The sequence below is a fragment of the Azospirillum lipoferum genome (genome assembly GCF_024170005.1).
Classification (GTDB): domain Bacteria; phylum Pseudomonadota; class Alphaproteobacteria; order Azospirillales; family Azospirillaceae; genus Azospirillum; species Azospirillum lipoferum.
Genome location: NZ_JALJXJ010000013.1, coordinates 115,344 through 210,435 on the forward strand (window position 1 = coordinate 115,344; position 95,092 = coordinate 210,435).

At 67.1% G+C, this 95,092-nt stretch carries 81 protein-coding genes, 1 tRNA gene and 2 pseudogenes (1 of these 84 running past the window's edge); 43 read left to right on the forward strand and 41 right to left on the reverse strand.

The window, feature by feature from the left end; translation table 11 throughout:
- A pseudogene (locus tag J2848_RS26360) lies at nucleotides 1-56 on the forward strand (transposase) (its annotated part extends 298 nt beyond the left edge of the window); the annotation flags it as partial.
- A 145-nt stretch (nucleotides 57-201) separates the two neighbouring features.
- On the opposite strand, the gene J2848_RS26365 reads toward J2848_RS26360, so the two are convergent.
- The 7 genes from J2848_RS26365 to J2848_RS35990 all read right to left on the reverse strand — a co-directional run bounded on the left by J2848_RS26365 (nucleotide 202) and on the right by J2848_RS35990 (nucleotide 5,604).
- Nucleotides 202-462, reverse strand: a complete 261-nt coding sequence (locus tag J2848_RS26365; protein ID WP_149233796.1) for a hypothetical protein — start codon at nucleotides 460-462, stop codon at nucleotides 202-204.
- 193 nt (nucleotides 463-655) lie between these two features.
- The gene (locus J2848_RS26370; protein WP_170307183.1) at nucleotides 656-1,408 is read right to left on the reverse strand and encodes an ABC transporter ATP-binding protein; all 753 of its coding nucleotides are present in this window, start codon (nucleotides 1,406-1,408) and stop codon (nucleotides 656-658) included.
- Between the two features lie 14 nt (nucleotides 1,409-1,422).
- On the reverse strand, nucleotides 1,423-2,166 hold the full coding sequence (locus J2848_RS26375) for an ABC transporter ATP-binding protein (protein ID WP_149233797.1): 744 nt from the start codon (nucleotides 2,164-2,166) through the stop codon (nucleotides 1,423-1,425).
- Nucleotides 2,163-3,197, reverse strand: coding sequence for a branched-chain amino acid ABC transporter permease (locus J2848_RS26380; RefSeq protein WP_149233798.1), 1,035 nt, complete (start codon nucleotides 3,195-3,197; stop codon nucleotides 2,163-2,165). Before J2848_RS26380 ends, J2848_RS26375 begins: the two co-directional genes overlap by 4 nt.
- Nucleotides 3,194-4,069, reverse strand: coding sequence for a branched-chain amino acid ABC transporter permease (locus J2848_RS26385; RefSeq protein ID WP_149233799.1), 876 nt, complete (start codon nucleotides 4,067-4,069; stop codon nucleotides 3,194-3,196). The genes J2848_RS26380 and J2848_RS26385 overlap by 4 nt, the downstream gene beginning before the upstream one ends.
- Before the next feature lie 86 nt (nucleotides 4,070-4,155).
- Nucleotides 4,156-5,316, reverse strand: coding sequence for an ABC transporter substrate-binding protein (locus tag J2848_RS26390; RefSeq protein ID WP_149233800.1), 1,161 nt, complete (start codon nucleotides 5,314-5,316; stop codon nucleotides 4,156-4,158).
- Between the two features lie 165 nt (nucleotides 5,317-5,481).
- On the reverse strand, nucleotides 5,482-5,604 hold the full coding sequence (locus tag J2848_RS35990; protein WP_281288645.1) for a hypothetical protein: 123 nt from the start codon (nucleotides 5,602-5,604) through the stop codon (nucleotides 5,482-5,484).
- 288 nt (nucleotides 5,605-5,892) lie between these two features.
- Here J2848_RS35990 and J2848_RS26395 point away from each other — a divergent pair, with 288 nt between their 5' ends.
- Complete coding sequence (locus J2848_RS26395) at nucleotides 5,893-6,144, forward strand: hypothetical protein (RefSeq protein WP_149233801.1); 252 nt, start codon at nucleotides 5,893-5,895, stop codon at nucleotides 6,142-6,144.
- An 8-nt stretch (nucleotides 6,145-6,152) separates the two neighbouring features.
- Here J2848_RS26395 and J2848_RS26400 read toward each other — a convergent pair whose 3' ends face one another.
- Both J2848_RS26400 and J2848_RS26405 read right to left on the reverse strand, forming a co-directional pair.
- Complete coding sequence (locus J2848_RS26400; protein ID WP_149233802.1) at nucleotides 6,153-6,698, reverse strand: GNAT family N-acetyltransferase; 546 nt, start codon at nucleotides 6,696-6,698, stop codon at nucleotides 6,153-6,155.
- A gap of 6 nt (nucleotides 6,699-6,704) precedes the next feature.
- A complete protein-coding gene (locus J2848_RS26405) occupies nucleotides 6,705-7,952 on the reverse strand; it encodes an MFS transporter (protein ID WP_149233803.1) in 1,248 nt (415 codons plus the stop codon).
- Between the two features lie 76 nt (nucleotides 7,953-8,028).
- Between J2848_RS26405 and J2848_RS26410 the strand changes: the two genes are divergently transcribed.
- Nucleotides 8,029-8,916, forward strand: a complete 888-nt coding sequence (locus J2848_RS26410; protein WP_149233804.1) for a LysR family transcriptional regulator — start codon at nucleotides 8,029-8,031, stop codon at nucleotides 8,914-8,916.
- A gap of 178 nt (nucleotides 8,917-9,094) precedes the next feature.
- Nucleotides 9,095-11,497: a PAS domain-containing hybrid sensor histidine kinase/response regulator gene (locus tag J2848_RS26415; RefSeq protein ID WP_246194158.1), complete on the forward strand. Its 2,403-nt coding sequence runs from the start codon at nucleotides 9,095-9,097 to the stop codon at nucleotides 11,495-11,497.
- 63 nt (nucleotides 11,498-11,560) lie between these two features.
- On the opposite strand, the gene J2848_RS26420 is transcribed toward J2848_RS26415, so the two are convergent.
- Complete coding sequence (locus tag J2848_RS26420; protein ID WP_149233806.1) at nucleotides 11,561-12,259, reverse strand: GntR family transcriptional regulator; 699 nt, start codon at nucleotides 12,257-12,259, stop codon at nucleotides 11,561-11,563.
- Between the two features lie 116 nt (nucleotides 12,260-12,375).
- On the opposite strand from J2848_RS26420, the gene J2848_RS26425 reads away from it, so the two are divergent.
- Nucleotides 12,376-13,644 carry a benzoate/H(+) symporter BenE family transporter gene (locus J2848_RS26425; protein ID WP_149233807.1) on the forward strand — a complete coding sequence of 423 codons (1,269 nt, stop codon included), beginning with the start codon at nucleotides 12,376-12,378 and terminating at the stop codon, nucleotides 13,642-13,644.
- 6 nt (nucleotides 13,645-13,650) lie between these two features.
- Here the strand turns inward: J2848_RS26425 and J2848_RS26430 are convergent, their stop codons facing one another.
- Nucleotides 13,651-14,055: a 6,7-dimethyl-8-ribityllumazine synthase gene (locus J2848_RS26430; RefSeq protein ID WP_149233808.1), complete on the reverse strand. Its 405-nt coding sequence runs from the start codon at nucleotides 14,053-14,055 to the stop codon at nucleotides 13,651-13,653.
- 413 nt (nucleotides 14,056-14,468) lie between these two features.
- Here J2848_RS26430 and J2848_RS26435 point away from each other — a divergent pair, with 413 nt between their 5' ends.
- Together J2848_RS26435 and J2848_RS26440 are read left to right on the forward strand one after the other, a co-directional pair.
- Nucleotides 14,469-15,575: a hypothetical protein gene (locus tag J2848_RS26435; protein WP_149233809.1), complete on the forward strand. Its 1,107-nt coding sequence runs from the start codon at nucleotides 14,469-14,471 to the stop codon at nucleotides 15,573-15,575.
- Complete coding sequence (locus J2848_RS26440; protein WP_149233810.1) at nucleotides 15,572-16,990, forward strand: hypothetical protein; 1,419 nt, start codon at nucleotides 15,572-15,574, stop codon at nucleotides 16,988-16,990. The genes J2848_RS26435 and J2848_RS26440 overlap by 4 nt, the downstream gene beginning before the upstream one ends.
- A 28-nt stretch (nucleotides 16,991-17,018) precedes the next feature.
- Here J2848_RS26440 and J2848_RS26445 read toward each other — a convergent pair whose 3' ends face one another.
- Complete coding sequence (locus tag J2848_RS26445) at nucleotides 17,019-18,026, reverse strand: bile acid:sodium symporter family protein (protein WP_149233811.1); 1,008 nt, start codon at nucleotides 18,024-18,026, stop codon at nucleotides 17,019-17,021.
- 299 nt (nucleotides 18,027-18,325) lie between these two features.
- Here J2848_RS26445 and J2848_RS26450 point away from each other — a divergent pair, with 299 nt between their 5' ends.
- The 14 genes from J2848_RS26450 to J2848_RS26515 all read left to right on the forward strand — a co-directional run bounded on the left by J2848_RS26450 (nucleotide 18,326) and on the right by J2848_RS26515 (nucleotide 35,874).
- Nucleotides 18,326-19,498 (forward strand): isovaleryl-CoA dehydrogenase, encoded by a 1,173-nt coding sequence (locus J2848_RS26450; protein WP_149233812.1) that lies wholly within the window; start codon nucleotides 18,326-18,328, stop codon nucleotides 19,496-19,498.
- Nucleotides 19,499-19,547: 49 nt separating this feature from the next.
- Nucleotides 19,548-20,729 (forward strand): acetyl-CoA C-acyltransferase, encoded by a 1,182-nt coding sequence (locus J2848_RS26455; protein WP_149233813.1) that lies wholly within the window; start codon nucleotides 19,548-19,550, stop codon nucleotides 20,727-20,729.
- 127 nt (nucleotides 20,730-20,856) lie between these two features.
- Nucleotides 20,857-21,990, forward strand: coding sequence for an acyl-CoA dehydrogenase (locus J2848_RS26460; protein WP_149233814.1), 1,134 nt, complete (start codon nucleotides 20,857-20,859; stop codon nucleotides 21,988-21,990).
- A 30-nt stretch (nucleotides 21,991-22,020) separates the two neighbouring features.
- The gene (locus tag J2848_RS26465; protein ID WP_149233815.1) at nucleotides 22,021-23,628 is read left to right on the forward strand and encodes a carboxyl transferase domain-containing protein; all 1,608 of its coding nucleotides are present in this window, start codon (nucleotides 22,021-22,023) and stop codon (nucleotides 23,626-23,628) included.
- Between the two features lie 11 nt (nucleotides 23,629-23,639).
- Nucleotides 23,640-24,422 carry an enoyl-CoA hydratase/isomerase family protein gene (locus J2848_RS26470; protein ID WP_149233816.1) on the forward strand — a complete coding sequence of 261 codons (783 nt, stop codon included), beginning with the start codon at nucleotides 23,640-23,642 and terminating at the stop codon, nucleotides 24,420-24,422.
- A gap of 5 nt (nucleotides 24,423-24,427) precedes the next feature.
- Nucleotides 24,428-26,431 (forward strand): acetyl-CoA carboxylase biotin carboxylase subunit, encoded by a 2,004-nt coding sequence (locus J2848_RS26475; RefSeq protein ID WP_149233817.1) that lies wholly within the window; start codon nucleotides 24,428-24,430, stop codon nucleotides 26,429-26,431.
- A 2-nt stretch (nucleotides 26,432-26,433) separates the two neighbouring features.
- Nucleotides 26,434-27,333 (forward strand): hydroxymethylglutaryl-CoA lyase, encoded by a 900-nt coding sequence (locus tag J2848_RS26480; protein ID WP_149233818.1) that lies wholly within the window; start codon nucleotides 26,434-26,436, stop codon nucleotides 27,331-27,333.
- Nucleotides 27,334-27,453: 120 nt separating this feature from the next.
- Complete coding sequence (locus tag J2848_RS26485; protein WP_246194162.1) at nucleotides 27,454-27,759, forward strand: nucleotidyltransferase domain-containing protein; 306 nt, start codon at nucleotides 27,454-27,456, stop codon at nucleotides 27,757-27,759.
- A complete protein-coding gene (locus J2848_RS26490) occupies nucleotides 27,756-28,163 on the forward strand; it encodes a HEPN domain-containing protein (protein WP_149233820.1) in 408 nt (135 codons plus the stop codon). Before J2848_RS26485 ends, J2848_RS26490 begins: the two co-directional genes overlap by 4 nt.
- Before the next feature lie 649 nt (nucleotides 28,164-28,812).
- Nucleotides 28,813-29,556, forward strand: coding sequence for a hypothetical protein (locus J2848_RS26495; RefSeq protein WP_246194165.1), 744 nt, complete (start codon nucleotides 28,813-28,815; stop codon nucleotides 29,554-29,556).
- 28 nt (nucleotides 29,557-29,584) lie between these two features.
- Nucleotides 29,585-30,409 (forward strand): response regulator transcription factor, encoded by an 825-nt coding sequence (locus J2848_RS26500; RefSeq protein WP_149233822.1) that lies wholly within the window; start codon nucleotides 29,585-29,587, stop codon nucleotides 30,407-30,409.
- Nucleotides 30,390-32,009 (forward strand): sensor histidine kinase, encoded by a 1,620-nt coding sequence (locus J2848_RS26505; protein ID WP_149233823.1) that lies wholly within the window; start codon nucleotides 30,390-30,392, stop codon nucleotides 32,007-32,009. Before J2848_RS26500 ends, J2848_RS26505 begins: the two co-directional genes overlap by 20 nt.
- 131 nt (nucleotides 32,010-32,140) lie before the next feature.
- Nucleotides 32,141-32,635 carry an Lrp/AsnC ligand binding domain-containing protein gene (locus tag J2848_RS26510; RefSeq protein WP_149233824.1) on the forward strand — a complete coding sequence of 165 codons (495 nt, stop codon included), beginning with the start codon at nucleotides 32,141-32,143 and terminating at the stop codon, nucleotides 32,633-32,635.
- A gap of 275 nt (nucleotides 32,636-32,910) precedes the next feature.
- Entirely contained in the window at nucleotides 32,911-35,874 is a 2,964-nt protein-coding gene (locus tag J2848_RS26515; protein ID WP_149233825.1) for a methyl-accepting chemotaxis protein, read from the forward strand.
- Between the two features lie 4 nt (nucleotides 35,875-35,878).
- Here J2848_RS26515 and J2848_RS26520 read toward each other — a convergent pair whose 3' ends face one another.
- Entirely contained in the window at nucleotides 35,879-36,442 is a 564-nt protein-coding gene (locus tag J2848_RS26520; RefSeq protein ID WP_149233826.1) for a TetR/AcrR family transcriptional regulator, read from the reverse strand.
- Between the two features lie 71 nt (nucleotides 36,443-36,513).
- A complete protein-coding gene (locus J2848_RS26525; RefSeq protein WP_246194166.1) occupies nucleotides 36,514-38,250 on the reverse strand; it encodes an AMP-binding protein in 1,737 nt (578 codons plus the stop codon).
- A 200-nt stretch (nucleotides 38,251-38,450) separates the two neighbouring features.
- Here J2848_RS26525 and J2848_RS26530 point away from each other — a divergent pair, with 200 nt between their 5' ends.
- The 7 genes from J2848_RS26530 to J2848_RS26560 all read left to right on the forward strand — a co-directional run bounded on the left by J2848_RS26530 (nucleotide 38,451) and on the right by J2848_RS26560 (nucleotide 47,014).
- Nucleotides 38,451-39,353, forward strand: coding sequence for an ABC transporter ATP-binding protein (locus tag J2848_RS26530; RefSeq protein WP_211103266.1), 903 nt, complete (start codon nucleotides 38,451-38,453; stop codon nucleotides 39,351-39,353).
- Nucleotides 39,353-41,296, forward strand: coding sequence for a long-chain fatty acid--CoA ligase (locus tag J2848_RS26535; protein WP_149233828.1), 1,944 nt, complete (start codon nucleotides 39,353-39,355; stop codon nucleotides 41,294-41,296). Before J2848_RS26530 ends, J2848_RS26535 begins: the two co-directional genes overlap by 1 nt.
- A 157-nt stretch (nucleotides 41,297-41,453) precedes the next feature.
- The gene (locus tag J2848_RS26540; protein WP_012975679.1) at nucleotides 41,454-42,341 is read left to right on the forward strand and encodes a branched-chain amino acid ABC transporter permease; all 888 of its coding nucleotides are present in this window, start codon (nucleotides 41,454-41,456) and stop codon (nucleotides 42,339-42,341) included.
- Between the two features lie 7 nt (nucleotides 42,342-42,348).
- Nucleotides 42,349-43,422 (forward strand): branched-chain amino acid ABC transporter permease, encoded by a 1,074-nt coding sequence (locus J2848_RS26545; protein ID WP_149233829.1) that lies wholly within the window; start codon nucleotides 42,349-42,351, stop codon nucleotides 43,420-43,422.
- 53 nt (nucleotides 43,423-43,475) lie between these two features.
- Complete coding sequence (locus J2848_RS26550) at nucleotides 43,476-44,756, forward strand: ABC transporter substrate-binding protein (RefSeq protein WP_149233830.1); 1,281 nt, start codon at nucleotides 43,476-43,478, stop codon at nucleotides 44,754-44,756.
- 88 nt (nucleotides 44,757-44,844) lie between these two features.
- Nucleotides 44,845-45,699: an ABC transporter ATP-binding protein gene (locus tag J2848_RS26555; RefSeq protein ID WP_376992690.1), complete on the forward strand. Its 855-nt coding sequence runs from the start codon at nucleotides 44,845-44,847 to the stop codon at nucleotides 45,697-45,699.
- 85 nt (nucleotides 45,700-45,784) lie between these two features.
- Nucleotides 45,785-47,014, forward strand: a complete 1,230-nt coding sequence (locus J2848_RS26560; protein ID WP_149233831.1) for a phenylacetate--CoA ligase family protein — start codon at nucleotides 45,785-45,787, stop codon at nucleotides 47,012-47,014.
- 43 nt (nucleotides 47,015-47,057) lie between these two features.
- Here the strand turns inward: J2848_RS26560 and J2848_RS36185 are convergent, their stop codons facing one another.
- Both J2848_RS36185 and J2848_RS26570 read right to left on the reverse strand, forming a co-directional pair.
- A complete protein-coding gene (locus tag J2848_RS36185; RefSeq protein WP_149233832.1) occupies nucleotides 47,058-47,681 on the reverse strand; it encodes a glutathione S-transferase family protein in 624 nt (207 codons plus the stop codon).
- Between the two features lie 118 nt (nucleotides 47,682-47,799).
- Nucleotides 47,800-48,036 carry a hypothetical protein gene (locus J2848_RS26570; RefSeq protein ID WP_149233833.1) on the reverse strand — a complete coding sequence of 79 codons (237 nt, stop codon included), beginning with the start codon at nucleotides 48,034-48,036 and terminating at the stop codon, nucleotides 47,800-47,802.
- Nucleotides 48,037-48,208: 172 nt separating this feature from the next.
- Here J2848_RS26570 and bla point away from each other — a divergent pair, with 172 nt between their 5' ends.
- A complete protein-coding gene (gene bla, locus J2848_RS26575) occupies nucleotides 48,209-49,114 on the forward strand; it encodes a class A beta-lactamase (protein WP_149233834.1) in 906 nt (301 codons plus the stop codon).
- 6 nt (nucleotides 49,115-49,120) lie between these two features.
- Here bla and J2848_RS26580 read toward each other — a convergent pair whose 3' ends face one another.
- The 4 genes from J2848_RS26580 to J2848_RS26595 all read right to left on the reverse strand — a co-directional run bounded on the left by J2848_RS26580 (nucleotide 49,121) and on the right by J2848_RS26595 (nucleotide 53,989).
- A complete protein-coding gene (locus J2848_RS26580) occupies nucleotides 49,121-49,303 on the reverse strand; it encodes a hypothetical protein (RefSeq protein ID WP_246194167.1) in 183 nt (60 codons plus the stop codon).
- Between the two features lie 93 nt (nucleotides 49,304-49,396).
- The gene (locus tag J2848_RS26585) at nucleotides 49,397-49,888 is read right to left on the reverse strand and encodes a hypothetical protein (protein ID WP_149233836.1); all 492 of its coding nucleotides are present in this window, start codon (nucleotides 49,886-49,888) and stop codon (nucleotides 49,397-49,399) included.
- A 38-nt stretch (nucleotides 49,889-49,926) separates the two neighbouring features.
- A complete protein-coding gene (locus tag J2848_RS26590; RefSeq protein ID WP_246194168.1) occupies nucleotides 49,927-51,972 on the reverse strand; it encodes a protein kinase family protein in 2,046 nt (681 codons plus the stop codon).
- Between the two features lie 181 nt (nucleotides 51,973-52,153).
- On the reverse strand, nucleotides 52,154-53,989 hold the full coding sequence (locus tag J2848_RS26595) for a PHA/PHB synthase family protein (RefSeq protein WP_149233837.1): 1,836 nt from the start codon (nucleotides 53,987-53,989) through the stop codon (nucleotides 52,154-52,156).
- A gap of 323 nt (nucleotides 53,990-54,312) precedes the next feature.
- Here J2848_RS26595 and J2848_RS26600 point away from each other — a divergent pair, with 323 nt between their 5' ends.
- Nucleotides 54,313-54,717: a hypothetical protein gene (locus J2848_RS26600; RefSeq protein WP_149233838.1), complete on the forward strand. Its 405-nt coding sequence runs from the start codon at nucleotides 54,313-54,315 to the stop codon at nucleotides 54,715-54,717.
- Between the two features lie 94 nt (nucleotides 54,718-54,811).
- On the opposite strand, the gene J2848_RS26605 is transcribed toward J2848_RS26600, so the two are convergent.
- Together J2848_RS26605 and J2848_RS26610 are read right to left on the reverse strand one after the other, a co-directional pair.
- Entirely contained in the window at nucleotides 54,812-56,227 is a 1,416-nt protein-coding gene (locus tag J2848_RS26605) for an HlyD family type I secretion periplasmic adaptor subunit (RefSeq protein WP_149233839.1), read from the reverse strand.
- Nucleotides 56,228-56,294: 67 nt separating this feature from the next.
- Nucleotides 56,295-57,923: a type I secretion system permease/ATPase gene (locus J2848_RS26610; protein ID WP_246194170.1), complete on the reverse strand. Its 1,629-nt coding sequence runs from the start codon at nucleotides 57,921-57,923 to the stop codon at nucleotides 56,295-56,297.
- Between the two features lie 437 nt (nucleotides 57,924-58,360).
- Here J2848_RS26610 and J2848_RS26615 point away from each other — a divergent pair, with 437 nt between their 5' ends.
- From J2848_RS26615 to J2848_RS26625, 3 genes are all read left to right on the forward strand, one after another.
- A complete protein-coding gene (locus J2848_RS26615) occupies nucleotides 58,361-58,888 on the forward strand; it encodes a peroxiredoxin (protein ID WP_149233841.1) in 528 nt (175 codons plus the stop codon).
- Between the two features lie 240 nt (nucleotides 58,889-59,128).
- The gene (locus tag J2848_RS26620; RefSeq protein ID WP_246194171.1) at nucleotides 59,129-60,166 is read left to right on the forward strand and encodes an extracellular catalytic domain type 2 short-chain-length polyhydroxyalkanoate depolymerase; all 1,038 of its coding nucleotides are present in this window, start codon (nucleotides 59,129-59,131) and stop codon (nucleotides 60,164-60,166) included.
- A gap of 8 nt (nucleotides 60,167-60,174) precedes the next feature.
- Nucleotides 60,175-61,239, forward strand: a complete 1,065-nt coding sequence (locus J2848_RS26625) for an extracellular catalytic domain type 2 short-chain-length polyhydroxyalkanoate depolymerase (RefSeq protein WP_149233843.1) — start codon at nucleotides 60,175-60,177, stop codon at nucleotides 61,237-61,239.
- A gap of 72 nt (nucleotides 61,240-61,311) precedes the next feature.
- On the opposite strand, the gene eno is transcribed toward J2848_RS26625, so the two are convergent.
- Nucleotides 61,312-62,589 carry a phosphopyruvate hydratase gene (gene eno / locus J2848_RS26630; protein WP_149233844.1) on the reverse strand — a complete coding sequence of 426 codons (1,278 nt, stop codon included), beginning with the start codon at nucleotides 62,587-62,589 and terminating at the stop codon, nucleotides 61,312-61,314.
- A gap of 126 nt (nucleotides 62,590-62,715) precedes the next feature.
- Nucleotides 62,716-63,501, reverse strand: coding sequence for an alpha/beta fold hydrolase (locus tag J2848_RS26635; protein ID WP_149233845.1), 786 nt, complete (start codon nucleotides 63,499-63,501; stop codon nucleotides 62,716-62,718).
- Between the two features lie 131 nt (nucleotides 63,502-63,632).
- Here J2848_RS26635 and murJ point away from each other — a divergent pair, with 131 nt between their 5' ends.
- Nucleotides 63,633-65,183, forward strand: a complete 1,551-nt coding sequence (murJ, locus tag J2848_RS26640; RefSeq protein WP_149233846.1) for a murein biosynthesis integral membrane protein MurJ — start codon at nucleotides 63,633-63,635, stop codon at nucleotides 65,181-65,183.
- 1 nt (nucleotide 65,184) lies between these two features.
- Here murJ and J2848_RS26645 read toward each other — a convergent pair whose 3' ends face one another.
- Nucleotides 65,185-66,027: a sulfurtransferase gene (locus J2848_RS26645; protein ID WP_149233847.1), complete on the reverse strand. Its 843-nt coding sequence runs from the start codon at nucleotides 66,025-66,027 to the stop codon at nucleotides 65,185-65,187.
- 238 nt (nucleotides 66,028-66,265) lie between these two features.
- Between J2848_RS26645 and fliN the strand changes: the two genes are divergently transcribed.
- Complete coding sequence (fliN, locus tag J2848_RS26650; protein ID WP_109156459.1) at nucleotides 66,266-66,568, forward strand: flagellar motor switch protein FliN; 303 nt, start codon at nucleotides 66,266-66,268, stop codon at nucleotides 66,566-66,568.
- A gap of 101 nt (nucleotides 66,569-66,669) precedes the next feature.
- Entirely contained in the window at nucleotides 66,670-67,977 is a 1,308-nt protein-coding gene (locus tag J2848_RS26655; protein ID WP_246194173.1) for a diaminopropionate ammonia-lyase, read from the forward strand.
- Here J2848_RS26655 and J2848_RS26660 read toward each other — a convergent pair.
- Nucleotides 67,958-68,668, reverse strand: coding sequence for a Clp protease/crotonase-like domain-containing protein (locus tag J2848_RS26660; RefSeq protein WP_149233848.1), 711 nt, complete (start codon nucleotides 68,666-68,668; stop codon nucleotides 67,958-67,960). The genes J2848_RS26655 and J2848_RS26660 overlap by 20 nt on opposite strands.
- A gap of 244 nt (nucleotides 68,669-68,912) precedes the next feature.
- Here J2848_RS26660 and gatB point away from each other — a divergent pair, with 244 nt between their 5' ends.
- Both gatB and J2848_RS26670 read left to right on the forward strand, forming a co-directional pair.
- Nucleotides 68,913-70,364 carry an Asp-tRNA(Asn)/Glu-tRNA(Gln) amidotransferase subunit GatB gene (gene gatB / locus J2848_RS26665; protein ID WP_149233849.1) on the forward strand — a complete coding sequence of 484 codons (1,452 nt, stop codon included), beginning with the start codon at nucleotides 68,913-68,915 and terminating at the stop codon, nucleotides 70,362-70,364.
- 176 nt (nucleotides 70,365-70,540) lie between these two features.
- Nucleotides 70,541-72,346 carry a PAS domain-containing sensor histidine kinase gene (locus tag J2848_RS26670; RefSeq protein ID WP_149233850.1) on the forward strand — a complete coding sequence of 602 codons (1,806 nt, stop codon included), beginning with the start codon at nucleotides 70,541-70,543 and terminating at the stop codon, nucleotides 72,344-72,346.
- A gap of 42 nt (nucleotides 72,347-72,388) precedes the next feature.
- On the opposite strand, the gene J2848_RS26675 is transcribed toward J2848_RS26670, so the two are convergent.
- The gene (locus J2848_RS26675) at nucleotides 72,389-72,625 is read right to left on the reverse strand and encodes a hypothetical protein (RefSeq protein ID WP_014188024.1); all 237 of its coding nucleotides are present in this window, start codon (nucleotides 72,623-72,625) and stop codon (nucleotides 72,389-72,391) included.
- Nucleotides 72,626-72,907: 282 nt separating this feature from the next.
- Between J2848_RS26675 and J2848_RS26680 the strand changes: the two genes are divergently transcribed.
- Nucleotides 72,908-73,000 (forward strand) — tRNA-Ser (locus J2848_RS26680).
- Nucleotides 73,001-73,335: 335 nt separating this feature from the next.
- On the opposite strand, the gene J2848_RS26685 is transcribed toward J2848_RS26680, so the two are convergent.
- Nucleotides 73,336-74,031 carry a glutathione S-transferase family protein gene (locus J2848_RS26685; RefSeq protein WP_149233851.1) on the reverse strand — a complete coding sequence of 232 codons (696 nt, stop codon included), beginning with the start codon at nucleotides 74,029-74,031 and terminating at the stop codon, nucleotides 73,336-73,338.
- Between the two features lie 168 nt (nucleotides 74,032-74,199).
- Here J2848_RS26685 and J2848_RS26690 point away from each other — a divergent pair, with 168 nt between their 5' ends.
- Nucleotides 74,200-75,123: a LysR family transcriptional regulator gene (locus J2848_RS26690; RefSeq protein WP_149233852.1), complete on the forward strand. Its 924-nt coding sequence runs from the start codon at nucleotides 74,200-74,202 to the stop codon at nucleotides 75,121-75,123.
- A gap of 619 nt (nucleotides 75,124-75,742) precedes the next feature.
- Here the strand turns inward: J2848_RS26690 and J2848_RS36190 are convergent.
- The 7 genes and pseudogenes from J2848_RS36190 to J2848_RS26725 all read right to left on the reverse strand — a co-directional run.
- Nucleotides 75,743-75,820: pseudogene (locus tag J2848_RS36190) on the reverse strand (IS6 family transposase); the annotation flags it as partial.
- Between the two features lie 225 nt (nucleotides 75,821-76,045).
- Entirely contained in the window at nucleotides 76,046-77,722 is a 1,677-nt protein-coding gene (locus tag J2848_RS26700) for an ABC transporter ATP-binding protein (protein ID WP_149233853.1), read from the reverse strand.
- Between the two features lies 1 nt (nucleotide 77,723).
- Nucleotides 77,724-78,542 (reverse strand): ABC transporter permease, encoded by an 819-nt coding sequence (locus tag J2848_RS26705; protein WP_149233854.1) that lies wholly within the window; start codon nucleotides 78,540-78,542, stop codon nucleotides 77,724-77,726.
- Entirely contained in the window at nucleotides 78,539-79,483 is a 945-nt protein-coding gene (locus J2848_RS26710; protein ID WP_149233855.1) for an ABC transporter permease, read from the reverse strand. Before J2848_RS26710 ends, J2848_RS26705 begins: the two co-directional genes overlap by 4 nt.
- A 67-nt stretch (nucleotides 79,484-79,550) precedes the next feature.
- On the reverse strand, nucleotides 79,551-81,101 hold the full coding sequence (locus J2848_RS26715) for an ABC transporter substrate-binding protein (protein ID WP_149233856.1): 1,551 nt from the start codon (nucleotides 81,099-81,101) through the stop codon (nucleotides 79,551-79,553).
- A gap of 69 nt (nucleotides 81,102-81,170) precedes the next feature.
- The gene (gene ggt / locus J2848_RS26720; RefSeq protein ID WP_170307184.1) at nucleotides 81,171-82,823 is read right to left on the reverse strand and encodes a gamma-glutamyltransferase; all 1,653 of its coding nucleotides are present in this window, start codon (nucleotides 82,821-82,823) and stop codon (nucleotides 81,171-81,173) included.
- A gap of 17 nt (nucleotides 82,824-82,840) precedes the next feature.
- Complete coding sequence (locus tag J2848_RS26725; protein WP_149233857.1) at nucleotides 82,841-83,737, reverse strand: alpha/beta hydrolase family protein; 897 nt, start codon at nucleotides 83,735-83,737, stop codon at nucleotides 82,841-82,843.
- A gap of 277 nt (nucleotides 83,738-84,014) precedes the next feature.
- Between J2848_RS26725 and J2848_RS26730 the strand changes: the two genes are divergently transcribed.
- The gene (locus J2848_RS26730; RefSeq protein WP_211103268.1) at nucleotides 84,015-84,668 is read left to right on the forward strand and encodes a GntR family transcriptional regulator; all 654 of its coding nucleotides are present in this window, start codon (nucleotides 84,015-84,017) and stop codon (nucleotides 84,666-84,668) included.
- A gap of 242 nt (nucleotides 84,669-84,910) precedes the next feature.
- On the opposite strand, the gene J2848_RS26735 is transcribed toward J2848_RS26730, so the two are convergent.
- Complete coding sequence (locus J2848_RS26735) at nucleotides 84,911-85,204, reverse strand: hypothetical protein (RefSeq protein WP_170307172.1); 294 nt, start codon at nucleotides 85,202-85,204, stop codon at nucleotides 84,911-84,913.
- Nucleotides 85,205-85,412: 208 nt separating this feature from the next.
- On the opposite strand from J2848_RS26735, the gene J2848_RS36195 reads away from it, so the two are divergent.
- The gene (locus J2848_RS36195; RefSeq protein WP_366520488.1) at nucleotides 85,413-85,655 is read left to right on the forward strand and encodes an ATP-binding protein; all 243 of its coding nucleotides are present in this window, start codon (nucleotides 85,413-85,415) and stop codon (nucleotides 85,653-85,655) included.
- Nucleotides 85,656-86,051: 396 nt separating this feature from the next.
- Here J2848_RS36195 and J2848_RS26740 read toward each other — a convergent pair whose 3' ends face one another.
- The 3 genes from J2848_RS26740 to J2848_RS26750 form a co-directional block, all read right to left on the reverse strand.
- Nucleotides 86,052-88,499, reverse strand: coding sequence for a two-component system response regulator (locus J2848_RS26740; protein WP_149233858.1), 2,448 nt, complete (start codon nucleotides 88,497-88,499; stop codon nucleotides 86,052-86,054).
- 13 nt (nucleotides 88,500-88,512) lie between these two features.
- On the reverse strand, nucleotides 88,513-89,580 hold the full coding sequence (locus tag J2848_RS26745) for a sensor histidine kinase (protein WP_149233859.1): 1,068 nt from the start codon (nucleotides 89,578-89,580) through the stop codon (nucleotides 88,513-88,515).
- A gap of 968 nt (nucleotides 89,581-90,548) precedes the next feature.
- Nucleotides 90,549-91,457 (reverse strand): AraC family transcriptional regulator, encoded by a 909-nt coding sequence (locus J2848_RS26750; RefSeq protein WP_149233860.1) that lies wholly within the window; start codon nucleotides 91,455-91,457, stop codon nucleotides 90,549-90,551.
- Nucleotides 91,458-91,498: 41 nt separating this feature from the next.
- Here J2848_RS26750 and J2848_RS26755 point away from each other — a divergent pair, with 41 nt between their 5' ends.
- Complete coding sequence (locus J2848_RS26755) at nucleotides 91,499-92,635, forward strand: aldo/keto reductase (RefSeq protein WP_246194175.1); 1,137 nt, start codon at nucleotides 91,499-91,501, stop codon at nucleotides 92,633-92,635.
- 158 nt (nucleotides 92,636-92,793) lie between these two features.
- Here J2848_RS26755 and J2848_RS26760 read toward each other — a convergent pair whose 3' ends face one another.
- Together J2848_RS26760 and J2848_RS26765 are read right to left on the reverse strand one after the other, a co-directional pair.
- Complete coding sequence (locus J2848_RS26760) at nucleotides 92,794-94,689, reverse strand: hypothetical protein (RefSeq protein ID WP_149233861.1); 1,896 nt, start codon at nucleotides 94,687-94,689, stop codon at nucleotides 92,794-92,796.
- 65 nt (nucleotides 94,690-94,754) lie between these two features.
- Nucleotides 94,755-94,919, reverse strand: a complete 165-nt coding sequence (locus J2848_RS26765) for a hypothetical protein (RefSeq protein ID WP_170307185.1) — start codon at nucleotides 94,917-94,919, stop codon at nucleotides 94,755-94,757.
- Nucleotides 94,920-95,092 lie beyond the last annotated feature (173 nt).

Here is a 95,092-nt window from a genome sequence, read left to right on the forward strand (position 1 = left end):
GCGTATTTCGCCCAGGCAGAGCTCGACCGCCCGTTCAAGCTTCGAGTTCTGCGGTCGTCTTGTTATGCGGCCGCCATACCGTCAGCCTGCAAATCAGTTCATGAGGCGTGAGATACTTCCTGCCGATGCGTCTTATCGCCCGGACGGATGGTTGGGCAGGGAGAGGGGAAGGGAGGTGGTGGGCTGCCGGTCAGCGGGCGATCAGGGCCACGCCACCGGCGACTGCCGGGTGCCATCCGGCCGAAGTGTCTGATGAGCGCGGTCGAACGCCCGTGCCGGCGGCTCGGCTGGCCGTTCCCCGTCGGCGGTGAGGGGCTGGGCGATGTCCGACCCTTCGCCCAGTTGGCGCGACGCCTGACGGAACCAGACGTCCACGGAACCGGATTTATGGACGGCAAAGGACAGGACGGCGAAGACGATGCCGCCGGCCAGCGCGGTCCGTGCCAGAAAACAGTCGCTCATGGGCGCATTCCCACAGAAATTCCAATGCCCGGACCTCCGCGGTTCCGGGTGCCGATGGGGGCGTCCATATACGGTGTTTGGCCGCTGAACCCGGCGGTGCGTCGTCGCCGGGAGTCTGGTCGTCGCGATCTTGCGGACATTCAAAGGACGGGAGTGATCGTTCCATGCCGGGTTGCCGGTTCGAACCGGCACCTTATGGCGCGACTGTCTTTTCCAGGCTGCCGCCGAGGAAGAGCTGTCCGACGCGCGGGTCGGACAGGATCGCCGCCGCGCTGTCGAACATGCGGGTCTGGCCCAGCTCCAGAACCAGCCCATAGTCGGACATCGCCAGCGCCGAGCGGGCGTTCTGTTCGATCATCAGGACCGAGACGCCCCTGGCCCGCTGTTCCAGCAGGATCTGGAAGGTTTCCGCCACCATCGCCGGCGACAGGCCGATGGAGGGTTCGTCGATCAGGATCAGTTTGGGATCCAGCAGCAGGCCACGGACGATCTCCAGCTGCTTCTGCTGGCCGCCGGACAGGGTGGAGGCCTGCTGGTCGGCCTTCTGGCGCAGCACGGGGAAGCGGTCCAGCGCCGCTTCGATCCGCTGCGGCATGTCGGTGATGCCGCGACCGGCGGCGACGGCGCCCAGTTCGATGTTGTGGCGGACCGACAACTCGGGAAAGATGTTGCGGCCCTGGGGGATGTAGCAGATCCCGGCCTCCAGCAGGGCGCGCGGCTTGCGATTGGTGATGTCGCGGCTGTCGAAGAGGATCTGTCCTTCCCGTGCCGGAAGCAGGCCGAAGATGGTCTTGAAGACGGTCGATTTGCCGGCGCCGTTCGGGCCGATGACCGTGGTGATCGAGCCGCGCGGCACCGAGAAGGCGGTGCCGTTCAGGATGGTCATCTGCCCATAGCCGGCGACGACGCCGGACAGGGTCAGGATCGGCTGGTCCACAGGGATCATGTTCGGCGTCTCCCTTAATGGCCGAGATAGGCTTCGATGACCGCCGGGTCGTTGCGGATGGCCGAGGGCGGCCCTTCGGCCAGTATCTTGCCTTCCGCCATCACCACCACACGGGAACACAGGCTCATCACGAAATCCATGTTGTGTTCGATCACCACGAAGGTGGCGCCCAGCTCGCGGTTGATGATCTGCAAGCGCTCCTTCAGGTTCGCCAGCATCGTCAGGTTCACGCCCCCCGCCGGCTCGTCGAGCAGGACCAGCCGCGGTCCGGCCATGAAGGCCATCGCCGCATCGAGCAGCTTCTGCTGGCCGTAGGACAGGCCGCCGGCCTTCTGGTCGGCCAGATGCTCCAGCTTGAAGAAGGCGATCATCCGGTCGGCTTCGGCGGTCAGCCCGGCATCGCGGGCGCCGAACAGGCGGCCGATCATGCTACCCTTGTGCTCCTGCCCCGCCAGGATCAGGTTCTCCCGCACCGACAGGTTGGGGAAGACCTGAAGAAGCTGGAAGGTGCGGGAAACGCCCAGCCGGTTCAACTGCGCCGGGTAGAGGCCGGTGACGACGCGGCCGTCCAGTTTCACCTCTCCCTCCGTTGGCGTCAGCTGGCCGAGGATGCAGTTGAACAGGGTGGATTTGCCACAGCCGTTGGGACCGATCAGGCCGAGGATCTCGCCCTCCTCCACGGTGAAGGACACACCGTCCACCGCTTTGACCCCGCCGAAATACTTCTTCAGGCTGCTGACTTCGAGCACATGAGTCATTGGGTCGCCCCTTTCCCGAGGCTGTCGGTCTCGCCGGAAGCGGCGCCCAGTGTCGGCGCGGCAGCGGCCCGCGCCGCAGCGGCCTTTGCCTGCGAGCGGTGGTCGCGCCAGCGTTCGATCAGGCCGAGCAGGCCGGTCGGGCTGATCATGACGATCAGCAGCACCACGGCGGCGTAGATGATCAGGTACCAGCCGCCGGTCGCCCGCAGCAGCTCCGGCAGCATGTAGGAGAAGAAGGCGCCGACGAACGGGCCGAAGAAGGAGCCGGCACCGCCGGCGACCACCGTCAGCAGAAGGACGAAGGACGCGGACAGGGCGAAGGGGGCCGGATCGATGAACTCCACCAGAGGCGCGTAGAGCGAACCGGCGGCACCGCCATAGGCCGAGCCGATGGCGAAGGCCAGCAGGGTATAGGCGCGGATGTCGACGCCCAGGCTGGCGGCGCGCACGGCGTTCTCGCGCAGCGCCAGGAAGGCGCGTCCCCAGGGCGATTTCAACAGCCACCACATAGCCAGCGCCAGCACCAGCGTGACGCAGAGCAGCAGGCGGTAGAAGGGCAGGGCGGCGCCCAGGTCGCTGCCGAACAGGACCGGGCGGGGGATGTTGGCGATGCCGAAGACGCCGCCGGTCAGCCACTGCTCGTTCCGCGCGACCAGAAAGACGACGACGGTGAAGGCCAGTGTGACGAAGGCGAGGTAATGGTGCTTTACCCGCAGCGCCGGGAACCCAAGCAGCACGCCGACCGCGAAGGACAGCGCGCTGGAGGCGAGGAAGGCCGCCGGCAGCGGCCAGCCGGCCTTGGTGGTCAGGATGGCGGTGGCATAGGCGCCGATGCCGAGGAAGGCGCCCTGCGCCAGCGAGGTGAGGCCGGCATAGCCCAGCGTCAGGTTCAGCCCCATCGCGGCGATCGACATGACCAGCCACAGCGAGACGACGTAGAGCCCGTAGCTTTTCAGCCCGGACGGCAGGAGCCACAGAATGGGGAAGGCGACCAGCAGGATCAAGAGGCTGGCGTCGAGGCGGCGGATCATACCGTGCGCTCCTCCTTGCGGCCCAGCAACCCCTCCGGCTTCACCAGGATGACGACGACCAGCACCACCAGCGGCACCGCCGTGCGGTAAGCGCTCGACACATAGGCGGCGGTCAGGTTGTCGATCAGCCCGATCAGGAAGCCGCCGGCCAGCGCGCCGCGGATCTGGTTGAAGCCGCCGACGATGGCGGCGATGAAGGCGGCCAGTCCGATGCTTTCGCCGTTGGAGAATTTCGCCAGATAGACCGGCGAGACGAGGTAGGAGGCGACCAGCGCCAGCATCGCGTTGATCAGGAAGGTCAGCAGGATCATCCGCTCCACCGGGATGCCGAGGATGCGGGCGACCGTCGGGTTCTGCGCCGTGGCCTGCATGGTGCGGCCGGTGCGGGTGCGGGTGATGAACAGCTGAAGCCCGACGATGGCGACCACCGCTACAACGAAGATGGCGAGGTCGCGGGCCGACAATGCCGCTCCCCACAGGGACAGCATGCCGTCGGGGACCAGCGACGGGAAGGGCTGCGCCTCGGCGGAGAAGCCGTTCTTGGCCGCCTCCTTCACCAGCACCGACAGGGCCATGGTGGCGATGGCCAGCGGCAGCACGCCGTGGCGCTGCATCGGCTCGACCAGGAAGCGCTTGAAGCCGAAGCCGAACAGCAGGACGAAGGCGATGCTGGCGACCGCGAAGGCGGCCCAGACCGGCAGCCCGGCGTGGGTCCCGACCAGGACCAGGATGGCCGGCAGCATGACGAATTCGCCCTGGGCGAAATTGATCGTCTGGGAGGTCTGCCAGACCAGGGTGAAGCCGATGGCGGCCAGCGCATAGATGGCGCCCGTCGCCAGACCGGCGACGACGAGTTGAAGGAACTGGTCCAAGTCAGTCTCCTGGACTGTGAGCGCGGCAACAAGGGGACGGCTCTCCGGCCGGGGGGAGCCGTCCCGCGTGCCTTATGGATGCTGCCTTACGGATTGATCATTGGCAGGGTGGCCTTGACCACCGGCTTGCCGTCGGTCACTTCGACCAGGAAGCTCTCGCGGTCGACGTCGCCGTTCTCCAGCCACTTGGTGTCGATCAGGATGCCCGGCTCCTGCGCGACGTCGATGCGGGCGCCGTGCAGGGTCTTGGCGAAGGCCTCGCGGTCGAACTTGCCGACGCGCTCGGTGATGGTCTTGACCGTGTAGACCGCCGTGTAGCCCTTGATGCCGTTGTGGTCGGAGGTGAAGCCGTAGGCATCCTGATACGTCTTGCCGAAGGCGGCGAAGCCCGGCTTGGGCGCGTCCACCAGCAGCCCGACATGGCCCTTGACGCCGTTGGCCGCCTCGCCCGCCAGTTCGATCACCTTGGCCCCCAGCAGCGTCGTCTCGCCGATGACCGGCTTGGCGATGGCCTGCTGGCGCGCGGCGCGCAGGAAGCGGGCGCTTTCCTCCTCGTTCAGATAGACGAAGACGGCGTCGGCGTTGGCGTTTTTCACCTTGATCGCGTCGGCTGCGAAATCGGCCTGACCGGATTCGGTGGCGATGTCGGCGGCGACCTGGATCCCGCGCTTCTGCAACTCCGGAATCATGGCGTCGCGGCCGCCCTTGCCGAAATCATTGTTGACCCACACGACAGCGACCGATTTCGCCTTCACCTCGTCGCGCAGGTAGTTGGCCAGCTTCGGCATCGCGTCGGCCTGGTTCAGCGAGGTGCGGAAGATGTAGGGGTTGCCCTGCTTGGTAAAGGCCGACGCCTCGCCGCCGACGATCTGCGGCACGCCGGCCCGCTGGGTGATCTGCATCGACGCGCTGATCGGACCGGAGAAGATCGGGCCGAGCACGACATAGGCGTCCTCGTCCACCGCGCGCTGGACGGCGGCGCGCGTGGCTCCCGGATTAGTCTGGCTGTCGTAATGGGTGACCGCAATCGGACGGCCGAGGATGCCGCCCTTGGCGTTGATCTCCTTCACCGCCAGATCGACGCCGTTCTTCCAGTTGGTGCCGGCGGGGGCGCCCGGACCGGACAGCTCGATGACGTCGATCAGCTTGACCGGATCGGCTGCCTGCGCCGTTCCACCCAGGACGAGCAGCGATGCGGCCAGTGAGGTGGTAAGTGCGATGGCAGTGCTACAAGTCGTCTTGGTCATGGTTTCTGTCCTCCCTGTTGCTTTGTTCTGTCGCGTTTCTGGCCGCCAAGGCCGGCCGGTGGTGGCGATCTCTTCCCACCGTCGGCAGGCTCCGATCGACGGGCAGTATGGAGAAAGGGATATCGGTTGGAAGTCGACAATCGCCGCTTTCCGTTCTGGCAGGAGTCACTGCGCCAGATGGATGCGGGCATGGCACAATCCCGCCTCGGCGCCTGGTGACAGCAGGCTGGCGAGGGCGCGCCGGATCGGCTGCTGGTCCTCGACGATCACGATGCGGATAGCGGTCATTGGGATCCCGGGAATCGAATACGCGGATCTCGCGTGGGCGGCGGTCGTCTGCCCCCAGAATTGATTTCGAGGTGCAGCAATCCGCTTTATTGACTGTGTGTGGCGTCGTGTCGAGGGGAATTGGGACGGAAGGGGTGTGCCGACTGTCACGGCAACCAGATCTTCCCCCCCGAGGGTCTGCCTTCGTTTCAGCCGAAGGCAGGCTGTGCCAAAGCCGCATTGTGACGATCCGCCGCATGGATCAAGCTTGTTTCTGACGACGAGGTCGACAGGACGGAGGGATGGAGCATGGCCCTGCTGGATCGCGACAATACCGGACATGACGGCAAAGGCCCGATGGATGGGATCGACCGCCGGCTGCTGGTTGTGGCGCTGGCTTTGGCGCTGCTGACCCTACTGGCGGTGCTGGACCAGTACCGGCCGACGCCGGGATCGGCGCCGCCGGTGGACTGGCAACTGCCCTCGGCGGAGCTGTCGCGGACGGTGCCGATGGCGAAGGCGCCCAGCCTGCGGCCGGACGAGCTGCTGGGGGCTGACTGAAGGGGGCCTCAGCCGACCGGCAAACTGTCGCTCCCGTTGCCGAGCGGGCGTTCCATCAGCACGCCGTCCAGCCAGCGACCGAACTTGAAGCCGACCGCCGGCAGGATGCCGACGGGACGGAAGCCGCAGGCGCTGTGCAGGCCGATGGAGCCGTGGTTGGCGCTGTCGCCGATCGCCGCGATCATCCGGCGGTAGCCGGCCGCCTCGCACATCTCGAGCAGCGGGATCATCAGTGCCCGGCCGATGCCGCGCCGGCCCATCCCGTCGGCGACATAGACGGAATTCTCCAGCGTGAAGCGGTAGGCGCTGCGCGTTCGGTACGGACCGGCATAGGCGTAGCCGGCCAGCCGGCCGTCGCACTCCGCCACCAGATAGGGCAGGCCGCGTCCGAGGATGTCGGCACGGCGCCGGGCCATCTCAGCCTCGTCCGGCGGAACCTCCTCGAAGGAGGCGGTGCCGTGCAGCACGTGGCGGGCGTAGAGCGCGGTGATGTCGGGAATGTCGGCGTCCGCGGACGCCCGCACAGTGATGGCAGGCCCGGCAATGGAGACCATGATTGTTCAGCTCCGATCAGGACGGTCGGCGGGAAGAAGAAGGGCGCAGACGGTCGCCAACCCGCCGCCGACGCCGAGAAGCGCAAAACCCCATCCCCATCCGGAGCCATCTGAACCACCGGCATGATCCAGCACCAAGCCGACCGCCAGAGGGGCCGCACCGCCAGCCCCGAAGCCCAGGATGGAGCGCACGGCGAGTGCCGCCCCCAGGCTGCCCGGCTCGACCGACTCGGTCATCGCCGTCGACAGCACGGGCGAATCACCCAGTGCGGAAAAGCCGTAAAGCGCCGCCATCGCCAGCACGAGGGCCAGCGGCATGCTCTCCATCCAGCCGATAGAGACGGAGCAGGCAGTTCCCAGCACGCCCATCGCCACCAGCACCAATCGCCGGCCCAGCCGGTCCGACGCGCGTCCCATCAGCAGCGACGACAGGAAACCCGAGATATGGATGGCCCCGGCGACCCACAGGCCGTGCACGCCGGCTCCACCGGACCCCGCCCCTCCAGAATTGGCGAGACTTGCGGTCAGGAAGGCCGGCAGCCAAGCCCACATGCCCAGCAGCTCCCAGCAATGGGCGGTGTAGCCGGCGGTCAGCAGGAAGGAGCGGCGGTCGGCCAGGAAGCGGAAGGCGCCGCGCAGCCGGCGCGCCGGTCCGCCCGCCACCAGATTGGGCCGGCCATGCAGCCCCGGCGTGGCCAGCAGCGCCGCCAGCAGCGGCCCCAGCCCGCAGGCGATGAAGGCGGCCTCGTAGCCCACCCGCTCGGCAAGCCCGGCGGCGAGTGCGATGGAGGCGAAATAGCCGAGCGATCCTGCCGCCAGCAGCCAGCCCACCGCCGCCCCGCGCCGCTCCGCCGGCACACCCTGTGCCACCAGCATGATGGAGGGGGCATAGGTGCCGCCCTGGGTCAGCCCCATCAGCGCGAACAGCAGCAGCCCGCTTTCCGCCGAGCGGGCGAAAAAGGCGAAGGCGATCCCGGTCAGGGCGGTCGCCCAGCTCGCCCACAGGAAGACGCGCTTGGCGCCCAGGCTGTCGGCGAACCAGGAGGATCCTACCAGTGACAGGGCGTAGCCGACATTGAAGGCGGTCTGGATCGAGCCGGCCCCTCCCGCCGACATGCCCCAGGCCTGCATCGCCGGCCCCAGCGCGCCGGCATAGACCATGAAGGACAGCGAGGTGGCGAAACGGCTGACGCAGAGCAGAACGAGCCAGATCGGCCCAGGGGTGGGAGCGGGGGTGGTGATGGCGGCGGTCATGGGCTCAACCGTCGCGGACCTGCGAAGAAAAGGCAAATTTATTGATTTGATTGGAACCATAAGAAAGACTATGGGTATGCGCGGCCTGAACCTCGACCAACTCATCACCTTCGCCACTGTCGTCGAGCATGGCGGCTTCACCGAGGCCGCCGGGCGGCTTGGCCTGACCCAGCCGGCGGTCAGCATGCAGATCCGCAATCTGGAGGAGCGTTTCGGTGTGCGGCTGGTGGAGCGGGTGGGCAAGCGCGCCCTGCCGACTGCGGCCGGGCGCGACCTGCTGCCCTTCATCCGCCGCCTGCGCGAGGAAATGGAGGCTGCGGCCGCCGCCATGGGCCGCCACCGTGCCGGCGAGGTTGGGCGCGTGCGCATCGGCACCGGCGCCACCGCCTGCATCTACCGCCTGCCGCCGATCCTGACCGCACTGCGCAACGCCCATCCTGGGCTGGAGATTATCGTCGTCACCGGCAATACGCCGGACATCCTGGATGCGGTGGAGGGCGGAACGCTGGATCTGGCGCTGGTCACGCTGCCCGCCGGGCGGCCCGGCCTGTCCATCGAACCGGTCTGTGCCGAGGAACTGGTCTGCGTCGGTCCCCGCAACGACGCGGGTCCGCCGAAGCCGGCTATCGCCCCCGCGGCATTGGCGGATGAAACGCTGATCCTCTACGAGCGCGGCGGGACCATGCGGGCGGTGATCGACGGCTGGTTCATGGCCGGCGGCATCCAGCCGCGCCCGGCGATGGAACTGGGCAATGTGGAGGCGATCAAGAATCTCGTCGCCGCCGGGCTCGGCCGGTCGATCCTGCCGTCGGTCACCGTGGCAGGTCCGCAGGATTGCGAGTGCTTCGCAGTCCAAGCTCTGACGCCACCTTTGATCCGCAAGCTTGGGTTGGTGTTGCGGCGTGACAAAGTGCCCGATGCGGGCGTGCGGGCGATGGTGAAGGCGATCACCGATATGCGGTAAGGACATGGTTGAAACTTCGGGGTATCGCAATCGTCCGGGATATTGCTTTTGGAAGGTTTACAGTGCCTTTGGGTATTGAGCACTCTCGATAATTGAGACTTTCGTTTTTCTTTGGGCGCCTATGACCAAGCAGCAGTCCGCCCCGAACAAGCCCGCCGATAACCGAACGGGAGGCGAGTTGGATCGGCCTGCCCAATCGGAGGCGGAGCTGCGGGCAAGACTGGCGGAACTGGAGCAGGAGAATGCCCGGCTCCAGTCGGTGCTGTCCGCCGCCTGCACCGGCTGTGACGACCTGCTGACGGTCACGGCGCTGAACGAGGATCTACGCACCGCCTTCAACGCGCTGGAGCGCAGCCGCGCCGCCCATGCCGACAGCGAAAGGCGGCTGCGCGCGATCCTGGACAGCGCCGTCGGTCACGCCATCCTCACCGTGGCGCCGGACGGTCGGGTGACCAGCTGGAGCCCCGGCGCTGTCCGCATTCTGGGCTGGTCGGAGGAGGAGGCGCGGGGCAGGCCGGTCGACATCCTGTTTCCGGCGGAAGAGGTCGCCGCCGGCGTGCCCGACGCGCTGCGGGTCCGTGCGCTCGCCGAGGGCCGCATCCAGGAGGAGCGCACCTTTTGCCACCGGGACGCCTTCACCGTCTGGGCTGCGCTGACCATCCTGCCGCTGCAGGGCGACGAGGAGGGGTTCCTGTGGATCCTCCACGACCGCTCCGACGAGCGGCGGATCGAGGAGGCCATCGCCGACGCACGCCGGCGCGCGACCGACATTCTCGACAGCATCGACGAGGCGCTGGTGGCGCTGGACGGCGATTACCGTGTGATCTACCAGAACCGCCGCGCCGAACAGCTCGACCACCAGTCGCTGTCGGCGATGCGCGGCCGCCTGCTGTGGGAGGCGTGGCCGCAGCTGGCCGGATCGGACCTGGAGGCGCTGTGCCGCAAGACGATGACGGAGCGGCAGCCGACCGCCATCGAAAAACGGTTCGACGGCGAAGACACCACCCTGTGGCTGGAGGTCCGCTTCCTGCCGACGCCGGAGGGGGTGGGCTGCTTCTTCCGCGACATCACCATGCGCAAGCGGGCGGAGGAAGAAGCCCGCGCCTCGCACGAACGGGCGGTGAAGATCCTGGAAAGCATCAACGACGCCTTCTATGCGGTCGATCACGAGTGGCGTTTCACCTACATCAACCGCAAGGCCGAACAGGTCTGGGGCCGGTCGCGCGACACCCTGCTGGGCCGCCGTACCTGGGAGGCCTTCCCCAAGATTCTGGGCAGCGAAGCCTTCGAAGCGCAGAAGCAGGCGCTTCGCGAAGGCCGGGAGATGACCGTCGAGGTGGTGTCTCCCACCATGGGCAACTGGGTGGAGGCCAGCATCTATCCCAGTTCCGACGGTCTTTCGGTTTACTTCCGCGACATCACCGCCCGTCGTCAGGCGCAGCAGGCCCTGCTGCAGGCGAAGGAGGCGGCGGAGGCGGCCGACCTCGCCAAGGGCAAGTTCCTGGCCGCCGCCAGCCACGATCTGCGCCAGCCCTTGCAGGCGCTGCTGCTGTTCGTCGACGTGCTGAAGCCGCATGTGCAGGGCAGCCAGGGCGCCAACGCGCTGATGCATCTGGGCCGTGGGCTGGACGCGCTGAAGGAGTTGCTGGACAGCCTGCTGGACATGTCGCGGCTCGATGCCGGCGTGGTCCAGCCGAACATCGAAAACGTGTCGATCATACCGCTGTTCGACCATATCGCCGCCTCCTACCGGCCGGTGGCGGCGGCCAAGGGGCTGGAACTGCACGTCCTCGCCTGCAACGCCGCCGCCCGGACCGACCGCACCCTGCTGACCCGCATGGTGCGCAATCTGGTGGAGAACGCTTTGCGCTACACCGAAAGCGGGCGGATCGACATCGAGTGCCGACGGGCCGGCGGCCGGCTGCTGATCGAGGTGCGCGACACCGGCATCGGCATTCCGCCCGACCATCTGGAGCGCATCTGGGAGGAGTTCCATCAGGTCGGCAACCCGGAGCGCGACCGCAACCGCGGGCTGGGGCTGGGGCTCGCCATCGTGCGGCGGCTGTCCCAGTTGCTGAACCACCCGGTGGACGTCACCTCGAAGCCGGGGCAGGGGACCAGCTTCGTCATCGCCCTGCCGCTCGGCCGTGCGATCGAGACGCCGGTGAGCGCGGCGGAGGCGGCGACCGCCGGCCGCGGCCGCTTCGCCGTGGTGGTGGACGACGATGCCATCGTGCTGCTGGGTCTGGAGACGATCTTCCGCGAATGGGGCTATCAGGTGCTGGTCGCCGGCTCCGCCCAGAAGGCGGTGGAGGGATTGAGCCGCATGGGCCGCCGCCCCGACCTGATCATCGCCGATTACCGCCTGCGCGAGGGGCGCTATGGCACCGAGGCGGTGGCCCGCATCCGCGCGCTGTACGACGATCCCGGCAGCGCCCCGATCCCCGGGCTGATCCTGACCGGCGAGACCGGTCCCGACTGCGAACGCGACGCCGCCGCCCATGGGCTGGGCATCATCCACAAGCCGGTGACTCCGCGCCAGCTCAGCCACGCGCTGGGCGAGTTGCTGGGAGGGGTGTGAGCCCGGAATAGTGCCCTTTGCCGGCTGTGGATTCCTCCACCCGGCCGTCCGCTCCTCTGCTTCTCAGGCCGGCTTTTTGAGGAAGGCGGTCAGCTGCCTTTCTGCTGCCGACACATGGTCGACGATGATGGCGCAGGCCGCATCGGCATCGCCGGCCCGGCAGGCGGCGAGCAGCGCATAATGGTCGTCCTGCGAACGTGACTGATAGCCGAGAGCCACGAACTGGAAGCGCAGATAGCGGTCGGCGGCGGCCAGATGCTGCTCCACCAGCGCCAGCAGGCGCGGCCGGCCGGCGCGGGCATAGAGCGTCATGTGGAAGCGGCGGTTCAGCTCCCCCATGCGGCCCGGATCGGCCTCCCCGTCCATCTCCGCCAGCAGATCCGTCGCCAAGGCCAGATCGTCTGCCGTCAGTCCCGGCAGCGACAGGCGCAGTGCCGCCGGTTCCAGGGCCGTCCGGATCGTGCCGATGTCGGCGGAATCCTCGGCGGAGATCGCCGCCACCACCGCGCCCCGATGGGGATGGAATTCGACCAATGCCCGCGCCTCGAGCTGGCGGAGGGCTTCGCGCACCGGCATGCGGCTGACGCCGAAGGCGGCGGCCAGATCCTCCTGCCGCAGCGGGATGCCGCCTGGCAGGACGCCGGCCAGGATCGCCTCCCGCATCGCAGCCTCGACGAACTCGGTCGCCGTGCGGAAACGCGGCCGGTTGCGGGCGATCACGGCCGTCAGGTCGGGGAAGGGGGCGTCTTGAGTCTGGGGCATAGGGAAGAACACCAGCACGGAGGAGGTGGGAGGGCAAGCGCGAAAATCGCTTGCATGGATATTGGATCCAATCTAACGATCCTGCTTCCACCTGTCATTCGTCGGAAGGAGCGGACATGACCGGCTCGTCTCGCAACCCATCCTCTGCCGGGGGACCGATTCCCGCCGCTCCTCCATCGTCTCCATCGCAGGCGCGTTTCCTCCCGTCCGCTCTCTCGGTATCGGCGCTCGTCACCGGACTGTTGACCGCACTGGTCGGCTATGCCGGGTCGGTCGCGGTGGTGGTCCAGGGTCTTGCAGCGGCTGGGGCGGACACGGCGCAGATCGCCTCCGCGCTCGTGGCGGTCGGATTCTGCAAGGGGGTGTCGGCCATCTGGCTGGCATGGCGGCAGCGTCAGCCGATCAGTATCGCCTGGACCACGCCCGGCATGGCGCTGCTGGGGGCGACCGGCCCGGTCGCGGGCGGGTTTCCCGCGGTGGTCGGCGCCTTCCTGGCGGTGGCGGTGCTCATCATGGTTGCGGGGCTGTGGACGCCGCTCGGCCGTTGGATCGCGGCGATCCCGAAGCCGCTGGCCAGCGCCATGCTGGCCGGCCTTCTGCTGAAGCTGTGCCTTGCGCCCTTCCTGGCGATGATGCAGGCGCCGGGGATGGGTCTGCTGATTTTGGCGACCTGGGCGGTGGTGGGCCGCGTCGCCCGGCTTTATGCCGTACCGGCGGCGGTTGCCATGGCGTTTGCGGCGATGGCGCTGGATCCGCCGCTGTCGGGTATGCTTCCCACCACCCCCTGGCCGTCGTTGCTGCCGGTGGTGCCGGCCTTCACCTGGGAGGCGATGGTCGGGTTGGCCTTGCCGTTGTTCGTCGTCACAATGGCGTCACAGAACATTCCCGGCTTGGCGGTGCTGGCCACATATGGCTACACGGCACGGGTGCGGCCGACCTTTCTGGCGACCGGGTTGTTCTCCGCCCTTGGTGCGCCGTTCGGGGCGCCGACCGTCAATCTGGCGGCGATCACCGCGGCGATGTGCGCCGGCCCCGATGCCGATCCCCGGCCGGAGCGGCGCTGGCAGGCCGCCGCTGCCGGCGGTCTCGGCTATATCGCGCTGACGGCGTTGGCCACGATCACCGCGACGCTGGTCACCCGCTCGCCGCCGATCCTGATCGAGGCGGTGGCAGGGCTGGCGCTGATCGGTGCCTTCGGCGGGTCGCTGCTGGCGGCGGTCCAGGCGGAGGAGGAGCGGATTCCCGCTCTGGTCACGCTGCTGGTGACCGCCTCCGGCCTGTCCCTCTTCGGGGTCGGATCGGCCTTCTGGGGCCTGCTGTTCGGCGGGGCGATGCATGTGCTGCACCGGCGGCGGCCTGCCAGCGCCGCTCCGGCCGGAGCATAAGAAGCTTCAGCCCTGCTCGATCAGGTCGGCGCAGGCATTCACAGCGGCGGCGGCGTAGGGGCGGATGCGCGGCGGGATCTGCGACGGGTTGATGCCCGGCCCGAGGATGCCGACGCCGACCGGCTTCATGAACTGAAGCTGCAAATCGATCAGGCTGCCGATGACCGCATGGCCCATGACATTGCCGTGTTCGGTCTCGCCCCGCTCGATGATGCCCAGCGCCACCGCGCCGGCGACATCATCACGCATCAGCAGGCGCTTGATCGCCAGCGGCTTTTCCATCGAGCCGGGAACCCAGATCTCCGCCACGATGCCGAGACCGCGGCTGGCGGCGACGGTGCGCGCCTCGTCCAGCATCTCTTCCACTTCTTTGCGGTGGAACCGTCCGAGCACGATGCCGATGTTGCTCACCCTCTGCTTCTCCCATGTTCGCGGTGTAAGGTCCGCCCAAACTGTCGCGTCGCCGCGCAAAGCGCAAGGGCCGACCGCAAGAGCCGTTTCGCGGCATTCGGGGGATGGCGTGCGTTCAGAGATTTCCTTCCGGCTTTATAAAATTTCCGCCGTAAATGCTGCCACTTTTGGTTTGTGCTCAAAGTCCCGGCAAGCAGGAGTGGGGAAAAACCTTATGGACAGGCTCGCGCTTGTCGGGTGGAGTGTTGCCGAGTGTGACAGGCCGTCGCACGGCGCTACAATTCAGAACAAATTGGTCGCCGCCGCACTTCTTACGACCATGTAATATTCCGGGCATGGCGGAGCTGCGGGACCGGACGGACAGGGCCGCCGCGTTGCCGAAAGAACCAACAAGCGACTCCGGAACGGCAATCATGTTGAAAGGTGCGATCGAATACGCGCCGTCGACCTTCGAGGAGCGGGGGGCCGCAGTGGCCTTCACCACGCCGCTGCTGTCCCAGACCCGTGTGCGCCGCGGCGAGCGGTCGAAGCTGGAGGTGCTGATCCCCAGCCTGTCGCAGGGCATGGGCATCTATGTCGTCGCCTGGAAGGCGGTGCCGGACATGGTGTCGATGACCATGCACGACCGTTACCTGCACGACCTGATCGTGAAGGAGGAGGCCTGCTCCCCGCACGAGATCCGCCGGGCGACGCTGCGGGCGGCGCGGCGCGGGCTTGCCGGGCCGAAGGCGGCGCAGGCCGCCCGCCTCGCGCTGGACGAGGACGAGGAGCAGGGCACCCTCACCCATTACCTGCTGATCCTGTCGATCCTGAAGGCGGTCGGGCTGGAATCGCCGGAGATGCTGAAGGCCGGCATCGATACCGACGAGGGGCAGCGGCTGACCCGGCAGCTGATGACCCGCGCGGCGGAGAGCCTGCGCATGGACGCCACGCTGCTCTACGCCCGGCTGGCCGACATCGCCGCGGTCACCGCCCCGGTGGGGTTGGCGCATTCGCCCCGGCCCGGCCGGCTGACCCGCGGGCTGAACGGCCTGAAGGACTTTCGCGACAGCATGACCGGCTGGGCGCGCGACGTGCCGAGCGACGCCGCTCCGGTGGCGGAGTTCTGTGCGGAGGTGGCGCAGCACACCATCGCCATCGGCGACAAGGTGCTGGGCGATTTCCACCGCCGGCTCGACGCCATCGGGCCGTTGATGCGCGATTGGGACGACGCCTTCATCCGCGTGCGTACCCAGGCGGCCCGCATGGCCTGGCTGCTCGACGGCTGGAGCCACATCACCGGCGCCTGGGAGGTGGCGCAGGCGGAGGACCACCAGCAGCAGGCTGCCGCCATCAACGACCTGTTCCGCATCCTGCCGCTGCTGCCGCGCCGGGAAGCCACCCGCGACTTCGTCGAGGATTCCAAGCAGGTCAAGCAGGCGCACCGCCGCTCCGTCCGCATGCTGGAGGACTGGCGCACCGGCCAGATGGACATCGACGCCATCCGCCGGATCGAGACGGTGAAGGCGCGAGCGCCATGACCGGACGGGCGACGGAAGGGGGCAAAACCGACCATCTGCCGGGGCTGGAGAGCCGGCTGTTCGACATCCCCGAGGACAAGTTCATAGAGGTGGTCCGCCTGCTGGAGCGGGTGCGCGACCATCCCGACGTGCGCCAGACCTTCGCCGCCATCCGCCCGCGGCTGGTCCAGGTGCGCCCCAATCGCCGTCCGACGCTGAAGCGCGTGCTGTGCATGCCGTTCGAGGATGTGCTGGAAAGCTTCAGCGGCGTTGATGTGCCGCTTGGCCGCATCGAACGGCGGGTGATCGACCCGGTATGGCGGCTGGTGACGGAATGCGGCGACACCGCCCTGATCGACCAGCTCGACCGGCAGGCGCAGGAGACCGCACCCGGCAATCTCAACGCGTTGCGCAACATCGGGCGCCGGCTGTGGCCGATGGCCGCCAAAGCTATTCGGGGGGCGGTGGAGCAGGATTCCGGCCGCCAAGCGCTGCGGCGCGTGCTGCATGGCGACGACGAGATGCAGAGGCAGGTTCTGGACGTCGCCGCCTTTCTGGAGATCGGGCTGACGGTCGAATCGCTGAAGGATGCGCTGGCGCCGAAGCCGCTGCCGGCGCTGGACGACCGGCATGTCGACGCCATCGAGCAGGCGGCCCAGGCGGTGGCGCGGCAATCCTCGGGGCTGGTCTATTACCTGCTGCTGGTCGCCGCCTCGCGCATGGAGAATCCGGCCGATCTGCTGACGGTGGTGAACGATCTGGATTTCGGCAAGGCGCGCCGCGAACAGCCGGTGATCTTCGCCCAGCTGAGCGGGCTGGTCGTCACCAATCTGGAGGAGCGGTCGGCCCGGCTGGACGGTCACGGCTACAGCGCCGGACCGGATCGGGCGGCCGTCGCCGTCGCGCCGGAAGAGGCCGTCGCCATCGCCGAACGGCTGGTCGCCAGTGTCGACACCACCTCCGCCGTCATGGATTTCCTGGCCGATCCGGTCTATCGCGGGCGGCTGGACGCGGTGAAGGTGGCGGTGCGCACCATGGTGGCCGGTACCGTGCTGGATACCGCATCCGCCGGCATCCTGACCGCCGTCCCGGCCCCGGCCGGGAGTGGCCGCCCCATCCCAGTGAACGAAGACGCGCAGGAAGCGGCCGAGGACCATGCCCGCGCGCTGCGCCGCTGTGAAGGGCTGGCCGAGGCACTGGGCCTGCAAGAGCCGCTGAAGGACGCCATGGCGTCGATGGAAAAGGGACTGCTGGCACGGGCGCACGCCCTGCTGGCGCAGTATCCCAAGGCCGCCGACCCGGAGGATGCGGAGACGGCGGAGATCAACCTGTTCTACGCCCTGCGCCTGCTGGAGCTGGTCGCCGGCCCCGCCAAGGCCGACCAGTTCCGCACCGCCATCATGGCCGCGACGGGAGAGTTCGCAGAGGAGGAGTAGAGCGCTCCCGCCCTCTCACCAGGCCTCCTCATGAGGTCGCCGGCAGGGCGTCCCTGGCTGCGTCCTTCGCCGTGCTCTCGTTGGCATAGCGGCGGGCCAGGACGGCGCAGACCATCAGCTGGATCTGGTGGAACAGCATCACCGGCAGCAGCACCAGCCCGGCGGTGGCCGGGGCGAACAGCACGCCGGCCATCGGCACGCCGCTGACCAGCGACTTCTTCGACCCGCAGAAGACGATCACCGTCTCGTCGGCGCGCGAGAAGCCCAGGCGGCGGCTGAGCAGCGTCGTGCCGATCAGGAAGACCGCCAGGATGGCGCAGTCGATCAGCACCACCATGCCCAGCGCCGCCGGCGGCACCTGATGCCACAGCCCATTCACTACCGCCTCGCTGAAGGCGAGATAGACGACCAGCAGGATCGAGCCGCGGTCGGTGAATTTCAGCATCGTCTTGTGCCGCGCCGCCCAGGCGCCGATCCAGCGCCGCAGCAACTGTCCGGCGACGAAAGGCAGCAGGAGTTGCGCCGCGATGGTCTGCAGTGTGTCGAGCGACAGGGCCGATCCCTGCACTTTCAGGAACAGCGCCACCAGCAGCGGCGTCATCAGGATGCCGGAGATGTTGGACAGAGTGGAACTGCACACCGCCGCCGCCACATTGCCGCGCGCCATCGAGGTGAAGGCGATGGAGGACTGCACGGTGGAGGGCAGCAGGCAGAGGAACTGCACGCCGATCGCCACAGCCGGTGGCAGCAGGCTGTGCGGCAGCGTTTCCACCACCAGCCAGCCGATCAGCGGGAAGGCGACGAAGGTCAGGCAGAAGATCAGCAGGTGCAGGCGCCAGTGCGCCATGCCCGCCACCACCTCTTCCCGCGGCAGGCGGGCGCCGTGCAGGAAGAACAGCAGCGCGATCGCCGCTTCCGCCAGATAATGCACCCCCTGGGCGAGTTGCCCCTGCACCGGAAGCACGGTCGCCAGCCCGACGGTCGCCACCAGGGCCATGGTGAAACCGTCCATGTTCGGGCGCGGCACGCGGATCATTGGTTGGTCCCCCAAATCGATAGTACGGGCCGGATATAGCGCGGCACCACCCGATATAACTGCTGTCGCCGCTCTGGAATACAGTATCCAGCATGCATGGCAGCTTTGAAAAGATTGGGGAAATTGGCATGCCCCGCGATTCTTCCACGATGCGGAAATGAACCGCACTGGCGATCCGTCGCTAATCCCTTGAGGTTGAATAGGTTTCTGCTCTGCTCCGCTTGCCCCTTGCCAGCCGCCATGCCATACGGTAACGTATGGTGAAAGAACGGATGATTTCCCAGGGGAGCGATACGTCCATGCTGTCCAACCAGTATCCCAGCCTGAATTTCGACCTCGGCGAGTCGGCCGACATGCTGCGCGATTCGGTGCGGAGCTTCGCCGCCGACGAGATCGCCCCCCGCGCCGCCGAGATCGACCACAGCAACGAGTTCCCGAACGAGCTGTGGCGCAAGATGGGCGACCTCGGCATCCTCGGCGTGACGGTGGAGGAGGAGTATGGCGGCGCCGGCATGGGCTATCTGGAGCATGTCGTGGCGATGGAGGAGGTGTCCCGCGCTTCGGCCTCGGTGGGGCTCAGCTACGGCGCCCATTCGAACCTCTGCGTCAACCAGATCCGCAAGAACGGCAGCGAGGAGCAGAAGCGCCGCTACCTGCCCAAGCTGATCTCCGGCGAACATATCGGTGCGCTGGCGATGTCGGAGCCGAACGCCGGGTCCGACGTGGTGTCGATGAAGCTGCGCGCCGAGAAGAAGGGCGACCGTTACGTCCTGAACGGCACCAAGATGTGGATTACCAACGGCCCCGACGCCGACACGCTGGTGATCTACGCCAAGACCGACATCAATGCCGGCCCGCGTGGCATCACCGCCTTCCTGGTGGAGAAGGGTTTCAAGGGCTTCTCGGTGGCGCAGAAGCTGGACAAGCTGGGCATGCGCGGCTCCAACACCGGCGAGCTGGTGTTCGAGGACTGCGAGGTGCCGGAGGAGAATGTGCTGGGCGGCGTCGGCCGCGGCGTGAACGTGCTGATGTCGGGGCTGGATTACGAGCGCGCGGTGCTGTCCGGCGGCCCGCTCGGCATCATGCAGGCCTGCATGGACGTGGTGATCCCCTATGTCCACGACCGCAAGCAGTTCGGCCAGTCCATCGGCGAATTCCAGCTGATGCAGGGCAAGCTGGCCGACATGTACACGATCATGAATGCCGCCAAGGCCTATGTGTACGCCGTCTGCAAGGCCTGCGACCGCGGCGAGACCACCCGCAAGGACGCCGCCGCCGCCATCCTGTTCTCTGCCGAAAAGGCGACCTGGATGGCGCTGGAGGCCATTCAAACGCTGGGGGGCAACGGCTACATCAATGAGTACCCGACCGGCCGCCTGCTGCGCGACGCCAAGCTCTATGAGATCGGCGCCGGCACCAGCGAGATCCGCCGCATGCTGATCGGTCGCGAACTGTTTAAAGAGACCGCGTAAAGCGGTTCGGCAAAGCACAGAGAGCATCGAGGGAAAGGGACCGACCACCATGACCGACAGCATCGTCATTGCCGCCGCCGTCCGTACGCCGATGGGCGGCTTCCAGGGTGACCTCATGGGCCTGACCGGCCCGCAGCTGGGCGCCGTCGCCATCCAGGCGGCGCTGGAGCGCTCGGGCCTCGCCGCGGACGCGGTGGACGAGGTGTTCATGGGCAACGTGCTGTCGGCCGGTCTGGGCCAGGCTCCGGCGCGCCAGGCGGCGCTGGGCGCCGGGCTGCCGAAGGGGGTGGGGTGCACCACCATCTCCAAGGTCTGCGGCTCGGGCATGCGGGCGGTGATGTTCGCCCATGACGTCATCAAGGCCGGCTCGGCCAGGGTGGTGGTGGCCGGCGGCATGGAGAGCATGTCGAACGCCCCCTACCTGCTGGACCGCGCCCGCGCCGGCTATCGCATGGGCCACGGCAAGGTGCTGGACCACATGTTCTTCGACGGTCTGGAGGACGCCTACGAGAAGGGCCGCCTGATGGGCACCTTCGCCGAGGAATGCGCCAGCAGCTACAGCTTCACCCGCGAGGCGCAGGATAATTACGCCATCGAAAGCCTGAACCGCGCCCGCAAGGCGGTGGAGGGCGGCTCCTTCAAGGCGGAGATCGCGCCGGTGCTGGTCAAAGGCCGCAAGGGTGACACGCTGGTCGACACCGACGAGCAGCCGGGCAAGGGCGATCCCAAGAAGATCCCGACGCTGAAGCCGGCCTTCGCCAAGGACGGCACGGTGACGGCGGCCAATGCCTCGTCGATTTCGGACGGCGGTGCGGCGCTGATCGTCACCACCCGCAGCGAGGCGGACAAGCGCGGCCTGCGCGTGATCGCCGAGATCAAGGGCCATTCCAACCACGCCCAGCAGCCGGCGCTGTTCACCACCGCGCCGGTGGGCGCGATGCGGAAGCTGTTCGAGAAGGTGGGCTGGTCGGCCCGCGACGTCGACCTGTTCGAGATCAACGAGGCGTTCGCCGTGGTGACCATGGCAGCGATGCGCGATCTCGATCTGCCGCACGACAAGGTGAACGTTCATGGCGGTGCCTGCGCGCTCGGCCACCCCATCGGCGCCTCGGGTGCCCGCATCCTCGTCACGCTGCTGGCGGCGCTGGAAAAGTACGACCTGAAGCGCGGCGTGGCGTCGCTCTGCATCGGCGGCGGCGAGGCGACGGCCATCGCGGTGGAGCGGGTGTAAGACACTCCCGCCCGTATCCCCCCTCTCCCCGCTCACGCACAAACGAAGTTTGCGCTGACGCGACAGGCGGACCTCCGGTCCGCCGAAAGCGGGGAGAGGGGACCATAAAAATGTGAGGAAGCGCCCGATGCACCTGACCGAAGAACAGACCATGGTCCGCGACATGGCCCGCGCCTTCGCGCAGGACCGGCTCGCCCCGACCGCCGCCGAGCGCGACCGCAGCGGCGCCTTCCCCAAGGCCGAACTTGCCGAGATGGGGGAACTCGGCCTGATGGGCATGCTGGTGCCGGAGGAATTCGGCGGCGCCGCCACCGACCATGTCGCCTATGCGCTCGCCATCGAGGAAATCGCCGCCGGCGACGGTGCGGTCTCCACCATCATGAGCGTCCACAACTCGGTCGGTTGCATGCCGATCCTGAAGTTCGGCAGCGACGCCCAGAAGGACCGTTTCCTGAAGCCGATGGCGCGCGGCGAGATGCTGGGCGCCTTCTGCCTGACCGAACCGCAGGCGGGCTCCGATGCCTCGGCGATCAGGACCCGCGCCCGGCGCGACGGCGATCACTGGGTGCTGAACGGCACCAAGCAGTTCATCACCTCGGGCTCGCAGGCCGACGTCGCCATCGTCTTCGCGGTGACCGACCCGGCCGCCGGCAAGAAAGGGCTCAGCGCCTTCATCGTGCCGACCGACACGCCGGGCTATCAGGTGGCGCGGACGGAGGAGAAGCTGGGCCAGCACTGCTCCGATACCTGCCAGATCGTCTTCGAGGAGTGCCGGGTTCCCGCCGAGCTGATGCTCGGGGCCGAAGGCGCCGGCTACAAGGTGGCGCTGGCCAATCTGGAGGGTGGGCGCATCGGCATCGCCTCTCAGTCGGTCGGCATGGCGCGCGCGGCGCTGGACCACGCCATCCGCTACGCCCAGGAACGCCAGAGCATGGGCGTGCCGATCATCCAGCATCAGGCCATCGCCTTCCGCCTCGCCGACATGGCGACCCGGGTGGAGGCCGCGCGCCAGATGGTGCTGCATGCGGCAAGCCTGCGCGATGCCGGGGTGCCCTGCATGAAGGAAGCGGCAATGGCCAAGCTGTTCGCCTCGGAGATCGCGGAGAAGGTCTGTTCCGACGCCATCCAGGTCCATGGCGGCTACGGCTATCTCAACGATTTCCCGGTGGAGCGCATCTATCGCGACGTCCGGGTCTGCCAGATCTACGAGGGCACCAGCGACATCCAGCGGCTGGTCATCAGCCGCGCCCTTACTCAATAACCAAGACCGCCAAACCGGGAGGAAGACGGCATGACCGTCCTGAAGAGCGCCCTGAACGCGCGCTCCGCCGAGTTCCAGGCCAACGCCGACGCCATGCAGGCCCTGGTCGACGATCTGCGCCGGAAGGTCGCCGCCATCCAGCAGGGCGGCGGAGCGAAGGCGCGTGAAAAGCACCTCGCCCGCGGCAAGCTGCTGCCGCGCGAGCGCATCCGCCAGCTGCTCGACGTCGGCTCGCCCTTCCTTGAGCTGTCGCAGCTGGCCGCCGACAGCGTCTATGCCGAGGACATCCCGTCCGCCGGCATCATCGCCGGCATCGGCAGCGTCGCCGGGCAGGAATGCATGATCGTCGCCAACGACGCGACGGTGAAGGGCGGCACCTATTACCCGCTGACGGTCAAGAAGCACCTGCGCGCGCAGGAGATCGCCCAACAGAACAACCTGCCCTGCATCTATCTGGTCGACAGCGGCGGCGCCAATCTGCCGAACCAGGACGAGGTCTTCCCCGACCGCGACCATTTCGGCCGCATCTTCTACAACCAGGCCAACATGTCGGCGGAGGGCATCCCGCAGATCGCCGTGGTGATGGGAAGCTGCACCGCCGGCGGCGCCTATGTCCCGGCGATGTCGGACGAGGCGATCATCGTCCGCAACCAGGGCACCATCTTCCTCGGCGGCCCGCCGCTGGTGAAGGCGGCGACCGGCGAGGTGGTGTCGGCCGAGGATCTCGGCGGCGCCGACGTGCATTCCCGCACCTCGGGCGTCACTGACCATTACGCGATGAACGACGCCCACGCCCTGGCGATGGCCCGCCGCGTGGTGTCGAACCTGAACCGCGCCAAGCATATCGACCTCGATCTGCGCGAGCCGGAGGAGCCGGCCTTCGACCCGCGTGAACTCTACGGCGTCATCCCCAGCGACGCCCGCAAGCCCTTCGACGTGCGCGAGGTGATCGCCCGGGTGGTCGACGGATCGCGTTTCGACGAGTTCAAGCCGCTCTACGGCACGACGCTGGTCACCGGCTTCGCCCACATCTTCGGCTATCCCGTCGGCATCATCGCCAACAACGGCATCCTGTTCAGCGAATCCGCCCTGAAGGGCGCCCATTTCGTCGAGCTGTGCTGCCAGCGCCGCATCCCGCTGGTGTTCCTGCAGAACATCACCGGCTTCATGGTCGGGCGGAAATACGAGGCCGGCGGAATCGCCAAGGACGGAGCCAAGCTGGTCACCGCGGTCGCCTGCGCCAAGGTGCCGAAATTCACCGTCATCATCGGCGGCAGCTATGGCGCCGGCAATTACGGCATGTGCGGCCGCGCCTACAGCCCGCGCTTCCTGTGGATGTGGCCGAACGCCCGCATCTCGGTCATGGGCGGCGAGCAGGCGGCCGGCGTGCTGGCCCAGGTCAAGCGCGACGCCATGGAAGCCCAGGGCAAGCCCTGGTCGGCCGAGGACGACGAGGCGCTGAAGGCGCCGATCCGCGCCCAGTTCGAACGCGAGAGCCACGCCTATTACGCCAGCGCCCGGCTGTGGGACGACGGCATCATCGACCCGGCCGACACCCGCATGGTGCTGGGGCTCGGCCTGTCGGCCTCGCTGAACGCCCCGGTGCCGAAGACGCCCTTCGGCGTCTTCCGGATGTGAGGGGGGCGAGCATGAGCGACATACTGATCGACATCGCCGACACCGGCGTCGCCACCGTCACCATGAACCGCGGCGACGTCCACAACGCCTTCAACGAGCAGGTGATCGCCGACCTCACCGCTGCCTTCCGGCGGGTGGGCGAGGATCCGGCGGTGCGCGTCGTCCTGCTGCGCGGGGTGGGCAAGAGCTTCTCGGCCGGGGCGGACCTGTCCTGGATGAAGAAGATGGCCGGCTACTCCCGCGAGGAGAATCTGGCCGACGCCATGGGTCTCGCCACCATGCTGCGCACGTTGGACGAATGCCCGAAGCCGACGGTCGCCGTGGTGCAGGGGCCGGCCTTCGGCGGCGGCGTCGGGCTGGTCTCGGCCTGCGACATCGCCATTGGCGTCGAGACCGCGACCTTCGCCCTGTCGGAGGTGCGGCTGGGCATCATCCCCGCCGCTATCAGCCCCTATGTCATCTCCGCCATCGGCGAGCGCGCCTGCCGCCGCTACTTCCTGACCGGCGAGCGCTTCAGCGCGGCGGAGGCCCACCGCATCGGCCTGCTGCATGAGCTGACCAGCGCCGACGGGCTGGAGGAGACGGTGGCGAAGACGGTCAGGAACCTGATGGACAGCGCGCCTTCGGCGGTCACCGCCGCCAAGGAGCTGATCCGTGCCGTCGCCCGCCGGCCGCTGACCGAAGAGGTGATGCGCGACACGGCGGAGCGCATCGCCCGCCAGCGCGCCAGCGCCGAAGGCAAGGAGGGCGTCGGCGCCTTCCTCGACAAACGCACCCCGTCCTGGCGGAGCTGATCCACATGTTCGACAAGATCCTCATCGCCAACCGCGGCGAAATCGCCTGCCGGGTCATCCGCACAGCCCGCCGCCTGGGCATCAAGACCGTCGCCGTCCATTCGGAGGCCGACGCCAAGGCCATGCATGTCCAGATGGCCGACGAGGCCGTCTGCATCGGTCCGGCCCCGGTCGGCGAAAGCTATCTGCGTGGCGACGTCATCCTCGACGTGGCGAAGCGCACGGGTGCCCAGGCCATCCATCCCGGCTATGGCTTCCTGTCGGAGAATGCCGGCTTCGCCGCCGCCTGTGCCGAGGCCGGTGTCGTCTTCATCGGCCCGCCGATCGAGGCGATCCGCGTCATGGGCTCCAAGGCGGAATCCAAGCGGCTGATGGCGAACGCCGACGTGCCGCTGGTGCCGGGCTATCACGGCACCGACCAGGACTTCGCCACCCTGTCGGCGGAGGCCGAACGCATCGGCTATCCGGTGCTGGTCAAGGCGTCGGCCGGCGGCGGCGGGAAGGGCATGCGCGTCGTGCGCGCCGGCAATGAGCTGGCGGATGCGGTGGCCGGCGCCCAGCGCGAGGCCAAGGCAGCCTTCGGCGACGACAGCCTGCTGCTGGAGAAATATCTCGGCCGGCCGCGCCATGTCGAAATCCAGGTGTTCTGCGACACCCATGGCAACGGCGTCTATCTGTTCGAGCGCGACTGCTCGGTCCAGCGCCGCCACCAGAAGGTGATCGAGGAGGCGCCGGCCCCGAGCTTGCCCGACGACATCCGCCGCCGCATGGGCGAGGCCGCGGTCGCCGCCGCCAAGGCGGTGAACTATGTCGGCGCCGGCACCGTCGAGTTCCTCTATGAGGATGGCGGCTTCTACTTCATCGAGATGAACACCCGCCTGCAGGTGGAGCATCCGGTGACGGAGAAGATCACCGGGCTCGATCTGGTCGAGTGGCAGCTGCGCGTCGCGGCTGGGGCGGAACTGCCGCTGCGCCAGGACCAGCTGACCCGCAAGGGGCATGCCTTCGAGGCGCGGCTGTACGCCGAGGATCCGCAGCGCGACTTCCTGCCGGCCATCGGCAAGCTGGTCCGTCTGCGCCCGCCGGCCGAGTCCGATCACGTCCGCGTCGACACCGGCGTCCGCGAGGGCGATTCGGTGACGATGTATTACGACCCGATGATCGCCAAGCTGATCGTCTGGGACGAGGACCGCGACAGCGCGCTCCGCCGCCTGCGCGTGGCCTTGGCTGAGTATGAGGTGGTCGGCGTCACCACCAATGTCGGATTCCTCGGCGCCATCGCCGGCCATCCCGCCTTCAAGGCGGTGGAGATCGACACCGGCTTCATCGAGCGCCACCGCGCCGACCTGCTGCCGCCGCCGGCCCCGGTGGCTGACAGGGCGCTGGCCGCCGCCGCGCTGTCGGTGCTGCTGACGCGGCGGGAGGAGGCCCAGGCCGCGCTGCGCGCCCGGTCGGATCGCTATTCGCCCTGGCTGCTCGCCAATGGCTGGCGGCTGAACGAGGAGAACCATTACGACCTGCGTCTGATGGATGGCGACACGGCGCGCGAAGTGACGCTGCATTTCCGGGCAGATGGCTATGAGGTCGCGGTGGATGGCAGCAAGCCGATGCCGGTGACCGGCGTCAGCCTGTCGGACGGCCTGCTGACCGCCACGCTGGACGGCATGCGCACCCGCGCCACCGTGGTGCGGCAGGGTCTCGACATCACCGTGCTGATCGACGGCGCGGTGTCCCGCCTGACGCTCGACGACCCCAGCGCCCGCGCGGCGGAGCAGGAGGGCGGCTCCGGCCGTCTCACCGCACCGATGCCCGGCACCGTGGTCCGCGTGCTGGTCGAGCCGGGCCAGAGCGTCGAGGCCGGCGCGCCGCTGATGCTGCTGGAAGCCATGAAGATGGAGCACACCATCAAGGCCCCGGCGGCGGGCACCGTCAGCGCCGTGAATTTCGCGGCGGGCGATCAGGTGTCGGAAGGCGTCGACCTGCTGGTTCTCGACATCGCGGAGGCCTGACGATGCAGCTGCCGAAATTCGTCCGCATGGTGGAGGTCGGTCCGCGCGACGGCCTCCAGAACGAAAAGTCCATGGTGCCGACGGCGGTCAAGGTGGAGCTGGTCGACCGCCTGTCCGACGCCGGTCTCGGCGTGGTGGAGGCAGCCAGCTTCGTCTCTCCCAAATGGGTGCCGCAGATGGGCGACAGCGCCGAGGTGCTGGCCGGCATCGCACGGAAGCCCGGCGTTCGCTATGCCGCCCTCACCCCCAACCTGAAGGGGCTGGAGGGTGCGCTGGCGGCCAAGGCCGACGAGGTGGCGGTGTTCGGCGCCGCCTCGGAAAGCTTCAGCCGGAAGAACATCAACTGCTCCATCGCCGAGAGCCTGGACCGCTTCGCCCCCGTCATGGAGCAGGCCGAGGCGGCGGGCGTGCCGGTTCGCGGTTATGTCTCCTGCGTGCTCGGCTGCCCCTATGAAGGGGAGATCGCGCCCAAGGCGGTGGCCGAGGTGGCGGAACGGCTGTTCGCCATGGGCTGCTACGAGATCTCGCTTGGCGACACCATCGGCACCGGCACGCCGACGAAGGCGCAACTGATGATCGCCGCGGTGGCGGAGCGGGTGCCGGTCGATAAGATCGCCGTCCATTTCCACGACACCTACGGGCAGGCGCTGGCCAACATCCTGGCCGCCCTTCAGATGGGGGTGACGGTGGTCGACAGTTCCGTCGCCGGGCTCGGCGGCTGCCCCTATGCCAAGGGTGCCAGCGGCAATGTGGCGAGCGAGGATGTGCTGTACATGCTGAACGGTCTCGGCATCGAGACCGGGGTCGATCTGGAGAAGCTGATCGCGGCCGGGGCGTTCATCAGTGACGCCATCGGCCGCCCCACCGCATCGAAGGTGGCCCGCGCTCGTGGTTGTGCGTGAGGGACCCTTCGGCAACGAGGGGCCGCGCTTCCGACAGGGGGCGCGGCCCTTTGGTATTTTGGGGGCCGCAAAGCGCCTGGAATGGTCTCCGATCGGTGCTATCTTTCCATCATGGCAGCCATGGATTCCATACTTGACCGCTTTCGGGCGGATCTTGACCGGCTTTACGGACCGCGGCTGGCCCGTGTCGTGCTGTTCGGGTCACGGGCGCGTGGCGATGCGCGGCCAGACTCCGACTATGACGTCGCTGTGTTCCTGTCCGATCTGAACGACCGGTGGGATGAGGTTGACCGCATCGCCGGGGTCGCCGCTAACCTGCTGGACGAGACGGGTGCGGTGATCCATGCCATGCCTTACCGGATCGATGCCTATGCCGAACGCACCCCCCTGATGCACGAGATCCGCCGGGAAGGGCGCGAGCTTTGACGCCAGAGGCCGCCGGATATCTCGACAAGGCGAGACGCTGTCTGGAGTATGCGCGCGTGAACCTCAGTGTTGATCTTGGGAACGATGCCGGACGTAACGCCTATCTTGCCGCCTTCCATGCCACTCAGGCATTGATTTTCGAGACGACTGGCCGGATCGCGAAGACGCATCAGGGTGTTCAAGCCGAGTTCAGCCGATTGACCAGGGACGACCCCACCATAACCGCCGACCTGCGCCGTTTCCTGTCGCAAGCCTACACCCTCAAGGCCGTTGCCGACTATGAGGCGGGGCCGGATGCGGAGGTGCCTGTGGATCGGGCTGCGTTGGCACTCGCAGGCGCCAAACGCTTCGTGGATTGGGTGGAAAAGCGTCTCCCCGCATCGTCCGGATATGCGGCATTCTAAATTGTACGTGCTACAAACTTGACGCTGCCAGCCAGTCGGCGCATCATGGTCTTCGTGATGAATGGTGCCGAAAACGCAGCGTTCCCACGACGCCGACCGGCCTGACGGCCGGCCGGAACCACGGCTGGAGTTCCAGTGGCAACGACCCACGGCCGCTTCATGCGCGCCGCCATATGACCTGTTGCCCGTCCGGCTGAACGGCGGCGGAGCCATACCCGGGTGGCTCCGCCGCCGATTGTTTTTGTGCCGACTGCTTTTTGGGCAGTCGCCACAGTCCCGTCCCATCCTGGCCATTCTCCCGCCTCATTTCTGTCACGTCCTGTCGCCCCTCGCACATGACCAGGGAAGCGATCGGCATGTAATGGATCGGCCGGAATTCATACCACTTTTGAGCAAAGAATCGGGCGAATCTCGCCGGATTTGCTCGAAAATCAAACGAAACTCCGAAAAATATTGATGGGCTTTCGCAAAATGGGGGTAAGGGCTGTGGCTTTAACGCGCCATTAACCAGACTGGATTGAGTTTAGAGACATCAGACGCGGCCAACTCCAACCAGCACGCGAAGTTGACTTCCAGGCTAGATGGAAATGGTTCGTCTCCTGTTAATGCCGTTATGCCCGTTCCTCTTGGATTTGAAAGGCCCGCCCCCATGACCGTGCCGGCAGTCCTCCGCGATGTGGCGCAGTATGGCGCCTACGCCGCCGGCCGGGGCCGACATGCGGGCCTGCTGGTCGCGGTCCTGCTGCTGGCTGGTTGCCCGGCCAACACGGCCGGGCCGTGGGGGGGAGCGGATGTGACGGCGGCCAACCCGAATGCCCGTACGGCGACTCCGCCGGTGCCCAGGCAGAAGCCGGTCCGCAAGATTGCCGACGCCGCCGCGCTGGCGCCGGCTCTGCCGATGCCGCAACCGGGTCCGCCGGTCACCACCGGCGATCTGGCGGTCACGCAGAATGCCGGCCAGAATTCTCCCCAGGCCTCCACCCAGCTGGCGGCCATCGCGCCCGATACGGTTCCCCAAACGACGTCTGCTTCGGCGAACGCCGCGGCGATGCCGACGACGGTTCCATCCATGGGGGGCATGTCCACCCAACCCGCAACCATCAACGCCGACCCCGACAGCCTTGTCGGGCTGGACGAAGTCCAGACTCTCAAACTCCTGGGGTCCCCCGTTGCACGGGAAGAGGCGCCTCCCGCCAAGATCTGGCGGTATGCCAAGGGCGATTGTACCCTCAAGGTCTTCTTCTTCATGGATATGACCTCGTCCCAGGACTTCCGCGCCCTCTCCTACGACATGAAGAGCAGCCAAAATGTCCCTGACGCCGACCACCGATGCTTCGCCCAACTCCTCGCTCAAGCTGACGCAGGGCGCCCTGCCCGCCCCGGGTTTCAGTAAGGCGGAGTCGAACAAGGGAATGTCCGCAATGACCGATCCGACCATTGCCCGCATCGCTCTGGTGGACGACGACGACCTGTTCCGTGAGTCGCTCAGCCTCAACCTCGGCGACGAGGGCTACGAGGTCATCACTTTCGACCGCGGCGAACCGGCGCTCGATTTCTTCGCCGAAGGCGGGTCGGTCGACATCGTCCTCCTCGACTGGCGCATGCCCAAGCTGGATGGCATCGACGTGCTGCGTCAGATGCGTGCCCGCGGCATCGCCACCCCGGTCATCTTCCTGACCGTGCTGTCCGACCAGATTTATGAAGAGGCGGCGCTGGCCGGTGGTGCCCTGGACTTTGTGGAGAAGTCGCGCAGCCTGTCGATCCTGCTGAAGCGCATGCGCCTGATCCTGGATGGGATCAAGGGTGACAATGCCAAGGGCTTGGAGGATGCGGAGGCCGGGGGCAACAGCACCAGCCACCGCCTGGGCGAGCTGGAACTGCGCCTGGACAACAGCCGCGCCTTCTGGAAGGGCAAGCGCATCGACCTGACGCTGACCGAGTTCAACATCGTCAAGCTGATGTCGACCCGCCCGGAAGAGGATGTGTCCTATCGCGAGATCTACGATCTGGTCCACGGCAAGGGCTTCGTCGCCGGCTACGGCCCGTCGGGCTACCGCGCCAACGTCCGCGCCTTCATCAAGCGCATCCGCCAGAAGTTCCGCTCGGTCGACGCCAACTTCGCCTGCATTGAGAACTATCCCGGCTTCGGCTATCGCTGGGGCAAGGGGGAGAATGCGGCCAACCAGGGCCGTGACGAGGATGGTATGGGCGAGGATATGCTGATCGATGGCGCTGCTGCCGATTGACCTGGCGATGCGGGCGCCCCGACGGGCGTCCGCCCGCCTGCTCTGGCTCTGGCGCTCGATGGCGAGCCGCCTGCTGCTGCTCACCCTCGTCTTCGTCGCAGTGCCCGTCCTGCTCTATGACCAGTTCCAGCGGGCCGACGAGGCGTCGCAGCAGCTTCTGCTGAAAAGCGCCCAGCGCCAGGGCGAACTGATCGCCCGGGCACTGGAACCCGAACTGCTGGGCGTCGACCGCACGGCCCTGCCCAGCCTGAGCATCGCGCTTGCCCGCTACGGCGACGACCGCACCCGGCTGAAGCTGCTGGTGCGTCCGCGGGTGACCGCCACAGGCAACGCCACCACACCGTCCGGCGCCAAGGCCGGGCCGGAACCCTTCTTCTACGTTGCGGCCGCGCCGAGCCTGTCGACCGCCGATATCGACGCCGAACGGCGCCTGCTGCTCGAACAGGGCGTGCTGGACCGTCTGGGGTCGAGCTGTGCCGGCAACGCGACGCTGGCGATGCGCGTCCCCCATGTCGAAGGCGGGGAGGAGGTGCTGTCGTCCATCACCCCGATCAAGACCAGCTTCGGCTGTTGGGCACTGGTGACCAGCCACGCGACCGAGGCCTATATCTCCTCCTCCATCGGCCGTCCCTATTGGAGCACGCCGGCGGTCCAGGCCGCGGCGGTGATCTATGTGGCGATGGCCGCCCTGGTGCTTGCGGTGCTGGCCGGCATCTGGCGCAACCTGAACCGCTTCGGCGACCTGGCCCGCCGCATCGTCGGCGGTGAGGACGTGCCTGACCAGGAGGATGGCAACGCCTCCTTCGCGGCGCGCAACACCGTGCCGGAACTGGCCGGGGTGGCTGAAGATTTCGACCGGCTGGTCTCCACCCTGCGCGACAGCGCCCAGTCATTGCGCCGTGCCGCCGAGGACAACGCCCACGCGTTCAAGACGCCGATCGCCGTGATCCGCCAGTCGGTGGAGCCGCTGCGCCGCGCCATGCCGGCGGAGAACGCCCGCAGCCAGCGCGCCCTGACGATGATCGAAAAGTCGTTGGACAAGCTGGACGGCCTCGTCTCCTTCGCCCGCCGCATGGACGAGGCGGCTGCCGACCTGCTGGCCCCCGCGCGGCGCCGCGTCGACCTGTCGTCGCTGGTGGAGCGAATGGCCGGCGGCTATACCGGGCTTTTGGCCGAACGCCGCCTGCACATGCGCTCGCGCATCGATGCCGGGCTGGTGGTGCGGGCCAGCGAGGAGACGCTGGAGACCATCGTCGAGAATCTGGTGGAGAACGCCGTCAGCTTCTCGCCGCCCGACGGCACGGTCAGCGTCCGGCTGACCCGCAGCGGCAGCTGGGCCGAACTGGTGGTGGACGACGAGGGGCCGGGTGTCGATCCCGCCAACCTGGACCGCATCTTCGAGCGCTACTTCTCCCACCGCGAACCCGGCCGCGGCATGCCGGACGACGAGGCGGCGGCGCATCAGGCCGGAGCGGCGCATTTCGGCATCGGTCTGTGGATCGTGCGGCGCAACATCGAAGCCTTCGGCGGCCGTGTCCGCGCCGAGAATCGTCCGACCGGCGGCCTGCGCATGACGGTGACCCTGCCGCTGGCTGCTTGAGCGGCCACATCAAGGCAAACGGGCTTCGGGGCAGAACAGTTCTGGCCGCTGCAGCTATGGTCCGGCATGGCTTAGCCCCGTTTTTTCCGCTAGGATCGGGCCCGCCAGCCGAACAGCATTCCGAGCCGCCGATGGACCGCAGCCTCGATTCCACCGACATCAAGATCCTGCGCGAATTGCAGGACGATGGACGCCTCAGCAATGTGGAGCTGGCGCGCCGCATCAACCTCAGCCCGGCCGCCTGCCTGGAGCGGGTGAAGCGCCTCCAGGCCGACGGCATCATCCAGCGCTATGTAGCACTGCTCGACCCGCACCGGCTGGAAGCGGGGATGCTGGTCTTTGTCGAGGTGGTGCTGGACCGCACGACGCCCGACAATTTCGACGACTTCAAGGCCACCGTCCTGCGCATGCCGCAGATCATGGAATGCCACATGGTGGCAGGCGGCTTCGATTATCTGGTCAAGGCCCGCGTGCGCGACATGAACGAATACCGCCTGTTCCTGGGTGAACTGCTGTCCACCGCGCGCGGCGTGCGGGAAACCCACACCTACGCCGTGATGGAAGAGGTGAAGAGCGTCACCGCCATCCCGCTGGACGGGCTCTCCACAGGATCGTTGCGGAGCTGAAGGATCAGACAATATAGCAATTGCCAGATTGCATAGTACTTTGGGGCCAGTCTGCTTTTCCGGACGCATTTTGCGAGGAGTGGGCTTCGTCAATTTCGCGTCCCCAGTGCGAGCTTGAGCGAAGCTTGTTTGTTTGCTGACAAATTGATGCGGCATGCCGCTTGCAGCGAAGGCTGTGGTCCGGGAGGACGACCGAAGCTGTCATGCGGCTGCTTTCGTTTCGCCACCATGCCCGACCATCCTGTTCGAGGCTTTGGCTGGAGCGGAACCGCGTCATGCGCGTCAACACACCGATCACCGACCGTGAAATTCACCTGACCGACGGGGTTCCGCTGGTGTCGCGCACCGACACCGGCGGGCGCATCACCTTCGTGAATCAGGCTTTCATCGAGATCAGCGGCTTTGACGAACATGAGCTGATCGGTGCCCCGCACAACATCGTCCGCCACCCCGACATGCCGAAGGAAGCCTTCGCCGACCTGTGGGCGACGGCGAAGACCGGGTGTCCCTGGGAAGGGCTGGTGAAAAACCGCACCAAGAGCGGCGACTTCTATTGGGTGCGGGCCAACGTCACGCCGGTGATGGAGAATGGCGAGGTCACCGGCTACATCTCCATCCGCTCCAAGCCGTCGCGCGAAGAGATCGCGGCGGCCGACCGGCTCTATGCGGAAATGCGCGACGGCCGCGCGGCTGTCCGGCTCAGCAACGGCGAACTTCACCGTAAGGGGCTGCGCGGTCGTCTGGATGCGGCATGGGGGAGCATGACCGGCCGGCTGCTCGGTGCCTTCGTCCTGCTGATCGCGGCCATGATGGTCGTCGGCGGCTTGGGGCTGAGCGGCATGTCCGCGTCCAACCAGTCCCTGACCCGGATGCACAGCCACCGTTTGACCGCCGTCGGGATGATCGGCGAAATCCTGGATCGCATGGCCGACAACCGCCAGACCACGACCAGCCTGATCATCGAGGTGCGGGACGGTGCCGAGCCTGCCGTGATCAAGGGCCTGCTGTCCCGGATCGACGACAACGTCGCGGGCATCAAGACGGCCTGGACGACCTATGCCGCCCTGCCGAAATCGCCTGAAGAGCAGGCATTGGCCGACCGCTTTCTCGAGCTGTCCACGAAATATCTGGAGGACGGCCTGCGTCCGACCATGGAGCATGTGAAGTCCGGCGATGCGCTTTCGGTGGAGCGGGGCGTGCACACGCTGATCACGCCGCTGTTCGCGAAAGCCATCGAGGCGGATCGCGAATTGCTGAAGTTCCAGATGAGCAGCGCCGGCCGGGAGGTGTCCGAGGCTCATGAGGACTTCTCCGGCCGGGCCATCGTGACGGCGGGGATCGTGCTCGTCCTCGCGGTCATTTCGGGACTGCTCTCCTGGTGGCTGCTCTCCACCTTCCGGAAGCCGCTGAGAGCCTTCGAGAAGACATTCGGCCGCATGTCGCTGGGCGATTTCGTCAGTCCGATGGAGCCTGTCAGCGTGCCGGAATTCCGCCGTGTCGCGTCGGAACTGAACGCCATGAAGGCGAAGCTGGCCTACGGCATCCATGAGAAGCATGAGACCGAGCTGCGCCAGAAGGCGCTGACCCGTCAGGCCCTGCTAGAGACCTGCAAGTCGATCGAGGGAGACCTTGATTCCACCTGGATGGGCGTGGAACTGGCGAGCCGGCGGGCCGGCGACGGTATCCAGCACCTGATGCAGTCGTTGGGCGTTGTGCGCGAAAACACCGTGGTGGTGTCGGCCGCGTCGGAGCAGGCCAGCGCCAATGCCCAGTCGGTCGCCGCCGCAACGGAGGAGCTGAACTCCGCCGGGCACGAGATCGCCCGGCAGGCGGCCCGGTCCAGCGAGGTGGCGCGGCGCGCGGTGGACAGCGCCCGCGGCTCCGCCTCCGCCATCGGCCGGATGGAGATCGCGACGGAGGAGATCGCCAAGGTCGCCAATCTCATCAACGAGATCGCCGGCCAGACCAACCTGCTGGCGCTGAACGCGACCATCGAGGCCGCCCGGGCGGGAGAGGCGGGCAAGGGCTTCGCCGTCGTCGCCAGCGAGGTGAAGGCTCTTGCCAACCAGACGTCGCGGGCGACCGGGGACATCGCCCGCCAGATCGAACAGCTGAAGCAGGCGGTCGGCGGCAGCGTCACCGCTATCCAGACCGTTATCTCGGTGATCGAGGAGATCGACGAGGCCGCCGCCGCCACCGCTGCGGCGGTGGAGGAACAGTCCGCCGCCAATGCGGAGATCGGGCGCAGCGCCACCAACTCCGCCGGCGGCGCCTCCCAGGTGTCGGGCAGCGTGCTCCATATCCGCGACCAGACCGACGAGATCACCGGCATCGCCACCGACGTCACCCGCCGCATGACCGACACCCAGAGCGCCGTGGCCGACCTGAAGCGCCGGCTGGTCATCGCGCTGCGCCAGTCGGTTGCCGGCGACCGCCGCGTCTCCAACCGCATCCCGTGCGAGGAGCCGATCACCATGACGGTGGCGGGTGACCGCCGCACCGTCACCATGCTGGACCTGTCGCTGGACGGGCTGCTGATCGACAGTAAAGGGCTGCCGGAGTTCGCCGAGCAGAGACGGCTGACCGTGACCCTGCGCGAGGTCGGCGATTTGCCGGCCACCGTCGCCGGGACCAGCGATCTGGGCCTGCATCTGGCCCTGGACGACCTTTCCGATGCCCAGGCCAACCGCCTGGAAAGCGCCTACAACGCGATGATCGAAGCGGATTCCGCCATCATCCGCACCGCCCAGGACGCGGCGACGGCCATGGCGAAGGCGCTGGAGGGAGCATTGTCGAACGGCAGCATCGGCGAGGAGGCCCTGTTCTCGACCGAGCTGTCGACCATCCCCGGTACCGAGCCGGAACAGTGTCTCGCCCCCTTCACCGAACTGACCGACCGTCTGTTCCCGGCGATCCAGGAGCCTGTGCTGGCCGCCAACCCGCGCTTCCAGTTCTGTGCGGCGGTCAATGCCATCGGCTATCTGCCGACCCACAACAGCCGCTATTCCGAACCGCAGCGGCCGGGCGACGCCGTCTGGAACGCGGCCCACTGCCGCAACCGCCGTGTGTTCGCCGACCGCTCCGGCCTCGCCGCGGCGCGCAACACCCGGGAATTCCTGTTGCAGGCCTACCGCCGCGACATGGGCGGCGGCCAGATGGTGCGCCTGAAGGAGGTCGATGCGCCAATCGTGGTGCGCGGCCGGCACTGGGGCAATCTGCGGCTGGCCTATATGCCCTGATGGGTCAGGGCTGCGCCGCCGGCACCAGCACGTCGGCGCAGATCGCCCGCACCACGTCGGCCCGGTCGGCGGCGGCGCCGGGGGCGAGCAGCCCCTGGCCGAAGGCGAAGGCGTAGAACAGGTAGGCACGGGCGAAGGCTTGGTCGGCGGGGAGCCCGAGCGCCACGAACAGGCCGGCGACGCTGTGCAGGCGTTCGCGGTCGACCTCGGCAATGACGTTTCCAGCCTCCGGCGCGCGGCGGGCCCAGTCGCGCACCGCCAGCTCGATCGCCATGCCGCGCGGTTTGCTGCCGCCATAGAGCGCCAGCATGTCGCGCAGCTGTTGCGCTGGCTCGCGCCCATCCAGCCGGGTCTGTTCCTTGATGGCGGCGATGCGGCCCTGCTTCCAGCTTTCCAGCAGGGCGTCCATCAGGTCGGTGCGGTCGCGGAAATGCCAGTAGAAGCTGCCCTTGGTGACCTTCAGGGCCTTCGCCAGCACCTCCACCCGCACCTTGTCGACGCCGCCTTCGGCCAGCGCCGTGAAGGCGGCGGCCAGCCAGGATTCGCGGTTCTTCGTCTTGGATTCCATTCCCGTCCTTCACGCTTTTCCGGCTGCCGCTTCCTTGGAGGCGATCTATACCCGAAAAGGGCGGTCCGTGACTATTCGCCCTGCTGCATCTGGATCGCGTCGGACGCCCGGCCGCGGTAATGGATGTTGCCGTCGGCGTCCAGGAAGGCGCGGTCGCCGGTCAGGTAATAGCGCCGGCCATGGCGGAAACGCTGGGCGGTGCGGTCCGGGTTGTTGGCGTAGGATTCGAACCAGAACAGTGGGGAGTGATCGACGTCGATGGCGATCTCCCCGGCGCCGCCCACCGGCGCCTCCCGCCCGTCGGGGTCGAGGATGACGACGCGGAAGCCCGGCATCGGCCGGCCGAGCGAACCGCTGGCGGGCTGGACCGGATCCGCGCCGTCCGGCCCCTCGGACTCGTAGCGGCCGATCCCTTCGGGATCATAGCGGTTGACGATGAAAATGCCAGTCTCGCGCTGGCCATACTGGTCGAGCAGGGGGACCTTCACCGTCCGGTTGGCCCAGGCGATCAGGTCGGGCGGCAGCGGTTCGCCCACCACCGACAGGATGCGCAGCGCGGTCTGATGCGACACGCCGGGATCGGCGCCGTGCCATGCCCGGATCTGCGACGGGGCGGCGGTCAGGTTGGTCACGCCGAACTTGGTCAGCATGCGGTAGCCCTGCCGCACGTCGTAGGGGCCGTCGCAGAAGATCGTCGTCCGCCCCAGCAGCAGCGGCCCGACCAGCCCGTAATAGGCGCCATAGGCCCAGCCGGGATCGGCCATGTTCCAGTAGATGTCGTCGTCGCGCAAGTCGAGGCCGATGCGCATGTACTGCTCGATCCCCGACAGCGCCTTGACCGGCAGCGAGACACCGAGCGGTGTCGGCTCGGATTCCGAGGTGTAGATCAGGGCGAAGGCGTCGCCTTCGCGGTAGCGTGCCACCTCGGCCAGCGGCGCGGCCTCGTGCAGCGACGACCAGAAGGGCATGGCATCGGGGCCGAAGGCCTCGTCACCTTCCACCGTCACCACCGGGCGGGTATTGTCCCGCGGCACCTTGCGGCGCAGGAAGCCGTTGGTGACGATGGCGCGTGCATCGCTGTCGGCCAGCCGGTAGGCGACGGCCGAGGCGGTGTAGGTGGTGAACAGCGGCATGTAGACGCCGCCCAGCCGCCAGATCGCCAGCGCCGTGATCAGCAGCTCCGGCCCCTTGGGCAGCAGGACTGCCACCCGGTTGCCCGGTCCCACCCCCATGCCGGCCAGCACGGCGGCGAAGCGCGCCGAATCACGGGCCAGCCGGGCGAAGCTCAGTTCCGTCGTCTGGCCGGCCACGCTTTCATGCAGCAGCGCCGCCCGCGCGCCGTCGGCGGCGCGGACATGGCGGTCGCACAGCAGGGTCGCCAGCGCGATGGAGTCGCCGCGATATTCCGGCCGCAGGAAGGCCGAAGGCCTCACCATCAGGGCGGGCGGCGAGGGTTGTACCGGCGCCGCTGCCTCCGGCGACGGGGGCAGGGCAGGGAGGGAAGGTGGTGCCGGCGGGCGATGCCGAAGCGCCGCCAGATCGCCCAGCGCCACCAGATCCGGACCCAGGTGATAGCGCTTGCTGCGACCGTCCTGTTCCACCAGCCCGTCGCGCGCCAGCGCCATCAGCAGCCGGTGGGTGGTCGCCTTCGACAGCCCGACCCCGGTCATCAGGTCTGCCAGCCGTGCACCGTCGGTTTCGGCGTCGGCGACCGCGCGCAGCAGGGCGATGGCGCGTTCCAGGCTTTGGGTGCCGCCGGCTGCATTGGGGGCGGCCGAGGGGGCGGCGATGTCGGCGGGACTGTTCATGAGGTCCATCATATGGACCGTGTGGCGGCTTACCGCAACAAAAAACATGCGCTAGCGGAATGTCAGTGTTGAAAACAGAAGGAGGCACGGTATATAGTGCGGAAGTTGCTCATGAAACGGTCCACAATATGGACCCCGCCGGCCGCCAAAGAGCCGGATCGTGACCCCGAGAAGCGGTACCAACAGCAACGGAGGAGGAAATGTCAGGCGCGCCCGTCGCACCACACCCCGGCCCTGGCCAAAATTCCCCTGGCCAAAAGTCGCCCACCACCCAGGCGGAGACCATCTTCGAGGCTCGGGGCGTCAATCTGCGCTTCGGGGGCGTCCATGCGCTGACCGACGTCAGTTTCGGCATCCGGAAGGGCGAGTTGTTCTCGATCATCGGCCCGAACGGGGCCGGCAAGACCTCGATGGTCAACTGCATCTCCGGCCGCTACCGACCGACCGACGGCAAGGTTTATTTCAAGGGACGCGACGTGACGGGGATGACCCCGAACCATCGCGCCTCGCTCGGCATCGGCCGCACTTTCCAGAATCTGGCGCTGTTCGGGCACATGACCGTGCTCGACAATATCATGGTCGGCCGCCACCACCTGCTGAAGAACAACTTCCTGACCGGGTCGCTCTACTGGCTGACCGGTGCCAGGAAGGAGGAGTTGTCCCACCGCCGCGAGGTGGAGGAGATCATCGACTTCCTCGAAATCCAGCATGTGCGCAAGGCCACTGCCGGCACCCTGTCCTACGGCCTGCGCAAGCGGGTGGAACTGGCCCGCGCCATCGCGCTGAAGCCGGACCTGATCCTGCTGGACGAGCCGATGGCCGGCATGAACCTGGAAGAGAAGGAGGACATGGCCCGCTACATCGTTGACCTGAACGAGGAGTTCGGCATGACCGTGGTCATGATCGAGCACGACATGGGCGTGGTCATGGACATCTCGCACCGGGTGATGGTGCTGGAATTCGGCAAGAAGATCGCCGAGGGCAAGCCGGAGGAGGTTCTGGCCGATCCCCGCGTCCGCCGCGCCTATCTGGGCGAGGACGACGAGGAAGAGGCGCCTGCCGCGATCACCGCCGTCGTTCCGCCGCGGAAGGAGGTCGCGTGATGTCCACCTCCACTCTTCCCGATCTGGCCGTCAATGACACCCTGCCGAAGCTGCTGGCCCTGCATGCCCGCGACCATGGCGGCGACATCGCCATGCGCGAGAAGGATTTCGGCATCTGGCGCACCTTCACCTGGAGCCAGGTCCATGCCCGTGTCCGCGCCTTCGCGCTGGGCATGACCAAGCTCGGCGTCGTGCCGGGCGAGGTCGTCGGGCTTCTCGGCGACAACCGTCCCGACTGGGTGATGGGCGAGATCGCGACCCACGCGGTGCGCGGCTACAGCCTTGGCATCTACCGCGATGCGCTGGACGAGGAGGTCGCCTACCTCATCACCTATGCTGATGTGAAGGTGGTGTTCGCCGAGGACGAGGAGCAGGTCGACAAGCTGCTGAACCTCGCCGAGCGGCTGCCGACCTTGCAGCACATCATCTATTCCGACCCGCGCGGCATGCGCAAATACCATGATCCCCGCCTGATGCCGGTCACCGAACTGGTGGCCATGGGCGAGGAACTGCATGCGCAGCAGCCGGACCTCTACGACCGCATGGTCGCGGCGACCAGGGGGGAGGAGGTTGCCATCCTCTGCACCACGTCGGGCACCACGTCGAACCCGAAGATGGCGATGCTGCCGGCCGGCCGGCTGATCCGCCATGTCGCCAGCTATCTGTCGGCCGATCCCAAGGGGCCGGAGGACGAGTATGTCTCGGTCCTGCCGTTGTCCTGGATCATGGAGCAGGTCTATGCGGTCGGCATGGGCATGGTGTCGCGGATGCGCGTGAACTTCGTCGAGGAAGCCGAGACGATGATGCACGATTTCCGCGAGATCGGACCGAGCTTCGTGCTGTTTGCCCCCCGCCTGTGGGAGGCCATCGCCGCCGACGTACGCGCCCGCATGATGGACGCTTCGCCCTTCAAGCAGAAGATGTTCGATCTCGGCATGAAGCTGGGGCTGGAGGCGCTGGCGAAGGGGCAGCGCTCGGCGATGGCCGACGCGATCCTGTTCAAGGCGCTGCGCGACCGGCTGGGCTTCACCAACCTTAAATCGGCAGCGACCGGTGGTGCGGCTCTCGGTCCCGATACCTTCAAGTTCTTCCAGGCGCTGGGCGTGCCGCTACGCCAGATCTACGGCCAGACCGAGACGATGGGCGCCTACACCGTCCATCGCGGCACCGACGTGGATTTCGACACGGTCGGCGTGCCGTTCGACGGCGGCATCGAGGTGAAGGTGATCGATCCCGACCACAACGGCGTCGGCGAGGTCGTCACCCGCCACCCCAACATGTTCGCCGGCTATTACCGGAACGAGAAGGCGACCGTCGCCGACATGCGCGACGGCTGGATGCACACCGGTGACGCCGGCTTCTTCGACAAGAAGGGCCATCTGGTCATCATCGACCGCATCAAGGACATCGCCACCACCGCGCGCGGCGACCGCTTCAGCCCGCAATATATCGAGAACAAGCTGAAGTTCAGCCCTTACGTGGCCGAGGCGGTGATCCTGGGCGACAAGCGCGACTATCTGTCGGCGATCGTCTGCATCCGCTTCTCCATCGTCGCCAAATGGGCGGAGAAGAACCGCATCGCCTTCACGACATACTCCGATCTGTCCTCGAAGCCGGAAGTGTACGAACTGCTGCGCAGCGAGGTGGAGCGGGTCAACCAGACGCTTCCCGAATACCAGCGCATCTCCAAGTTCCTGCTGCTCTACAAGGAGCTTGACGCCGACGACGGCGAGCTGACCCGCACCCGCAAGGTGCGCCGCGGCGTCGTCGCTGAGAAGTACGGCACCATCATCGACAGCATCTATGCCGGCCAGCCGAAGATCGACGTGGACACGACGATCGCCTTCCAGGACGGCACCAAGCAGCGCATCCGCACGACGCTGACCGTCATCGATCTAGCTCCCGCCGCCGCCAAGGCGCCGCGGCAGCCGGTTGCGGCGTGACGCTTATGTGCATGGAACTGACCCCTCTCCCCCCCGGGGAGAGGATGGGTGAGGGGGAACCGCCTGCCGGACGCTCCTCGCCATGCAACCCCCTCACCCTAACCCTCTCCCCGGGGGGGAGAGGGAATAACGCGATCCTCACGGGCGAGGCCACGCCATGACCCTTCTATTTCAGCTTCTCGTCAACGGCCTGATCGTCGGCGCGCTGTATGGCGTGGTCGCCATGTCCTTCGTGCTGATCTACAAGGCCAGCCGCATCGTCAACTTCGCGCAGGGCGAATTCCTGCTGATCGGCGCCTGGACCTGCTGGTGGCTTCTCACCAGTTGGCAGCTGCCCTTCTGGATCGGCTTCCCGATCACGCTGGCCTTCATGCTGGCCTTCGGCGTCATCCTGCAGATCGTCGTGCTGCGGCCGATGATCGGCGAGCCGATCATCTCCGTCATCATGGTGACGATCGGCCTGTCCATCGTCTTCCAGGCGGCGATGAAGTGGATGTTCGGCGTCTTCGCCAAGCCCTTCCCGCCGATCTTCGCCAGTCCCACCATGAATTTGTTCGGGCTGGAGGTGCAGACCGTCTACGTCATGTCGCTGGTTATCTCGATCCTGATCATGGCGGGCTTTGGCTGGTTCTTCAAATATTCGCGGGTCGGCCTCGCCATGCGGGCCACCGCCTTCGACCAGCAGGTGGCGCAGTCGCTGGGCATCTCGGTCCGCCACATGTTCGCGATGAGCTGGGCGATCTCCGCCATGGTGTCGGCGGTGGCCGGCGTCACGGTGGGTGTGGTCAACGGCGTGTCGTCGGCGCTGTCCTTCTTCGGCATCAAGGTGTTCCCGGCGGTGATCCTGGGCGGCCTCGACAGCGTCATCGGCGCCGTGGTCGGCGGCCTGATCGTCGGCGTGCTGGAAAACATGGCGCACTACCTGGACAGCCAGTGGCTGAACTGGGGCAACATGTACGAGATCGCGCCCTTCTACGTCCTGATCGCCATCCTGATGATCAAGCCCTACGGCCTGTTCGGCACCAAAGACATCGAGCGCGTGTGAGGCCCCCATGGCATCCGTCAGCATCATCCCGAGCGGCGATTACAAGACGTCCTACGGGTCCGACACCACCATCTTCCCGACCAGGACCAGCCGCAACTTCGCGATCCTGGGCGTGATCCTGCTGCTGGCCTGTCCGGCCTTCATGGACCGCTACTGGCTCAGCCTGCTGATCCAGATCGGCTATCTCGGCATCGCCGCGCTGGGCCTGAACATCCTGGTCGGCTTCACCGGCCAGATCTCCATCGGCCATTCCGCCTTCTTCGGTTTCGGCGCCTTCGCCTCGGCCTGGGCCAGCAACAGCCTGGGCGTTCCGGTGGCGCTCGCCATCCCGCTGGCCGGCGTGATGACGACGCTGGTCGGGCTGCTGTTCGGCATGCCGGCGGCGCGGCTGAAGGGCCTGTATCTCGCCATCGCCACGCTGGCGGCGCAGTACATCCTGCAGGACTTCTTCGCGCGGGCCGACTGGTTCACCGGCGGCACCGCCGGCACCATCGCCGAGCCGCTGACCATCTTCGGCTTTGCCTTCGACACCGACGAGCGCTTCTTCTACGTGGCGCTGGTGGCGCTGGTGGTGATGTACATCCTGGCCACCAACCTGATGCGGACCCGCGACGGCCGCGCCCTGGTGGCGGTGCGCGACCATTATCTCTCCGCCGAGATCATGGGCATCAACCTGACGAAGTACCGGACGATGTCCTTCGGCATCTCCGCCTTCTATGCCGGTATCGGCGGCGCGCTGTACGCCCACTATCTCCAGTTCGTGTCGGTCGAGGGCTTCACCATCCTCTTCTCGATCCAGTTCCTGGGCATGATCATCATCGGCGGGCTGGGATCGATCATGGGCACGCTGATGGGCACCGCCTTCATGGTCTTCCTGCCGGAGGCGATGCAGGCGCTGACCAAGCTGGTCAGCGGCACCGCGCTCGATACCGCGCTGAACCTGAAGGACAACATCGCCTTCCTGCGCGAGATGTCGATTGGCCTCGTCATCATCCTGTTCCTGGTGTTCGAGCCCGACGGGCTGGCCCACCGCTGGAAGCAGATCAAGGCCTACTGGAAGCTCTATCCCTTCTCGCACTGATCCTGACGCTTTCGCCGATCAACAAACAGAACAGAATGGGGAGTAAACGCACCATGTCGATCAAGACCGCGCTGTTCGCGACTTCGGCTCTTCTGCTGGCGACCTCCGCCACCGCTTATGCCGACATTCCGGTCGGCCATCTGGCGGACCAGTCCGGCGCCACCTCGGACGTCGGCGTGCCCTATGCGCAGGGCGTCGCGGACGCGCTGGCCTACATCAATTCCAAGGGCGGCATCAACGGCACCAAGCTGGCGGTCGACACCGTTGACTATGGCTATCAGGCGCCGCGCGCGATCAGCCAGTACAAGAAGTGGTCGTCGGGCAGCGACAAGATCGCCGCCCTCCAGGGCTGGGGCACCGCCGATACCGAGGCGCTGACCGGCTTCGTCGGCAAGGACGAGATCCCGGCCTATTCCGGTTCCTACTCCGGCCACCTGACCGACCCGACCGGCAAGGGTCCGCACGGCTCCAAGCCGGCGCCCTACAACTTCTTCTACGGTCCATCCTATTCCGACGCGTTGCGTGGCATGCTGATGTGGGCGGCGGAGGACTGGAAGAAGCAGGGCGGCCAGGGCAAGCCGAAATACGTCCACATGGGTGCCAACCACCCCTATCCCAACGCGCCCAAGGATGCCGGCGAGCAGCTGGCCAAGGAGCTGGGCTTCGACGTGCTGCCGGCCGTGCAGTTCGCCCTGACCCCCGGCGACTACACCGCCCAATGCCTGACCCTGAAGGAGGCCGGCGCCAACTACGCCTATCTCGGCAACACTGCCGGCTCCAACATCTCGGTGCTGAAGGCCTGCCAGACGGTCGGCGCCAAGGTGCAGTTCATGGGCAATGTCTGGGGCATGGACGAGAACGCCGCCAAGGCCGCCGGCGCTGCCGCCAACGGCGTGGTGTTTCCGATGCGCACCGCCGTGACCTGGAATGCCGAGGTGCCGGGCATGAAGACGCTGAAGGACATCTCCAAGATCTCCGACGCGTCGGGCAACGCCTACCGCCCGGTGCATTACATGGCCGGCGTCTGCACCGCCTTCTACATGAAGGAGGCGATGGACTGGGCGTCGAAGAACGGCGGCGTCACCGGCCCCAACATCCGCAAGGCGATGTACCAGAAGAAGGATTGGGTCCCGGCCGGGCTGGAGGGCGTCTGCGTTCCCTCGACCTGGACCGACGCCGACCACCGCGGCATGACGGCGGTCAACATCTACCGCGCCCAGGTGACGGGCGACACCGGCGCCAGTGTCGCCGATCTGGTCAAGGCCGGCACCATCAAGCTGGAGAAGCTGACCACCGTCGACGTTCCGCGCAAGCCGGAATGGCTGGGCTGGTAAGCCGCTGAGTACCCGGCGCCTCCGTACTTCATCGACGGGGGCGCCCCCTTCTTCCGACCGGTCATCTTCCGAAAAGCTCAGGTGCCGCATGCTGAACACCGCCACGGCCGCTTCGACCAATGTTCCAGTCGCGCCACCCGTCACGGCTGCGAAGCGGATGATGCTGTCCGTCAACAACATCGAGGTCGTCTACAACGACGTGATCCTCGTGCTCCGCGGCCTCAGCCTGGAGGTGCCGGAGGGTGAGATCGTGGCCCTGCTGGGTGCCAACGGCGCTGGCAAGTCGACGACGCTGAAGGCGATCTCCGGCCTGCTGAAGACCGAGGACGGCGAGGTCACCCGTGGCGACATCACCTTCGCCGGCGAGCGCATCAACGGCATCGACCCCGACCGGATCGTCCGCAAGGGCATCTTCCAGGTGATGGAGGGCCGGCGCATCATCGCCGACATGACCTGCCTGGAAAACCTGCGCCTCGGTGCCTACACCCGCCGCGACAATGGGGTGAAGGACGACCTGGACATGGTCTTCAGCTATTTTCCCCGGCTGAAGGAGCGCACCGGCCTTGCCGGCTACCTGTCCGGCGGCGAGCAGCAGATGCTGGCGATCGGCCGCGCGATGATGGCCCGGCCGAAGCTGATCCTGATGGACGAGCCCAGCATGGGCCTGTCGCCCCTGATGGTGAAGGAAGTGTTCAGCATCGTCCAGCAGATCAACAAGGACCTTGGCGTCACCATCCTGCTGGTGGAGCAGAACGCCCGCATGGCCCTCCAGGCCGCAACCCGCGGCTACATCATGGAGAACGGCAAGGTCGTGCTGGACGGCACCGCCGAAGAGCTGCGCAACAACGAGGACGTGAAGGAATTCTACCTCGGCGGCGGCAACGAGGAGCGCAAGAGTTTCAAGAATCTGAAGAGCTTCAAGCGGCGCAAACGCTGGATTTGAGGGGAGTGGCCGGGCGTCAGCGTGCCGATGCCCCACCGCCGATGCCCGCCACCTGATCGGCCGACCCCTGAACGGACGAACGACCATGACCGATTACTACGACGACCTCGAAACCCGTTCCTCCGACCGGCGCGAGGCCGAACAGTTCGCGGCGCTGCCCGCCCATCTGCACTACGCCAAGGACGCGTCCCCCTATTTCCGCCGGCTGCTGGCCGACATCGACCCGGCGGCGATCCACGACCGCAACGCGCTCGCCACCCTGCCGGTGACGCGCAAGACCGACCTAATCGCGCTCCAGCAGGAAAATCCGCCCTTTGGCGGTCTGGCTGCGGTGGAGATCGGCCGGCTGGCCCGTGTCTTCGCCTCTCCTGGCCCGATCCATGATCCGGAACCGCATGGCGTCGATCCCTGGCGCAGCGCCCGCGCGCTGTTCGCCGCCGGCTTCCGCGCCGGCGACCTCGCCCACAACTGCTTCGCCTACCACCTGACCCCCGCCGGATCGATGTTCGAGACGGGGGCGCATGCCATCGGCTGTGCCGTCATCCCGGCCGGCACTGGCAACACCGAGATGCAGGCCCAGGTCGTCGCCAGCCTGAAGCCGTGCGGCTATATCGGCACGCCCGATTTCCTGAAGACCATCCTGGAGAAGGGCGACGCGCTGGGGCTGGACGTCTCCTCCATCCGCATCGCCTGCGTGTCGGGCGGCCCCTATCTGCCCGACGCCCGCGCCTTCTACGAAGCGCGTGGGCTGGAGGTCACCCAGTGCTACGGCACCGCCGACCTCGGCATCGTTGCCTATGAGACCGCGGCGCGCTCCGGGTTGGTGGTGAACGAGGGTTGCATCGTCGAGATCGTCCGCCCCGGCACCGGCGACCCGGTTCCCGATGGCGAGGTGGGCGAGGTGGTGGTGACCATCTTCAATCCGGCCTATCCGCTGATCCGCTTCGCCACCGGCGACCTGTCGGCGGTGCTGCCGGGCGCCAGCCCCTGCGGCCGGACCAACATGCGGCTGAGGGGCTGGATGGGCCGCGCCGACCAGACCACCAAGGTCAAGGGCATGTTCGTCCACCCGAGCCAGGTCGCCGAGGTGCTGCGCCGCCATCCCCAGGTCGCCCGCGCTCGTCTGGTCGTCGGCCGCCAGGACGCCAGCGACACCATGACCCTGCGCTGCGAAGCGGAGGAGACCGGCGAGGCGCTGTCGACCGTCATCCGCGAGACCCTGGCGTCGGTGACGAAGCTGAAGGGGGCGGTCGAGTTCGTCGCGCCGGGGAGTTTGCCGAATGACGGCAAGGTGATCGACGACACACGGGGGTAAGATGTTGCGGCGGGATGCCCGCCGCAACGGCCTTGATACTACCTCAGCACTCGGCATCTGCCGACGGCATCAGCTCGTACTGCGGCTTGTAGCCCGGCTGGGTGCGGATGCGGTCTGCCCAGGCCTTGACGTTGGGATAGTCCTTCTCATCGACCGCGGATTCGCTCAGCAGGTCGATCCAGGGGAAGGCGAAGATGTCGGCGATGGTCAGCCGTTCGCTCTCAATGTAGCTGTGGCCGGCCAGATGCTGGTCGAACAGTTTCAGCCCGCTGGCCGCCGAGGCGTCGAGCCAGGGCAGGGCGTTGGCGTCGCCGTTGAACTTGCGCACCGCACGGGCACGCTGGACCGGCAGCAGCACGTCGGCCAGCCAGCTCAGCCATTCGGCAAGCCGCAGCTTCTCCGCCTCGTCGCGGCCACCGAACTGGCCGGTCTGTTCGGCCAGATAGGTCAGGATCACGCTGGATTCCGAGATCGAATGGTCGCCATGCACCAGCGTCGGCACCCGGCCGAAGCGGTTGATCGCCTGATATTCCGGAGACTTCTGCTGACCGGCCCGCAGATCGAGATGGCGGTACCGGAAGGGGATACCGGCCAGCCGGAAGAACAGGGCGATGCGGCTCGCGGGCTGGGAATTCACGTTGCCGTAAAGGATGAAGGGCGCGGTCACGATCTCTGTCTCCCTGATTTGCGGCCCGAACGGGTCGGGACCGGTGTTGCCGGGAGGATGGCCTCAACCACCCCGGCCGCGCCAGTGGAAAGCGTGGCCGGGCTCCGCATGGGTAGCCTCAGGCTGGCCGCCGCAGCGCCAGCCCCGACGCGGCGATGCGGAAGCCGCCGTCCGGCGTCGGCTCCACCGCTTCGCCGTCGACGAGGCGATAGCTCTTGCCCTCCGGCACCCAGCCGGCGGGACCGCGGAAGGTCACCATCTGGATGAAGCTGGTCATCTCGACCACCGCATGGACGCTGCCGTCCTCGGCCGTCGCCTCGAAGCGGTCCGTCTCCATCTCCTGACGCAAAGGCATCGGCCTGCTCCCTCCCTCATCCGCCTCTTGCCGCGGTGCCCCATAGCCTGCCATGGCGACACGCTGGCAAGGCATAAGTTTAATTATGGTCTTCCGCGAGGAAAGCTCGTTTGCCGGCCTTCGTCGGGATTTCTATCGTCCGGCCATCGCAACGACGCGGAGGGAGGTTGGAATGATCGGACGACGGGGGTTCCTGGCGGCAACGGGTGGGGTTCTGCTGCTGTCAGCGGCCGGGGCGCAGGCTGCGGAATCCAGTAAAAACAAAGCAGCCAAAGGGAGCGGCGACGAGGCGTTCGCGGCGCGCATGACGGAGCTGGAGGGGCGCACCGGCGGGCGGCTGGGTGTCGCGGTGCTCGACAGCGGGACCGGGCGGCTGCATGGCTGGCGCGGCGACGAGCGGTTCCCGATGTGCAGCACCTTCAAATTTCTATTGGCTGCTGCCGTCCTGAAGTCGGTGGACCAGGGCAAGGACCGGCTGGACCGGCAGATTCCGGTGACCAAGGCCGATCTGGTGCCCTATGCGCCCTTCTCGGAGAAAAGGCTGAACGGCACGCCGCCGACGGTGGCCGAACTGTGCGAGGCGGCAATGACGCTCAGCGACAACGTCGCGGCGAACCTGCTGCTGCCCGGCGTCGGCAACCCGGCCGGCCTGACCGTCTTCCTGCGGAGAATCGGCGACAGGATCACGCGGCTCGACCGCAACGAACCGACGCTGAACACCGCTATTCCCGGCGACCCGCGCGACACCACCACGCCCGCCGCCATGGTGCACAGCATGGAACGCCTGCTGGTCGGCGACGTGCTGCGGCCGGACTCCCGCCGGCAGCTGATCGACTGGATGGTCGCCAACAAGACCGGCGACAAGCGGCTGCGCGCGGGTCTGCCGGCCGGCTGGCGGGTCGGTGACAAGACGGGGACCGGCACCAACGGCACGGCCAACGACATCGCCATCCTCTGGCCGGAGGGCCGTGCGCCGCTGCTGGTCGCCAGCTACCTGACCCAGACCGCGGAGGGTTTCAAGCAGCAGGATGCGATCCATGCCGAGGTGGCGCGGGCGGTGGCGGGGCTGATCGGCTGAGGCGGCTCAGACGGCAGGCGAGGGATGCGGCGGCTGGGCCCATCGTACGATGGAGCGGACGGCGTTCAGGGCGTTCACATTGTCCTGAATGTGGAAATGCCGCCGCAACTCGACGACGGCCGCCCATTCGCCGCTTTCGTGAAACGCCCTTTGGATTGCGGCGGCTTCATCCTGGCTGACGCTGAACATTCCAACCTCATGGCCGACCCTGCGGCCCTCTTCCCCGATCATGCCCCGGCGAGGAGTCCGGTTGCAAGTCCGGCGGTCGGTCTATTTTGGGGTTCAGGCGCTTTCCATTCCGGCGTCCGGTTCCATGCCGCCGGACTCGTCGAAGTAATCGCCGGCCACGTCCGGTCCCCATTCCTGGACCAGCGCCACCTTCTTCTGCTTCAGCACCTCAACCCGCTTTTCGGCGCGGGTGACCTCCATGCCGGCGACCATCGGCGGGATGCCGTAATAGATGCCCCAGCCGACGGCGGCGGCGCTGTACATCACCAGCCAGGACAGCGGGTCGGCGAAGACCTTCGCCGCGGCGCCGATGGTGTGCTGGTGCTTCCACAGATCGATGGCGAAGGGCATGCAGCCGCAGAAATTCAGTCCCCCGACGGTGATCGGCGCCGATTTGTCGGGGTCGCGGTCGACGACATAGGCGACGATGGTCGGGATCATGCCGATGCCGAACAGGATGGTGGTCGGCAGCACGATTAGCGCCGCCGGAACGATCAGCAGGATCAGCGTGAGGGCACCGCCCTTTTTCTTCTTCTTGCGCGCCATGGCGATCCCCCCGTCGATTCCGATTTTACGCGATGCGGTCAGAAAGCGAAGAACAGGATGATGCCGGCGACCAGCACGGTCGACAGCAGGCTGGACACGATGGCGGCGACCTGCCGGCCGGACGTCTCGATGATGGAGTTGCGGTCGGCGATGGTGTGGCGGATCTTGTCCATCTCCGCGTCGGCCTCCCGATAGGCGATCTGCGCCGCCTCGAACTCCAGCCGGTCGCGGCGCAGCGATTCGGGATCGTCGACCACCTTCAGCAGCTCGGTCAGCCGGCCGTTGTGCGCGGCGGCGTCCGCCATCTTGCGGACCTCCTGCTGCTGCGGCCGGTTGTGGAAGCGGCGGAAGGCGGGGTCGAGCAGAGCCACCACCCAGCTGGCCAGATGGGTCAGCCCGTCCACCCCGGTGCGGGCCTGGATGTCCGACAGGATGGTCAGCATGGCGATGATGCGCCGCATCGGCTCCACCCCGCTGCCGAGCTGGGTGAACAGCAGCTCGTCCCCGCGCTTGTGGCGGGCGCCGAGGAAGGCGGCGATCTGGCGGTCGATGGGATCCTTGTGCCGCTCGCCCCCCGCGGCGATCCAGTCCAGCGCCCGCAGCAGCTCGGCCGGGGTGGTCGGCAGCTGCCTGGCGACCAGGCCACTCATGCAGGGCATGGTCGGGTTCATCTCGTACAGCACGCGTTCCACCCCCAGCCCGTGGCTGGAGCGATCGAGGAAGCCGCGCAGCTGGTCGAAAGTCTGCACCAGGGGCACGAATTCCGGTTTGAAGTCGGACTGGACGTTGACCCAGAACATCGGCAACTGGTTGGCGAGCACCTCCGCCACGGCCTGGGGGGATTCGCCGCGCATGAAGGCATCGGCCAGCATGGTGGCGATGCCGTCCGGCATCATCGCCCGGCCGCGGTAGCGGATGGGTGCGGCGGGGTCGAGGGCAATGCAGACGCGCGCCACCAGCCGGTCGCCCTGGCTGCCGCCCTTGCCGCTGGAGGCGGTCTGGATGGCGTTGCTCACCGCCTCCGCCCGCACCTCGTCGCCCATCGACCGGCGCAGCCACTTGTCCAGCTCTCCGCTTTCGATGACGGAGGCGGCGGCGGGGGCGTGGCGGGCGAAGGCGCGGGCCAGCGTGCGGCAATGCCAGTATTCCGAGCCCTGGAATTCCAGCGGACGGGCGGCGCGGCGGGAAATCTGCGGCTGCTTCGGGCTGAGCCGGCGGCCGGCCACCCACAAATCGAGGTCATTCAGCGTCCAGCGCTGCTTCGGGTCGTCGACCAGCAGGCCGCGCACCACCTCGTTGATCGCCAGCGGCAACCGGTGCTGCTGGACCAGCGCCGGGTAGGACCCGCGCTCCATCTTCGCTTGCAGCACCGCCTCGTCGTCGAGGCCGGCCAGTGGGTTGCGGCCCAGCGCCAGGATCAGCAGGGTGACGCCCAGCGAATAGAGGTCGTCGGCCATGGTGCCGGTCCCGCGCCCGGCCGGGCTGGCCATGCCGCGTTCGATCGTCTCCAGCAGGACCGGCTGGCCATAGCCGGGCTGCGTCGACACGCAGTCGCCCAGCATCAGCCCGCCACCCGCGAGATCGCGGTAGAACAGGTTGGTCGGGCGGATCGCGCCATGGACGACGCCGCGGCTCGACAGTTCCTTCAGCGCCGAGACCAGCGGATGGACGATCTGCCGGGTCAGCTGGTCTTCCGGCATCGGGTCCAGCGTGTCGGTCAGCGATCCCATCAGCCGCTTGCCGCCCGGCCGTTCGAACACAAGGCAGAAGCGCCGCCCGCGGTCCTGCGGCCAGTCCACCAGCCCCCAGTCGAGCAGCCGCATGTGGCTGGCGTTGTCGAGGCTGCCGACGGTGGAGCAGATATCCATCCGCGGCAGGACCGCGGCGTGGCAGATGATGGCGAAGGGCTCGATCCGCTTCTCGCGCAGCGCCTTGGCGGTGAAGGCGTTGCCGCCGACGGCGTTCAGCAGCGGGATCGGCGCGCCCGGCTGGATCTCGTAGCGTTCGGCGAGCTTGACCGGTTCGGCGTTCGCCATCGCCGCCGTGGCGGCTCCCATCGTACCTGTCTGGGCGTCGGATGGCATGAACGGCGGATCCCCGGGGCGTGCGAATGTGCGCAGGCGTTAGCTGGCGTGAAAAGGGCAAACAAACCCTTAACGTGAGCGTGCGCAACACTATCGGATTGGACCGAAAAGGAAAACCCCCGCCGGGACGGGCGGGGGTTTTCCGTGCAGATAAGCGCAAAGAAAGCGCCTCCGCTCGGCCTTACTCGTTCTTGACCTTGACGTAGGAACCCGGCGCGTCTTCCAGGGCGGGTAGGGCGCCGTCGCCGGGCTGGCGGGCGGGAACCTTGCCATTGGCGTACTGGCCGACCCACTTGTTCCATTCCGGCCACCAGGAGCCGGGGGTCTGGGTCGCCTTCTCCAGCCACTCGTCGGAGGTCTTGGCCAGCTTGTCGCTGGTCCAGTAGCAGTATTTGTTGGCCGCCGGCGGGTTGACGACGCCGGCGATGTGGCCGGACGCACCCAGCACGAACTTGACCGGGCCGCTGAACAGCTGGGCGCCGGCATAGGTGCTCTTCCACGGGGCGATGTGGTCCTCGCGGGCCGACAGGAACAGCGTTGGCACCTTGACCTTGGTCAGGTCGATCGGAACGCCTTTCAGCGTCACGGCACCCGGCTGCGCCAGCATGTTCTTCTGGTACATGTTGCGCAGATAGAAGCTGTGCATCGCCGCCGGCATGCGGGTGCTGTCGCTGTTCCAGTACAGCAGGTCGAAGGGGAAGGGGTCCTTGCCCAGCAGGTAGTTGTTGACGACGAACGACCAGATCAGGTCGTTGGCGCGCAGCATGTTGAAGGTGGTCGCCATCTTGGCGCCGTCGAGATAGCCCTGTTCGGCCATCTGCCCTTCGATGAAGGTCAGCTGCTCCTCGTCGATGAAGATCGACAGCTCGCCGGCCTCGGCGAAGTCCAGCATGGTGGTGAAGAAGGTGGCCGACTTGATGCGGTCGTCCTTCTTGACCGCCATGTAGGCCAGCGTCGAGGCCAGCAGCGTGCCGCCCAGGCAATAGCCGATGGCGTTGACGTCGCGCTCGCCGGTCGCCTTCTCGATGGCGTCCAGCGCCGCCAGCGGACCTTCGACCATGTAGTCTTCGAAGCCCTTGGCCGCCAACGTCTCGTCCGGGTTGACCCAGGACAGGACGAAGACGGTGTGGCCCTGGTCGACCGCCCACTTGATGAAGCTGTTCTTCTCGCGCAGGTCGAGGATGTAGAACTTGTTGATCCAGGGCGGCACGATCATCAGCGGACGCTTGTTCACGTCCGGCGTGGTCGGCGTGTACTGGATCAGCTGCATCAGGCTGGTCTGGAAGACGACCTTGCCCGGCGTGACCGCGATGTTCTTGCCGAGCTGGAAGGCGTCATAGTCGGTCATGGAGATGCGCAGCTCGCCCTTGCCGCGCTCCAGATCCGTCAGCAGATGCTCCAGACCCTTGACCAGATTCTCGCCGCCGCTCTCGATGGTCGCGCGCAGCACCTCCGGGTTCGTCATGACGAAGTTGGAGGGCGCCATCGCATCGACGAACTGGCGGGTATAGAAATCGACCTTCTTGGCGGTGTGGTCGTCCAGCCCCTCGACCTGATTGACGGTCGACTGCATCCATCGGGCGCTCAGCAGGTAGGACTGCTTGATGAAGTCGAACAGCGTGTTCTCGTCCCAGGCGGCGTCCTTGAAGCGGCGGTCGTCCTTGGCCGGGGCGATGACCGGCTGGGTCTCCTGCCCGAAGAATCGCTGGGTGGTGCGCTGCCACAGGGTCAGGTAGTCCTGCCACAGCGACATCTGCGCCTGCATCAGCTTGGCCGGATCGGCCATCATGCGGGTGGTCATTTCAAGGAAGGCATGACCGACGCCCATCGGATCCGGGCTCTTCGGGCCGGCGCCGTCGGCGGCCTGCCGCGCCAGGAACTCGGAGACCAGCCGCTGGCTCTGTTCGGCGATGCGGGTCATCGCCCGCGACATCTCGACCGGATCGGGAAGCTTGACGTCGGGCACCTGGGGGGAAGCCGGGTTGGAAGCCTGAGGGGGGGCCTTGGTCTCGGCCATGAGCACGGTCCTTCTTCTTTGGGCGGGTGTCGCGTCGTCTCGGTCTCGGAGGCCTGCGTCACCTTGGGTCCGCCGGATCGGGCTTGCGCCAGATTGGGCTTTGGGCCTTGCGGACGGGCGGCTATACAGGCTTGCGGGGATGGTCTTCAGGGGCGATGTCTCGGGACGTTCTGCACCATGTCGCTGTGGGTGGCGTGCGGCGGTCAGGCCTTCTGGTGCGGTGCGGGAGAAATCCGGGACCTCTCATACACCGCAGATGTGAACATTTCATTTCGCCGATCGTCGCACAAGTGTGGCGTATCGGCCAGACACGGGGAAGGATGATGGTGACGGGCAGTCAGGGGAACGGTCGGGGCATCGCAGCGGCCGGGCGGGCGTTCGGCGCGCTTGCCGTAGCGTTGCCAATGGTTTTCGGGCTGTCGGCCTGCAGCGACCGGATGCTCGACACCGGCCCGCTGGGTGCCATTACCGGCGAGCCTTCGCCGGTCAGCGACAATTCGTCGCCGGTTCGTGGTATGAGCGGAACCAATGACGAGTACCCGAATCTCGGCACCGTCCCGCAACGTCCGACCGATCTGACCACCGAGGCGCAGCGCCAGCAGGCGATGGACCGTCTGGCCCAGGACCGTGCGGCATCCCGCCGCACGCGCGAGCAGACGGAGGCGATCCAGGTGCCGGAGCCGCTGCCGATTCCGCCGAAGCCGGATCTGCGTCCGGGCAAGAGTTGAGAGTTTCGGACAAGGAAAAAGCCCCCGACCGGTTGGTCGGGGGCTTTTCTCTAAGAGGAAAGACAGGTTGGGGACTGATTCACCCCCCACTCGGTCACTCCTGGATGAACGCCTTCACATAGGACTGGCGCAGCGGCTGGATCAGGTAGTCCAGCGGGGTGCGGGCGGACAGCACGATGCGGGCCTCCACCGGCATGCCGGCCTTGATCTTCAGATTGCGGACCTCGTGGCTGTCGGCGTCCTTCAGCCGGATCCGGGCCAGATAATATTCCTGACGGGTCGCATTGTCGGTCAGGCGGTCGGCCGACACGTAGGACACGGTGCCGTCGATGGTGCCGACGACGCGGCTGTCATAGGCGGTCAGCTGCACCTTCACCGGCAGGTCGACGGCCATCGACTTGATGTCCTTCGGCTGGATGCGGACCTCGGCCAGCAGGGCCTTGTCGTCGGGAACGACGTCCAGCACCGGCTCGTTGGCGGTGATGGTGCCGCCGACGGCCGGGTGGCCGTACATCACCACGTTGCCGGCGTCCGGCGCCTTGATGGTGCGGTTGTCCAGGCGGTTCTTGGCGTCGCGGATCTGCTCGGCCAGCTTCTGGGCGTCGCCACGGGCCTTGTCCAGCTCGACCAGCACCTTTTCGCGGAAGTCGCTGCGGCGGCGGACCAGATCGCCCTGGGCGTCGACCGCCTGCTGGCGCGACTGCGACATGCGGGCTTCCAGCTCATGGTCCTGGGCGTGGAGCTGCGCGTTCTCCTTCTGCGCCGCCACCAGCTTGGTGCGGGTGGAGTTGCCGCGGTCCAGCAGGCCCTGGGTGATCTGGATGTCCTCATCCGACAGCTTGATCTCGCGGGCCAGGAAGGCGCGCTGCTTCTCCAGGCTGTGCACCTCGTCGCCCAGCGTGGCGATGCGGTCCTGGGTCAGCTTGGCCTCGGTGTCGAGCTGGTTGCGGCGGACCTGGAACAGCTTCTCCTGGTTCACCATGGCGTTCTCGACTGCCGGCTCCTTGGCGCGGCGGGCGGCGAGGGCGTCCGGCCATTCGATGGCGGGCTTCTCGAACAGTTCGGCCGACAGGCGCGCTTCAGAGGCCAGCGTGTCGAACAGGGCGGCGTTCAGCATCTCCAGCCGGGTCTGCGCCTCGGTGCTGTCCAGCCGCATCAGGACCTGGCCAGCCTCGACCCGGTCGCCCTCATTGACCAGGATGGCGCTGATCACGCCGCCCTCGGTATTCTTCACCACCTTGCGGCCGGTCTCCGGTGCCAGCGAGCCCGAGGCGCTGATCGCGCTGTGCAGGGGGGCCACCGCCGCCCAGCCGGTCATGCCGCCGAAGCCGACCGCCAGGACCAGGAAGCCGCCCAGCAGCAGGCCGCGGGCATTGGTTTCCGGCATCGCCGCCCGCAGCGCGTGGATCGAGGTGATGGTCGCGGTCTTGCGTGACGGCTTGCCGGAGGGGGTTTCGGAACCGTTGTCGCTGGACAGCGGGGCGGGGAAGGTCGTGGTCATCGTGGTCATGGGGCTTCCTTGGCTCTGTCGGGTCGGGCGTCAGCCGGATGGTCGGTCTCGGGGGCGGTGCCGGCGGTCAGCCGGCGGCCCCTGCCGTGGCGGTCGACGGACCCTGAGGGCCGAGATTGCGGAGGCGGGCGAGGTTGACGGCGCCGGGCTGGGCCTGCTGCTGCTCCGGACGCGGCAGCTCCATCGCCATGCCGTTCTTCAGGACATAGGTGTGGTCGGACATGTCGACGAAGACCGGAGCGTGGGTCATGACGATGGTGGTCGCCCCGCGCTCCTTGCAGGCTGCGACGAAGGCGCGGACCGCCTTGATGCCCAGCTCGTCCAGGCCGGCGGTCGGCTCGTCCAGTACCAGCAGCGGCGGCTGGCCGAAGGCGGCGCGGGCAAGGCCGATCAGACGGGCGCTGGCGCCGGTGATCGGAGACAGCGGGTCGTTGACCTCGGTCTCGTAGCCCATCGGCAGGCTTTCGATCCACTCATGGATGCCGACGGAGCGGGCAGCCTCCTCCACCTCTTCACGGGTGGCGGTGGTGAAGCGGGCGATATTGTCGGCGATGCTGCCGGGCAGGAGGTCGACCTGCTGCGGCAGGTAGCCGATGCCCTGTTCGGGGCTGTCGGGGGTCAGGGTGGCGACGGACAGGCCGCCCAGGCGCACCGTACCGGCGGACGGCAGGGCGACACCGGCCAGCAGGCGGGCCAGAACCGACTTGCCCGAGCGGTTGGGGCCGGCGATGCAGACGGTCTCGCCCGGCTCGACCGACAGGGTGACGCTGCGCAGGATCGGCTTCTGGTCGCGGGGGGAGACGAACAGCAGGTTCTCGACGGTCAGGCGCTCGCTCTCGACGGGCACGGAGGGACGCTCCGGCTCACGCGACAGGCGCTTCAGCAGCGGCAGCAGGCGGCGGACGGCCTGGGCGGAGCGGACCAGCCCGCCCCAGGCGCCGGCGGTCTGCTCGATCGGGGCGAGGCCGCGGCCGACCAGCATCGAGGTGGCGATCATGCCGCCGAAGGACAGGTGCTGCTCGATCACCAGCCAGGCGCCGATGCCCGTCACGGCGATCTGCAGGACCATGCGGACCCACTTGGTGGCGGCGCCGATGGCGGCGCTGCGCTCATAGCCCTGACCCTGCATGGCGCTGGCGGTCAGGAAGTCGCGGTTGACGGCGTCGAGCGAGGCGTTGCCCATGCGCAGGCCGCGCACGGTGTCGGAGCGCGACGCCAGCGCCTCGAACAGTTTCTGGGCGCGGCCGGCCGGCAGCTTGCTCTCGTCGTTGATGTCCTTTACGGCCACATAGCCGATCCAGCCCATCACCGCCATGATCAGCATCGACACCACCAGCACCAGCGCCAGCATCGGGTGGATGACGTAGATGCCGATGACGTAGAGCGGAGCCCAGGGCAGATCCATCAGCGCCGGCAGCGAGGGGCGCGAGAAAGCGCCCTTCAGCTCGATCAGGTCGGCGAGCGGACCGGTGTCCGGACGGCCGCGGCCGGCGGCATCGAGGGCGTCGGCGGTCAGCCGGCGGCGCCACCGCACCTCCAGCGCGTTGCCGGCACGGGCCAGCAGGCGCGAGCGCACCATCTCCAGAAGGCCACTCAGCGTCAGTGCAATGACGACGATGAGGGTCAGCATGATCAAGGTGTCGTAGTTGCCCGACGGGATGGCGCGGCTGAACACCTGAAGCGAATAAAGCGGCATGGCCAGCATCAGCGCGTTGATGGTGGCGCTGAAGATAAATGTACTAACAAGTATCCTGGTAAAATAACCGCGATTGAAAGACGCTTCCGGCTTATCATTGCCGGGCTGTCGCAAAGAGTTGGACTTGGTCGAAATAGGCATGAACAGCCCTCCAATTGTCACCGGTCGGCGCAGTGCCCACTGGATGCAGGCGAGATCAGAGAACGCGATCCTGGTAAATGGGACATTAACATTCAGGGACGTCACAGGATTGCCACCGGATGCCACCACTTTTGCGCAGAACTACCTCAGTATTGTTTGCTCTTTATGGGCGGCTCTGCATCCTTTGCCGCCAGGAGGGGCATGACCTATGGCCGGTTGGAGGGGCTGGGCATTACCGCTATCGTTTCCCGGCGGCGATTCCGCCGGTCCATACCCAACGAAAGCCGGAGATGACGATGGAAGGGCGCAAGGTCCCCTCGGTGGTGTTCAAGACCCGCGTGCGCGACGAAAGCGTCGGCGGACCCAACCCGTTCCGTTGGCAGGATGTGCGGAGCGACGAGCTGTTCCAGGGCAAGCGGGTGGTGGTGTTTTCCCTGCCCGGCGCCTTCACGCCGACCTGCTCCAACGAACAATGCCCGGCCTTCGAGCGGCTCTATGACGACTTCAAGGATTTGGGAATCGACGAGGTCTATTGCCTCAGCGTCAACGACGCCTTCGTCATGTATCAGTGGGGCAAGAGCCTGAACCTGAAGAAGGTGAAGCTGATCCCCGACGGATCGGGCCATTTCACCCGCCGCATGGGCATGCTGATCGACAAGGACCATGTCGGCTTTGGTCACCGGTCCTGGCGCTATGCCATGGTCGTGAAGGACGGCGTCATCGAGAAGTTCTTCGAGGAGCCGGGCATTAACGACGAGGGCGAGAACGGCGACCCCTATGGCGAATCTTCGCCGGAGAACGTGCTGGCTTATCTGCGGAGCTGAGCGGCCCGATTCGGCGCCCGACCGGCGCCGGGCAGCGGGATGACGGCGAAAGGCTGGCGGGGCGTGGGCTCCGCCGGCCTTTTCCATGGCCGCATTGCGCCGCGGGAGGGGCTGCAAACCGGATGCGGTTGCATCGCCTCGTGCATGGGCGTGTATCAGAAATATCTTAAGGCTTTTTGTTAGACATTCCCTGTTGCCTTGCTACCTTCTGCACAGGCTTGGGTGGATGAGGTTCAGCAGGTGGCAAAGAGTCGGCTGGTCCGGTGTTGTCTGGTTGCATACCTTACGACGGTCCTGGCGCTGGCGTCGCCGTTCGGCGCTGGACCGGCCCGCGCCGATTCCATCGCCCCGCCGCTTGCCCCGCACAGCGTGGTGCTGGCCAAATCCTCGGCATCGGGGCTGGCGGCCGGTGCCTTCATGGCTATCCAGTTCCACGTCGCCCATTCGGCCGAAATGGTCGGCGTCGGCCTGGTCGCCGGCGGTCCCTATCTCTGTGCGGCCGAGAATCCCCTGCTGGCGGCGGCCTGCATGCAGGGCAACCCGCTGTGGCCCCGTGGCCAGTCCCTGTACGAGGCGGCCCAGCCGCTGGTGACGGCCTGGGCGATCGATCCGCTCGACCGGCTGGCGGGGGCGCAGATCTACCTGTTCAGCGGCCGGGCCGACATGGTGGTGAACCGCAAGGCGGTGGAGGAGGCGGAGGCCTTCTATCGCGCCGCCCATGTGCCGGCGAACCAGATCCGGATGGAAACCGGGCTGGAGGCCGGCAACGGCTTCATCGCGCCGGGCGGAGCCAACGACTGCACCGCCAACCGCAGCCCCTATGTCAACTCCTGCGGCGACTATGATCAGGCCGGACGGATCCTGTCGCACATCTATGGCGGCCTGAACCCGCCGGCTCCGGACCTGCCGGCGGCGAGCCCCTTCGACCAGACGCCGTTCGGCGATCCGGAGCGAACGGGGCTGGCGCCCTCCGGCTATGTCTATGTGCCGCCGGCCTGCGCGGGCGGGGCGGCCTGTGCCGTGCACATCGTCTTTCACGGATGCCGCCAGTCCGCCGCCGAGGTCGGCGACGCGGTGACCACTGCCGCCGGCTTCAACCGCTGGGCGGCCAACAACAACCTGATCGTGCTCTATCCGCAGCTGTCGCCGGGCCGTTCCGCGGATCCGGTGGCCTGCTGGGACTGGGTCGGCAGGACGGGGATGGATTACGCGACGAAGGGCGGGGCGCAGATCGCTGCTGTCCACGCGATGTTGACAACCCTTGCAGGGCAAAGGTGACCCTACTCATGGCTATTTCAAGCAAAGTCATTCTGAAGACTGCTCTGGCGGCGCTCGTCGTCCTCGCACCGCTTCCGGCATGTGCCGAAATCAAGCTGTCGGACCTGAAGCTGAAGATCGATCCGGCGCAGACCACGGTGTCGGGCATCTCCTCCGGCGCCTATATGGCCGGGCAGTTCCAGGTCGCCTATTCGGGGCTGGTCAAGGCGGCCGGGCTCGTTGCCGGTGGCCCCTACGACTGTGCCGAAGTGTCGGAAGGCGGCATTGCCCCGGCGGTGGTGGCGCTGAAGCGCTGCATGGACGTGGCAATGGGGGCGCCTGACGTCCCCGCACTGGTCGCCAATGCCAAGGCGCGCGAGAAGGCGAAGGAGATCGACCCGCTGTCCAATATGGCGAAGTCGAAGATCTACCTGTTCAACGGCGACAACGACGTGACCGTGAAGCGGCCGGTCGCCGACGCCACCGAACAGTTTTACAAGGCGCTGGGCGTGACCGACGCGAACTTCACCTATGTGAAGCTGCCGAAGGCGGCCCACGCCTACATCACCGACGGCTATGGCGCCGCCTGCGACTTCATCCCGAAGGAGGGGGAGAAGAGCGAATATATCAACAACTGCCAGTATGATCAGGCGGGCGCCATCGTCCGCTTCTTCTACGCCGATACCAAAATCCCGAACGCTCCCGTCGCGGCCCGTCAGCCGCAGCTGTTCAACCAGGCGCCCTTCGTCGGCGACCCCAGCCGCAGTGGCATGGCGAAGACCGGCTATGTCTATGTTCCTGAAGCCTGCGAGGGCGGCCGGCAGACCTGCCGCATCCATGTCGCCTTCCATGGCTGCCAGATGGCGTCGAACCTGATCGGCGATCATTTCGCCGTCAATGCCGGCTACAACCGCTGGGCCGACGTCAACAACATCGTCGTGCTGTACCCGCAGATCGACGGTGCCGCCAAGCCGACCTCCAACCCCAAGGCCTGCTGGGACTGGTTCGCCTATACCGGCTATGACTTCGCCCGCAAGAGCGGCTTCCAGATGACCGCCGTCCGCAAGATGATCGGCGCGCTGGCCGGGGAATAAAGGCAGTGCTTTGAAAATGAAAAAGCCCCTCTCCGGCGGACCGGGGAGGAGCTTTTTCTTACCTTAAACCGATCAGGCCTTGAGGATGCCGCGGCCGGCGAAGCGGGCGGCGACGCCGAGCTGTTCCTCGATGCGGATCAGCTGGTTGTACTTGGCCAGACGGTCCGAACGGCTCAGCGAGCCGGTCTTGATCTGGCCGCAGTTGGTGGCGACCGCCAGATCGGCGATGGTGCTGTCCTCGGTCTCGCCCGAGCGGTGCGACAGAACGGCGGTGTAGCCGGCCTTGTGCGCCATGTCGACCGCCTCCAGCGTCTCCGACAGCGTGCCGATCTGGTTGACCTTCACCAGGATCGAGTTGGCGACACCTTGGCGGATGCCCTGGGCCAGACGCTTGGGGTTGGTGACGAACAGGTCGTCGCCGACCAGCTGCACCTTGGAACCGATGGCATCGGTCAGCGCCTTCCAGCCTTCCCAGTCGTCCTCGGCCATGCCGTCCTCGATCGAGATGATCGGGTAGCGGCCGGCCAGATCGGCCCAGTAGGCGACCATCTGTTCCGGCGACAGCGACTTGCCTTCGCCGGCCAGCTCGTACTTGCCGTTCTTGAAGAACTCGGTCGAGGCGGCGTCCAGCGCCAGCATGACGTCGTCGCCCGGCTTGTAGCCGGCGGCCTCGATCGCCTTCATGACGAAGCCGAGCGCCTCGTCGGTCGAGCCGATGTTGGGGGCGAAGCCGCCCTCGTCGCCGACATTGGTGTTGTGGCCGGCGTCCTTCAGCTTCTTCTTCAGCGACTGGAAGATCTCGGAGCCCATGCGGATGGCGTCGGCGCCGGTCTCGGCGCCCACCGGCATGATCATGAATTCCTGGATGTCGATGGGGTTGTCGGCATGGGCGCCGCCGTTGATGATGTTCATCATCGGCACCGGCAGCAGCGAGGCGAAGGCGCCGCCGACATAGCGGTAGAGCGGCAGGCCGGCATCCTCGGCGGCGGCGCGGGCGACCGCCAGCGACACGCCCAGGATCGCGTTGGCGCCCAGCCGGCCCTTGTTCTCGGTGCCGTCCAGGTCGATCATGGCGAGGTCGATGGCGCGCTGGTCGTCGGCGTCCAGGCCGGCGAGCGCGTCGTAGATCTCACCGTTGACGGATTCGACTGCCTTCAGCACGCCCTTGCCGCCGAAGCGGGACTTGTCGCCGTCGCGCAGTTCGACCGCCTCATGGGCGCCGGTGGAGGCGCCCGATGGCACCGCGGCGCGGCCGAAGGCGCCGCTGTCCAGCGCAACGTCGACTTCCACGGTCGGGTTGCCGCGGCTGTCCAGGATTTCGCGGGCGTGAATCTCGGTGATGACGCTCATGATCGGTCGATCCTTCGAGGAATGGCAGCCGCGTTGTCTCGCAGGCCGCGTTTTAAGGCGCGCAGGCTTGATAGCCCCGACGTCCGGGCGATGCAATATCTGCTTCGGCTTACAACCCCGCACGAATCAGAGGAATCTCTCCACCATCGCGGCGAATTCGGCCGGGCGTTCGGCGTGCAGCCAGTGTCCAACCCCCTCGATCATGCGGATTTCCGCCTTGGGGAAGTGGCGGCGGATGGCGTCGTGATGCTCCGGCCGAATGTAGTCGGACGTACCGCCGCCGATGAACAGGGCAGGTCCCTCGTAACGCGCACCGCCGAAGTCGGGGAAGCCGATCAGCTCCGCCATGTTGGCCCCGATGGAATCGAGGTTGATCCGCCAGGAGAAGGCGCCGTTCTCCAGCACCAGATTCTGCATCAGGAAGGAGCGCAGCGGTGCCTCCGGCACGGCCTCGGCCAGCTGGGCCTCCACCTCCGGCCGGCGGCTGACGCCTTCCAGCTTCGCGGCCTTCATGGCCGCGACATAGGGGGCGTGGGTGTGGGTATAGGCGACCGGGGCGATGTCGGCGACCACCAGCCGCTCCACCCGGTCGGGATGGGCCAGCGCCAGCGCCATGGCGGTCTTGCCGCCCATCGAATGGCCGACGATGGTCGCGCGGGCGAAACCGCGGTCGTCGAGGAAGCGCAGCACGTCGGCCGCCATCTCCGGATAGCTCATGCCCTCGGCCCAGGGCGCGCCGCCGTGGTTGCGCAGGTCCAGCGCATAGACCCGCCGCGATTCGCCGAAACGGCGGGCCAGGGTCTGCCAGTTGCGGGCGGAGCCGAACAGGCCGTGCAGGACCAGCATCGGCGTTCCGCCATTGGCTTCGCCGGCTTCCAGATAGGTCAGGGGGAGGGCTTGCTGCTGCGGCATGTCGGGGCCTTCGACCGTGGGGAGATGAGATGCGTTCTGGACGAATGCGGGCGGCGATCCTATGACGAACGCGGCTGTATCGCTAGGATGCCGCCGGGCTAATTTTGCACCACAAGAGCGATCCAGCCATCGTGTTCCGTCATATCCTGTCCGTCGGCGGCCTGACCCTGGCCAGCCGGGTGCTCGGTTTCCTGCGCGACGTGCTGACCGCGGCGCTGCTGGGCGCCGGGCCGGTCGCCGACGCCTTCTTCGTCGCCTTCCGGCTGCCGAACCACTTCCGCGCGCTGTTCGCGGAGGGGGCCTTCAACTCCGCCTTCGTGCCGCTGTTCTCCGGCAAGCTGGTGCAGGACGGTGCCGCCGCCGCCCGCCGCTTCGCCGACGAGGTGATGACCCTGCTGGTCATCGTGCAACTGGCGCTGCTGCTGGCGGTGCTGGCCTTCATGCCGCAATTCATGACGGTCTTCGCCCCCGGCTTCGCCGACGAGCCGGAGAAGTTCCGGCTGGCCGTGCTGTTCACCAGCATCACCTTCCCCTACCTGCTGCTGATCTCGCTGGTGTCGCTCTATGGTGGCGTGCTGAACAGCATGAGCCGTTTCGGCTCGGCCGCCGCCGCCCCCATCCTGATGAACCTGTGCCTGATCGCGGCGCTGGTGGTCGGCACGCCGCTGATGCCGACGGCGGGTCACGCGCTGTCCTGGGGCGTGCTGGCGTCCGGTGTCGCGCAGTATCTCTATCTGGCCTGGGATGCCCGGCGGGCCGACATGACCCTGCGCCCGGTGCTGCCGCGCCTGTCGCCCGACGTGAAGCGTTTCCTGGCGGTGCTGGGGCCGGCAGCGCTGGGATCGGGCCTGACGCAGATCAGCCTGTTCGCCGACACCCTGATCGCCTCGGCCCTGCCGACCGGCGCGGTGTCCTATCTCTATTACGCGGACCGGCTGAACCAGCTGCCGCTGGGGGTGATCGGCATTGCCGTCGGGACCGTTCTGCTTCCGGAAATGTCCAAGCGGATCAAGAGCGGCGACGAGGCCGGCGCGGTTGACAGCCAGAACCGCGCCATCGAGCTGTCGCTGGTGCTGACCCTGCCGGCGGCCATCGCCTTCCTGGTTGCAGGCACGCCGATCCTGTCAGTGCTATTCCAGCGCGGCGCCTTCGGCCCGTCGGACGCCGCGGCCTCCGCCGTCACCCTCCAGGCCTATGCGCTGGGGCTGCCGGCCTTCGTGGTGATCCGCAGCCTCGTCAACGGCTTCTACGCCCGTCACGACACGGCGACACCGGTGCGGGTGGCGCTGGTGGCGGTCGGCATCAATGTGGCGCTGAAGCTGGCGCTGATGGGCCCGCTGGCCCAGGTCGGGCTGGCGGTCGCCACCTCCGTCGGTGCCTGGGTGAATGCTGGGCTGCTGGCGCTGTTGCTCCACCGCCGCGGCCTGTTCCGTGCCGACGCGCGTCTGACCCGCAACCTGCCGCGCATGGCCATCGCCGCCGCTGCCATGGCCGGCGCCCTGTGGCTGGCGACCGAGCGGCTTTCCCCCTGGCTGGGTGCCGCCGGGATGGTCGAGCGGTTGGGTGGACTGACGGTGCTGGCGGTGGTCGGACTGGCTGTCTATGCTGTCGCGGCCGTGCTGCTGGGGCTGGTGCGGCGCAGCGACCTCGGCCGTCTGCGCCGTCGGCGGGCGAAGGTTTAGATCAGCCTTCGGTCTGCAAGGGGCGCTCCGGATCAGCGCTCCATTCCGACATGGAACCGTCATAGAGTCGCACGCCCGGCACGCCGGCGATCTCGCTGAGGGCGAACCAGGACACCGAGGCGAGGTGCCCGGTGTTGCAGAAGGTGATGGGCTGGTCGCGCAGGGGCAAATCCGCCTGACCGGCCATCGCCTTCACCGTGTCGGGCGAGGCAAAGCGGTGCTCGGCAGCCGAGAAGAGCGGGGCGATGTCGAGATTCACCGCGCCGGGGATGGTGCCGGGCGCGCGGGCCTGCGGGCTCTTGGCCTTGCCGGCGAACTGCTCGGCCGAACGGGCATCATGCAGCGGCACGGTGCCGGCCTTCACGGCGGCTGCGACGTCGTCCAGGGTGGCGCGCAGATCGGTGCGGGGGTGGACGGAGAAGCTCGTCGGTTTGCGCTCCGCCGGCAGCGGATTGACCGGGCCGCCGGCTGCGACCCAGCCGGCGAAGCCGCCGTCCAGCACCGACACCGCGTCATGGCCCAGCATCTTGAAGGTCCAATAGACGCGGGTGGCGTTGCCCATGTCCGAGGCGTTGGCACCCGCTGCGACCAGCACCACATGGTCGCCGTTGCCGATCCCGAGGCTGCCGATCAGTTCCGCCAACACACCCGCCTCCGGCAGCATCCCGGCCCCGCCGCCGACCACAGTCCGCCAGCCAGCCGTTGCGTAGTCGGAATGAACCGCTCCCGGAACGAAGCCGCCGGCAGGCGGGGTTCGCACGTCCAGGACGACGATGCCGGGGCTGTCGAGCCGGCTTTTCAGCCAGGAAGCGTCCACGAGCGGGGAAATGCTGCTGTCGGTCATCAGGATGAACCCGGTTCCGGTTGGTCGATGCCTTGTCCTGCCGTAATTGTTGCGTACCAGCAACGAAAAGGCCGGCGGGCGGGCGGGTCGACAGTGTGGGCGAAGCGCCGGTGCGGGGAAAGCCCAATCTTGTCGCAATCCCTGTCGGTCGGTGGCGTTGCCGGGTAGCCCGTCCGGGGTGTAGGATGTCCCGTTCGTGTAAGAAGGCGCCCATTCCGGCGCGGGAGCTTGGACATCCATGGCCAACATCGACGACCTGCTCGGCGCGCCCGATCCCAACGACGGCGACGCCGCGTCCTTTGCCATCGGCGACGCGCCGGTGGAGATCAAGGTCGTGATCGGCACCGCCATGCTCCGCGTCCGCGACCTGCTGAAGCTGGGCCGCGGCGCCGTCGTGGAACTCGACCGTCATCTGAAGGACCCGACCGATGTCTATGTCGAAGGCGTGCTGGTCGCCCGTGGTGAGGTCGCCATCATCGACGACAAGATCGGCGTCACTTTGACCGACTTCATCAAGTCCAGCCGCGAATGGAAGCGCTGAGCCCGGCGCTTTGCCTTCATCGATGCTTCATTAGGTAGCGGCCGTGTTTGTGCTGGTGCCTTGACGGCGGGCGGTGGCTTCTGGTCTCGTTGACAGCGGTCGTGGGAAGTGCCGTCGCCGACGGCGTCGCCGGCCCGGAGAGCGAAGCCATGCCGCACACCGCCGTCTCCCCATCCTCCTGCCTGCCACGCCATTTCTCCAACCCCAATGCCGACCACGAACGGGTATACGGCCCGTCGGAACGCGCGATCCTCTGCCGCGCCGCCTTCGACGAGGCGATGGCCGAGATCGGCGCCTGGCCCGGCTATACGCCTACCCCGCTGCGTTCCCTGTCCGGACTGGCGCGGGAGGCCGGGATCGACCGCCTCTGGTACAAGGACGAAAGCACCCGCTTCGCGCTCGGCAGCTTCAAGGCGCTGGGCGGGGCCTACGCCGTTCTGCGGCTGCTGGCGCGCGAGGTGACGGCGCGGGTGCCTGGCGTGCCGGTGACGGCGTTGGACCTCGTCGTCGGCCGCTATGCCAAAGTGACGCGGACGCTGACCGTCACCACCGCCACCGACGGCAACCATGGCCGATCGGTCGCCTGGGGTGCGCAGGTCTTCGGCTGCAATTGCGTGGTGTATGTGCCTGCCGCCTGCACGTCCGGCCGCCGCGCCGCCATCGAGGCGTACGGGGCGCGGGTGGTGGTGGTGGACGGGCCGTATGACGACGCGGTGCGCCGTGCCGCCGCCGATGCGGCGGAGCAGGGCTGGTTCGTCGTCTCCGACACCTCCTACACCGGCTATATGGATGTGCCGCGCGACGTGATGCAGGGCTACACCGTGATGGTGGAAGAGGCGATCTCCCAACTTCCCGCCAGCGAGCGGCCGACCCATGTCTTCGTGCAGGGCGGCGTCGGGGCGCTGCCCGCCGCGGTCTGCGGCCATCTCTGGGAAAGCTGGGGACGCCAGCGCCCGCGCTTTGTGGTGGTGGAGCCGCACAGTGCCGACTGCCTGTACCAGAGCGCCGTCGCCGGCCGTCCGGTGCGGGCGCAGGGCGACCTCGACACGGTGATGGCCGGGCTTGCCTGCGGCGAGGTCTCCCCGCTGGCCTGGGCGATCCTGGAACGTGGTGCCGATGATTTCCTGACCATTCCCGACGAAGGGGCGGTCACCGCCATGCGCAAGCTGGCGGAAGGCAGGCATGGCGGGCGTCCGGTGGTTGGTGGCGAATCCGGCGTCGCCGGGCTGGCCGGGCTGCTCTGCGCCGCCGCGCATGAGGAGGTGCGGCTGGCGCTGGGCCTCGTGCCGGACGCCCGTGTGCTGGTGTTCGGGACCGAGGGCGCGACCGATCCGGAGGTCTATGAGCGGATCGTCGGCCGGTCGCCGGAGATGGTGGCCGAAGGACTGCTCAGCGCAGCAGGTCGGTGACGATGTTGGCGCCGTCGGCGGTCAGGCGGTCGGCGGTCTCGCGGTAGTCGCGGGTGCCGGAGAAGCCGCCTTCGGCCGTCACGCGGCGGATCCAGGTCGGCGAGGCGCCGAGCGACACCAGACGGTCCACCATCATCTGCGTGGAGCGCATGGTCATCCGGCCATTCTCCGCCATGCGCGGGGCATGCACCATGAACTCCGCCCGTGGTGCTGCATAGCGTGGATAGCCGGCGAGATAGAGGCCGACGCACATGCTTTCGCAGGAGTCGCCGTCGCGCACCCGGGTGGCGACCGGCCGTCCGCTCTGGCGCTCGGCCAGAACGGCGTCGATCATCCGGTAGCCCGCCGCGGTGAAGCCACCGGGGCTGGACAGTTCGATCACCAGCGGGCGATGGGCCGGCAGGGTGTGCAGGGTGTCGACGAAGCTGCGCTCCGCCCCCGGCGTGATGATCCCGTCCAGGCGCAGGACGGTGACGTCCCCCTGGTCGTTCCGCGACATCTCCGCGTCGGGGAATTCGGAGGAGGGGGGAGCGGCCGGCGCCGGATTGACGGTGACGGGAGCGGCGCTTACCGGGTTCATCGACAGGCCGTCGGGCTGGGTGGCGGCATGGCCGAGGGCTGCACCCGCGATCAGCAGCGCGCCCAGACCGGCACCGAACCCGACCTTCCGCAGCAGCTTTTGCACCGACATCAGACCCTCCCGCGCTCGATCCGTTCAGCGTGGCGGTCAAAGCTTGCCCGAGGGTTAACGGCCTGTCTGTGGCCGGCCGCACAATGGAGGTATAGGCGGAGGTGGATTGGCGGCGTCGCGATAAAGCGTGCGCGCGGGCGCAAAGGGCGCTAGAAGAAATAGGATTCCAAGGGTATGGCCGGGGCGCCCGATTCCAGGGCGGCGCCCGTCCGGTCCCGTGCCGTGAACGTCGAAGAGCGGAACGATGTCGTACATCCAGGGTGAAACGGGCGATTGGGAAGTCGTGATCGGGCTTGAGGTCCATGCCCAGGTGATTTCGAACGCGAAGCTGTTCTCCGGCTCCGCCACCGAATTCGGGGCCGCGCCGAACAGCCAGGTCAGCTTCGTCGACGCCGCGTTCCCCGGCATGCTGCCCGTCATAAACGAATATTGCGTCGAACAGGCGGTGCGCACTGGTCTGGGCCTGAAGGCCGAGATCAACCTGCACTCGGTCTTCGACCGCAAGAACTACTTCTACGCCGACCTGCCGCAGGGCTATCAGATCAGCCAGTTCCTGCAGCCGATCGTCGGCAAGGGCGAGATCGTGCTGGACCTGCCGGACGGCACCAGCCGTACCGTCGGCGTCACGCGCCTGCACCTGGAGCAGGACGCCGGCAAGTCGCTGCATGACCAGCACCCGTCCAAGACCTACATCGACCTGAACCGGTCGGGCGTTGCGTTGATGGAGATCGTGTCGGAACCCGACATGCGCAGTTCGGAAGAGGCCGGCGCCTACGTGCGCAAGCTGCGCTCCATCCTGCGCTATCTCGGCACCTGCGACGGCAACATGGAGGAAGGCTCCATGCGCTGCGACGTCAACGTGTCGGTGCGCAAGCCGGGCGACGCCTTCGGCACGCGTTGCGAGATCAAGAACGTCAACTCGATCCGCTTCGTCATGCAGGCGATCGAGTATGAGGCCCGCCGCCAGATCGAGATCATCGAGGAAGGCGGCAAGATCGATCAGGAGACCCGGCTGTGGGACACGACCAAGTTCGTGACCCGTTCCATGCGATCGAAGGAAGAGGCGCACGACTACCGCTATTTCCCCGACCCCGACCTGTTGCCGCTGGAACTGGATGCAGCATGGGTGGAGGACATCAAGAAGACGCTGCCCGAACTGCCGGATGACAAGAAGGCCCGTTTCATCGAGGACTACAAGCTGTCGGTCTATGATGCCGGCGTGCTGGTCTCGGAGAAGTCGAAGGCCGACTATTTCGAGGCGGTGGCCAAAGGCCGCGATCCGAAGCTTGCCTCCAACTGGGTCACCGGCGAGCTGTTCGGCTATCTGAACAAGGCCGGCAAGGAGATCGAGGAGAGCCCGGTCTCGGCCGGGAATCTCGGTGGCCTGATCGACCTGATCGCCGACAACACCATCTCCGGCCGCATCGCCAAGGAAGTCTTCGAGACGATGTTCGAGACCGGCGAGAAGGCCGCCGACATCGTCGAGAAGAAGGGTCTGCGTCAGGTCACCGACACCAGCGCGATCGAGGGCTCGATCGACGCCGTGATGGCCGCCAACGCCGACAAGGTCGCGGAGTTCCGCGGCGGCAAGGACAAGCTGTTCGGCTTCTTCGTTGGTCAGGTGATGAAGGCGACCCAGGGCAAGGCCAACCCGGCCATGGTCAACGAAATCCTGATGAAGAAGCTGAAAGGCTGAGTGGAATTCCCCGGTCGACAGATCGAAATCTCCGCCCTGTCCGAAAGAATGTTTGAGGAAAGCCTCTCCGCTTGGCGGAGGGGCTTTTTTCTCGGGCCTTGCCCGGCCCTAAGGCAAAGCCACAGTTGAATTTTCCCGGTTTCCGCCGTCACAGTGCTGGAAACGGTGGAGGAACCATGGCGGCGGAGCCGGTGATGGTGGCGCTGGCGGCTGGTGCCGTCGGCGGTCTGCTCGGGGTGCTGCTGGGCCGGTATGCCGGTCGCCGGGCGGCCCGCCGTTCGCCGCCTTCATTGCTGTCGCCGCAGCAGTCAGCCGATCCCGCCAACGCTCAGCCGTCGCACCCCCTGCATGAGCCGGAGATCGGCCAAAGGCTGGAGATGGCGCTGGAGGCGACCGGCGCCGCGGTGTGGGACGCCGATCTGGTGGCCGGGACCTGCTGGTGGTCGGACACCTTTCCGCGCATGCTGGGCTATCGCACACGGCCGGCCATGCCGCCCGATTTCTGGGAGCGGCGGCTGCATGCCGAAGACCGCGAACGGGTGCTGGCCCACATCGCCTCGCATCTGGCGGGGGAGACCCCGGCCTATGCCTACAGCTACCGGCTTCGTCACGAAGGCGGCGGCTGGGTGTGGATCGCCGCCAAGGGTCGCGCCTTTCGCGACAAGACCGGCCGGGCGGTGCGCTATGCCGGCATCATGACCGACATCACCGAAGCCCGCCGGCAGGAGGAGCGGCTGCGCGCCAGCGAGGAACGACTGCTGAAGATCATGGAGGCGGCCCCCATTGCGGTGAACGTCACCACGCGCGACGGCCGCTGGCTGTTCTGCAACGCCCAGTCGGCGCGGCTGATGGGGCGTGACCGGGCGGCGCTGATGCGCACCCCGGTGGCCGACCTCTATGCCGACCCGGCCGACCGCGATGCGCTGATCGCCAGATTCGACCGTGAGGGCGCATTCCGCAATGCCGAGATCCGGTTCCGCCGGCCGGACGGCAGTATCGTCTGGGTCCTGTCCTCGTGGAACAGCATCGAGTTGGACGGCGAATCGGCGCTGCTGACCTGGCTCTACGACATCACCGACCGCAAGGCTGCCGAATCGGCGATGATCGAGGCCAGGGAAGAGGCCGAGCGGGCGCTGGCCGACCTGCGCGAGGCGCAGGAAAGCTTGATCCAGGCCGAGACAATGGCCTCGCTCGGCCAACTGGTGGCCGGGGTGGCGCACGAGATCAACACGCCGATCGGCATCGGCCTGACCGCCGCCAGCCATATCGGCGAACAGGCGCAGATTCTGCGGGAGCGCTTCACCGGCAACACGCTGCGTCGGTCGGAATTCCTGGAGTTCCTGGATGGCCTGAGCGAAAGCAGCCGCCTGCTGATGGCCAACATCGACCGCGCGGCGTCGCTGGTGCAGAGCTTCAAGCAGGTGGCGGTCGACCAGTCCTCCGGCGACCGGCGGGTGTTCGAGTTGGGCAGCTATATCCACGAACTGCTGTTCTCGCTGCGTCCGCGGCTGAAGCGCACCAACCTGAAGGTGGTGGTGGAGTGCGACGACGAGCTGACGATGGACAGCTTTCCCGGTGCGTTGGGGCAGGTGCTGACCAATCTGGTCATCAACGCCATCGTCCATGCCTATGGCGACTGCGACAGGGTGGCCGACCGTCTGGCCGAGAAGCCGATTGGCACGATCAGGATCACTGCGCAGGCCGGCGGGGCGGACCGGGTCCGGATCGACTTCATCGACGACGGCGCTGGCATCGCACCCGAACATCTGTCGAAGGTCTTCGACCCCTTCTTCACCACCAAGCGCGGGCAGGGCGGCTCCGGCCTGGGGCTGCACATCGTCTTCAATACGGTCACCGGCCCGCTGGGCGGCACGGTATCCGTCCAGTCCTGGCCGGGACAGGGCACCCGCTTCACCGTCCAGCTGCCGCGCGAGGCGCCGGCGATGCAGCCGACTACGGCAACGGAGCCGGCGCTGAACTGACGCCGGGCCGCAGTCCTGCCGCACCGTCCTGCCGGAAGCCGGTCAGGCGACGTGAAGTTCGTGGAACTGCAGATGCTTGGGCCGCCGTCCGCGGCGCTTCGGTGCTGCGAAGTTGGCGAGCGCACCGTTTTCCCCGCGCAGTTCGGCGTTCAGTTCCTGCACGCAACGTTGCAGCAGTTCCTTTTCGCGCTGGTCTTCGCGGTCGGTGATTTCCAGGCAGCTCAGCTTGATCTCGACGAGGTCGATCAGTGTTTCGGCGCAACGGCGTGACAGGGTCATGGCATCCTCCACGGCGACGGGGTGCGGCGTCACTGACCGGTGGGGTTTTGTCGGGCTCGACCCCCACGCGACCTAGTCGTTCGTCACCCAGGCTTTTTATTGCTCATGATGGCATCATAATCGCCTTCCGTTAAAAAGTGGCTAAAATTTTATACAGATTTGTCCCTTTCCGATGATTTTCGGGAAAAGCGGTTTTATGGCTTTGTAAGCGTTGACAAGGGTACGGCCGGCCGTTAGAACCCTCCCCACGCCAGCGGTGCCCCACGGGAAACCGCACTGGCTGGAGGGGTGGCCGAGTGGCTGAAGGCAACGGTTTGCTAAACCGTCATAGGGTTTAAAGCCCTATCGTGGGTTCGAATCCCATCCCCTCCGCCATCAAATTTCGCTAGAGCGTTGATTTATCACTGAAATCCGCTCTAGCCTTTCGATACCCCCCACATTTAGTTTCGGCTGGGCACGATCTCCAACGAACCACCACGGCTAATGCGCGCCTTCAAAGGGGCTGTTGCAGCATCACGTCGTGACGTTGGGGAAGGTGAGGTAGACCCCGAATCTGAGACAAGTATCGTGGAGAGTCCTGCTCCTATAAGTGGCACATCCTATGGAGCAGGACATGAAGCAGACCCAAAGGAAGCACAGCGCGGCGTTCAAGGCGAACCCGAGGCGGTGTCTGAGGCGTGGGGCCACGTGGAGCGTCGCACGCACCGGGTTCATCCAGCGGCCGATCCATCCGGCATGAGGCTCGACAGGTACGATCCGCGTCCCCGGAGGAAGGCCGCGAGCCGTTCCGGGTAGTCTGTCGTCACCGCCCCGCTGACGCTCGGGCGCGCGGCGAGCGCCTGCCGCCAAGCGCGGACCTTCGGCGTCGCGTCGAACACGCCGAGCGGCGGCACCGTCGCCTCGAAGGTATCGAAGTAGCGGAACACCGGCCCGAAGGCCGCGTCCACAAGGCTGAACCTCACCCCGGCGAAGTACGGTCCCCTGCCGAGTGCGTCCTCCAGCCACGCCATCTTTCCGGCGAGGTCGGCGGCCTTCGCCCGGTAGGTCACCTCGTCGGGGGCGGCGTAGAGGCCGGCAATGGCGTTCAGCGTGGCCGAGGCAAATTCGACCCAGGCGCGGTGGCGCGCCCGGTCGACCGGGTTCTCGGGATGCAACCGGGGCTCCGGCTGGGTTTCATCAAGGTACTCGCAGATGATGGCGCTCTCGAAGAGGACGGTCTCGCCGTCCACCACGAGCAGCGGCACCTTGCCGAGCGGCGACATGGCCTTGAACCAGTCGGGCTTCGCCGAGAGGTCGACGACCTGCCGATCATGGGGAACGCCTTTCTCGGCCAGTGTGATGGCGGCGCGCTGCACATAAGGGCAAAGCTGGTGACTGATCAGGCGAAGGCTGGGCATGGCGTTCATTCTATTTCCCGTCGTGTGAGCCTTCCCGGCGCGGTGGAGAGCTGGAACCGGTCGCCGCAAGGCGGCAGGGTGAGGCCACGAGAATAGAATTGGCATTTTTGCAAGTCACATTGCATATTTGCAGTGTCTTTTTGCGTTCCTGCAAACGCTGGTGCTATTCTGCCCGGCATGGATGACTGGAACGATCACCGGATCGTACTCGCCGTCGCACGGGCGGGCGGGCTCAAGGGAGCGGCCGGGATGCTGGGTGTCGACCACTCCACCGTGTTCCGGCGCCTGACGGCGCTCGAAGGCCGGATCGGTCTGCCGCTTTTCGAACGTGGGGCGGGCGGCGCCTATGTGCCGACCGAAGCGGGCGCCCGGGCCGCGGCGGCGGCGGAGCGTATGGAGGACGAGGCGCTGGGCCTTGCGCGCGACTTGGCGGGGCTGGACCGCCGGCTCTCCGGCCGGCTGCGCGTCACCTGCTCGGAGACGCTCGCCTTCCGCCTGCTGACGCCCTGGATCAGCCGGTTCCGCGCCCGGCATCCTGGCATCGTCATCGAACTCGCCGTGGACAGCCGGGTGCTGGACCTGTCGCGGCGCGAGGCGGACGTGGCGTTGCGCGTCGCCCGTCCGCAAGAGAACGACCTGTGGGGGCGCAAGCTTGCCAACGTCGCCTGGGCGGCCTATGGCGCCACCGGATATCTTGCCGCCGTGCCGCCGTTGACTGGGCCGGCGGACCTCGCCTCGCACCCGCTCATCGGCTGGGAGGAGGGGACGGCGGGCGTGAACGCGGCGCGCTGGCTGGCCGAGGTGGCGCCGTCGGCGGCGGTGGTCTACCGGACGGACAGCCTGGTGAACCAGATGGTCGCGGCGCGGTCAGGCGTCGGGCTCGCGCTGCTGCCCTGCTATCTGGGCGACCCCGAGCCGGGGTTGGTACGCGCCTCCCCGGATCCGATCGCCGACCTGTCGCGCGAGCTCTGGATCGTCACGCACCGGGATCTGCGGAACACGGCGCGTGTCCGTGCCTTCTTTGACGCGGTCGCCCACGGCGTGCAGGCGGACCGGGCGCTCATCGACGGTTTGGCTGCCCGTGCGGGGACACCAGCGTGACCGGGTTGACGGACGGACGGCGGCGTTATTCCGCCAAGGCCATGCTGCCGATGGGGAGAGCATGGCCCACTTCTTCTGCCGACCGGAACGCCGCCAGCCAGACCGAGAAACGCGTTAGTGATCCAGGCAGGTGCGGTGGTGGACCTCGATTCGCTCGCACATCCGCCGCCATACCGCAGCGGTGACGCAGCGAATCGACCGCACTCCAGCCGCGCATCGGCAGCGCGTACCACAGCGGTGGCACGGTACGGCGTTCAGTGTGCGCTGGCGGTGCGTTTCGGCATGATCAGGGCTGTAGGCGCAACAACGCAAACTGTTAGCAGACCCGGTACAATGCCCCTGCGTATTCCGGCGAGCGTGACAATCTTGACCGGCCACGCGCTCATTTGGGCCGATGATCATGAGCATCGAAGCAACTCTGCAAACAGTGAACCAAGAAAATTTTCCCAGCCTGTATTCGACAGTAGATCGTTGAGCACGTCCTGGGCTGTGGAATACCGGCCCGCCGAAGCGTTTCCCATAACTGGCATAGGCGGGTCGATTGTCCACAGCTTGACGCTCTAACGGTACAGAGAGCCTTGACAATTCTTGGCCTCGCTCAAATACCCATGGGGACCCAGCCGCGCGCTGCCGGCATCTCCTCGACCATCCGCAGGCTCAGGGGGAAGCGGAAGTAAAGCCAGACCGCCGTCGCGATGACCTCGGCGGGGTAGCGTTAACCAGTATGGCGATGGTCGGTGCGGGTCGTCATGCCGCTCCATATCCCGCTTTCGCCCGCCCCGCACCCCGTCCAACGCCAACGTGACGGCGCTCCCGCGAAGCTCGGGCTGCACCGCAGCCGCCAGGAGGAGGTCTTCGGCCCCCCTCCTGGCGCTCAATAGAAACCATGGTCCCGGCAGGGGTGGCCGATCCGTCGGCGGTTTCAGGACGGCACGGCCACGGGAACCGCGTCGTCGAACCGCCATTTGAGCCGCACGCCACCTTCGCCCGCCGGTTCCAGTGCGGGGATGGCGGAGAGCAGCCGCCGCGTGTAGGGATGGGCCGGATGGTCGAAGACGGTGTCGCGGTCGCCCTGTTCGACGATGCGGCCGTCCTGCATGACGACCACCCGGTCGGCGACCTGTTCGACGACGCCGAGGTCGTGGCTGATGAACAGGCAGGAAAAGCCGTGCCGTGCCTGGAGGTCGGCGAACAGCTCCAGCACCTGGGCGCGCACCGTCACGTCGAGGGCGGAGACCGGCTCGTCGGCGATCACGAAGGCCGGACGGCGGACCACCGCGCGGGCGATGGCGACGCGCTGGCGCTGGCCGCCCGACAGCTCGTGCGGGTAGCGGTCGGCGAAGGGCTTGCCGAGGCCGACCTCCGACAGCACCTCGACCACCCGCTCGGCCTTCTCGCCCCGGCCCATGTCCGGCACGGTGCGCAGAGCCTCGCCGACCAGCGCACCGATGGTCATCCGCGGGTCGAGTGAGGAATAGGGATCCTGGAAGACCATCTGACAGTTGCGGCGGTAGTCGGCCCATTCCGCGCCGCCCGCTCCGATCGGCCGGCCGGCATAGCGGATGGTGCCAGCGCTGGGGGGCAGCAGCCCGGCGATGGCGCGGCCCAGCGTCGTCTTGCCGGAACCCGAGCCGCCGACCAGCGCCACCACCTCCCGCGGCATGATCGACAGGGACAGGCCGTGCAGCGCACGCTTGCCTGCCTCCTTGCGGAACAGGCCGCGACGGCCGCCATACTCGACGACGAGGTCGCGGACCTCGATGATCGGCGTCGCGACGGGCGGAATGGGGCGCGCCGGCTGGCGTCGCGGCATCGCCGACAGCAGCGCCCGGGTGTAGGGGTGCCGCGGCGCCCGCAGAAGCTCGTCGCTGCGTCCCTGCTCGACGATCTCGCCCTTGCGCATGACGATGATGCGATCGGTGTAGCGCGCGACCATCGACAGGTCGTGGCTGATCATCAGCACCGCGGTGCCGTGCGCCCGCGTCAGCCCGACCATCAGTTCGAGGACATCGCGCTGGACCACGGCATCGAGCGCGGTCGTCGGCTCGTCGGCGATCAGCAGCGCCGGCTGGAGGAGCATGACCGAGGCCAGCATGATCCGCTGGCGCATGCCGCCCGAGAACTGGTGCGGGTAGGCGCCGAGCGCCCCGTCGGGATCGGCGATGCCGACCCGCCGCAGCATGTCGAGCACCTGGGCGCGCCGCCCTTCGGCGGACTGCTGGCGCTGATGCACCGCCAGCCCCTCCTCCAGTTGCCGGCCGATGGTCATCGACGGGTTGAGGGAGGTCATCGGCTCCTGGAAGACCATGCCGATGCGGCCGCCGCGCAGGTCCCGCAGCGCTTTCGCCGACAGGCCGGCGAGGTCGCGGCCTTCGAAGCGGATGGTGCCGGCGGTGCGGCGGATCGCCGGGGGCTGGAGCGCCATGATGGAGCGCGCGGCCAGCGTCTTGCCGCTGCCGGATTCGCCGACGATGCCGACGATCTCGCCCGGCGCCACCGTGAAGCTGACGCCGCGGACCACCTTCGTGCCGGTGGCCGTGACGGCCAGGCTCAGGTTCTCCACGTCGAGAAGGGCGCCGGGAAGAATGGTGTCGGTCATGTCAGGAGGCCCCTCTCATGCGCGGGTCAAGCCTGTCGCGCAGCGCGTCGCCCAGCAAGTTGATGCCGAGCAGGGTCAGGGAGATGCACAGGCCGGGAAAGATGCCGAGCCAGACCGCCTGGGCGATGAAGGGCCGGCTTCCCGCCAGCATGTTGCCCCAGGTTGGCGCCGGCGGCGGCACGCCCAGCCCGAGGAAGCTGAGCGCGCTCTCCGCCAGCAGCACCCAGCCGAACATCGAGGTGGCCAGCACGGTCATCGGCCCGACGCAGTTCGGCAGGATGTGGCGCAGCACGGTGTAGAATTCCGAGTTGCCCATCACGCGCGACGCCTCGACGAACTCCCGCTCGCGCAGCGACAGCACCGTTCCGCGCACGATGCGGGCGACCGAGGGCGTGTAGGCGAGGCCGAGGGCGACGATGATCCCGGAGCTGTTGGCCCCGGCCACCGTCAGCAGGCCGAGCGCCAGCAGGATCGCCGGAAAGGCCAGGAGAGCGTCGTTGAAGGCCATCAGGATGCGGTCGGTCCAGCCCCGCGCATAGCCGGAGACGAGGCCGACCGCGGTGCCGAGCAGGCCGGCCGCCGCGACCGTGGACAAGCTGATCAGCATGCTGGTCGCCGCCGCCGCCATCAGGCGGCTCAACACGTCGCGGCCGAACTCGTCGGTGCCCAGCCAGTGGGCAGCCCCCGGCGGCGCCAGACGGGCGACGAAATTGATCTTGAGCGGGTCGTAGGGGGTCCAGACCGCGCCCAGCACCGCGCCGGCGATGACGATGCCGATGATCGCGCCGCCGAGGACGACATTGAGGGAAAGCCGTTTCATTCCGCGGTCACCCTGGGATCGAAGACGGGATAGAGCAGATCGACCACGAGGTTGACGGCCACGTAGACGAAGGCGACGAACAGCAGGCAGCCCTGGATGACCGGATAGTCGCGCGCGAAGATCGCATCGACGAGAAGGCGGCCGAGCCCGGGAATGGTGAAGACCGTCTCGACCACCGCGATGCCGCCCAGCAGATTGCCGAGCACCAGCCCGATCAGCGTCCAGGTCGGCCCGAAGGCGTTCTTGAAGGCATGCCGCCACAGCACGGCGGTTTCGGACAGCCCCTTGGCGCGGGCATGGGTGATGTAGTCGAGGCGCAGCACCTCCAGCGTGCTGGCCCGGGACATGCGGATCAGCACCCCCATCTCGTGCAGGAACAGGGTCATGACCGGCATGACGATATAGAGCAGCGCCGCCCGGGGATCCTCGGAGAAGGACACGTAGCCGACGACGGGAAGCCAGTTGAGCTCCAGGCCGAAGAGGAGCAGCAGCAGCAGGCCGAGCCAGAAGGTCGGGATCGAATAGAGCAGCGTCGCGGTCCCGACCAGGAACAGGTCGGTACCGCTGTTCTGGCGCCACGCGGCGATCATGCCGGCCGGCACCGCGAACAGGCTGGCCAGCAGCACGGCGATGAGGACGACGCGCGCGCTGATCCAGAAGCGGTCGAGCACCAGCGGCAGGACCGGCTGGGAGGAGGTGATGGAGATGCCGAAGTCGCCGCGCAGCACGTTGCCGAACCAGATGCCGAACTGGACCGGCAGGCTCTGGTCGAGGCCGAGCCGCTCGCGCAGGTCGGCGAGGCTGGCCGGGGTCGCGAGGTCGCCGAGCATGAGTGCGGCGGGATCGCCCGGTATGAGGCGGATCAGCACGAAGACCGTCACCGCCATGATCAGCAGTGTCGGAACCGCCATGGCGATCCGTTTGAACACGAAATGCAGCACGCCTGCCTCCTCTGCGCGGCGAGGCTCCCGTCCGGGTGCCCCGCGACCCTGCCGTCACGACAAAGGGTCAGTTCCCGACGACCCTGGCGCCCCAGACGCGCGCCTTGCCTTCCCACGGGTCGGCCCCCTGGACCCGCTTGGTGTGGGCCCAGGCTTCCTGGCCGTTGGAGAAGATGATCAGCGGGGTCGCCTCCATCTGGCGCTTGTGCAGCTCGTCGAAGACCGCCTGGCGCTGCGCCTCGTCGGAGATGGTGGAGGCCTTCGTGATCAGATCCTGGACCGCGGGATCGTCCCACACCTTGCGCGGCTGGCTGTCCTTCGGGCCGGAGAACTGCTCGTAGCTCAGCGCCGGGTCGAGCCGCCCGGAATAGGAGAAGGACATCATCTGGTAGTTGCCGGTGTTGTAGCGGTCGAGCTGCGTCACCCATTCCAGCACTTCGATCTGGGCGTTGATGCCGACCGCCTGCATCATCGCCTGGGCGATCACCGCGGCGTTGAAGCTGGGGACATGGACGCGCTTGTTGGCGATGATCTTGATCGGTTCGCCCTTGTAGCCGGCCTCCTTGAGCAGCGCCTTCGCCTTGGCCGGGTCGTAGGCGTAGCCCTTGGCCTGAACGGCGTCGTAGTAGGCGGAGGTGACGGGAACGCCGGAATTGTTCGGCTTGCCTTCGCCGTTCGACACGGCGGCCACCAGCTGCGGGATGTCGAGCGAGGCGGCGATCGCCTGACGCAGCTTGACGTTGCCGAGCAGCGGGTCGCGCGTCTGGAACAGGAAGGTGTGCTTGGTGGTGGACGGGAAGAAGCCGGCCTCGACCGTCTTGGTCTTGTTCAGCTCCGGCACGTCGGTTTCCAGGACCTGGGCCACGTCCACCGCGCCGGAGGCCAGCGCCGCCTTGGCCGTGGAGGCGTCGGGAACGACCAGGAACTTCACCGAGGCGAGGGCCGTGCGCTTGGCGCCGACCATGCCGTCGGGCTTGTCGCCCGGCGGCGACTGGTAGCCGTCGAAGCGGGAGACCGTCACATACTCGCCGCGGCGCCATTCGCCGAAGCGGAAGGGGCCGGTGCCGACCGGCTTGTCCCAGCTGCCGTCGGGCTTGAGCGAGTCCTTGTGGAGGATGGCGGTGCCGCCGCAGTCGGTGCGGGCCAGGGCGTCGAGGAACAGCGCGCTGGCGTGATCGAGCGTCATGGTGACGGTGCGGTCGTCCGGCGCCTCGACCTTCTCGACCTTCAGGCCGTTCCGCCCGTCGAAGTCGGAGCGGCAGCGCCAGTCCGTCTTCGGATCCATGTAGCGGTTCCAGCTCCACAGCACGTCCGCCGAGGTCAGCGGAGCGCCGTTGTGGAAGGTCACGCCCTGGCGCAGGCGGAAGCTGTAGGTCTTGCCGTCGTCCGACCGCTCGACCGACTCCGCGAGCAGCGGGGCCACCGAGCCATTCGCCCGGTAGCCCACCAGTCCCTCGACCATGTGCAGGACGACGGCGTCGGTGTTGTCGTCCCGGTTCACGCCCGGATTGGTGCTGCGGATGTCGGCGTTCAGCGCGACGGTGATGCTCTGGGCGGAAGCGGTCGCCGCTCCAGCCGCCAGCGCCATGCCCAACAGGGCTGCCAGGAACCTCGTCATCGACCTACCCCTCTGTTCATGCGTCATTGTCGTTGAACGCCGGCCTTTTTGCCGGCCGGCGCGAAAAGGCTAGGGACGGCTTGCCGCCACCCCGGCCTGTGACCGTACGCGGATCGCCATGCCGTCCCGTTGCGGGTCGGCGCCGCCGCTGCAGACACCGCCGTCGATGCGGATGCCGTGCAGGGCGGCGAAGGCGTAGCTCTGCCACGACCGTTTCACCGCGTAGCCCTGCTCCGCCAGCGCGTCGGTGACCGAGCGGCGGATGCGGTTCGACACGTCGATGGTGTTGGAGACCGCCATGACCCGCGGGGCGCTGACCGCCTCCAGCATCGACATGCCGAAGTCGATCACGTTCATGATCCCCTGCGCCATCGCCGGGGCGATGTAGCTGCCGCCCGGCGCGCCCATCACCACGAAGGGCCGGTCGTCCTTGAAGACGATGGTCGGCGCTGCGGAGCTGGCGCGCCGCTTGCCCGGCGCGATGGAGCCGGCCCGGCCCGGCCGCGGGTCGAAGCGGGCCATCGTCCCGTTGTACATGAAGCCGAGACCGTCGGTGATGGCGCCCGACGGGCTGCCCAGCGTATGGGTCAGGGCGACCGCGTTGCCCCGGGCGTCCACCACCGAGATATGCGTGGTGTCGCGGCTGGACTTGTCGAGCCGCGAGACCTCGGCCCGGTTGCCGGCGCGGATGTCCTCGGCCAGCGCCCGGCAATAGTCCTTGGCGATGAGCCGGTCCACCGGGACCTCCACATAGGCCGGGTCGCCCATGTGCCGGTCCTTGTCCACCGTCATCCGCTTCATCGCCTCGGCGAGCAGGCGGACATGCTCGGCCGAGCCATGCTCCAGCGCGCCGATGTCGAAATTCTCCAGGATGTGGAGAAGCTGGAGCATCGGGAAGCCGCTGGCCGGCGGCGGGCTGGTCGAGATGCGGTGCCCGCGATATTCGCCCCAGACCGGCGCCGCGGTCGAGACCTCGTAGGCGGCGAGATCGTCGAGGCCGATCAGCCCGCCATGCGCCGCCATGTCGGCGGCGATCTCCTCGGCGATCTCGCCGCGGTAGAACAGGTCGGGTCCGCCCCGCGCGATGCGTTCCAGCGTCCGCGTCAGGTCGGGGTTGAGGACGAGGTCGCCCGGGCGCTTCACCGTCCCGTCGGGCCGGAAATAGATGTCCCGGCCGGTGCGGCTGTGGTGCAGCTTGTCGATGGTGTCGACCTCGCCGCTGCCGCTCTGGTCGAGCGACCAGTACCAGTGGACATGGGGGCGGACCATGAAGCCGCGCCCGGCCTGGGTGATGGCCGGTGCCATCACGTCGGCCCAGTCGAAGGTCCCGTAGCGGCCGAGCGCCTCGGCATAGCCCTTCAGACTGCCCGGCGTGCAGACGGCGAGATGGCCGATCTCGCTGATGCCGCCCTTGAGCAGGAAGCCGAAGCCGTCGCGCGTCTGGCCGAGCAGCAGGTCGGTCCACATGTCGGGCCGGGCGGCGAGCGGGGCGCGGGCGTAGAATTCCAGGATGTCGTGGACCCCGCGTCCCGGCATGTAGACCTGCATCGAGCCGAAGCCGCCGATGCCCGACATCTGGGGATCGACGACCCCCTGGACGAAAGCGCAGGCGATGGCCGCGTCGACGGCGTTGCCGCCGCGCTCCAGCACCTCCGCCCCGGCCTCCGCGGCCTCGGGCTGCGGGGCGACGATCATCGCGTCCCCGATCCGTTCTGCCGCCATGGTCCGTTCCCCCTGTCTCAGCCCCTGGCCGCGCGGCGGCGCTTCAGCATGTCGGCGAAGAAGTCCTGGACATGGCCGACCACCTTGTTGCCGTCATGCGGGACGTTGGGCACCAGATCGAAGCGGACCTGCATGCCGGCGGCCTCGAAGGAGCGGCGCAGGCTGTCGAGCCGTTCCGGGCGGGTGCGGCCGGCGTCGTTGGCCCCAGGCATCCAATGACGGCCGCCCTCGCGGTGGGTGATCTCCCAGGTCTCCAGGTCGGCGGCGCCGACCACCATCTGGACCGGAACCGACGCCATGGCCGCGGGATCGGCCTCGATGCCGAAGCGCGCCTTCATGTCGCGCACGCCGACCCACCAGTCGCGCGTCGGGTCGAACAGCGTCACCGACCCGGGTGCGCCGATCGAGACCGCCCACAGCCGCTGGGGCCGCAACAGGAAGAAGCGGTTGGCGAAATGCCCGCCACCGGAATAGCCGAACAGGGCGAAGCGGGAGACGTCGAAGCCGTAGCGCTCCCCGACCTCGTCGACGATCGACAGCAGCACCTCGTCGTACCGGATGTCGGCTTCCTGCATGTATTTGAAGCCGTCGCGGTTGCCGTCGCCGCGCACCCCCGCCGGGAACAGCGGGCAGAGGATGGCGCAGTTGTTCCAGCGGCCGAAGTCGGCGAAGGCGTCGCGGTAGGCCATGAAGGCGCGGCCCGTCCCGTGCATCACCACCGCCAGATCCGGAGCGGCGCCCTCGACCGGCGGCGGAACATAGAGGCAGTAGGAAAAGCGCGGATCATGCCGGCTGGCGAACACCGTGGTGTGGCCGAGGTCGTAGATTTGCCGGCCGCGGTCCTGCGGAGCACCGGGATTGGCACTGGCCTGGGCACCGGCGGGACCGCCCGGAGGCGCGTCGAGGAGAGTCATCGCGGTTCCAATTGGTATAGAAATTGGCGCCAAAATTGGTTACACATTGCCGGCGCCTTGGCAAGGGGGCAATTCCGTTTTTCCGATGATCGGCGGACACAGCGTTCCGCCGATCCGGATGGAGGAGAGTGGCGGATGCATTCCGGCAGAGACGAAATCCTCCGGACGTCCTTCGTCACATCCGTTGCCGCGTGCGTAGGGCAGCCTTACGATACGGCACCTCTTCCGGCACCGCCGGAGCGAGGGTTCAGACAGAATGCGAGGTCACCTGCGTCCCATGAGCGTCAAAGCGGATCCCGCCACCGGCAACCTCGCCGACCGCATGGCGCGCGACATCCAGGCCGGCGTCTTCGCGCCGGGAATGTGGCTGAAGCAGGTCGACCTGGAGACCCGCTACGAGGCCAAACGGATGGAGGTGCGACGCGCGCTCGACCAGCTCGCGCTCAAGCGGCTGGTGCGGCATGTCCCGAACCGGGGCTATCACGTTCACGTCCCGGACGACCGGCAGGCCGAGGAGGTGCGCGAGGTCCGGCTGATCCTGGAGACGGCGGCGGCAGGCAGCATCGTCGCCAACGCGACCGCCGCCGATATCGCGGCGCTTCGCGTGCTCGCACAGCGCTTCGCCGACCTCATCCTGGAGGGGACGCTGCTCGACCTCTACGAGGCCAACATCGCCTTCCACGCCAAGCTGCTGGCGCTGGGATCGAACCGCGAGCTGATCAACATCCTCTGGGAATTGCGGGGGCGCGGCCCGTCGGCGCCGGTCACGCAGTGGAAGACCCGGGCCCGCATCGAGCAGTCGAGCCGCGAACATTTCCACATGGTCGAGGCCATCGCGGCCGGCGACGCCGGCGCGCTGCGCCGGCTGACTGCCGACCATATCCTGCAGACGGAGGAGCGTCCGCCTGCGCACGAGCAAGACGGCGCCTGACGGAACGGGCCAACGCCCCTGGAATGGCGGCGCGCGAGGGGTTACCTATGCACCCACCTGGGCAGTTCCAGCTGTGGGCGGCGTCGAGCGGGCAATCGCGCAGGACCTGTCCAGTTTCAGTCCCATCGAACAGTGAATGGCGGGTATCGCGCGCATCCGGCTCATTCCGACCATCTCCCTGTTCCCGAGGTGACCGTGGCAAGCATGGCCTCAGAGCCGATCGACGCCGCTATGCCCCGCGCCTAGGATCCGGAGCCGACCAGTGGCAGCCACGCACCGACGTGCTGCGTAACCGCCGCCTCGTACGTCCGTACGCTGGCTTGCTGATGTTGCGTCAACGAGGACGGGTTTGGCGAACTGAAACAACTGGTGTCGGAAGCCTTCATGTCCACCGGTTGCTCGATCACCGACCGTCCCTTACGGACCACGACGATCTGTCCGGCGGCATCGACCGTATGGACCATTTCCCGACAGCCGATGCCGAACGTCACCGCGTTGACGGCGATGTTGCGGCCAGTCGAGTTTTCGATGTCCACGACACCCTTCGGGGTTCGGCCCTTCAAGGTCGTGCACTTCTGTGTCCGCGTCGGGTGCGACCACGTATCCGGCCTTGCGCAAGCCGCTCTCGGCCAATGCCCGGTATTCCGACGCGACCAGGGACTTCGCGTCGTACGGCTCGCCGCCCTGGTCGGTGATATCGAGCACGAACTTCACCTTGCCGCCGCCGGGGCTGGAAAGACGTAGCTGGCCTGCGCGTTCGGATTCCAAGCATGCCGGTTGCAATTGCCCGGTAACTTTTTTTCGAGCGAGCTTTGTGAGAACATTGGTGTTGCTATCTACGACGGGTCATTGCTGAAGCTTAAGGCAGAACTGATCAAGCCCAGCCTGTTAATCATCGATGACCTCGGGTTGGGCGAAATTTCTCCACAGATCGGACAGATTTTGCTGGACGTCGTGGACAGGCGAATGCGGTCAGGCTCACTTTGATGGTGGTCCGACGAAGCGTTCCGAGGATGTTTCATACAGGGACGATCAGACGGGTTCCCGTGTCCGCAAAGCCATCACGCACTATGCCGGCCACTGCGTACAATCCATCGAAGGAACAGGGCTGAAGACGGACCTTGCCCGGATCGACGCCTTCATGAAGACAATCCGGGATGTCCATCCGAGCGGCAATCAGGACGGTGGGGCCTTCGGTGATTGATCAGACCCCGGGCTCGGCTATACACCGGGCGGCGGGCGATGCAGGCCGGGAGGGTATTCATCCAGCGCGAGGAAGGCGGGGCACCGGTGCAATCGTAGCGTCCATCCGACCCGCCCGCACCATCGGGACGCGGAGTCCGTGTTGCTACGGACCCGGCCGCCCCGCTGGCGCGGCCGCCGTCACGACAGGTCGGGCGCGAGGCCGAACCGCTCCGCCAGCAAGGCAGCGACGGCGGCGGCGGCCATGGGCCGGGCATAGAGATACCCCTGCCCTTCCCGGCAGCCGCAGGACCGCAGGAAGTCCTGCTGCGCCAGCGTTTCCACCCCTTCGGCGATCACCGTGCGGTTCAGGCGGTGCGCCATGGCGATGATCGCCTCGGGGATCGCTTCGCTGTCGCGGTCCTCGGGAATGTCGCGAATGAAGCTGCGGTCGATCTTCAGCCGGTCGATCGGCAGGCTCTTCAGCGACCCCATGCAGGAGTAGCCGGTTCCGAAATCGTCGATGGCCACCATCAGACCGAGCCGCTTGAGCTGGAGCAGCGTGGCGAGGCAGTTGTCCTCGTTCTGTAAGGTGCTTTCCGTGATTTCGATCTCCAGCTGCTCGGCGGGCAGGCCGGTTTCATCGAGAAGATTCTTCAGGAACTGCGGCAGGCGGTCCGGGTTCATCTGCCGCGCCGAGACGTTGACCGCCATCCGCAACGGGGGAAGTCCGGCCCGCCGCCACGCGCAGGCCTGCGCGCAGGCCTCGCGCAGGACCCATTCGCCGATGGGAACGATGAGGCCGCTCTTCTCCGCGATGGGAATCACCGCGTCGGGTCCCAACAGGCCGGCGGTCGGGTGCTGCCAGCGGATCAGCGCCTCGACGCCCAGGACCGCGCCACTCGCCATATCGATCTGCGGCTGGTAATGCAGGACCAGCTCCCCCACGTCGAAACCGCGCCTCAGGTCGCGGTCGCGCTCCATGTAGAGGGTGGCTTTCCGGGTCATCTCCTTGGTGTAAAAGGCGAAGCGGTTGCGCCCGTCATCCTTGGCCACGTACATGGCGGTGTCGGCGGCGCGGATCAGGTCGTCCTGCGTCAGGCCATCGTCGGGAAACAGGCTGATTCCGACGCTGGCGGACACCGTGAACTCGATCCCGGCCAAGGCGATGGGCTCGCAAATCCGCGCGATGATGCGGTTGGAGAGTTCGGCCACGCAGACCGGCTGCTCGACCTGGTCGACGATCACCATGAACTCGTCGCCGCCCAACCGCGCGACGGTGTCCTCCTGGCGCACGGCCAGACGCATGCGCTTGGCCACGGTCCGCAGCAGCTCGTCGCCGACGCTGTGTCCCAACGTGTCGTTGATCCGCTTGAAATGGTCGAGATCGATGAATAGAAGCGCCACCGTCCCGTTGCGGCGCTGGGCGGCGTTCATGGCCTGTTGCAGGCGGTCCATCGCCAGCAGGCGGTTGGGCAGGTCGGTGAGCGGGTCGTAATGCGCCAAATGCTGGAATTGCTCCTGGGCCTGCCGGATGGCCGTCATGTCCGAAAACAACGCGACATAGTGGGTGACGTCGCCTTTGGCATCGCAGACCGACGCGATGTTCACCAGCACCGGCAGCAGGGAATTATCCCGGCGGCGGCCGAGAATCTCGCCGTGCCACCGCCCGGCCGCGGCCAGGGTCGTCATCATGCTGCGCCGGTCGACGGGCGTACCAAACGACGTGTCCAGGATGTGAGGGAACTTTCCGATGATCTCGTCGTCCTGACAACCGCTGATCGTGCAGTATGCACGGTTGAAATTGATGACGTCGAACGCCCTGTCCAGGATCAGGATGCCTTCCTGGGCCGATTCGAAGACCATGGCCGCCTGCTGAAGCTGGACCTCGGTCCTTCGCCTTTCCGTGATATCCTGAATAACGCCGATGATGCGGCTTTTCCCGTCGACGTTGCCGGTGAATAGTTTCCCCTGGATCTTCAGCCAGTGAAGCGCGCCGTCGGGATGGACGCTGCGGAATTCGGTCGAACACAGGCCACCGTGATCGGAGGTGTGGCTGAACACCCGATCGACCTGATGGCGGTCCTCGTCGTGCACCCGCGCCAGGAAACCGTCCCACGCCCCGGCCAGAACCTCCTGCGGATGGCCGAAGAAGCGATGGGAGTTGCCGACGTGCAGAACGGTTTTCGTGGTTGCGTCCAGTTCCCAAGACGCCATATCGGCGGCCTCCAGGGCCAGCAGCAGCCGCTCCTCGCTTCGCCGGACCACCAGGTCGGCGTCGCGGCGTTCCAGCGCCATCTGGATGGTTGCGTGCAGCTCCCGTTCGCTGAAGGGTTTGACGAGATAGCCATAGGGTCTGGTGGCGCGCGCGCGCTCCAGCGTCGCCTGTTCGGAATAGGCGGTCAGGTAGATGACCGGCGTGTCGGACGTCCTGGAGATTTCCCGGGCGGTGTCGATGCCGTCCATCGGCCCTTCGATGTGGATGTCCATGAGGACGAGGTCGGGCCGCTCGTCGCGGACGGAGGCCAGCGCCTGCACGCCGGACGCCGCCGGGGTGGTCACGTCATAGCCCAGCAGCTTCAGACGCTGCTGCAAATGAAGCGCGACGATGCGCTCGTCCTCGACCACCAGAATTCTGGCCTTCGACATCGATCGCCTCCACTCATTCGTCCGATGGGAACCGCAACAGGAAGCTGGTCGGGTGGCCGGGCTGGATCGTCAACGCACCGCTAAGCTGCTGCGTCAGCAAATTGACGAGTTGAAGTCCAAGGGTTTCGGTCTTCGCGGGGTCCAGCGCGGGTGGCAGCCCGACCCCGTCGTCGCTGACCCGAAGGGAAACCTCCGAAGGCGTGTCCCTGGACAGCCGGATGGTGATCACGCCCCGGCGGTCGTCCGGGAAGGCATGCTTCAGGGCGTTCGAAATCAGTTCGTTCATGATCAGGCCACAGGGAATGGCCGTGTTGATGGGCAGTTGGACCCCGACCGTGTCGAGGGACAAGGTGATCCGCGCCGGATCCACCCCATAGGAAGCGATCAGGGTGGGCGCCAGCGCGTCGAGGAAATTGGCGAAATCGACCCGCGCGAAATCCTTGGACTGGTACAGGGTCTGATGGATCAGAGCCATCGAGCGGATGCGCGACTGGCTGTCGCGCAGCATGTCGAGAACCTGCCTGTCCATGATGCGCGACGATTGAAGATCGAGCAGACTGCCGATGATCTGAAGGTTGTTCTTCACCCGATGATGGATTTCGGCGAGGAGAATGTCCTTTTCCTTCAGCGCCTGCTGGATTTTCTCTTCCTTCTGCTTTCGGTCGGAGATGTCGACGATCGCCGACAGGACCATCGTGCCCTCTTCAGTTTCGATCGGGTTGAGGCCGATCTCCACCGGAAACTCGCTGCCGTCCTTGCGCAATCCGTAGAGATCCCGCCCGGCCCCCATGGGCCGCGACTGCGGATTGGCGAAGAACTGGGCCCGCATCCCCGGATGATGCCCGGCGAGGCGGGTGGGAACGAGGATCTCCACCGGCTGCCCGAGCAGTTCGCGGCGCGTGTAGCCGAAGACGCGCTCGGTCTGGGTGTTGATCATTTCGATCATCCCCCGGCTGTTCACCATTACCATCGCGTTGGGCGCCGATTCCACGACCAGTCGGAAACGCTCCTCGCTCTTGCGCAACGCGTGTTCCACGACTTGCCGTTTCGCTTCCTCGGAAAGCGGGCTGTCCTCCAGCATGGTGTCGTCCTCCGATGCCGTCCAGAAACGCTCCACGGAACCCGTGCCATACCGCCGGACCAACCCGCGACGTTCCAAACGCCGGGGACAACGGCATACATACGATGGTAGGCCATAGATTTCGACGCTGAAACAATACAGCGGCCCTACACCCACAGAAAACATAAGGTATTTTCCGTGAGTGAAAGCCTACGGTAGAGTGGTTTCTTCTGGTTGTCCATCAGGGTTGCTCGCCAAAGCCGACGAACTTGATCCATTCCCCCTGCTGTCGTGTTGAGGATCGGGGCGCAGGGCCTGCCATTCCTTGGCCCGCTCTTGCCAAGACCATGAAATCGGAAAGGCTCTTGTTGGGTTCCGGGGTGTTGGGTCGCCGGTCATGTGACGATGGCTTCGACGAGGGCTCCGAGCAAAGCTTTTCCGCGCCGCCGAGCGCTCGACGCCTGTCCCTGCTGTGCCGGCTCACCGTTGGCCAGCCGACGCGCAACGCCTGAAGCAACACGCCACCGCACTGCGCAGTAACGGGAAAGGTGGGAAAATCCCACCATATTCCCTATCCACCTGAATTGCGGTTATCACAATGCAGATGCTGGCGACGATCCGACCGGGCAAGGCGCCGCATCCGAGAGCCAAGGTATCAAGGAAACCCTGATCCCTTCAGCCGGCGGTATCCGATCCCGTCGGTAAGATATCCAGCACGTCGCCATCCCCACCCCCCGTAAGGTGGGTACCTTCAAGGGATGGTCGATTCGGCCATATCTTCCGAAGGCGGTCGCACGTTGGTCATTCAGGTTGAACCATTCGGGAATCCCGAATGCTTGGGTCATCGAGTTCTGCATCTGACCTGACATTTGCCACGGCTCAGATGCGGATCAGCCTGTCCCATCGGAGGAGCCCGTAAAACGCGGGCGCCTTGGACTTGCAGAGTGTCGGCACCCGATTGGCTCACGCGCTGAATGCGCCAGCCTTGATTAGCCCCGACGTACCTCACGTGGGGAGATGCCGAACACCTCTCTGAACGCACGGGCACAGGACGTGCGGGAGCGCCAGCCATTGTCTTCGGCGATCGTTGCGATCGGGCGATCGCTCTGCTGAAGCGCTGCGCGAATGCGGAACAGACGCCAGCGGGCGACATAGTTCATTGGCGTCAAGCCGGTCCGCCGGCGGAAAACGTCCGCGAACGACGAGCGCGACATGCCCGCCTCCGACGCGAGACGGGTCAGGCTCCAATCCTCGCCGATCCGTGCGTGAAACGCCCGCAACGCGCGAGCAAGGCGGGGATCGGCGAGCCCGGCCAACCAGTTTGGTCGCGCGCCACCCGGCGCGGCTAGATACGCGCGCAGCGCCTGCACGAGTAGGATATCGGCAAGGCGCGCCACGACCAAGTCCTCACCGGCCGCGCTGGCGCCCGCCTCCTGGGTCAGCAACAGCAGTGTCGATCGCAACGCCGCGGCGCTCGGTGCGGTGGCAGGGATATGGATCGCCGGCGGGAGCGCCAGACGTAGCCACGCGGCGCCGGTCTCGTCCAGAGTGAAGCGGCCACCGATGGTGATCTTGTCCGGCGCGCCCTCGCCGTAGCGCACCACGCCATCGGCACCACGGTGCGTAGCGAAATAGGCCTCGCCATCGATGACCGGCCCGTCGGCCGTGCTGGAGTCGTAGGGCTGGCCGTCGGTTAGGAGGTAGCAGTCGCCCGCTGCCAGCCGCATCGCCGGTCCTGTGCCCGGGCGCAGAGTCATTCCACCCGCCAGAAGCGCCCCAAACTTCAGATGCCGGAAGCCGGGGAACCGCATGCGATAGCCACCATGACTCTCGAAGCGCACCGGCGTGGCGCTCTCGACCCGCATCGCCAGCAGAATGTCGGACAGGGCATCAGGCATATTCGGACTCTGGGATACATATTACGGACTAAAGAGTCTCCATGATCCACTATCTTGCCTTTATCTCGCCGCGGTCAAGCAACGGAGGCATATCTATGAAATACACACAGCTCGGCTCCACCGGCACCTTCGTCTCGCGCCTGTGCCTGGGCACGATGACCTTCGGCGGCACGGTGGAAGGCACCGGCGGCATCGGCGGGCTGGACCGCGCGGGCGCTGACGCGATCCTCGGCACCGCGCTTGATGCCGGGATCAACTTCATCGACACCGCCGATGTTTATGCCGGCGGCGAGAGCGAGACGCTGCTGGGCGAACTGCTCGGCAGCCGGCGGCGCGAGGTTGTGCTCGCCACCAAGGCGAACGCGCGCATCGGCAAGGGGCCGAACGACACCGGCCTGTCGCGCATCCACTTGGCCGAGGCCCTGGATGATAGCCTGCGGCGGCTCAAGACCGATCACATCGACCTCTACCAGATCCATCGCTGGGACGCGCTGACGCCGATCGAGGAGACGCTTGGCGCGCTCGACGATGCGGTGCGTCAGGGCAAGGTGCGTTACATCGGCGCGTCGAACCTCTTCGCGTGGCAGTTGATGAAGGCACTCGGCGTGTCGGCGCGCGAACACCTCGCCCGCTTCGTCACCGTCCAAGCCTTCTATTCGCTCGCCGGTCGCGGGGTGGAGGACGAGCTTGCACCGGCGATGCTCGATCAGGGGCTGGGCATGCTGTGCTGGAGCCCGCTCGCCGGCGGCATGCTGTCGGGCAAGGTGACGCGCGACGGGGCGGAGGCCGGTTCACGCCGCGGACGGCGCGGGGCGGGCAACCAGTTCCCGCCGATCGAGGAGGCGCGCGTATTCGATATCATCGACGTGTTGCGCGAGATCGCACAGCGGCGCGGTGCGACGCCCGCACAGATCGCGCTCGCTTGGCTGCTGTCGCGCCCGGTCGTGACCAGCGTGATCGTCGGCGCAAAGCGGGTCGATCAGCTCACCGACAATATCGGTGCGGTCGATGTCGTCCTGGAGGCTGAAGACCTCGCCGCGCTGAATGCGGTCAGCGCGGAGCCGCCGCGCTATCCCAACTGGATGCTGACCTACAATGCGGCAAGCCGCGTGCCCGCAGGGCATCCCGCGCCGGGACCGAGCTGGATCGTCGGTCAGACGCCGCTGCGCGCGGAATAAGCCGGACAAGGAGGATGCCCATGACGAAGCCTATGCAGGCATGCCTCAATGCCGCCCTCCGAAGCCGGCTGATGACATGGGCCAAAGTCCTCCCCGAGGAGCAATTTGGCGCCGTCCCACCAGCGATGCCGACGGGACGGCGTGCCTCGGCTCCCCTCCTACGGCTGCACCTTCCGCAGCCGGTCGAAGCGCTCCCGCTCCTCCGGCGTGGCGATCTGCCGGAACTCCTTGACCCGTTCGGGTGACACCTTCCCAGGGTTGGCAGCGCTGCGCAGACGCCATTTCTGCTCATCCGGCGGAATCTTCATGTCCCGCATCATCCGGCGCGCCTGACTGCGGAGTTCGTTTGCCTCCTCCGTCCGGCCGTCCCGCCGCGCGCTGTCGGCGTCCTTCAGCAGCTTGTTGACCTCCGGCATGCCGAGCTTCACCTCGGTCTCATGCCGACGCTCCGCCGCCAGCAGCGCGCCGCGCTTCGGCCCGCCCGGCGCCCCCTGGCTGAAGGTGAAGCCGGTCAACTCGCCGGCCAGTTTCAGCCGCGCCACCCGCTGGTCACCGCTGCCGGTCAGCACGTCGCGCAGGGTCTCGAACGTCCCGGTCGGGAACTGCGCCTGCATGAAGTGGGTGACGATGTTGCCGGCGGCCCGCGCCATGCCGGCGGGGGTGGTGTCCTCGGCGTTGTAGACCGGTCGGCGAAAGCCATGGTCATTGGACAGCACCTCCAGCGACGGCCGGGCGATGGTGCTGAGCTTGGCCTTCAGCATGTCGAGCGGGCGGGGCAGGTAGCCCTGGAACTCCTCGCCGATCTTGCCGGCCGGGTTGCGCAGATAGATGCCGGTGCCGCGGGCGTCCAGCCCCCAGAAGATGCGCCCCTCCTTGCCCGGCTCGTTCCCGCTGTTCGGCGTCAGGCTCTCCAGCAGATGGAACGGGTTCAGGGCTGAGAACGGATCGTTGCCGACGTGCTGCAACAGCCGCTGGAACCGCTCGACATAGCCGGCGGCCTCCTTGTCGAGGCTGCCGTCCCGCATCATCACGTTCAGGCCGGATTGCAGGAGGCTGTTGGCGGCGTACATCATGCCGACGTCGATCAGGAAGGCGTGCGGCGCCTTCTTCCAGGTCAGGCTGACGGCGGCCTTCGCCCGCAGCTCGCCGGCGTCCCGCGCGATCTGGGAGCGCACCTCGCTGGGCAACCCGGTCAGCATGTCCTTCATCACCCCGAGATTGCCGATGGTGAAGGTGCGGGAGAACATCGCGAGGTTGGCGATCCGGGTGGCGGTTTCGCCCATCGCCTCCTTCGGCAGGGCGCCGGCGTAGCGGTTGGCGAAGTGGGCGGCGATGCGGGAGGCGGTCACCTCGTCGACCCGCCGGCGGATCAGATCCTCGCGGACGTTCTTGTACAAGCCCATCTGCAAGTCGCCGATGCGGTCCCACAGCAGCGTCCCGTGCCAGAAGTCGCCGAACCGATCGATGGCTTCGGCGACCTTCCGGCCGGCGCCAGGGCTCATGGTGCCGATGCCCTTCCGCAAACCAGTGGCGATCAGCCCGCGGCAGGGTTCCAGGCTGTTGGCGCCGCCGATGCCGAGCAGGTCGTCGGTGGCACCGCGGTGCCCACCGATGGGCACGAGCCCCGCGTCGATGGCGCGCTCCATGAACGCAGGATCCCGCTTGGCGGCGTTGCCCTCGAAATAGACCTTCAGGGTGAGAACCTTGCCCGGCATCACCGGCAGGGCGCGGCCCCATTCCACCATGTTGTGGATCAGCGGCGACCACATGATGGCCGACATGGCGCCGCCCTTCAGCTGCATGGCGGCGGTGCGGACCGCGTTCCACTCCGCCGGGGTGAACGCCCCGAGGTCACGCAGGGCGTGGATGGTTTCGTGATCGACGGCGCGCGGCTTGTCCGGCGTGCTGAGCGCGGTCTCGATCAGCCCGCGGGTGTAGCGGGCGCGGCCGGCCGGAACCGGCTGGCCGGTCGCCTGGGAGCGGATGGCGTCGACCATCGACAGGGCCACGCGGTCGTCGATCCCATAGCGCTGAAGCCGGGCGCGAAGGTCCACCTCCAGGGCAGGGGCGACGTCCTCGATGTCGGGGGCGATGCTGAAGCGCTCATCCAGGAAGGGGGCTACGTCGCCGAAGGCGCGCTCTTCCGGTCGAGGATATCCGCCATCACGCGACCGTTGTGTGCCTGCCGCTGGGCCTCGGCCCGCTGCGCTTCCGTCATCGCCGGGTCCGCGGCCCGTGCCTCGATCTTCTCCGCCAAGCTCCTCAAACGGGATTGCCGATCCATCGCTGCTGTCCTCTTGCCGTTTCGCAAATTCCGCCTCATGGGCGATCATGGTGTAAGCGCAATGTCAGAATGTCAGTCCCTCGCAACATAGAACTGTCAGTCTTCCGCCAGGTTTTCGACGGCTGGGAGGCTGGCGATGGGCTGGATTACGATGAGCGAACGGGACTTGCAAC

Bases quoted from the DNA above. Each gene is read 5' to 3' on its own strand.
- J2848_RS26365 (WP_149233796.1), bottom strand. From the start codon at position 462: ATGAGCGACTGTTTTCTGGCACGGACCGCGCTGGCCGGCGGCATCGTC.
- J2848_RS26370 (WP_170307183.1), bottom strand. From the start codon at position 1,408: ATGATCCCTGTGGACCAGCCGATCCTGACCCTGTCCGGCGTCGTCGCC.
- J2848_RS26375 (WP_149233797.1), bottom strand. From the start codon at position 2,166: ATGACTCATGTGCTCGAAGTCAGCAGCCTGAAGAAGTATTTCGGCGGG.
- J2848_RS26380 (WP_149233798.1), bottom strand. From the start codon at position 3,197: ATGATCCGCCGCCTCGACGCCAGCCTCTTGATCCTGCTGGTCGCCTTC.
- J2848_RS26390 (WP_149233800.1), bottom strand. From the start codon at position 5,316: ATGACCAAGACGACTTGTAGCACTGCCATCGCACTTACCACCTCACTG.
- J2848_RS35990 (WP_281288645.1), bottom strand. From the start codon at position 5,604: ATGACCGCTATCCGCATCGTGATCGTCGAGGACCAGCAGCCGATCCGG.
- J2848_RS26395 (WP_149233801.1), top strand. From the start codon at position 5,893: ATGGCCCTGCTGGATCGCGACAATACCGGACATGACGGCAAAGGCCCG.
- J2848_RS26400 (WP_149233802.1), bottom strand. From the start codon at position 6,698: ATGGTCTCCATTGCCGGGCCTGCCATCACTGTGCGGGCGTCCGCGGAC.
- J2848_RS26405 (WP_149233803.1), bottom strand. From the start codon at position 7,952: ATGACCGCCGCCATCACCACCCCCGCTCCCACCCCTGGGCCGATCTGG.
- J2848_RS26410 (WP_149233804.1), top strand. From the start codon at position 8,029: ATGCGCGGCCTGAACCTCGACCAACTCATCACCTTCGCCACTGTCGTC.
- J2848_RS26420 (WP_149233806.1), bottom strand. From the start codon at position 12,259: ATGCCCCAGACTCAAGACGCCCCCTTCCCCGACCTGACGGCCGTGATC.
- J2848_RS26425 (WP_149233807.1), top strand. From the start codon at position 12,376: ATGACCGGCTCGTCTCGCAACCCATCCTCTGCCGGGGGACCGATTCCC.
- J2848_RS26435 (WP_149233809.1), top strand. From the start codon at position 14,469: ATGTTGAAAGGTGCGATCGAATACGCGCCGTCGACCTTCGAGGAGCGG.
- J2848_RS26440 (WP_149233810.1), top strand. From the start codon at position 15,572: ATGACCGGACGGGCGACGGAAGGGGGCAAAACCGACCATCTGCCGGGG.
- J2848_RS26445 (WP_149233811.1), bottom strand. From the start codon at position 18,026: ATGATCCGCGTGCCGCGCCCGAACATGGACGGTTTCACCATGGCCCTG.
- J2848_RS26450 (WP_149233812.1), top strand. From the start codon at position 18,326: ATGCTGTCCAACCAGTATCCCAGCCTGAATTTCGACCTCGGCGAGTCG.
- J2848_RS26455 (WP_149233813.1), top strand. From the start codon at position 19,548: ATGACCGACAGCATCGTCATTGCCGCCGCCGTCCGTACGCCGATGGGC.
- J2848_RS26460 (WP_149233814.1), top strand. From the start codon at position 20,857: ATGCACCTGACCGAAGAACAGACCATGGTCCGCGACATGGCCCGCGCC.
- J2848_RS26465 (WP_149233815.1), top strand. From the start codon at position 22,021: ATGACCGTCCTGAAGAGCGCCCTGAACGCGCGCTCCGCCGAGTTCCAG.
- J2848_RS26470 (WP_149233816.1), top strand. From the start codon at position 23,640: ATGAGCGACATACTGATCGACATCGCCGACACCGGCGTCGCCACCGTC.
- J2848_RS26475 (WP_149233817.1), top strand. From the start codon at position 24,428: ATGTTCGACAAGATCCTCATCGCCAACCGCGGCGAAATCGCCTGCCGG.
- J2848_RS26480 (WP_149233818.1), top strand. From the start codon at position 26,434: ATGCAGCTGCCGAAATTCGTCCGCATGGTGGAGGTCGGTCCGCGCGAC.
- J2848_RS26485 (WP_246194162.1), top strand. From the start codon at position 27,454: ATGGATTCCATACTTGACCGCTTTCGGGCGGATCTTGACCGGCTTTAC.
- J2848_RS26495 (WP_246194165.1), top strand. From the start codon at position 28,813: ATGACCGTGCCGGCAGTCCTCCGCGATGTGGCGCAGTATGGCGCCTAC.
- J2848_RS26500 (WP_149233822.1), top strand. From the start codon at position 29,585: ATGACCGATCCGACCATTGCCCGCATCGCTCTGGTGGACGACGACGAC.
- J2848_RS26505 (WP_149233823.1), top strand. From the start codon at position 30,390: ATGGCGCTGCTGCCGATTGACCTGGCGATGCGGGCGCCCCGACGGGCG.
- J2848_RS26510 (WP_149233824.1), top strand. From the start codon at position 32,141: ATGGACCGCAGCCTCGATTCCACCGACATCAAGATCCTGCGCGAATTG.
- J2848_RS26515 (WP_149233825.1), top strand. From the start codon at position 32,911: ATGCGCGTCAACACACCGATCACCGACCGTGAAATTCACCTGACCGAC.
- J2848_RS26520 (WP_149233826.1), bottom strand. From the start codon at position 36,442: ATGGAATCCAAGACGAAGAACCGCGAATCCTGGCTGGCCGCCGCCTTC.
- J2848_RS26525 (WP_246194166.1), bottom strand. From the start codon at position 38,250: ATGAACAGTCCCGCCGACATCGCCGCCCCCTCGGCCGCCCCCAATGCA.
- J2848_RS26530 (WP_211103266.1), top strand. From the start codon at position 38,451: ATGTCAGGCGCGCCCGTCGCACCACACCCCGGCCCTGGCCAAAATTCC.
- J2848_RS26535 (WP_149233828.1), top strand. From the start codon at position 39,353: ATGTCCACCTCCACTCTTCCCGATCTGGCCGTCAATGACACCCTGCCG.
- J2848_RS26540 (WP_012975679.1), top strand. From the start codon at position 41,454: ATGACCCTTCTATTTCAGCTTCTCGTCAACGGCCTGATCGTCGGCGCG.
- J2848_RS26545 (WP_149233829.1), top strand. From the start codon at position 42,349: ATGGCATCCGTCAGCATCATCCCGAGCGGCGATTACAAGACGTCCTAC.
- J2848_RS26550 (WP_149233830.1), top strand. From the start codon at position 43,476: ATGTCGATCAAGACCGCGCTGTTCGCGACTTCGGCTCTTCTGCTGGCG.
- J2848_RS26555 (WP_376992690.1), top strand. From the start codon at position 44,845: ATGCTGAACACCGCCACGGCCGCTTCGACCAATGTTCCAGTCGCGCCA.
- J2848_RS26560 (WP_149233831.1), top strand. From the start codon at position 45,785: ATGACCGATTACTACGACGACCTCGAAACCCGTTCCTCCGACCGGCGC.
- J2848_RS26570 (WP_149233833.1), bottom strand. From the start codon at position 48,036: ATGCCTTTGCGTCAGGAGATGGAGACGGACCGCTTCGAGGCGACGGCC.
- bla (WP_149233834.1), top strand. From the start codon at position 48,209: ATGATCGGACGACGGGGGTTCCTGGCGGCAACGGGTGGGGTTCTGCTG.
- J2848_RS26580 (WP_246194167.1), bottom strand. From the start codon at position 49,303: ATGTTCAGCGTCAGCCAGGATGAAGCCGCCGCAATCCAAAGGGCGTTT.
- J2848_RS26585 (WP_149233836.1), bottom strand. From the start codon at position 49,888: ATGGCGCGCAAGAAGAAGAAAAAGGGCGGTGCCCTCACGCTGATCCTG.
- J2848_RS26590 (WP_246194168.1), bottom strand. From the start codon at position 51,972: ATGCCATCCGACGCCCAGACAGGTACGATGGGAGCCGCCACGGCGGCG.
- J2848_RS26595 (WP_149233837.1), bottom strand. From the start codon at position 53,989: ATGGCCGAGACCAAGGCCCCCCCTCAGGCTTCCAACCCGGCTTCCCCC.
- J2848_RS26600 (WP_149233838.1), top strand. From the start codon at position 54,313: ATGGTGACGGGCAGTCAGGGGAACGGTCGGGGCATCGCAGCGGCCGGG.
- J2848_RS26605 (WP_149233839.1), bottom strand. From the start codon at position 56,227: ATGACCACGATGACCACGACCTTCCCCGCCCCGCTGTCCAGCGACAAC.
- J2848_RS26610 (WP_246194170.1), bottom strand. From the start codon at position 57,923: ATGCCGCTTTATTCGCTTCAGGTGTTCAGCCGCGCCATCCCGTCGGGC.
- J2848_RS26615 (WP_149233841.1), top strand. From the start codon at position 58,361: ATGGAAGGGCGCAAGGTCCCCTCGGTGGTGTTCAAGACCCGCGTGCGC.
- J2848_RS26625 (WP_149233843.1), top strand. From the start codon at position 60,175: ATGGCTATTTCAAGCAAAGTCATTCTGAAGACTGCTCTGGCGGCGCTC.
- eno (WP_149233844.1), bottom strand. From the start codon at position 62,589: ATGAGCGTCATCACCGAGATTCACGCCCGCGAAATCCTGGACAGCCGC.
- J2848_RS26635 (WP_149233845.1), bottom strand. From the start codon at position 63,501: ATGCCGCAGCAGCAAGCCCTCCCCCTGACCTATCTGGAAGCCGGCGAA.
- J2848_RS26645 (WP_149233847.1), bottom strand. From the start codon at position 66,027: ATGACCGACAGCAGCATTTCCCCGCTCGTGGACGCTTCCTGGCTGAAA.
- fliN (WP_109156459.1), top strand. From the start codon at position 66,266: ATGGCCAACATCGACGACCTGCTCGGCGCGCCCGATCCCAACGACGGC.
- J2848_RS26660 (WP_149233848.1), bottom strand. From the start codon at position 68,668: ATGTCGGTGCAAAAGCTGCTGCGGAAGGTCGGGTTCGGTGCCGGTCTG.
- gatB (WP_149233849.1), top strand. From the start codon at position 68,913: ATGTCGTACATCCAGGGTGAAACGGGCGATTGGGAAGTCGTGATCGGG.
- J2848_RS26670 (WP_149233850.1), top strand. From the start codon at position 70,541: ATGGCGGCGGAGCCGGTGATGGTGGCGCTGGCGGCTGGTGCCGTCGGC.
- J2848_RS26675 (WP_014188024.1), bottom strand. From the start codon at position 72,625: ATGACCCTGTCACGCCGTTGCGCCGAAACACTGATCGACCTCGTCGAG.
- J2848_RS26685 (WP_149233851.1), bottom strand. From the start codon at position 74,031: ATGAACGCCATGCCCAGCCTTCGCCTGATCAGTCACCAGCTTTGCCCT.
- J2848_RS26690 (WP_149233852.1), top strand. From the start codon at position 74,200: ATGGATGACTGGAACGATCACCGGATCGTACTCGCCGTCGCACGGGCG.
- J2848_RS26700 (WP_149233853.1), bottom strand. From the start codon at position 77,722: ATGACCGACACCATTCTTCCCGGCGCCCTTCTCGACGTGGAGAACCTG.
- J2848_RS26705 (WP_149233854.1), bottom strand. From the start codon at position 78,542: ATGAAACGGCTTTCCCTCAATGTCGTCCTCGGCGGCGCGATCATCGGC.
- J2848_RS26715 (WP_149233856.1), bottom strand. From the start codon at position 81,101: ATGACGAGGTTCCTGGCAGCCCTGTTGGGCATGGCGCTGGCGGCTGGA.
- ggt (WP_170307184.1), bottom strand. From the start codon at position 82,823: ATGGCGGCAGAACGGATCGGGGACGCGATGATCGTCGCCCCGCAGCCC.
- J2848_RS26725 (WP_149233857.1), bottom strand. From the start codon at position 83,737: ATGACTCTCCTCGACGCGCCTCCGGGCGGTCCCGCCGGTGCCCAGGCC.
- J2848_RS26730 (WP_211103268.1), top strand. From the start codon at position 84,015: ATGAGCGTCAAAGCGGATCCCGCCACCGGCAACCTCGCCGACCGCATG.
- J2848_RS26740 (WP_149233858.1), bottom strand. From the start codon at position 88,499: ATGTCGAAGGCCAGAATTCTGGTGGTCGAGGACGAGCGCATCGTCGCG.
- J2848_RS26745 (WP_149233859.1), bottom strand. From the start codon at position 89,580: ATGCTGGAGGACAGCCCGCTTTCCGAGGAAGCGAAACGGCAAGTCGTG.
- J2848_RS26750 (WP_149233860.1), bottom strand. From the start codon at position 91,457: ATGCCTGATGCCCTGTCCGACATTCTGCTGGCGATGCGGGTCGAGAGC.
- J2848_RS26755 (WP_246194175.1), top strand. From the start codon at position 91,499: ATGATCCACTATCTTGCCTTTATCTCGCCGCGGTCAAGCAACGGAGGC.
- J2848_RS26765 (WP_170307185.1), bottom strand. From the start codon at position 94,919: ATGGATCGGCAATCCCGTTTGAGGAGCTTGGCGGAGAAGATCGAGGCA.